Source organism: Roseburia sp. AF12-17LB (assembly GCF_003479605.1).
Lineage (GTDB): Bacteria > Bacillota > Clostridia > Lachnospirales > Lachnospiraceae > Roseburia_C > Roseburia_C amylophila.
The window spans coordinates 57,672-173,014 of the sequence record NZ_QUHR01000002.1 but is presented as its reverse complement, the minus strand read 5'-3'; the positions used below and the strand labels follow the sequence as shown (position 1 = coordinate 173,014).

Here is a 115,343-nt window from a genome sequence, read left to right as displayed (position 1 = left end):
AAGTAAAGAAGTAGCAGAAGAAATGGTTCGTGGCGTAACAAAAGTTGCCGGTACGAATGTCGGAATCTCAGTAACCGGTATTGCAGGTCCAGGTGGTGGAAGTGAAAAGTTCCCGGTAGGACTGGTATACATTGGTTATAAAATAAATGATTTTGTGAAAGTTATACGTTATGTATTTTCCGGAGACCGTAGTGAAGTGCGTATGCATGCGGTGGAGACGGCATTGCAGGAACTGAATGATTTACTGATAAAAGAGGGATTTTAATGAGAATAATAGCCGGAAAAGGAAGAAGCCTTCCATTGAAAACAATTGAAGGAATAGACACAAGACCGACAACAGACCGTATTAAAGAAACACTTTTTAATATGCTGCAATACGAGATTGCGGACTGCCGGTTCTTAGATTTGTTTGCAGGAAGCGGACAGATTGGATTGGAAGCTGTCAGTCGTGGAGCGAAAGAAGCTGTTTTTGTGGAAAGTGGGAAAAAAGCAGCAGCATGTATACAGGATAATATTAACTTTACCCAATTTAATGACCAGTGTCGTTTACTGCAGATGGATGTTATGGCAGCTATCCGGAGTCTGGAAGAAAAAGGGACATTCCAGATTATTTTCATGGATCCGCCTTACAATCAGGAACTGGAAAAGGATGTGCTGATGCTGCTTTCGAAATCGACCCTGGTAGATGAAGATACGGTAATTATTGTAGAAGCGTCCCTAAAGACTGGTTTTGAGTATCTTGAGGAGCTTGGTTTTACACTTGATAAATGCAAAAAATATAAGACAAATTTACATGCCTTTATATCCAGAAAGGAATAACCTATGATGAAAAAAGCAATCTATCCGGGCAGCTTTGACCCGGTCACAAATGGTCATGTTGACATGATTGAACGTGCTTCGAAAATAGTGGACGAGCTGGTTGTGGGAGTTTTAAATAACAGTGCAAAAAACTCGTTGTTTTCTTTAGATGAACGTGTTAGTATGTTAAAAGAGATAACAAAAGATATGCCGAATGTAACAGTTGCTTCTTTTGATGGTCTTTTAGTTGACTTTATGGAAAAAATTGATGCAACCATTATCGTCAGAGGATTGCGTGCGGTAACGGACTTTGAATATGAACTTCAGATTGCACAGTCGAACCATCGTGTAAATCCAAAGATAGATACGGTATTTCTTACAACGAATGTAAAATATTCCTATCTCAGCTCTACAATTGTAAAGGAATATGCTTCTTATGGTGGCGATATTTCACATTTTGTCCCACCACAGTTTATAGAGCGGATTTATGATAAATATAATATCAAAAAATAAGGAGTGTGGACGATGAGTAGCAGAATGGAACAAATCATAGAAGAAATCGAAGAATATATTGATAATTGCAAATATCAGCCATTATCCAGTACAAAAATTGTTGTTAATAAGGATGAGTTAGAAGAACTCCTGACGGAATTAAAAATGAAAACGCCGGAAGAAATCAAGCGTTATCAGAAGATTATCAGCAACAAAGAAGCTATTCTGGCAGATGCCCAGGCAAAAGCAGATGCCATCATTGCTCAGGCACAGGTACAGACCAGCGAGCTTGTCAGTGAACACCAGATTATGCAACAGGCTTATGCCCAGGCAAATGAGGTTGTTATGATTGCTACCAAGCAGGCACAGGAGATTCTTGATAAAGCAACCAATGATGCCAATAATATCCGTATGGGTGCAATTCAGTATACGGACAGCAGTCTTAAGAATATTGAAGAAATTTTAAGTCATGCCATTGAAGGTTCACAGGCAAGATATGATAATCTGATTCATACCCTTCAGGGTTGTCTGGATGTTGTGACGGCAAACCGGAATGAACTGCTTCCAGAGGAAGAAGATGCTTCTTCCGGACAGGCAAAACAGGAAACAACAGCAGAGCCTGCCACACAGGAAGCACCGGCAAATGAGATTCCGGAAGAGTAATATATATTTATCCTGCCGGATATATCATGTACCCCAGAAGGAAAGCACAGAATGCAAGACTGATTCGGACCAGCAGATAATATTTCATGGAGAGCTTCTGGCATGCAACCATGGAATAGGTCTGGGCGAAGCCGCATAATCCGCCAAAAGCGGTAAGACTTAAAATCAACGCATAATCAAGCTGCGGCGAGAAAGCTTCTTCAGAAATTTGCCGGATTCCATTTGTAACTTCTAATGGAATACAAAGTGGTAATTGTAAGAGCTTTTGTGGCACATAAAAGGTAATCTGTTCTAACAGAATAGAAAAGAGCATGATATATCCACCGAGTTTACAAAGAATTTCAAAACCGTTCATGATACCGGCATCTATGATTGAAAAGTTTAATTTTAATCGTGGTGCCGTTTCTTTTTGCGTTAGATTATTACGCTGAAAAGTATAGAGAATGCGGCAGAGAATCAGGGGCGGCAGATAGAGGATCCCAAGTGTCGGTAATAAAAGACCGTCCTGCCGGAGTGTATCGTGAACAATATAGCTTGCAATGAACATGGGACTGATATTATTGCAGATGGCAAAGAGAATGACAGCCTCTTCCCTCGACAACTGATTTTCTTCTAACATCTGTGCACAGATACGGCTTCCCATAGGAAAACCAAATAGAAACCCTGACAGAAGTGGAAAACAGGCATTTCTGCTGCAGGGAATCAGGAGATGGATGAATGGATAGAGGATTCCTGAAATATGATAAAAAACTCCGGATGAAATCAGAATATTGGATAGAATGGCAAAAGGAAGCAATGCAGGCAGAATATTCTGGTACCAGAGCATTAGGCCATTTGCTGCGGCAGATACCGTAAGCATGGGATGCAAAAATAATAATATTAAGCACAAAAAAAGAATCAGAAGAGAAATAGTTTTTTTCATAGTTCAATATATTGTATAAAATAACTTTTATGCGAATTATTATGAAGAAGAAAATTTGTGTCATTATTCTCTTTTTTTTGCTGGTTGTCATAGACTGCAGCCTGTTACAGCAGATTCAAAAGCGGGCAGCCTTTTATATAGCATTTGAACAACAGGAGTTCTTTCAGAAACTTCGGAATCAGGAAGTCTCTCCGGAAACGGTGTTAAAATTCAGGAAATATGAGTCTGAAGAAGGTGAGGCTCAGGAAGATATGACATTTACCCGCTATCTTCTGGCATATTATGCTTCAGATTTAACAGAAAAAAACGAGCTGAAAGATGTATACAAAAGATTGCTGCATTTTCATAAAGAAGAAATTGAAAAGCAGGAAGCCTATTTAGACAGTATCTGGTCTGACATTGTCTATTTCCCGGTTCCGGATACCATCTTGGACGAAGAGAAAAAAGTAACTTTTGGAGACACCTGGATGCAGAGCCGTACTTATGGTGGAGACAGAGGACATGAAGGCTGTGATATTATGGCAGATATCAATGAGCGGGGAAATTACCCGGTAATCAGTGTCTGCGATGGAACCATAGAGCAGATGGGCTGGCTGGAACTTGGGGGTTACCGTATCGGAATCCGGAGTCCTCATGGAGCATATTTCTACTATGCACATCTGTCGGATTATGCAGAGGGACTTTCCATCGGAGACGAGGTTCATGCCGGAGAGCTGATTGCATTTATGGGAGATACCGGATATTCTAAGACAGAAGGAACCGCAGGTAATTTTGATGTGCATCTTCATTTTGGAATTTATTTAAATGATGAAAATAAACGGGAGTTTAGTGTAAATTCCTATTCCATCCTGCAATATCTCTATCAGGAGAAGAAAATATTACATTATCAATATTAAGATTTAAATTAGGATTTAAATTAGGATTTGAATTATAAGAAACACGCTTTGCGAGCTTCTCGAGTTATCGCGGTGTCTGCCAAATCAGAGTAGTAAAGGAACGTATCAGAATGAAAGATTTGAGATTAGATAAATTTTTAACAGAAATGGGCAAGGGAAGCAGGAGTCAGGTGAAAACATATATTTCCAAGGGACGTGTTACCGTAAATGGAGAAATCATCAAACGTCCGGAATACAAGATTTCACCGGAAAAGGATATTGTTAACCTCGAAGGCGAAAAGGTTAATTATTCCCAATGGGAATATTATATGCTAAATAAGCCTGCCGGCTGTGTCAGTGCCACGGAAGATAAGCATTTTCCAACTGTAGTTTCCTTCATAGAAGATGCTGTAAGAAAAGATTTGTTTCCGGTAGGCAGACTGGATAAGGATACGGAAGGGCTGCTCCTTATCACCAATGACGGTGCGTTGGCTCATGAGCTTTTATCTCCGAAGAAACATGTGGCAAAAACTTATTATGCCAGAATAGAAGGAAAAGTGACTGCTGAAGATGTTGCGGCTTTTCGGAAGGGTCTTGATATCGGAGAGAAAAACCTCACAAAGCCTGCTGAACTTGTGATTTTAAAAAGTGATTCAGAATCAGAAATTGAAGTTACTATTACCGAAGGAAAATATCATCAGATTAAGCGGATGTTTGAAAAAACAGGAAAAAAGGTCATTTATTTAAAACGGCTTTCCATGGGAAGCTTAAAGCTGGATGAAACTCTGGCAACAGGAGCGTATCGCCCATTGACGGAGTCAGAATTACAGGCATTAAAGGAAGGATAAGAAGATGCAGAACGGTTTTTTACCAATTTCAAGAAAAGATATGGAAGAAGCAGGGATAAAGCAGCTGGATTTCGTCTATATATGCGGAGATGCATATGTAGACCATCCTTCCTTTGGACATGCTATTATCAGTAGAATATTGCAGGCACATGGTTATACCGTGGGTATCATTGCACAGCCGGATTATCGTGACAAGGAAAGCGTAACCATATTGGGCGAGCCACGGCTTGGCTTTTTAGTTTCCGGTGGGAATATGGATTCCATGGTAAACCATTATTCTGTATCGAAAAAGAGACGTGCCCATGATGCATTTTCACCGGGTGGCGTTATGGGAAAACGCCCGGATTATGCAGTGGTAAGTTACTGCAATCTGATCCGTCAGACCTATAAACATAATCCAATCATTATCGGCGGTATTGAAGCAAGTCTTAGAAGACTTGGGCATTATGATTACTGGTCTAATAAGGTAAAACGTTCCATTCTTCTGGACTCCGGTGCTGATTTGATTTCTTATGGAATGGGCGAGCACAGCATTGTTGAAATTGCAGATGCGTTAGCTTCCGGTCTTGCGGTAAAGGATATTACTTATATCGATGGAACTGTTTTTAAGACCCGAAATAAAGAAGATATTTATGATGCCTTGGAATTGCCGTCTTTTAATAAAATCAAAGAGGACAAGACAGCGTATGCCAAGAGCTTTTACCTGCAGTATCAGAATACAGACCCTTTTACGGCAAGAAGAATTTATGAAACCTATGATGAGAAAATGTTTGTCGTACAGAATCCACCGGCAAAGCCATTGACCCAGATGGAAATGGATGATATCTACGCACTGCCATATATGAGAACCTATCATCCAATCTATGAAAAGGATGGTGGTGTACCGGCTATTGAAGAAGTAAAATTTTCACTGGTCAGTAACCGTGGCTGCTTTGGTGGCTGCAGCTTTTGTGCTTTAACTTTTCATCAGGGCAGAATTATTCAGACCAGAAGTCATGAATCCATTCTTGCAGAAGCAAAGAAGATGACACAGGATAAGGATTTTAAAGGATATATCCATGATGTAGGTGGTCCGACTGCTAATTTCAGGGCACCGGCATGTACGAAGCAGCTCACAAAGGGTGTTTGCAAGAACCGGCAATGTCTGTTCCCGACACCATGTAAAAATCTTGTTGCTGACCATAGCGATTATATCAGTCTTCTTCGTAAATTACGGAATATCAAAGGCGTGAAAAAAGTATTTGTCCGCTCCGGTATCCGTTTTGACTATCTTTTATGTGATACGAAAAATAATTTTCTGGAAGAACTTTGTAAATATCATGTCAGCGGACAGCTAAAGGTGGCACCGGAGCATATTTCAGACCCGGTATTACAGAAAATGGGAAAACCTCCGGTTTCCGTTTATAATGAATTTGTCCGCAAGTATCATGATATGAATGAACGGTTAGGATTAAAACAGTATCTGGTACCATATCTGATGTCCTCCCATCCTGGTTCGACCCTGCAGGAGGCAGTAGATTTGGCTGAGTATTTAAGAGATTTAGGTTATATGCCTCAGCAGGTACAGGATTTCTATCCGACCCCATCCACCATATCGACCTGTATGTACTATACCGGTTTAGATCCGCGGACCATGGAGCCGGTATATGTAGCAACCAATCCGCATGAGAAAGCCATGCAGCGTGCACTGATACAGTATCGTAATCCGGAAAATTATGATTTGGTGCATGAAGCGTTAGTTAAGACGAACCGGACGGATTTAATCGGCTTTGATGCCCATTGCCTCATCCGTCCAAGAAAGCTTGCCAAAGAAGAAGCATTTTCGGGTAAGAAAAAGACGAAGCAGACACCGAATCAAAATCAGACAAAGTATAAAACTGGAAATTCCAGAAATACAGAAAAATATTCGGGAAAGACTTCCAGTCAGAATACGAAGAAGAAGCATACGATTCGAACCGTTCATAAAAAGAAATAGTAAGGATATGTTATGAAAACATTTATCATTAAAGAAAATGAAGCAGGACAACGATTTGATAAATATTTAAAAAAGCTTTTAAAAGAAGCACCGTCAAGCTTTGTCTATAAAATGCTACGGAAAAAGAATATTGTATTAAATGGAAAAAAGGCAGATGGATCCGAAAAACTGAATGCCAGAGATGAGGTAAAGCTGTTTTTAGCAGATGAAACTTATGATAAGTTTGCAGGAGCAGAGGTAAAAGAAAGTTTTCCAACCACAGCACTGGATATCGTTTATGAAGATGAAGATATTTTAATCATCAATAAACCTGCAGGAATGCTGTCACAGAAGGCACAGCCATCCGATATTTCTGCCAACGAATATATTATCGGATATCTTCTTCAAAGCAGAGCCCTTAAGGAAACGGATTTGCGGACCTTTCGACCGTCCGTCTGCAACCGTCTTGACCGCAATACTTCAGGACTTCTGACAGCCGGAAAGACGTTAAAGGGATTGCAGGATTTATCCGAGGCTTTGAAAAAAAGAACCGTAAAGAAATATTATCTCTGCCTGGTAGCCGGATGCATTACTGCACCGCAGCATTTAAAGGGGTATCTTATGAAGGATGAAAGGCAGAATCGTGTATTTATTTCAAAGGAAAAAACAGAGGATGCACTCTGTATCGAAACCGAGTATGAGCCACTGGAAGTATATCAGGATGTCACACTGCTGCAGGTGCATCTGATTACCGGACGCAGCCATCAGATCCGTGCCCATTTAGCATCCATTGGTCATCCGATTATCGGAGACAGTAAATATGGTAATGAAAAAATCAATCATTTTTACCGGGAACGCACCGGCGTAAAACATCAGCTTTTACATGCTTACCGGATGATATTTGCAGATGGCAGATGTGTAGAAGCAGCTCCACCGGATGATTTTAATAAGGCTATTTGTTATGCAAATCAGAATGCCATAGAGCAGTAATTATTTTAACAAAAGACTACGGATGTTACAGGAAGGATGAATAAGTAAGATGAAAGTATATCTGATGCGGCATGGAGAAACCGATTACAATAAAAAAGGACTGATACAGGGAACACTTGACATTCCATTAAATGAATTCGGACTGGAATTAGCCGAAAAGACCAAAGAGGGATTCAAAAAAGAAGGATTGACTTTTGACTACTGTTATTGCAGTCCGTTAATTCGTGCCAGACAGACGGCAGAGATTATTCTGCGTGGAACAGATACGCTGGTTTCTTATGATGAACGTATCCGTGAAATGAATTTCGGAGAAGGAGAAGGGCAGAAGCTTGCTGATCTCAGCTGGAATCCGGCTCTTAAAAATATTGATGCTTTGTTTCATGCACCGGAACAGTATCGTGCCACGGAAAAGGGCGAAAGCTACGAAGCGTTACTTGCCCGGGTGGAAGACTTTTTAAAGCATGAAATTCTTCCATTGGAAGGAAAAATGAAGCGTGTGCTCATCTGTTGTCATGGTGGAATCATCCGGGCATTTCTTGCATACATAAAAGGACTTGAAATCAAGGATTTCTGGAACAGCCACCAGCCAAACTGCAGTGTAAATATATTAGAAGTCCGGGATCAGAAAATAAGGATTCTCGAAGAACATAAAATCTATTACACACTGCCGGAAGAAAAGAAAGGAAGTATACTCTGATGGCAACTTGGAATTCCAGAGGATTAAGAGGTTCTACGTTAGAGGAATTTATTAACCGGACCAATGAAAAATATGCAGAGCATAATTTAGCAATGATACAGAAAATTCCAACACCGATTACACCAATTAATATTGATAAAGAAACAAGACATATTACCCTTGCCTATTTTGAACAGAAAAGTACCGTAGATTATATCGGGGCAGTACAGGGCATTCCGGTCTGCTTTGATGCCAAGGAATGTCACACTGATACGTTTCCTCTTGCCAATGTGCATGCTCACCAGATTCAGTTTATGCAGGATTTTGAAAATCAGCAGGGTATTTCTTTTATTCTGATATTTTATACCCAACGGGATGAATTTTACTATATGCCATTCCGACAGCTTTATGAATTCTGGGAGAGAGCCCAGAATGGCGGACGGAAGAGCTTCCGGCTAGAAGAATTAAATCCGGAATTTTTCCTGCCAAAGAAGTCGGGAATCCTGGTTCCCTATCTGGAAGGCTTGAAAAAAGATTTGGAGCTAAGGGATTGACAATTATTTCCAGGTAATATATACTAGGAAAAGCAATTCACCGTGGTAGCATGGTAGCACGCTAAAGTGCTTTGAGAAAAACTGGAGGTTTATATGAAAAATCAATTGTTGCATACACCAGAGGGTGTCCGGGATATTTATAATGAAGAGTGTGAAAAAAAATTAGAGCTGCAGGATCGGCTGCATAAGGCTTTAAAACGGCACGGATACCACAGTATTCAGACACCGACCTTTGAATTTTTCGATATATTTGGAAAAGAAGTTGGAACCATTCCATCCAGCGAATTATATAAATTTTTTGACCGGGAAGGAAATACCCTTGTATTAAGACCGGATATTACACCATCTATTGCACGGTCTGCCGCAAAATATTTTATGGATGAGGATATGCCAATCCGCCTTTCTTATATGGGAAATACCTTTATCAATAACCATAGTTATCAGGGAAGATTAAAGGAATCCACCCAGCTGGGAGCAGAGTTAATCGGAGATGATACCGTAGATGCCGATGCAGAGATGATTGCCATGGCAATTGACGCATTAAAGAGCAGTGGTTTAAAGGATTTCCAGATTAGTGTGGGACATGTGGAATTCTTCCGTGGCTTAATGGAAGCGGCAGGGCTTTCCGAAGAACAGGAAGAAGTTATCCGGGAACTGATTGCTAATAAGAATTTCTTTGGCGTGGAAGAAGAGATTTCCGACTGTTCCATGAATCAGAATTTAAAAGAATTATTCGGCATGCTTGGAACCATTTATGATAATGCAGCTTCCTTTGAAGAAGCAAAGACCTATGCGGCTGATTATCCAAAGGTTTATAAAGCAATACGCAGATTGGAAGACTTAGATGCGGTGCTTAAAGTATATGACGTAGACAAATATGTGACCTATGAATTTGGTATGTTAAGCAGCTATCATTATTATACCGGAGTAATTTTTGCCGGTTATACTTATGGAAGCGGTGAACCGATTGTAAAGGGGGGCCGTTATGACAAGCTTCTTACTTATTTTGGAAAAGATGCAGCTTCCATTGGATTTGCGATAGTAGTAGACCAGTTAATGGCAGCAATTTCAAGACAGAAAATTGAGATTACCGTAAAACATGACAATCAGCTGATTGTATACAAACCGGAATATCGCAGGGAAGCAGTAAAGAAAGCCATTGCACTGAGGGCAAAGGACTGCAATGTGGAACTGATTGCCTGGGCAATGGATAAATCAAAAGCAGATTATGAAGCATATGCATTGCGAAATCAGATTGCAGAACTGACATTTATGGATGGAGAATAGAAATGGAAGATATGAGATATTTAACCTTTGCATTAGGTAAGGGAAGACTGGCAAATAAAACCTTAGAGACTTTTGAAAAAATCGGCATTACCTGTGAAGAAATGAAAGACAAGAATACCAGAAAACTTATTTTTGTCAATGAAGAATTAAAGCTTCGTTTCTTCCTTGCCAAGGGACCGGATGTACCAACTTATGTAGAATATGGTGCGGCAGATATCGGTATTGTGGGAAAAGATACAATTTTAGAGGAAGCAAGAAATATTTATGAAGTATTGGATTTGGGCTTTGGAAAATGCAGAATGTGTATCTGCGGTCCAAAAGAATCCAAAGAATTATTACAGCATCACGAACTGATCCGTGTGGCAACCAAATATCCGCGCATTGCGAAAGACTATTTTTATAATAAGAAACATCAGACTGTAGAAATTATCAAATTAAACGGTTCCATCGAACTTGCCCCGATTGTTGGACTTGCTGAGGTAATATGTGATATTGTAGAGACAGGCTCAACCTTACGTGAAAACGGACTTGAAGTATTAGAAGAAGTTTGTCCGCTTTCTGCCCGGATGGTCGTAAATCAGGTTAGTATGAAAATGGAACATGAGCGGATTACGAAATTAATTACAGATTTAAAATCGGTATTAAAGGAGGCATAAACATGCGTATTTTAGAGTTGACAGAAGAGACAAAGGGTAATATATTAGAGAATCTTTTAAAGAGAAGCCCCAACAGCTACGGCAAATTTGAAGCCAGCGTACAGGAAATCATCGAAACGGTACGTGCCAATAGAGATGCTGCATTATTTGACTATACAGCGAGATTTGATGGTGCAACGATTAATAAAGATAATATTTTAGTAACAGAAGATGAGATTAAGGAGGCTTATGATGCAGTAGATCCGAAGCTCCTTGAAGTCATCCGGAAATCTCTTGTAAATATCCGCACCTATCATGAAAAACAGCGTCAGAACAGCTGGTTTGACAGCCAGGATAAAGGTATTATCTTAGGTCAGAAGGTAACCGCATTAGCCCGTGTTGGTGTTTATGTACCGGGTGGAAAAGCCGTTTATCCTTCTTCCGTACTGATGAATATTGTTCCGGCCAAGGTTGCCGGAGTTGATGAAATTATTATGACAACACCGCCTGGAAAAGATGGTAAGGTAAATCCTTCTACCCTAGTTGCAGCAAGAGAAGCCGGTGCAGACCGCATCTATAAAGTAGGAGGCGCACAGGCAATTGCAGCTCTCGCCTTTGGTACCGAAAGCATTCCAAAAGTAGATAAAATTGTTGGCCCTGGAAATATTTATGTAGCTTTAGCGAAAAAAGCCGTATTCGGTTATGTCAGCATAGACTCCATCGCCGGACCAAGTGAGATTTTAGTATTAGCAGATGAAACAGCCAATCCAAGATATGTTGCAGCCGACCTTTTATCCCAGGCAGAGCATGATGAAATGGCTTCCGCAATTTTGATTACCACAAGCCGTGAACTGGCAGAGCGTGTTTCTGAGGAAGCAGCAAAATTTACTGCACAGCTTTCCAGAAAAGAAATCATCCAGAAATCCTTAGATAACTATGGCTATATTTTAATTGCAGATAATATGGAGGAAGCCATTGCTGCAGTAAATGAAATTGCATCCGAACATATGGAAATTGTAACAAAGAATCCGTTTGAAGTTATGACCAAGGTAAGAAATGCCGGAGCAATTTTCATCGGTGAATACAGCAGTGAACCGCTTGGAGATTATTTTGCAGGACCAAACCACGTTCTTCCAACCAATGGAACCGCAAAATTCTTCTCTGCATTATCTGTAGATGATTTCATTAAGAAATCCAGCATTATTTCCTATTCCAGGGAAGCATTAGAGGAAGTATATAAAGATATTGCCCAGTTTGCAGAGTGCGAACAGTTGACGGCACATGCAAATTCCGTTAAAGTAAGATTTGAAGACGAAAACTAAACGGAGGTTTGTTTCATGGAACAAAGACGTATTGCAGAATATACAAGAAAAACAAAAGAAACAGATATTTACCTTTCCTTTGATTTGGACGGCAGAGGGGATGCAAAGGCAGATACCGGAATTGGATTTTTCGACCATATGTTAGATGGCTTTGCAAGACATGGATTATTTGATTTAAATGTCAAAGTAACCGGAGATCTGGTGGTGGACTGTCATCATACCATTGAAGATACCGGAATCGTCCTTGGCAATGCCATTAAAAAAGCAGTCGGTGACAAAAAGGGTATCAAACGTTTTGGAAGCTGTATGCTGCCAATGGATGAGACACTGGTGCTTTGTGCGGTAGATTTATCCGGAAGACCGTATCTATCCTTTGATGCAGAATTTACCACAGACCGCGTAGGCTATATGGATACCGAAATGGTAAAAGAATTCTTTTATGCCATTTCCTATAGCGCCGGAATGAATTTACATCTTAAGGTCATTACAGGCGGAAATAACCATCATATGATTGAAGCCATGTTTAAGGCATTTGCAAAGGCATTGGATGAGGCAACCATCATTGACCCGCGTATTACCGACATATTATCAACGAAAGGCAGTTTATAGGTGAGCATATGAAACACAAGAATATAGTAGCAACCATTTATCTGAAAAACGGAGAGGCAGTAAAGAGCCCGAGTGACCTTAGTTCTGCAGGAGATTTAAAAGAACTTACCAAGCTTTATAATGACAGTGGAATTGATAAGATTTTAATCTATGACTTATCAACCGGCGATGAAGAGCATGAGAAAAATATTCATACGGTAAAAGATATTTTCCGTACTGTAGAGATTCCGATTTATGCAGGTGGAAATATCAACCGTCTGGAAGACATTAAGAAATTTATCTATGCCGGATGTAAACAGGTAGTTTTAAACGGTGCAAAATCCGTCAGCATGTCTTTGGCTGAGGAAGGTGCAAAACGATTCGGAAAAGACCGTATGATTGTTTCTGTAAAGAATATTGATTTCTTATTCAAGCACAAAGATGAACTGGATGAATATTTCCATGAAATGATTGTTCTTGATCCATCCATGATGGACGGAGTAGAAAATATTACAAATCTGCCATATGTCGTTCAGTATGATAATTATGACAAGGATGCACTGGTGGATGTATTAAACCGTGAAAATGTCAGAGGAATCTGTGGCGCTTTTATTAATGATACCAGGACAGATATCATGAAATTAAAGACAGAATTTGCAGCCAGCGGAATCCGTATGGACAATTTTGCTCCGGCATTAAAATGGAGTGATTTCAAATTGAATTCGGATGGAATGGTACCTGTTGTAGTACAGGATTACCGTACCGATGAAGTACTTATGGTAGCTTATATGAATGAAGAAGCGTTCAATACCACCATTTCCAGCGGAAAGATGACTTATTACAGCCGCAGCCGTAAGGCGTTGTGGATGAAGGGTGAGACCAGTGGTCATATCCAGTATGTGAAATCTTTAACGGCAGACTGTGACTTTGATACCATTCTTGCAAAGGTATCCCAGATTGGCGTGGCATGTCATACCGGAGCACCAAGCTGCTTTTTTAATGAAATTGTCAAGAAAGAATATGCTGAGAAAAATCCACTGCAGGTATTTGAGGATGTCTACTCCATTATTGCGGATCGTAAGATTCATCCAAAGGAAGGCTCTTATACCAACTACCTTTTCGATAAGGGAATTGATAAGATTTTAAAGAAGGTCGGCGAAGAAGCAACCGAGATTGTCATTGCCGCAAAGAATCCGGAACCGGAAGAGATTATTTATGAAATTTCAGATTTCCTTTATCATGCAATGGTATTGATGGTAGAAAAAGGCGTAACATGGGAGGATGTTACCCAGGAACTTGCCCAGAGATAATATACATAGTTCCTGCACTTTCTGCATAGATTACAGCAGAATAACAATCAGGCAATGATATGCAGAAAGGTGCGATTTATTTGGAACAGGATTATATTGCAAACAGACGGGAATATATTCTTCGTGCCAGAAATTCTTTTTCGGAATCACGGAAAGACACGGACGAGGAGTTAATAAACACAGGAAAAGCAGCCATTTGGAAAGTAAAATGGCTGCTTTGTATTTGCCTTTTTGTGGTGTTTGTTTTATGTGATAAAGGAAAGCTTCCTTTTCCGGGAACTGCCGGTGAAAAAGATACCAAATGGATGTACCGGCAATTAGAAGAAAACTATGATTATACAAAACTGCAAAAGTATGTTATGATGATTTCGGATTTTGCAAAAAATAAATAAGCGTTATTTTTTTACAAATCGGATTATGATATTTAAGAATGATTGAGGTACCAGATGAACACTTTAGCATTAAGTGATGAAATACTTTTAACAATTGATAAACCGGCCCGTTATATCGGAAACGAGCTGAATATGGTAAAGAAGAATCCGAAGGACGTTGACATCCGTTTTGCAATGTGCTTTCCGGATGTCTATGAAATCGGAATGTCTCACCTTGGCATTCAGATTTTATATGATATGTTTAATAAACGGGATGATGTATACTGCGAACGGGTTTATTCTCCGTGGCCGGATTTACACAAGATTATGAAAGAAAAAAATATTCCTTTATTTGCACTGGAAAGTCAGGAGCCGGTTAAGAATTTTGATTTCCTTGGTATTACCATCCAGTATGAGATGTGCTATACCAACATTTTACAGATTCTTGATTTATCCCAGATTGCCATGCTGTCTTCTGAGCGAAAAGAAGATGACCCGATTGTAATCGGTGGCGGTCCTTGCAGCTATAATCCGGAGCCGATTGCAGATTTCTTTGATTTGTTCTATATCGGAGAAGGCGAAATTTCTTATACGGAATTATTTACGCTGTATAAGCAGTGTAGGAAAGAAAAGGTCAGCAGAAAGGAATTCTTACGCCGCGCAGCGTCTATTCCTGGAATCTATGTGCCTTCCATGTATGAGGTGGCTTATAAAGAAGATGGAACGATTGCATCCTTTACACCAAAATATGAGGAGGTGCCGGCAACGGTAAAGAAACAGATTCAGATGGATATGTCCCATTCTGTTTACCCGGAGAAACCGGTTGTTCCTTTTATTAAAGCAACCCAGGATCGTGTGGTATTAGAGATTCAGCGTGGCTGTATCCGCGGCTGCCGTTTCTGTCAGGCAGGAATGATTTACCGTCCGGTCCGTGAAAAAGATGTAGAAGTCTTAAAACATTATGCTTATGAAATGTTAAAGAATACCGGACATGAAGAGATTTCTTTAAGTTCTTTAAGTTCCAGTGATTATTCGCAACTGGAAGAACTGGTTAATTTCCTGATTGATAACTTTAAGGATAAAGGCGTAAATATTTCTCTGCCATCTCTTCGTATCGATGCATTTTCCTTAGACGTTATGGGAAAAGTGCAGGATATCAGAAAGAGCAGCCTTACCTTTGCTCCGGAAGCCGGTTCTCAGCGTCTTCGTAATGTTATTAATAAAGGACTGACGGAAGAGGTGATTTTAAATGGTGCCGGAATGGCGTTTGAAGGCGGCTGGAATAAAGTAAAGCTTTATTTCATGCTAGGACTTCCGACCGAGACGGAAGATGATATGCGTGCCATAGCAGAACTTGCCAATAAAATTGCAGTCCGTTATTATGAGATTCCAAAGGAAGAGCGGAATGGAAAATGTCAGATTACTATCAGTACCTCTTTCTTTGTACCAAAGCCATTTACTCCATTCCAGTGGGCGAGAATGTATGATAAGGACAGCTATCTTGGCAGAGCCAAGGTGGTAAATGATGCTGTAAAAGAACAGTTAAACCGCAAGAGCATCAAGTATAACTGGCATGAAGCAGATGTTACGGTATTAGAGGGTATTCTTGCAAGAGGAGACCGCCGGATTGCCCCTGCCTTGCTTAAGGTTTATGAAAAAGGTGGTATCTTTGATGCCTGGACGGAATTTTTTGATAATAACCGCTGGGTAGAGGCTTTTGCGGAATGTGGCATCGATACCGATTTCTATACCATGCGGGAACGTCCTCTGGATGAAATTTTCCCATGGGATTTTATTGATGATGGCGTTTCGAAAAAGTTCTTAATCCGCGAATGGGAACGTGCCAGAAAAGAAGAAGTAACTCCAAACTGCCGGATGCAGTGTCAGGGTTGTGGAGCTGCTCAGTTTAAGGGAGGTGTCTGCTTTGAAAATAAGAATTAAATTTCGAAAATATGGTGTAATGAAATTTATCGGACACCTTGATATGATGCGTTATTTCCAGAAAGCAATGCGTCGTGCTGAGATTGATATTGCATATTCCGAGGGATTTTCCCCGCATCAGATTATGTCTTTTGCGGCACCGCTGGGAGTTGGAATCACCAGTGATGGAGAATATCTTGATATTGAAGTACATTCTACCAGAAGTTCAATTGAATCCGTTAAGGCTTTAAATGATACCATGGTGGAAGGTGTTGAAATCGTATCTTACCGGATGCTGCCAGAGCATGCAAAAACAGCGATGTCCATTGTTGCAGCAGCAGACTATAACGTATTTTATAAGGATAAAGGAAATTGTCCATTCACTTTGGATGAATTGAAAGGTAAAGTAAAAGCATTTTATGAAGATGCTCCGGAGATTCTGGTTACGAAAAAGACGAAAAAAAGCGAAAAAGTCATGGACTTAAAGCAGCTGGTATATGATTTTCAGGTTGAGGAAGCAGATGGCTGTCCATTCTTTTATCTTAAAGTATCTACAGGAAGCGTAGATAATGTAAAACCAGAGCTTTTGTTAGAAGCCTTTTACCGGTATCTGGAACTTCCTTATAACGAAATGCAGTTTCAGATTCATCGTGTGGACGTATATGCCCGAAAAGAAGACGGCACTCTGATTGCATTGGATGAAATGGGAGATGACATTCTTGAATAAATTTATCATTACAAGGCAGCATTATGTAGGCGACTCCTATTTTACGGCACTGTTAGATGAAAAGGACAAGTTTAGGGAAATTGCATTTCATCCGTTATCCGAAGAAAATCAAGTTGTACCGGGAATAATTTGTATTGCCAGGGTAAAAAAGATTGCCGCGAACTTAGATGCCGCTTTTGTGGACATTGCAAAGGGAGTAACCTGTTATCTGGAAACAGCACATATAAAAGATGCCTGGTTTTCGAAGCAGTGTAGAAGCGGAAAGCTGACCGAAGGGGATGAACTTGTGGTGCAGATTACCAAAGAGGCGATCAAGACCAAGTATCCCATTGCAGATACCAAGATTTCCCTTACCGGAAAATATTTTGTCCTGACAAATGAAAAACGTCCCCTTGCCATTTCTTCTAAATTAAGTGCGGATGAAAAAGAAAGGTTAAGCAGTCAGGTACAGCTTTTCGAACAGATGCGGCTTTTTGAAAAAGAAGCAGTTACCGATACAAAGCAGAATGCCGGACAGGAAGAAAAAAGAAAGCCGCATAGTCTTATCGTAAGAACCAATGCGGCAGGAGCTTCTCCTGAAGAATTGGAAACAGAATACCGGAAACTTTTATCTGACTATCAGAAGTTAGCTGCAACTTTTCATTTCCGTACCTGTTACAGCATTCTGATGCTGCCAAAGAAATTTTATGAAAATGCCATCAATCACCTTTACCAGGAAGAGCTTGGTGAAATTATTACGGATGATAAGAATATCTATGAAGAGCTTCAACAGCTTTATGCCGGAAATCCTGATATTTTATCTAAGATACGGTTCTATGAAAATGATGCCATTTCATTAGGAACCCTTTATTCCTTTGAGACGCAGATACAGCGTGCAATATCGGAACGGGTCTGGATGAAGTCTGGTGCTTATCTTATCATTCAGCCAACGGAAGCTCTGACAGTTATCGATGTAAACAGTGGAAAGAATACTTCCGGAAAAAATGCAGAAGAATATTATTATAAGATTAATTTAGAAGCTGCTGCAGAGATTTCAAGACAGCTCCGGCTTCGTAATATTTCAGGAATTGTCATTGTGGATTTCATCAATATGGCAAAAGAAGAGCAAAGAAAAGAGCTGATGCACCAGTTCCGATTATCCTTAAAAGAAGACCCGGTTCCGGTACGGCTTGTGGATATTACAAAGCTTGGCTTAGTGGAGCTGACCCGGAAGAAGGAGCGTAAGACCCTTTTGGAGCAGGTGGCTCAGCTAAGATGATAGCAGCAGCAAAAGCCACATCAAGGTATCTATCAAGATGTGCAAAGAAATATCTGAATACAATACCCGGAAAGTACCTGAAAAATAATTAAAATTATAGCGTGAAATAGTTGACGAATCGTAATTCGTGTGCTATGATACAACAGTATGCCGCACAGTGAGGTATAAGTCTATCGTAAGGATAGCACCACAACTGGCGAGTAATGATAATAGGAGGTGCCATATGTACGCAATTATAGCAACAGGTGGTAAACAGTACAAAGTATCTGAAGGCGATATCATTACCATTGAAAAGCTTGGTGTTGAGGCTGGTGAGAAAGTAACTTTCGATCAGGTTTTAGCAGTATCTGACAACGGATTAAAAGTTGGTGCAGACGCAGCTAACGCAACTGTAGAAGCTTCTGTAGTAAAAGAAGGCAGAGCTAAGAAAGTTATCGTTTACAAGTATAAGAGAAAAACCGGCTATCACAAGAAGAACGGTCATAGACAGGCGTTCACACAGGTGAAAATCGAAAAAATTAATGCGTAATCGATAGGAAATTGTTATGACAAAGATAACGATTTTTCGAAACCAGAAACAAGAGTATCTTGCTTTTTCCTGTGTCGGACATGCTGAATATGCAGATGCCGGAGAGGATATTGTATGTGCAGGAATTTCGGTTCTTGTGATTAATACAATCAATGCCCTTGGAATGTTCACAAAAGAACAGTTCAAGACCAATCAGGACGAAGAGACCGGATTGATTTCCGTATCTTTTGAGCAGCCGGCAGGACATGATGCAAAGTTACTTTTGGACACAATGGTTTTAGGCTTACAGGGAATACAAAACAATTATGGAAATGATTACATCATTTTAAACTTCAAGGAGGTGTAGAACATGTTGAATATGAACCTTCAGTTTTTTGCTCATAAAAAGGGAGTTGGTTCTACTAAGAACGGTAGAGATTCTGAATCCAAGAGATTAGGTGCAAAAAGAGCAGACGGACAGTTCGTTAAGGCTGGTAACATTTTATACAGACAGCGTGGAACAAAGATTCATCCAGGCGTTAACGTTGGTATCGGCGGAGATGATACTTTATTCGCATTAACAGACGGTGTTCTTAGATTTGAAAGAAAAGGCAGAGATAAGAAACAGGCTTCTGTTTATCCAGTAGCAACAAACGAATAAGATGCATGATAGACCCGACACGAAAGCGCCGGGTCTATTTTCACTTATAGGAAACTATATTTTAACTTGAAGTAATTTAGAAACAATTAAAGTATCATTTGATTACAGTAACTGATATTTAATCACAATCAATAATGAGGTAGAAAATTATGTTTGCCGATAGTGCAAAAATTATTATAAAATCAGGAAAAGGCGGCAACGGTCATGTGAGCTTCCGCCGTGAAAAATATGTTCCGGATGGCGGTCCGGACGGTGGCGATGGTGGAAAAGGTGGCGATATCATCTTTGAAGTAGATGACAGCATGAATACATTAAATGATTTCCGTCATAAACACAAATGGGCTGCAGAAAACGGAGAAGAAGGAAAAAAACGAAACTGCCACGGAAAAAAGGGTGAAGACCTTGTCATCCATGTTCCTGCCGGAACCATTATCCGTGATGCAGCTACCGATAAGGTAATTGCAGATATGTCCGGTGAGAATAAAAGACAGATTATTTTAACCGGTGGAAAGGGTGGACTTGGCAATCAGCATTTTGCGACCTCTTCCATGCAGGCACCGAAATATGCACAGCCGGGGCAGGAAGCATTGGAACTTGAAGTTCGACTGGAACTTAAAGTAATTGCTGACGTTGGTTTAGTCGGCTTCCCAAATGTGGGAAAATCAACTTTATTATCCAGTTCCACCAATGCAACACCAAAGATTGCAAATTATCATTTTACAACTTTAAATCCGATTCTTGGTGTCGTTGATTTAGGCGAAGGTGCCGGATTTGTCATGGCTGATATTCCGGGGCTGATTGAAGGGGCATCCGAAGGAATTGGCCTTGGACATGAATTCTTGAAGCATATAGAGCGAACCAAGGTTATCATTCATGTCGTGGATGCTGCCGGAACAGAAGGCAGAGATCCGATTGCAGATATTCATGCCATCAATCAGGAGCTGGAATCCTTTAACCCTGAATTGTTAAAGAAACCTCAGGTTATTGCAGCCAATAAAATTGATGCTATTTATGAAGGCAATAATGAAATAATTGAGAAATTAAAAGAAACCTTTGAACCATCCGGCATTAAAGTGTTTCCAATTTCTGCGGTCAGCCGTCAGGGTGTACGTGAGTTAATGTTTTATGTGAAGAGTCTTTTAGATGAAATGGACGATACACCGGTTATCTATGAACAGGAATTCTTCCCGGATTCGAGAGCATTAGAGGGTGAACCTTATACCATTGAGATTGATCAGGAAGATGGTGCTTATGTTGTAGAAGGTCCTAAGATTGATAAAATGCTGGGTTACACCAATATTGATTCTGAGAAAGGATTCCTTTTCTTCCAGAAATTCTTAAAAGAACAGGGTATCTTAAAGGAATTAGAGGCAAAGGGTATTCAGGAAGGTGATACAGTCCGTATGTATGGACTTGAATTCGATTATTATAAGGAGTAAATCATTATGGAATTAACGAGTAAGCAGCGTTCCCATTTAAGAGGAATGGCAAGTACGATAAATCCAATTTTCCAGATTGGAAAGGCATCTCTTACACCGGAAATTATTTCTGCAATAGATGATGCTATTGAAAAACGGGAATTAATCAAGATTTCTGTATTAAAAAACTGTGCAGATGATCCTCGCGAATTAGGCGAAATAATTGCAGAGCGTACGCATGCACAGGTGGTTGCGGTAACTGGTAAAAAAATCGTTCTTTACCGTAAATCAAAGAAACATCCAAAGATTGAATTGTTATAAACGAAAGCTTTTATACCTTGGAAGGGTGGTAGAAGATTGAAAAAAGTGCGTATTGGAATTATTGGCGGAACCTTTGATCCGATTCATATCGGGCATCTGATTATTGCACAGAATGCGGTAACACAATATCATTTAGACCAGATTCTTTTTATTCCAACGGGACATTCGCCTCATAAGGATGATAAAGAGATTGAACAGTCTGCCCACCGGCTGGAAATGATTCGCCTGTCGATTAAAAATAATCCGGATTTTTATTTTTCGGCCATGGAGATTAATGCAGCCCGTACCAGTTATACGTATCTGACGCTGCAGGAGCTTCATCGGACCTATCCGGACTGGGAACTCTATTTCATTATGGGAGCAGATTCCCTTGATTATCTGGATAAATGGATGGAACCGGCAGAAATTTGCCGTCTTGCAACGCTCTTAGTTGCCATCAGAGACGATTTGGATATGAACCGGATAAAGAATAAGGCTGCGGAGTTAAAGCGGCTCTATGAGGCGGATATAAGGCCGATTATCACACCAAATGTTTCCGTTTCTTCTCATAATATCCGGGAACGTGTGGCAAAAGGGGAACCGATACGTTACCTTGTCACACCGGAAGTGGAAGAATATATTGCCCACCAGTGTTTATATCAGGAGGATGAAGGCCAGACACCAATGAACGAAAGATTTAATAAGATAAAAAAAGCATTAAAAAAAGAACTGGATAAAGACCGTTATGAGCATACTTTAGGGGTTATGTATACCTCGGCCTGTCTTGCCATGGCAAATGATTATGATATGGAAAAGGCTCAGCTTGCAGGTCTGCTCCACGATTGTGCCAAGTGTATTCCAAATGAAAAAAAGTTAAAAATATGTGCAAAGAATAACATTCCGATTACACAGGTGGAAAAAGATAATCCATTTTTACTTCATGCTAAAGTCGGCGCATTTCTTGCCAGAGTATTATATGAGGTAGAGGACGAAGAGATTCTTCATGCAATTTCTGTTCATACCACCGGGGCACCGGCAATGAATACTCTGGATAAAATCGTATTTATCGCAGATTATATTGAACCAAAACGGGATAAAGCAGCAAACCTAAAGGAAATCAGAAAAACAGCCTTTGAAGATTTAGATGAAGCACTGAAAATGATTTTAAGTGATACCATTCATTATCTCAATGGCAGTAAAAATGATAAAAATATCGATCCAATGACAATTGAAACATATCATTACTATACAGGAGGTTCTCATGAATAAACAATCGAAAGAAATGGCGAAGCTTGCATATCAGGCATTATCGGAAAAGAAGGCAGAAGATATTCGTATTATTGATATCAGTGAAATATCTGTTATCGCAGATTATTTTATTATTGCCAGTGGAAGTAATGCCAACCAGTTACAGGCTATGCAGGACAACGTAGATGAACAGTTATATAAAGCCGGTTATCATGCAAAACAGATTGAAGGAAATCAGCGTTCCAGCTGGATTCTGATGGACTACAGTGATATTATCGTTCATATCTTCTCAAAAGAAGATCGTCTCTTCTACGATTTAGAGCGCATCTGGAGAGATGGAAAAGATATTGACCCGGAAGAACTTTAAGAAATATATAGTTAAGAAGTATATTATGAAAAGGTATATATAAAAAGTTATATAATAAGATGTGCATATCAGGAAGGCACTATCGTACAAACACAGTCTGTATGGTAGCGCCTTCTTTCTAAAATATACTTACTTAATAAGCCTGAAATTATTACTAAGCCAGGAAACGGAATACGCCGAATACCTTTCCGAGAATAGAACATTCTTTCACAATAATTGGATCCATGGAATCATTTTCTGGCTGCAGACGATAATAACCATCCTCCTTATAAAAGGTCTTAACCGTTGCAGAATCATCCACAAGAGCAACCACAATATCACCATTAGATGCAGTAGACTGACGCTTTACAAGAACATTATCCCCGTCAAAAATACCTGCATTAATCATACTTTCTCCCTTAACACGAAGCATAAAGCTTTCTGCATTTGGCATAAACTCTGCTGGAATAGGAAAATAGCTGGTAATATTTTCTACTGCAAGAATCGGCTGCCCTGCAGCAACACTTCCTACCATAGGAACATTAACAACCTCACGTCTGGTTAAATTAAAGCTGTCATCAATGATCTCAATTGCTCTTGGCTTCGTAGGGTCACGTCTGATATATCCATTCTTCTCAAGAGTTTCCAGATGAGAATGAACCGAAGAAGTTGATTTCAGATTAACTGCTTCACAAATTTCACGAACAGCAGGTGGGTATCCTTTATTTAAAATTTCCTGTTTAATATATTCAAGAATTTCCTTTTGTTTTGAACTGATTTTTCCGTATGCCATCTCATTACCTCCTTTTTATATTCTAAGTCTAACATATGTTCGCTGAAAAAGCAAACACATATTCCGAAAATTTGTTCGCTTTTCTTCTTGACAAACGAATGTTCCCTATATATAATGCATATATAAACAAATGTTCGCAACAGACGTTCGAAAGGAGACATAACAATGAATCGTGATAATAGAGTATATGGATACAACGAATATAAAGAATACTACGGAAGGGGAAATAGAATGGACAACAGGCGCAGATATATGGATGGAACTCAGTATACATCGAATCGTACGATGGCAATTCGTGCAAACGGAAGAAGAAACAGAGCATATGTGTGCCAGATTCAAAGATATCTTATTATTTCTTTTCTGGCAGTGTTTTTAACCATCCTTGGTGTTATTTTAGGAAGCAACCTGCTTGCTTCTTCACAGAGCAAAGCTTCCAATGAGGTAAATACCTATAAATATTATACCAGTATTGAAGTACAGAAAGGGGATACTCTCTGGACGATTGCAGAGCAATATGCAGATGATGATGCCGATTATGCATCCTATATCGAAGAAGTAAAAGAGATGAACCAGTTAACCAGTGATACCATCCATGCGGGAGAGTACCTTACTGTTTCTTATTCTTCCAGTGAATTTAAATAGGATTTCAGATATGACAGAACACAGACCGCTTTTAGATAAATTAGATACCTTTCTGGATAAATAAGATATACAAGAAGAGATTTTGTTTTAATGTTATTTTAAATATTATTTTTAATTTTATATTGACTTTTCATAGTAACCATATTAATATAGTAGGAAATTAGAAAAAGTATTATTTTCAACTACATATATCAAATTACATTATTTTAGACAAATGGAGGTTTACTATGAAAGAAATATTATGCTTTGGTGATTCAAATACTTACGGTTTAATTCCTGGCACAAAAGAGAGATATGGACGTGATACCAGATGGACAGGTCTTTTAGAACAACATTTATATGAAAAAGGTTATCGTATTATAGAAGAAGGTTTATGCGGTAGAACCACCGTCTTTGAAGATGAGCTAAGAGAGGGACGGAAGGGGGCTGCCTTACTTCCGACACTGTTAGAAAGCCACGCTCCAATTGACCGGGTTGTTCTTATGTTAGGAACGAATGACTGCAAAAGCTTATATAATGCATCAGCAGAAGTAATCGGACTTGGAATAGAACAATTATTAAAACAGATTCGGAAAATTGATTCAGATACCCGTGTTTTGTTAATTTCTCCAATCCAATTGGGAGAAGGAGTTTGGGAGCCGGAGTTTGATCCTGAATTTAATCAAAAATCTGTTGAAGTATCTAAAAAATTAAAATCCGTTTATCAAAGAATTGCCCTAAAATACAACTGTGATTTTCTTGCTGCATCTGATATTGCAGCACCAAGCAGTGCTGATAGAGAACATTTAAATGAAGAGGGACATCAGAAGCTGGCAGAAGCAGTCCTTAAAGTGATTGCAGCATAATATGCTAAGAAATTTAAAATAAAATTTATCAGAAAAGAAAGAATAGTTGTCGAATTTTCGGAATGTGGTATAATAGCTATGTATTATTTTACGCATAGTACAAGATTAAAATATCAAGGAGTTAGAAAATGTTACGTTTTATATATGTTATTATAATGAATCTTTTTCGAGCCCCATATATTATACCGAAAATGAGAAAGTGGGCAGATCATCCGGAAAAATATTCGGAAGAGGAACGATATAAACTGGTTCGTCATGTCATTTATTTAATGAAGCGTTCCGGTAAAATCAAGACTGTAGCCTATGGCGAAGAAAATCTTCCAAAAGAAGGTGGATATGTTATGTATCCGAATCATCAGGGTAAATATGATGCTCTTGGTATCATAAGCACTCATAAGGAACCATGTTCCCTTGTTATGGACGAAGCAAAATCCCATACCATTCTGGTAAGTGAATTTGTTGACTTACTTCAGGGTAAGCGTTTAATAAAAGATAATGTCCGTCAGGCTTTGAAAATTATTACCGAAGTTTCAGAAGATGTAAAGAACGGAAAGAAATACATTCTTTTTCCGGAAGGTGGTTACGAATTCAATAACCGTAATCGTGTCTGTGATTTCAAAGCGGGTAGTTTTAAATCTGCAATAAAAGCACATGTACCAATTGTACCAATTGCGCTGATTGATTCCTACAAAGTCTTTAACAGTTTTTATCTGTGGCCAATTACTACACAGGTTCATTATTTGGAGCCGATTTATTACGAAGAGTATAAAGATATGAAATCCAAAGAAATTGCCGAATTAGTAAAACAGCGGATTCAGGATAAGATATCAAGTATTTTATAAGATTCCTTTTATTATCTTATATTAAAACAGTTTCCCTTCTGGTGATTATAAATATATTTTTACTTTTATAATACTGGAAGGGAAACTGTTTTTCTTATAAAATATTAATTATAATATAATGATAAGAATGCTTATTTTTATTCATCCCGCAAATGAATATATTTTGGAGCAGTTCTTCGACGTTCATCCTCTAAGGCCGCATAATGCTTTTTCGTGGTATTTACATCTTTATGGCCTAAGACATCAGCCACCAGGTAAATATCGCCTGTTTCGCGATATAGTGACGTTCCATAGGTACTTCTTAATTTATGCGGTGTAATATTCTTCATGGTAGTAATTAATTTTGAGTATTTTTTTACCAGATTTTCTACTGCCCGGACACCGATTCGTTTCTTCTGCAGGGAAAGGAAGAGGGCATGGGTGCTTCCTTCCACAGCTTCAATGGTATTTCTTTCTTCCAGATAATTCAAAAGAGCAGTGCGAACCTCATCACCGAAGTATACAACGACTTCTGCACCACCTTTTCGATGTACTTTGATTCCGTTGTTACGAAAGTCTACATCTGTGATATCAAGTCCCACACATTCAGAAACACGGATTCCTGTTCCTAAAAGCAATGTCATAATTGCAAGGTCACGACATTTGGTTTGTTCATGGAACTTTTGTTGATGTTCGGTTAATTTTTCTCCTGATTCAACCTCATCTAACAGCATAGCAACTTCATCTACATCAAGTCTCGTTATGGTTTTTTCGTGTTTTTTTGGCATCCGGACAAGCTGTGCAGGATTTTTTGTTATCATTTCTTTACAGAAATAGTAATTATAAAAGCTTCGTAAGCTTGCCAGTTTACGTGAAATGCCTCTTTCATCATTGGTATGCGCAACACCATCTTTTTCATAAACCCTTAAATAATCAAGATATTCCTCAATATCCATAGGCGAAATCTGGTCTAACAAATCGATGGTGAATTCATTTACCGGCTTTTTCGCACAAATGGGATTATTCTGATGTATAAAATCAAAAAATATACCTAAATCATATGCATAAGCCAATAGGGTCCGGGACGAAACAGACGCTTTCATTCCGATAAAAAACTCTCGGCAGAAGGGGGGCAGCTCCTTCTGAAGTTCACGTAACTTTAATTCATTTTTTGTATTTACTGATTCATAATATGCCTTTTCATTCATTGGATAATTGCCTCCAGTCTGGAATATTCCCATTTAAAATTGCTGTAAATAAACGGTTCTTTACACCAGGATGATCTTTATTAAGCTGTTGTAATAAATCCTTGGCATACTGACGCTTTGTTTTTCCATCAAATGTACATGGATTTTTAACAACAGGAAGATTGTAATGATTTTTAAAACCAATAACATCGACTTCCGGAACATACATCAGTGGCCGGATAACATCGAGATTGCTACGGTCGAGATGTGTAACAGGAGGAAATGTATAAAATCTTCCCTCGAACATAAGAGAAAGTAACATAGTTTCTATGATATCATCTTTATGATGAGCATAAGCAACCTTATTGCACCCAAGTTCTATGATAGCCTGATTTAATGCTCCTTTTCGAAGCTTGGCGCAAAGGGAGCAGGGGCTATTCTTTTTGTTCTGCTCTTTTATAATTGCCCCAATCTGTGTTGGAATAATATGATATGGCACATCCAGCTTCTGACACAATGCTTTGATTTCTGTTAAATCAAAATCCGGATATCCCAAATCAACTGTTATGGCAGTAAGTGAGTAGTACACCGGATAAAATCTGCGTAGACCAGCCAGGGCATATAGCAGCGTAAGACTGTCTTTTCCTCCGGAAATACCAACCGCAATAGAATCATTTTCTTTAATCATCTGAAAATCATCAATTGCCTTTCTGGTATAACTATATAATTTTTGAAGTTTCATGAATAGCCTCCAAGTTTTGTGTTTTACGAATACATTATACATGAAAACTACTGGAAAATCTATGTCTTTACATATATAATAGGATAAGAATATGTAATGAAAGGAATTTTAGAAGAATGAAATTCGTAATACAGCGTGTTACACATGCCAAAGTTGAAGTTGAACAGAAAATTATTGGTTCCATTCAGAATGGCTACCTGGTATTAATCGGAATTGCTGAGGATGATAATGAAGAAATTGCAGATAAATTAGTTAAAAAGCTATTGGGATTAAGGATTTTTGCAGATGAGAATGGCAAGACAAATTTAAGTCTAAAGGATGTAAATGGATCCCTCTTGTTAGTTTCACAATTTACATTATATGCAGATTGCCGTAAGGGAAATCGACCGTCCTTTGTAAATGCAGGTAATCCAGAAAAAGCTAACGAATTATATGAATATATCATTGGAAAATGTCGTGACGAAGTTCCGGACGTACAAACTGGTTCCTTTGGAGCAGATATGAAGATAACTTTGCTGAATGACGGTCCATTTACAATTATATTAGATTCAAAAGACTTGATGTAAAATCTGCTTTGTGCGTTAATATGGTATATATAGGGTGTGAGTTATCTATTCGCAAAACACAGCTTTTACGAATAATTGCTGCCATTTTAAGCCGGTCAGCGCCGACGCACGCATAAATGCCTTTGACCTATGCAGGCATTCCCTTATGGTTGTTTCAGAGCTTTTTATCCCCCTTTGGCAGTTCTGCTTTATAGCAAATGAGGGAAAAATATGAATGAAAAATAAAAAGTGCATGAACTCTAAAGTTTCTTTTGAAATACTTTAAAAGTTCATGCGCTTTTTGGTTTTTATTTCATAAGATATAATGCACGATACTGTAAAATCATTTCTACACATTTATCAATGCCAAGAGCGCTGCTGTCTAAGGTCAGATGATAGCTTCTTGAGTCGCCCCATTTCTTGCTGGTATAGTAATTGTAGTAGCTGGCACGCTGTTTGTCCTTTTTCTGAATTGCATCCTTTGCTTTGGATTCATTTACCTGCAATTCCGCAGCTACACGTTTTGTCCGGAATTCCTTGTCAGCATGAATAAATACATTGATGCAGTTTGGATTTTCTGCCAGTGCATAGTCGGCGCAGCGACCAACAATGACACAGGATTCTTTTTCAGCAATTTTCTTAATGGTTTCAAACTGTGCTAAAAATACTTTGTGATTTAACGGCATATCTAAAAACGGTGCGGATGAATAGCCATTTATGGAATATGTATCCATAACTAAAGAATATAAGAAACTGTTCGTTGGCTTTTCGTCCTGATTTTCAAAAATTTCACGGCAGAAACCGCTTTCTTTTGCAGCTTCCTGTAAAAGCTCTTTATCATAAAACTTTATGCCGAGACGATCTGCAACTTTCTTGCCAATTTCTCTTCCGCCACTTCCAAATTCACGTCCGATGGTTATAACAACATTATTTCCCATAGTAATCACCTCTTTATGCAAAATATATAACTTGATAAATGAATTATAACATATTTAGTGCACTATTCCTAGTTTTTTCTGAAAATAAATAGAATTTTTTAAAATTGAAAACAGCCAAACACTAAATATTACCGAAAATAATACCGGAGAAAGCATAAAAAATTGAAGAAGAATCCTGAATTAATTCTTCCTCAATTTATTTAAAAGATCTTCAAAATATTCCGGAATCGGTGCTTTAAACTCAACATATTCTCCGGTTGCCGGATGCACAAATCCAATGATATAAGCATGAAGGGTCTGTCCTTGCAGATGATATGGATTCTTCAGACTGCCATATACGGTATCGCCCAGTAAGGGATGACCAATACTTGCCATGTGAACACGAATCTGATGGGTACGTCCCGTTTCCAGTTTGAATTCCATATAAGTTGCATCTTTTAGACGCTCTATAACACGGTAATGGGTAATTGCGGTTTTCCCATTTCGTTCATTAATTGCCATTTTCTTACGGTCTTTTGGATGACGTCCGATTGCGCCTTCAATGGTGCCGGAATCTTCTTTTACAATGCCTTTTACAATGCCACGATACAGCCGGTTAACGGAATGCACTTTAATCTGTTCTGCAATCAGACGATGGCTCTGGTCATTTTTGCATATAATCAGTGAACCGGTGGTATCCTTATCAATTCGATGAACGATGCCTGGCCGGATTTCACCATTGATTCCGGAAAGATTTTCCCTGCAATGGTACATGATTGCATTTACAAGCGTTCCGCTGTAATGTCCGGGACATGGATGTACAACCATATCTTTGGGTTTATTAACGATAATTACATCATCATCTTCATACAAGATGTCTAATGGAATAGCTTCTGGTAAAATGGTTGTCTTTACCGCATCTGGTATGGTCACAGAAACCATATCTTCTATATGCATCCGATAATTTGCTTTTGATTGTGGCACATCATTGACCAATACCAGCCCGTCTTTTATCAGCTTCTGAAAGAAACTTCTGGACTGTTCCGGGTAGATAGCAGCCAGAAACTTATCCAGACGTTCCTCTTCATATTCATCTGTAACTTCAAAAGTTTCCTTATGCATAAAAGAAATTTCCCCCTACTCTTCCGCTTTTTTGTTCTTCATAAATGGGAAAATCTGACCTAATTCCTCTTCCTTATAATAAAACAGCATCAGCAGAATAAAGAGAATACATGCTACTACCACATAAATATCTGCAACATTAAAAATTGGGAAATTAATTAGCTTAAAATAAAAGAAATCAATGACATACTGGTGTACAACACGGTCAATCATATTTCCAATAGCACCGGCAACAATCAGTACAGCAACAATGCGGATTGGTGTAAATCTTTTCGTCAGTGGAATATTATGATAAAGAATTATCACTATTACAAGGAAAATCAATGTCCCAATCACAAAAAAAGTTTTCTTTCCCTGCATAATACCAAAGGCTGCCCCCTGATTTTCAAGATACTGCAATTCAAAAACGTTCTTAATAATTGGAATTGCAGCCTGTCCTTTGAGATGAAGCACGGCTAAATATTTTGCTATCTGGTCGAGAAAAAGCAATACTGCTGTACTCAATATAGTAATTATATACATGATTTTCTTATTCATAAATCTATCGCCTTTCGTCTTTTTTATGAAACATACTGCCGGAAGTGGATTTTCATCATTAATCAAACATACTGCCGGAAACGGATTTTCATCTTACTTTTCTTTGTGGTGCCAATTTCCCCATCAAAAATGAATTTTCCGGTGCCCCGGATGGAAATCACATCTTTTTGTTTACATAAGTATGTGTTATGTAAACACTCTGCACCATTGATAAAAATTTTACCGGATTGTATCAGCACAACCGACTGGCTTCTTGATTTTCCACTCATGGCAGCTATCACACTATCTAAGCGATTCGATGCCACAATTTTTTCGAATTCTTTTAATTCTGGCTCCACTGCCATAGCTGATGGTTCTTCTAAAACACAATGTACTATAGTATGACATACCTGTTGAAGTTCCTCGGCTATGTAATCGGCAATTTCCCTTTTTACAAAAAGGTAAGCATTATTATCCTTTATCAGAATGTCTCCCAGCTTCTCTCTTGCAATGCCAAGATTCATCAATGCTCCCAATACATCACGGTGGGAAATTGTATCTGCAAATTTCGGATAAGCCGGTGCGATTTCAATACATTTAATTGGATAACTCCATTCATAATAAAGAGCATCAGGAAGAAAAGCTGCTATCTGACGCTCTGCATAAAAACAGCCGCCCGATAATTCATAGGTAATTCCCAATGATCCGGCGCAGCTATTTAAGATATTCTGTTCATTCAGGGTAAGAAAATCGCTGAAACAGACAATCCCCTTGCGTTGTGCCTGCTGGAACAAGTCCAGGAAGCGTTTTTTTATTAATTGTTCATCCTGCATCATAGCTATATCACATCATATATTTTGATTGTAATACTATTAACGAAAATCTGTCTGAATGGATGAACCGGAGAAGCTGTCTAAAATCTCCTGGAAGTCACCTGAAATATCAACAGATTCCGGTGTAATAATAAAGATATAATTGGATATCTTCTGCAAATTCCCATTGATTGCATAACAGGAACCAGAGGTAAAGTCAATAATTCTCTGGGCAATCTCAACATCCAGACCCTCTACATTCAATACAACGGTACGGTTCATAAGAAGAGTCTCCGTAATCTCTCTTGCATCCTCAAAAGAGGTTGGCTTAATCACACAGACTGCCATATTACCATTCTGCTTCCGGCTGCTGCGCATTGGAGTAATCTTGCTGACTGCCTTTGGTTTCTCCTTTACAACAGGCTCATCGAAATCGTCATCCTCTTCCTCATGCTTATGGAAAAGCTTTTTCTTTGGCTTTTCTTCTTCCTCATCATCATAATAATCGTCATCATAGAAATCATCATCGTCATCATCTGAGTTCAAACGCATAACATCCATAAATTTATCAAAAAGACCCATTGTTCATTCTCCTAACTACTTATTTATTATAATTTCTTTCGCCAAAAATTCCGGTACCGACACGAACCATTGTAGCACCTTCCTCAATGGCAACCATATAATCTCCTGTCATACCCATGGACAGGACATTCATAGATACATTATCAATGTTTTTTGCGGCTATGTCAACAGATAATTGGCGGATATTCCGAAAATATTGACGGTTATCTTCTGGATTTTCTACAAACGGAGCAATAGTCATAAGTCCTTTTATCCGTACATTTTCAAGCTGTGCAATCTGTTCTACCAGTGCAATGGCATCCTCTGCATGAATACCAAATTTGCTACTTTCTTCAGCAATATTGACTTCCACGAGAATTGGAACTGTGATATTTTTCTTCTTTGCCTGAATATTAATTTCTTCAGCGAGACGATAAGAATCTACAGAATGAATCAGGCAGACCTTATCAACGATATATTTCACTTTATTTCTCTGTAAATGACCAATCATATGCCATTTGATATCCTGTGGAAGCTCATCATATTTTTCTACCAGCTCCTGCACTTTATTTTCCCCAAAGTCACGGATGTTTTCATCGTAAATTTCCTGCAGCATTGGTACCGGCTTGGTCTTGCTGACAGCAATCAATGTTACATCTTCCGGATTCCTTCCGGACTTTTCACATGCCTTTAAAATATTTTCCTGCACTTCTTTTAAGTTTTCTTTCAGCATTTTATACACCTCTTAATCTCATGATATCATTTTATGATAATGTTACTTTTTTAACAATATTAATTAATCAGATCATCCTCGGAAACAGCATCGCCCTCTAATGCAATGTGATCATAAATGGAGATTCCAAAATCTGTTCCAGCCTTTACAATGGTATATTCTTCATTCTGATACAAAATATCAATCTGCTTGAATACCGCATATCCCTTGTTGACATTGTATACACCCTGAAGTGTGGACTGCGCCTGCACCTCAAAAGTATCGTTGGAATCCGGCTTTTGAATGATACTGCCGGCAGTAATTTCTTCTTCGTCAATATAATAATCCGTTTCGGATTCCTGGAAAATAGCTGTTGCAACGAAATTAACAGCATTGGTCTTATTGTCCCTTACATATAAGCCTAAGGAGTTAGAATCGCCTCCACGGGTAAAATATTCCTTCGGAACAGTATAGAACGCCTTTTCCGTGATAGAAGAATTTGGGATCTTAAGTCCACTCCGCTCTGTCAGCAGTAATTCCACATCGGTAAAACGGTCTCCTGCAAAGCGAACCATGTTATTGTGCAGAGATAATATCACATAATAATCATTCCCCTGGGCTTTTAATTCATAATTCACCCAGCAGCTCGTATTGTCTTTTTTAAATTTGATTTCAATAACATTGCTGTCTGTTAACCGGTCATAGGTTGCTTTCTTGACCGGAAGAATGATATTCCAGTTTTCACTGGTAATCTGCTTATAAATCGGGTCACCTGCAGCAATCGTACTGTTATTTTTAATGGTTGTCTTCTTATAATCCAGCGGCTGAATATCATCTGCCGTAAAATTATCTGTCGTGATATTTTCATAGCCATCGGTATAATAAGCAATCAGCCCCGGAGTCTGGGCATAACTGATATGGAAAGTATCACTTGCCGTTGCCCCGGATGCTGTCAAATCGGATAATGCGCTCATATTTACCGATTCCATGACCTGGGAGCTTACATTTTCTTTAAAATCATATACATGATAAAAAGACAATGAATCATAGGACTGGGTAAACTGTGATACATTGGACTTCAGATTTTTAAAATAATCACTGTCAAGCCCCGTGGTATCTGAAGCAGCTGCAGCAGCCAACTGATTACTGACAGAGCCTGTCTCATCCACAGAACAGATAATATTGTTCCAGCCAGCCTGGGCATTGTCTGCAATGTAATAATTAAAGGTACCACTATAGTCGGAAGTATAAACACTTTCTGACCTTACAATCAATCCGGTATAAGTATTATTCTCGGCAATTGTACCCTGGGTCACTTCATATATTCCAATGTGTTTTTCAGTGAAATAAGAAAATACATAAAAAAGAATATATACAAGAATAATAACAAAAATGACAATCTCTATATTTAAATGAAATGGTTTTCGATACTTTACAATCTTTTTTGTTTCAGCCACAATCGTTCCGCCTTTATAAAGAATAAATAGAAATTGATGTATAATGTCATCCACTTTGCACCATACTACATAGTAAAGGAGGACTTTGGATATGAGTTCAAAAGGATTAGATTATACATTACTAACACTTGTAATCATTGGAGCCATCAACTGGGGACTCATCGGATTCTTCCGATTTGACCTGGTGGCATTTCTGTTTGGTAATATGAGCTGGCTTTCCCGCATTATCTATGCACTTGTCGGAATCAGCGGTCTTTATCTACTTTCTGCCTACGGACGAATCCGCTCTATCGAACAGGCTTAGTAAAAAAGGTGTCTTAAGCATTTTAAGGACTTAAGACACCGCTTTTACTGCCAATTCAGGCATTTTTAAAGTGCTACAACTACTTTTGCTTTTGCACATTCTGGAAGTTTTGAAGCATCCATAGAAATACTTAAAATAAATTTAACTTTATACTTCTCACTGATGACATCAAGTTTTTCAATAGCATGGGTAAATTCTTCGTCCTTCATACCGGAAATCGTAAGAAAACTATCCAGATACATCTCATGTAAATCATGATCAGATGAAACGATACCACATATAAAACCTAAAAACTCATCACAATTGGATATTGGAAAATCTGCAACATTGACAAGTCTGACTTTATTGTCCAGCTCATACATATGTTTCTGGCTCTTATCCAGATATACAATGCTGCCACCGACTGTTTTTACAGCTTCGTTTACCTTATCCAGTAATACTTTTGTCTTTCCTTTACCCTTTTCTCCTGCAATTATTTCAATCATCGCATTTCCTCCCAGACATTATTTTCTTCAATGAAGAACTATATAAGTTCATTATATAATATGTTGCTGCTTTATACAATGCCTAGTTACCACATCCGGCAAGTATTTCATTCATCATAAGATACAGATTGGATTTACAGTCTGCCTTTAATACAATGGATATCACCGGTTGTCCACCGGCATTATCCGTAAGTAACACAAGACAGAATCCTGCGTCCCCGGTGGTTCCTGTCTTACCGCCCACCAGTGTAAATCCATCCGGTAATTTGGATTCACCGGTTTTATACTGATTGGTACTGCTCCAGTCCTGGGTCTTAGCACTGCCATCTGCCGCTGTATAATTGGTGGTATAGGAACTGGTAGAAATCAGCTGGTAAAAGGTCTCGTCCTGTAATGCCTTTTGGAAAATCAGATACAAATCATAAACGGTTGTATAATGATTCTCATCCGGCAGTCCATTTGGATTCATAAAATGAGAACCGGTTGCACCAAGTTGCTGTGCTTCCTGATTCATCAAATCCACAAAAGCTTCTACGGAACCGGAAATATGTTCTGCAATTGCAATGGCTGCATCATTTCCGCTTCGCAGCATCAGACCATAAAGTAAATCCTGTAAAGTCATCTGGTCTCCCGCCTGCAATCCACATTTAGAAGAATCAGATGCCAGATTTACGGCATTGTCACTGATTGTTACCACATCACTGAGATTTCCATATTTGATAGCAAGATAAGCGGTCAGTATCTTTGTTGTACTAGCCGGATACATCCGCTCATATATATTCTGGGCATATGTAATTGTATTAGTTGCCGTGTTAAATACTCCGGCGGCCTCTGCCACACTGTTATGTTCTACGGATTCCTGCCCGATATTTTCAGTTCCGCCAACACATAAATTGGCACCAAAATAAGAGCTGACCGTATCCTCTGCACAGGATAGCACATTTACGCTGCTGCTTTCTCCATATACCGGATAGCCATTCTCTACAACGCTTTTGGCTTTCCCACAACCCGTTACAGATACGAACACACATACAACAAGCAGACCTGCCAGTACACGTTTATTTATACATTTCACGCCACTCAAGGTCTCCTCTGTCTAATGATTTAATCAAAAGCTCTGCAGTAGCAAGATTTGTTGCCAGCGGAATATTGTGTATATCGCATAAACGAACAACACTGTTTACATCCGGCTCATGTGACTTCTGTGATAATGGATCACGCAGGAAAATCACAAGGTCAATCTCGTTATGCTCAATCTGTGCACCAAGCTGCTGTGCACCGCCTAAATGACCTGCGAGATATTTGTGGACATTCAGATTTGCTACTTCCTCAATTAGTCTTCCGGTAGTTCCCGTTGCAAAAAGTTCATTTTTACAAAGAATTCCCCGGTATGCAATACAAAAATTCTGCATAAGCTTTTTCTTCGCGTCGTGTGCAATCAAACCGATATTCATTCGTTTAGTCCCCCTGTCCATATTTTCTAGGCTGAAGCCCTACATTCATTACCAGTCCAATTCCCGCAAACAACGTGACTAACGACGTTAATCCGTAGCTTACAAAAGGAAGTGGAAGTCCGGTATTTGGCATCAAGCCTGTGACAACGCATATATTTACAAAACTCTGGAAACCAATCAATGCAGCAATTCCGCTGGCAATTAACCGGCCTGCCATGTCTTTTGCACGTCTTGCAACCAACAGACATTCTATGGTAATCAGAAACAGTAATACGATAATAATAACACTGCCGATAAAGCCCATCTCTTCACCTACTATAGAAAAAATAAAGTCTGTCTGCGGTTCGGATATAAAATTACCGTTTTTAACGGAAACAATATTCGTATTATTCAGTCCCTTGCCCCAAAGCTGTCCGGAGCCCACTGCCATAATCGAGTTCTGCTGCTGATATGCAATGTTAGGATATTTATCGGGTTCCAGCCAGCCTAAAATACGAAGTGCCTGATTTCCTGTCAAAAGTTTCTGCCCCGGCTGTAATACCAGCGTTAAGACCACAACCAGTGACGGAACTGCCACTGCCAGCACACCCATTACTATTTTATAACTTAATCCGGCAATAAACAAGAGGGATGCAAAAATTAATGCTGTAACAATTGTGGTAGAAAGATCCGGCTCCTTAAAAATCAGAAGAAGCGGTACGGCTGCCAATACCAGCGAGCAAAACAGCGTCCGGATATTATTCAGTTTATCTTTATTTTTGCTTAGATAATAGGCAAAAAACAAAACTAACAGGATTTTGCCTAATTCGGAAGGCTGAAAGCGGATTCCAAGCTTCAGCCAGCGGCGCGCGCCTTTTGTCTCTTCTCCAATGACAAAGATAGCTGCCAATAAAGCCACATTAACAAAATAGAATATCCAACTGAATTTCAATATAAAATTGTAATCAATCAGCGATATACCAACCATTACAATCAGACCTAAGATTAATCCTGCAATCTGCTTATTCTGTACGGAAGGCTTTGCACTGCCAACTACCATAATTCCAATGATGGTCAGTGCCACCACATAAAATATCAGTCGGAAACGGTAGTCTCTTAAGCGGTATTGTTTTAACATAAATCACTACTTCCAATCTGAAGTCTGTTATTTTCCGGAATGCTTCAAATCCTTAATCGGAATATTTGCAAACAATGCCGGAACAGCTCCGTTGTTACCATCTGATTCGGTCTGGGTAATCTGAATATCAAGCCCTTCCGCATCAATTTCCATATACTTTGATATTACCTGGATAATATCGTTTTTGATATTTTCCATTACATCCGGTGAGCAGTCAGCACGGTCTGAAATCAACAATAATTTCAGACGGTCTTTCGCTACATTACCGGAATTCTTTTTCTTGAAAAAATCCATGAATCCCATAATTATTATCCCCCTAGTTTTTCTTAAATAAACTTACGAATTTAGACCATACGCCATTTTTAGACTCTAAGTCAAGAAGCGGTACTTCTTCTCCCATGATACGTTTACAGATATTTAAATATGCCTGTCCTGCAAGGCTGTCAGAGCCTACTAACGGCTCACCCTGGTTGGTTGAGATTACAATCTGTTCGTCATCCGGAACTGCACCGATTAAATCGATAGCAAGAATCTCATGAACATCTTCAATGGACATCATATCGCCACGTTTTACCATATCCATACGCAGTCGATTTACGATTAACTCGATTTTCTTAATCTCATTTGCCTCTAAAAGACCAATGATACGGTCTGCATCACGGATTGCAGATACCTCCGGTGTGGTAACAACCAGTGCACGGTCTGCTCCTGCAATTGCATTTTTAAATCCCTGCTCGATTCCAGCCGGGCAGTCTAATAATATGTAATCAAATTCTTCTCTTAATTCTTCTACTAATTTCTGCATCTGCTCCGGTGTAACAGAGGTTTTATCTCTGGTCTGGGCAGACGGTAATAAGAAAAGGTTCGGATATTTCTTATCTTTGATTAATGCCTGTTTGATTCTGCAGTTGCCTTCTACAACATCTACCAGATTGTATACAATACGGTTCTCAAGACCCATAACTACATCAAGGTTACGTAATCCGATATCGGTATCAATCAATACTACTTTTTTATTTAACTGTGCAAGACCGGTTCCTACATTTGCAGTAGTTGTTGTCTTACCAACACCGCCTTTTCCTGATGTAATAACAATTACTTCGCTCATGATTTATTCTTCCTCCTAAATCTTATATATTCATTAATAATCCACTTGTAATCGGTTCGATTAGTATGGAATCATCCATAACAACAGCTACCTGCGGTTCTAAAGTCTTCCGCCGGTTCTTAATGGCACTCAGTGGTCCGCGGTCAGAGCTTCTTCCAATTACATTACCTATTTTAATCTGTACCGGGTCCATATCAAGGGCAGCTACAAAGGTATGCTCATCTCCTGCCGCTCCAGCATAGGCATTGCCACGAAGCGAGCCTAATACTACAATATTTCCTTTTGCAATAATTTTTGCACCTGGGTTCACATCGCCAAGTACAACAATGCTTGTCTTGCATTCGATGACCTGTCCACTTCGCAGTGTTCCCTTATAGAATTCACCGGTTCTTCCAGACTGGCTTTCATCAAATTCCTGAATCTTTCGGGCACAGATTTCATCCCGCAGGGAATTATTATCTAAAATACATACCACATCAATGCTGGTATTTCGACTGATCAAATCAACGATTGCAAGTTCTTCTTCCTGACTTAATTCCCTGCCCTCAAAAGACAAGGCAATTCTGGCATTTTTAAAGAATTTGTCGGATTCTTTAAATTTATGAAGTATCTCGTCTAATAGCTCCTGAAATGGAATTCTATCATCTAAAATCAGATTGATTCCATGGGGATTACTCTTTAAAACAACTGGTTGCGACATATACTTCTTCCCTCCTGACATTTAATCATTAAAGGCATTGGCAGCAGCTCCAACATCTTCTGCCTGACCATCTAACAAGGTAGATGTATCCTCCAAATGGAAATAATATTTATATACTGATGCAGCAAGTTCTGCAGTATTGGCTGATGTATATCCGTATGCAATACGGGTTGCAATGGAAATCTCAGGATCATTATATGGTGCATATCCTACATATAACGCATGGTTTGGTCTGGTTGGTACCTGCTGTGCGGTACCCGTTTTACCGGCAGAATCCACAGTAAGTCCATCAAACTGCTCATGGGTTTCTACCACCATCTTCATACCGGAATGAATGGCATCCCAGGTACTCTCTGAAATGTTGTCTATTGTGTTTTTAACGGTCGGTTCATAGGTTTCTAATACGTTACCATCGGAATCTGTAACCTGTTTTAACAGGGTATAATTATATACGGTTCCACTGTTTGCAACTGCGGTTACATAACGGGATAACTGTACCGTAGTAAAACTGTTGTTACTCTGTCCGATTGCAGAAGTAATCGGGAACTCTGTGGTCTGCTTCGGTTTACTTTCTGCAATTTCAATTCCGGTTTTAGAATCAAGACCATACATGGATGAGTATTTATTAATCATTTCCACACCATGGTCTTCATTATAAGTTCCATTTACCATACTTAAATCGTAACCAACTTTATAAAAGAAATAGTTACAGGAATCTCTTAATGCCTCTGAAACATTGATGGAACCGTGACTGCTTGGATAAATCCAACATTTTGGTCCATTTGCCACTTCTTCAAACTGTCCTTTATCCAAAATAGTTGTACCAGGTGAAATAATACCCTCAGTAAGTCCTGCTGTTGCAGTAACCATCTTAAAGGTAGAACCAGGTGCCGTCGTCTGCTGTGTTGCATTATTATAGAACGGATTTGATAAATCCTGATACAGCAAATTATAATAATTACTGTCTACTGTATTTGCCAGACGGTTGGTATCATAGCCCGGATAAGTAACACAGGCTAACAGTTCGCCGGTCTTTACATCTGTAATGACACAGGAGCCGGAACAAGGATCCAGTGCAAGCTGTGCCGGTGTGATTTCAAGATTCTTCACCTTTTCTTTTATAAAATTAAAGGCACTGATGCTGCCGGACTGTAACCCACTTACTGCCGTGTCATCATAGTTTAACACTTTTTGGTCAAAAAGTGCAAGACAAAGCTGCGTTCCATTAATCAGGTCATTGTGAATCATGTACTTATACATAATCTTTGAAAATCCCTTATCTGATGCCAGTTCTTCTACAATATAGCTGACCAGTGCATCATAGATTTCGGAAGAATCAGAATACTTCTCGTCTACGGAAAACTTCGTGATATCAATCCATTTCTGGCTGATAGCATAATTTAAATATTCATTTACACTGATTTTATTACCTGCATAATTTTTATAAGTTTCATCCGATTTGTCAATGGAATCTGTAAGCAAAATTTTATTATTGACCAGCATTTTCGGAATATAGGTCATATAATCCTGCATTTCCTCCGGCAACTCATCCACTGGAGTTGCTGCTGAACTGCTAAGGCTGCTTTCCACCTGGGATAATACCGTTTGCTGTTTACTTCCAAAGGCACTGAAAATCTGTTTTTCCACATCGGAAGCATCTTCAGCACTAAAGTGGTTTAAATCCAATACATTATTATTAATCAATGCAAAATACACATCATCAATTGGAATCAGAATATCGGACGCTGTTCCGGCTGCGGTATTATATTCTTTGATATTCACAATTTTAGAATATAAAATTCCGGCAATTTCCTGTTCCAAAAGATTATAAACCGCTTCCTGCAAATCTTTATCAATAGAAAGGTAAACATCATTTCCAGCCTGTGGCTCAATCCGCTCGGTTGTCTCCATTACTTTTCCAAGGCTGTCTACATAAACGGTTTCACTGCCCTTTTTACCCTGCAGTGTTTCGTCCATAACCTGCTCAATTCCGGATTTTCCAATGACATCATTTAAAGAATACTCATCATTATCAGCAGATAATTCATCATATTCTTCCTGGGAAATCTTTCCGGTATATCCGATAATATGGGAAAAATACTCGCTGTCTACATATTTTCGGATGGTATCTTCCGAGATATCCACACCCTGCAATGCATTCATATTTTCTGTAATATATGCTACGGTTTCATCACTAACATTTTGGGCAATGGTTGTGGAAATATATTTCTGATAGCTGTTTTCTGCAATGGCACAACGCAATACCACAATCCGGTATAAGTCTTCTCTGGCATAATCATCTTCCGATAAATCATAGCCATTTTTGTCACTGGATCTGCAAAGATAATCCATTACCTGCTTTGGGGTTGCTTCTGCTTCGTTATATTTCAGCTTCTTATTATAGACTAAATCATCTGCAGAAGAATGTCCATAAGTGTCAGCAAGGAAACGCTTTAATGTGGTTCCCTCTACCGTATAATAATAGTTCCCGTCATCATCCAGTCCGATTTCAAAATCATTTTCAATGACATCGCCGTTTTTATCCAGCTCTTTGATAATATTGTAAAGTTCTGTATTAAGAGCCTCATTCTTTTCTGAAGTCTTGTCATAAGAACCGTTATCCTCAATGGTTACGCTGTTTGCCAGTTCGTTGTAGGCTAAAAGATTACCATTACGGTCATAAATATTGCCACGGGAACCATTTAAGATACGTGGTTTCTGGATTTTTAAACTGTAATTATCCTGATACTCTTCACCTTTGATAATCTGAAGGTAAAATAGTCTGCCTATCAGAGTCGATGACAAAAGAATCATGACAACGCAGAGTACAAATATTCTTGATTTTGCAACTTTATGAAGTATTTCTTTCAGTGTATCAAACAAATTTCGCTGCACTCCTTTTTTCAATACGCTCTAACCGCTGGTTAATTTTCAAAATAATGAAATATAAAACTACAGAAATCAAAAGCGTGTATACAAGTTCCGGTATGATAATGTGTAACATATAATATCCAATTGCAAACTGCTTGCGGAATAAAAACCGGAAAAAGTAGATAAACAGATTATAAGATAAATCACTTCCGGCAATCAAAAGCATTGGAAGCTTAATATCGTCCGGGTAAAACATCTTCTTAAAGCATCCGTTTAAGAAGCCTGCATACATATATAAAAGGGCATAAAATCCAATCATCTCCCCAAAAAAGATATCTATCAGCAGTCCACTGAAGAAACCGATAAATATCCCTTCTTTTCTTCCGCGCATAAATCCAAAAGATGCACAGACCACAATCAAAAGATTCGGGGAAATAGACGCAAAGGATAACGCCTTAAATAATGTGCTTTGCAATAAAAAGCATACAATAATAATTAATGTAACGGTGATTTTTCTTCTCATCAATCAGACCCCGTTTCCTTTTTGTCAAGTATAACCAAAACCTGCTGAAGATGTTCAAAGTCAACTGCCGGAGTAATGGTTCCTGATTTGGTCAGGTGGTTGGAATCTTCCGAAATACTGCTGACATATCCAACCAGAATGCCCTGCAGATATTTGTCACTGACATTGGAGGTTACAATCTGATCTCCTATCTGAACCTTGTTCTCACTGTCGTTTAATCCGGAGAACTCGATTACCTGGTCTTCATTCATACTCTGAAGATTACCATTTATGATACAGTTATCTGACGTATTTAATATCATGCCGTATACCTTGGCAGAATCATCAATCACAGAACGCACCTTTGCATAATGTGGTCCCACATCAATAACAATTCCTACCAGTCCGTTTCCGGCAATGACATTCATATCTACTTCAATTCCATCTTTGGAGCCTTTGTCAATGGTGAAGATGGAAAACCAGTTGCCCGGATCCTTTCCGATAACATTTGCTCCGGTTTTCTTGTAATCCGAATACTGCTGGTCTAAAGCTAACAGTTCCCTTAAATTATCCAGTTCATACTGTTCTAATTTAAGGGTGTTTAATTCGTTGGTCAGTTCTTCTACCTGTCCCTTCAACTGTTCGTTTTCTTCCATGACGTCATTCAGATTTTTTAAATTATCTGCCTTGTCAGAAAGCCATGTACCAGCATAATTGATTCCCTTCTGCATTGGTTCAAAAATTGCACCGGCAATCGAATTCAACGGTCCGCCACCAAGATTCAATGAAAAACTGACATACATTGCCAGAATACATAATGCGGTCATGGACAATAATATATACTTTGTTGGAATTTGATGTTTTGGTCTACGTCTCATTTTATGCCTCTATTTATATATTTTGGACTTCATACTGAATCCTAAATGTTTATATTTTTCATCTGAAACAATCTTATTCAATCCGCGAACTGCACATTCTTCCGGATTCTCGCATGAATTTACCTTTATATTGGTAATCTCAGTAAATAATTTATCCAGATTATGTATTTTAGAACCGCCACCGGTAATATAAATACCGGAATGAATAATATCTTTTGCAAGTTCAGGCGGAGTCTTCTCCAAAATCATTTTAATAGAGTTACAGATAGAATTAAGATTATCCTTAATTGCAGCATAAATGACTTCTGCAGTAATCTCCATCTCAATCGGCAGACCACTGACTACGTCACGGCCAACTATAACCATACTCTTTTCCATGCCAGGTGTACCGGAACCAAGTTCTTCTTTTAAAGTCTTAGCAGTTTTGCGCCCGATCACAAGATTAAAGTTCTTTTTGATATAACTGCTGATGGAGTCATCAATGCGGTTCCCACCAAAATGCAGTAAGTCACTTAATACAAGTCCACCCAGGGAAATTACTGAAATTTCTGTGGTATCTGCTCCGATATCTACAATCATGGCTCCGGTCGGCTCATTGACATCAAGTCCCAAACCAACAGCATCAGCCAATGGCTTCTCACATAAAAGGACAGACTTCGGTTTCATTTTGCTCTTATAAAAGATATCAAAGAAAGCTTTTTTCTCAACTTCCGTAATATCTGTTGGTACCGCAACGATAAATTCTGCACCACGGGTCTTGCCCTTTGCGTGTTTTTCTAAAAATTCCTGTATCATGGTCTGCATATTATTAAAATCTGCAATAACACCACAGATAATCGGAAAAGAAACCTGAATCTGCTCCGGTGCCTTCTCATACATTGCATACGCTGCATCGCCATAAGCATACATCTGATTCTTATTTATGATGGCAATCGTATTTTTTTCATTTAGTATTTTCCCAGTTGCCTTGCAATATACCTTCATATTAGAGGTTCCAAGATCAATTCCATAAATGTTATTCGACATTTCTTTCTCCCTCCGGAAATCATAGCATTTCCTGTTCTTTAAAACTAAAATATTTTTTATCACCAATAATAATATGATCAGCAAGCTCAATTCCAAGAAGCCTGCCGCCTTCTACTATCTTTCTGGTAACTTCAATGTCCTGCCTGCTTGGTAGCGGATTTCCGCTGGGATGATTATGCACTAAAATCACATGTACTGCATGATATTCAAATGCTTTCAAGAAAATCTCCCTCGGGGAAATCAGTGAGGCATTTACTGTGCCAATTGAAAGAATGGAATCTGCAATCAGATGACACTTCGTATCAAACATGCAAAGCATCAGATGTTCTTTTTCTTCATGCCGAAGCTGCTCCATATAATAGTCTGCTACGGAAAAAGCATTCTGCATTACAACTGCCTGCTGGCGTCCGGTCTGTGCAATCCGTTTTGAAAGCTCTGCAATACACTTTAACTGGATTGCTTTTACTTTCCCGATACCCGGAACCTCCTGTAATTCCTTAAGACTCATCTGATAAAGCCCTAAAAGATTTCCGGTGCGTTTGCTCAATACTTGCTTTGCTACTTCTGTTGAAGAACTTCCATTTGTGCCACAGCGGATAATTACCGCTAAAAGCTCTGCATCCGATAGGGATGCCGCTCCGGATTTCAAGCACTTTTCATAGGGCTGTTCGGAGACTGGCAGATTTTTTGCCGTCATATTATAACCTCTTTCTACTCTCACCGGTAACCCATTTCTTCCAAAAAGGCATATACTTTATATTAACACATCATATCTTCATTAACAAGTTTCTGTTCATAAAGTTTTTGTAAAGACATCAGGATTCCAAGTTTTGCATGATACCAGGTCAGTCCACCCTGAAAATATACGGCATACGGCTCTCTTAACGGACCATCGGCACTTAATTCAATGGAGGAACCCTGTACAAATGCCCCGGCAGCCATAATGACATCACTGTCATAGCCCGGCATTGCCCATGGCTCCGGTGTTACATAGCTGTCCACCGGCGCTGCAGCCTGAATTCCTTTGCAGAATGCAATCAGACCTTCCGGGCTGTTTAAGGTAACTGCCTGAATAATATCGTGACGGCTCTCTGTACCATTCGGTACAACGGCAAAGCCCAGTCTTTCGTAGATATTTGCAGCAAAAATTGCACCCTTTAATGCACCTGCTGTAACTACCGGTGCCTGAAACAGTCCCTGATAAAAAGAAGAAATTACATTTAAGGAAGCACCCACTTCTTTGCCGAGTCCCGGAGAAGTCAGGCGGTATGCTGCATTTTCCACACATTCTTTTTTGCCGACAATATAGCCGCCGATTGGTGCCAGTCCGCCCCCCGGATTCTTAATCAAGGAACCTACAATCATGTCTGCTCCTACATCCAGCGGCTCTCTTTCTTCTACAAATTCACCATAGCAGTTATCTACCATACAGATAACGTCCGGTTTTATGGATTTGATAAAGGAAATCAGTTCTCCAATCCGCTCTACAGATAAGGTAGGTCTTGTCTGGTATCCCTTGGAACGCTGAATGGTCACAAGATGTGTTTTTTCATTGATTGCTTTTTTGATATTCTCATAATCAAAGCTGCCATCGGAAAGTAAATCTACCTGGCGGTAAGTAATGCCATATTCTGCCAGTGAGCCTTTGGATGGTCGGATACCGATAACTTCCTCTAAGGTATCGTACGGTTTTCCTACCGGTGATAATAATTCGTCCCCCGGTCTTAAATTTGACATCAATGCCAGTGCCAGTGCATGGGTTCCACAGGTAATCTGCGGACGAACCAGAGCATCTTCTCCATGGAAACAGCTTGCGTATACTTTTTCCAGTGTATCTCTTCCCAGATCGTTATATCCATATCCATTGGACATGGCAAAGCATTCTGCGGAAACTCTGTTTTTCTGCATGGCATCAATTACTTTCATCTGATTATATTCTGCTGTTGCATCAATTGCTGCAAAACGTTCTTTTAATTCATCCTCTATCTTTTTTCCAAAACGATATACTTCTTTGCTGATACCCATTTCTTCATATTTCTTTTCAATCATTTCTTCTCTCATCATTTTCCTCGTCTTTCCGGCTGCAATTTCTTTCTAAATTACAGCAAGTCTATCATATAATGTTCTCTTTCTTTTTGTATGAATAAAAACTTAAGAAATAATAGCTTTTTCCTTAAGTATCTTTATCATGTATGCAAGAATTGCCTCATTTTTATAATCGAACTCATTTTTGTTAAGCCAGATGACATCCCGTTCCCGTTTAAACCATGTAATCTGCCGTTTGGCGAAATGTCTTGTTTCCCGCTTGATAATATAAACTGCTTCTTCCAAAGAATAACCGCCATCAAGATAGGATAACATTTCTTTATAGCCAATTCCCTGCATTGCCACCATATCTTTGGTGCAGCCCATTTCCTTTAAGCGGCGGACTTCTGCTTCCAGTCCATCTTCTATCATTTTATCTACTCTGGCATCGATTCTTTTGTATAAGTGGCTGCGCTCATCATTTAATACAAAATAGGCAAAATTATAAGGTGAAGTCCGCATCTGCTCTTTTGCATTATGCTCAGAAATCTTTCTACCGGTCTCCTGATAGAATTCCAACGCACGGATGACGCGTTTTCTGTTATTCGGATGGATGGCTTCGGCAGATTCCGGGTCCACTTCCCTTAACCGGTCATGAAGATACTGGTTGCCATGTTCTTCTGCCAGCGCTTCCAACTCTTTCCGGTATGCACTGTCACTTTCCTGTTCCGTAAAATCAATATCATTTAACAGAGCCTGAATATAAAATCCGGTGCCGCCGGCAATAATCGGAATCTTTCCGTGGGCATAAATTTCGTTTAAATATTTTTTCGCATATTCCTGAAATTTTACCACATGGAATTCCTCGAAAGGCTCCAATTCATCCATCAGATAATGACGTACACCATCCATTTCTTCCGGTGTGATTTTTGCAGAGCCCACATCCATATATTTATACACCTGCATGGAATCGGCGGAGATAATCTCTCCGCCAATGGCCTTTGCAAGCTGAATGGATAATTCTGTTTTTCCTACTGCAGTAGGACCTGTCAATACTACAATTGGTTTTTTCATCATATCATCCTACACAATCCGCTTGAACTTTTTCTCAATTTCATATTTTGACATGGCAATAATCGTTGGTCTTCCATGTGGACAGTTATATGGATTATCAAGCTTCATCAAATCCTTCATAAGCTGTTCCATTTCCGGCAGGCTCAGTCTCTGACTTCCTTTCACTGCAGCTTTGCAGGACATGGATGCAATCTTATCTAAAATAACATCCGCAGTTGCCCGCTCGGATATGCCATCAGTAAGCTCATCTAACATTTCAATCAATACATCCCTGGTATTCAGCCGGTAAAGATTACCCGGCACTCCACAGATACTGTATTCTGCACCACCAAAGTGCTCAATTTCGAAACCAAGCTTCGTAAATTGTTCTTTGAATCGCTCCAGTACTTCTGCCTCACGCATGGATAATGTTATGACAATCGGCGGGCTGATAGCCTGAGAAGTAAACTCTTTCTTCTCAAACTGCTTTTTTAATTTTTCATACATGACTTTTTCATGGGCAGCATGCTGGTCTACAATAAACAGTCTGTCATTATATTCTACCAGCCAGTAGGTATCAAAAAGCTGTCCGATAATCTTCTGCTTTGCCATCTCCTCTTCTTTTAAGAAAGAACCCTGTTCATAGCTTCCTTCCGGCTTTGCTCCATAGGTTTCTTCCTCACGGATGACATAGGCTTCCTTTGCCAGTTCTTTTTCCGTTTCTTTTTTCGATTGTTCCGGAAGCGGCTCTTTCTGAATCCGTTCTTCCGTCATATCTTCCGGTGGCATTGATTTTATCGTATCAAGAAGCTTTTCCTGTGCCGCAGAGCTGACTGACCCGGTTCCCATTGGTCTGCTGACAGGATATTTTATTTCGTAAGGACTGTCTTTTCGTACTGCCTTCCGGATTTCTTCCAAACGTTTCTGCTCAAATGGCTCTGGCATTACCTTCTCTATCTTAGGAACTTCCATCTCGTTTTTTTTTGGTGTATCCACCGGAACTTCCGGTATAATATCACGGTGCACTAGCGCTGCCGATAAAATACTCTGCACTTCCCGGTACAGCTCCTGCTGGTTGGAAAAGCGAAGTTCCATCTTAGTGGGATGCACATTTACATCCAAAAGACTGCTGTCAATCTCAAAATAAAGTACCGTAAAGGGATACTGATGCTGCATCAGAAACGGTTTAAAGGCATCCTCTATAGCTTTGGATAAAATCTGGCTCCGGATAAATCTGCCATTGACAAAATATAATTCGTAGCCCCGGTTTCCTCTGGAAATCATCGGCTTTCCAATAAATCCACTGACTTTAAAAAGCTCGCTTTCATGTGCAATCGGAAGCAGCGCTTTTGTAATATCCCTTCCGTATAAATGGTAGATAATATCCTTGATATTTCCATTTCCGGATGACTGCAGTTTTACCTGATTATTCATAATAAATTTGAAAGCTACGTCTGGATGGGATAAAATCATCCGCTGCATCAGTTCATGAATATAGGTGCCTTCTGTCTGGGCGGATTTTAAGAATTTCTTTCTTGCCGGTGTATTATAAAAAAGATTCCGTACAATAAAAGTGGTTCCATCCGGCGCACCGATTTCTTCTAAAGAGACTTCCTTTGAGCCTTCAATGAGATAACGGGATCCGGTAAAATCACCGTTCGTCTTTGTAATGAGTTCCACCTGACTTACTGCTGCGATACTTGATAATGCTTCACCTCGGAACCCTAAGGATGTAACGGTAAACAAATCTTCTACGGATTTAATCTTACTGGTGGAATGACGCAAAAATGCCAAAGGAATCTGTTCCCTTTCGATTCCGCAACCATTGTCCGAAATACGGATAAAGGATATTCCACCTTCTTTGATTTCAACCGTTACTGCACTGGAACCTGCATCTATCGCATTTTCCACTAACTCCTTTACCACCGAGCTTGGTCGTTCGATGACTTCTCCTGCCGCAATTTTATCAATTGTTTCCTGACTTAACAGTGCAATCTGTGGCATAACGCCATCCACCTCCTTTACCATCTGTTTTTCACTTTATTCTGTAATTCGTATAACTTATTCATTGCTTCGATTGGTGTCATCTGACCCAAATCCAGTTCTTTTAATTCGTTTAATATCGTATCGTTGTCCATGGTATCAAGCAGTGAAATCTGTTCTAAATCCACCTCGTCCAACTTCGGTTTGCTGCGTTTGCTGCTTCCCTCCGCACTGATATTCTGAACAATTTCCGTAATATCATTATTACTTAATTCTTCTACAATTTCTTTGGCACGCTCAATGACATTATCCGGCACTCCCGCAAGCTTTGCTACCTGGATACCGTAACTCTTATCAGCTCCGCCTTTTACAATCTTGCGCAGGAAAACGATATCATCACCCTTTTCTTTTACTGCAATGCAGTAGTTATTTACGCTGTTTAATTTGCCTTCCAGCTCCGTCAGTTCATGATAATGGGTTGCAAATAATGTCTTTGCGCCAAGAAGCCTTGGATTACTGATATGCTCTACCACTGCCCAGGCAATACTCAATCCATCAAAGGTACTGGTTCCACGTCCGATTTCATCTAAAATCAAAAGACTGTTGGAAGTGGCATTCCGTAATATGTTTGCCACTTCTGACATTTCAACCATAAAGGTACTCTGTCCGCTGGCGAGGTCATCAGAAGCCCCTACTCTGGTAAAAATACGGTCTACAATTCCAATTTTGGCTGATTTTGCCGGAACAAAGCTTCCGATTTGAGCCATCAGTACAATCAACGCACTCTGTCGCATATAGGTGGACTTTCCTGCCATATTCGGACCGGTAATAATGGACACACGGTTGCTGCCATTATCAAGATAAGTATCATTTGCCACAAACATTTCATTCTGAATCATCCGTTCTACTACCGGATGTCTGCCATCTTTGATGTCGATAAGACCTTTTTCGTTTAATTTCGGACGGCAGTAATTATTCTGTTCCGCTACCGTTGCAAGAGATGCAAATACATCAATCTGCGCCACTGCTTTGGCGGTCTTCTGGATACGGACCACTTCATCCGCCACCTTCTGGCGGACTTCCCGGAACAGTTCATATTCTAAGACAATCAGCTTGTCTTCCGCACCTAGGATAACATCCTCTAATTCTTTTAATTCCGGTGTAATAAAACGCTCAGCATTTGCCAGAGTCTGCTTTCTGGTGAAATAGTCCGGCACCATGTCTTTAAAGGAATTGGTTACTTCAAGATAATAGCCAAATACTTTGTTATATTTGATTTTCAGATTCTTGATTCCGGTTTTCTCCCGCTCTTTTGCCTCCAAATCAGCAAGCCAGCTCTTTCCATCTGTCTTGGCTTTCCGCAGGCGGTCCACCTCTTCGTTATAGCCCTCTTTTAAGATGCCGCCGTCATGAAGGGTAAGTGGCGGTTCTTCCGCAATGGAGCGTTCGATTAATTCGTATAATTCATCCAACGTATCCAGCTGCTCATATAAACGTTTTAAAAGTGGTGACTGAAAATCACTCATCAGTGTCTTAATCGGTGGCAGCATATGTATGGAATTGCGAAATGCAATCAAGTCCCTTGGATTTGCGGTCTGATAAGTAACACGGGTAATCAACCGTTCCAGATCATAGACCGGATTTAAATATTCCCGGATTTCTTCTCTTGTGATGGCATTGGTATTAAATTCGTCAATGGCATCATAACGTTCTTCTATTTCCGTACGCTCAATTAATGGCTGTTCCACAAAGCTTCTTAAGGTTCTTGCTCCCATGGCTGTCCTGGTCTTATCCAATACCCAAAGGAGAGAACCACGCTTTTGCTTTTCCCGGAGGGTTTCAACCAGCTCTAAGTTTCGTCTGGTAGAACTGTCAATAATCATGAATTTTCCGGTGGTATACGGATGAATTGCCACCAGATTGGAAAGGGTTGTTTTCTGTGTCTCGTAAAGGTATTTTAATAATGCACCGGCTGCAACGACGCCGCTGTCATAATCTGCAAGACCAAGTCCTTCTAAATCCCTGACTTTAAAATGATCCTTTAAAGTCATCTGTGCTGTCTCATCAGAAAAATACCATGCATCCAGAGAATAAATTACGATTCCCATACGGTTTTTCATATCATCGATATCAATTCCGCTGATATAAAATGCTTCATTACAGATGATTTCTGTCGGCTGGTATTTATTGACTTCGTCCAATAATTTCCGTTCCGAATCCACTTCTGTCACATAGTAATCTCCGGTGGTAATATCTGCAGAAGAAATACCATAATGGTCACCGATATATGCGATACACATGATATAATTATTTTTCGTTTCATCCAGTGCCTGTGCATTTAAGGTAGTTCCCGGCGTTACAACTCTTGTTACTTCACGCTTTACCATTCCCTTGGCAAGCTTCGGGTCTTCCACCTGCTCACAGATAGCAACCTTATAACCTTTTTTCACCAGTCTGGTCAGATAAGTTTCTGCTGCATGATATGGGATTCCGCACATGGGTGCCCGTTCCTCTGCACCACAGCTCTTTCCGGTTAAGGTAAGCTCTAATTCTTTTGATACAACCTTTGCATCATCAAAAAACATTTCATAAAAGTCACCCAGACGGTAAAACAAAATACAGTCCTTGTATTCTTCATGTGTTTTTAAATAATGCTGCATCATTGGTGTATATTCCGTCAATGTTCTGTATCTCCTTTTCTGTTTCAAAACACCTGTTGTTTTAATCTATTTTAAGTCTTGCATATTTTCCTGCAATTGCTTCCGCTACTTTCAATCCGTCCATGGCTGCTGACATAATACCGCCGGCATAACCGGCACCTTCTCCGCAAGGGTAAATGCCTGCAATATTACTTTCAAAGGATTCATCCCTTGTAATCCGCACCGGAGAGGAAGTTCGACTCTCCACACCGGATAAAATGGCATCCTCCCTGTTATAGTCCGGAATGTATTTCGGAAAGAGCTCCATTCCTGCTTGAAAAGATGCTGCTAATTCTTTTGGAAAAATTTCCCTGAGATTTGCAAATGTATGTGCACCCTTTGTGGTACTTTCAAAAGCCCCATATCCTGTGGATATGCGATTCTCTTTAAAATCTCCGTAAAGCTGCTGCGGAATTGCTCCGTTTCCAATGCAATAGGCATTTTTTTCCAATTTCCGCTGAAACTCAATTCCAGCTAACGGTCCATCCCCTTCAAAATCATCCGGTCGAACCGATATGATAATGGCACTGTTGGCATTCTGCCCGGCTCTTGCATGATAGCTCATGCCATTGACTGCCAGCATACCTTCCTCCGAAGAAGCATTTACGACATAACCACCCGGACACATACAGAAAGAATATACCCCGCGGTGATTCTCAAGATTTGCGGTCAGCTTATAGGATGCAGCAGGCAGCAGGGCATTTTTATGTCCGTTATACTGGCATGCATCAATCATCGCCTGCGGATGCTCTACACGAAATCCCACCGCAAATGCTTTGGCTTCCATCATAAGTCCCGCTTCCTGTAACATTGGGAAAGTATCTCTGGCGGAATGTCCGATTGCCAGCACCAGAACGTCTGTTGCTACTTCCTTTTCTCCGTTAATCCGGATGGCTTCTACTTTATCTTTCTTCCCATTCAGCGTAATGTCTGTAAGCTGGCTGAAAAAGCAGTAAGTTCCACCCATTCTTTCAATTTCCAGCCGGATGTTTTTTACGACTGTTTTTAAAATATCAGTTCCGATATGAGGCTTATTTATATATAAAATTTCTTCCGGAGCGCCCATTTTCACAAAGATTTCTAACACTTCCCGGTTTCTTCCTGCCACATCTTTTACCAGCGTATTTAATTTCCCATCGGAAAAAGTACCTGCTCCGCCTTCGCCAAACTGTACATTCGTCTTTGGATTTAAGATGCCGTCCTTCCAGAACCGTTCTACTTCAGCAGTCCTCTCTTCCACACTGCTTCCACGCTCCAAAATAATTGGACAATAGCCATGCTTTGCCAGTTCATAGGCACAGAACATTCCTGCCGGACCGCTTCCTACAATAACCGGTCTGTGGGACAGCTGTTTCTCTCCGGCATCCGGGAAATGATAATGTATATCCTTTGCTTTACTGATATTGGAATTTTTATTCTTATGTAAAATCATAGCTTCCTGCTTCAATTCCACATCCACTGTGTATACAAAGGAAAGTTCATTTTTTCTTCTTGCATCAATGGATTGCTTTCGAATCTGATAACGGATCAGATCCTTTTCATTTTTTAGATGAAGTGTTTTGATAATCTGTCTTCTTAACATCTCTTCCGAATGTTCAATCGGAAGCTTTAACTGATTTACTCGTATCATGATAACTCCCTTGCCACATGTATCCCGGCTACTGCGCCGCTGCTCCATGCCCATTGCAAATTATAACCACCGCAGATTCCGTCAATATCCACCATTTCTCCGGCAAAATAAAGTCCCGGACAAAGCTTTGACTCCATGGTTTCTGCATCTATTTCATCAGTGTCTACGCCACCGGCAGTCACCTGTGCCGTATCAAAGGTATTCCAGTCAGTAATATCCACCCGGAGTCCCTGCACTGTATCTATAAATCTCTCTAATTCTTCTGTCTGCAGCCGGTTCGCATATTTTGCAGCTTTTATATGTGACTCTTCTAATAATACCGGAATTAATTTTTCCGGAAAAAAGCCGATTAAGGCTTCCCCGATGTGTTTTTCATCTGCTTTCTTAAATCTTTCCTTGAAATAGGTTAAGCACTGTTCTTTCTCCCAGAATGGCACAAAATTAAGTGTCGCATAGACTTTTTTCTGTTCTGATAACGCTCTTGTGGCAACTCTTGAAAGCTGAAATACCGGAATGCCGGATATTCCATAATTCGTGAGCTGTAATTCCCCCCGTTCGCTGCATGCATGCGTGCTTTCTATGTATAAATCGACCTTTACATCTGCACGAATTCCTGCAATATCAGCAAAAAATGACTGTTTTCCCTTCAATCCGATAAGCCCAGGTACTAAATCTATGATATGATGTCCCAGACTTTCAAGATATAGGAAACCGCTTCCGTCACTGCCACTTTTCTTTAAGGTCTTACCACCGGTTGCCATTATGCATTTTGTTGCATAAAAATCACCGCCCTTGGTATGAAAAGTGAAGCCCTTTGCGGTCTTTTCTATGCCTTTTATGCCACAGCCACAGACCACTCCAACATTCTGTTTCTTTAATTCCATCAGCAACACATCCCTGATTGCAGTTGCCTGCTCGCTCTGAGGATAATATCCGCCGTTACGCTCCTTTGGATATATGCCAAGTTCTTTAAAGAACTGCAGTGTCTCTTCCAGTCCAAACTGCTCAAATACAGGTGCAACAAAAGCAGGGTTCTGTCCGTAATATTTGTCCACACCCTGCACTTTATTTGTATAATTACATTTACCGTTTCCGGTTGCTAAAATCTTCTTACCAGGTACTTCGTTGTGCTCTAAAATAAGAACTTTTGCACCGTTTCGTGCCGCCATAATGGCTGCCACCAATCCGGCAGCACCTCCACCGACTACAACGACACCTATGCGTTCTGTATGCTTACTCATGCCAGTTATTTACTCTTCTCTCTATTTCTTTTGGACTGCTATGCAATCAGACCTATTCAGCCTTTTAGATTGTATCATAACAGTCTGAAACAATCAACTTTTTAACTGGAATAGCTTTCTAAGAAACGGTATAAATCTTCCAGTGTATCAAAGGTTTTCCCATTGCTGATTTCTTTTTTCAATTCTTCTGGCAGTCCCTGATACGCAATTCCAGTATACATGTATAAGGCATCCTCTTCGCCGAAATAGACATTCAAGTACCCGTCCTCTTCCCGGATAACAAATGCTTTTTTATTCTGAATGTTTGCACTTTCCACGCTATCCTCGAATTGCTCCGTCTCAGCTTCCTGAATCTTTATTATTTTTTCCTGTTCTTTTTCATTCAGTTTCAGATAATACTGTCTTCCACCAATCCATGCAGAGATAGATAATACCAGTGCTCCAAGGAAAAAAGTGCGCATACGTTTTGTGTTTTTCATATTCATCACCACAAACAGTATGCGCAGGTTTTTTCTTTTTATACAATTTTTTCAAGAATTCTATGTTTTGCCCTTTTATTGCATTTTATAATAAATGTAATTTCTTGGCAATACGGACGAAAAGGTATCCCTTCGGGAATTTCTTTAATTCTTCCTCACTTAAGCCTTTTAATAATAAAAGCATTGCACCATATACAACAGCTCCCATTACAATCGCAAGTATAGCTGCAATGGCATTTACCTTAATAACAGCAAAAATACCTTTGTAAACGCCAAAGACTACGACACCCATAATGGCAGAAGCTGCCACCGGGATTAAGAAAGTTTTCACAACTTCCTGGCGATAACCACTGTATTTCCGTAAAGACATTGCGTTAAAGAGGCACATAAAGAATGCAAATAAAGCATTCGAATATACCACTGCATAAATACCAAGATGTAAACCAAACATCATCACTAATAGTGCAATCAGATGCAGTCCCAATGCGATAGCCGCATTTTTAACAGGCTCTCTCATCCGGTTAATTCCCTGTAACAATCCATTAGATAATGTGGAAAGAGAATAGAACAAAATTGCAATAGCTCCCGTTGTAAGCATGGTTGCTGCAGTAGTTCCGGTGCTGCCATAAAGATGCAGCAGCTTTAATATCGGTCCTGACAGCACTGCAATTCCAATGGTACAAGGGAATGCAATTACCATAATAAAGCGGATTGCAATATTAATCTGGCTTCGTACGGACTCTCTGTCTTTTCTTGCATACGCACCGGTAAGATTTGGTACACAAGAAGCCGCCATCGCAGCAGCAATGGAAATCGGAATATTGATAATGGTCTTATATTTTCCGGAAAAGATTCCCCACCAGACATCAATATCATCCGGCTTATAGCCCTGTAGTTCCGCTACGTTCTTATAGATACCCTGATCTAAAATTGCACTGATATTATAAATTGTGGTACTTAAAAGTACCGGAACAATGGTCATAATCAGTACACGAAAGACATTCTGATAGGATTCTGTTTTGCTGCTGGTATCCCGGCGCATCTGTCGTTTAAAAATACGTTTGTATGCCAGAAACAACATTCCAAGGAATAAAAGTGCAAACACCGCTCCCATATTGGTACCCAGTGTTCCGCCTGCAGCACCGTAAGCAGAACCATACTTTTCCTTATTTCCAAGCACTGCTCCGATTCTTGCCCCATATCCATAGAGGATATAGGCAGCTGCAATACTGACAATCGCATTGACAATCTGTTCGATAATCTGTGAAATGGCACTCGGCATCATGGTACCAAGTCCCTGGAAAAATCCACGTAAGACTCCTAATACAGCAACTACCAGTATCGTCGGTGCCAGAACCTTCAATGCAAAAATACTAAGGGGCGTATTCAGCATGTTTGTGAAGAATGACGCACCAAAGAAAAGAATCAAACTTGCAGTAAGTCCGGTACCGGTTGCTAAAAGCAGGGCACCTTTTACAATTCGATATGCATTTTTTCTTTGCCCCTTCGAGACACGGGCAGATACCAGCTTGGATACCGCCAATGGCAGGCTGTATGCAGAAATAATCAGCAGGATATTATAAATTTCAAAGGCTGCACTGTAATAACTGTTACCGGTATCTCCAATGATATTGGTCATCGGGATACGATAGAGCAGACCGATTATCCTGCTGACTATAGAGGCAATTGCAAGAATGGAACCCTGTACTAAAAAGTTGGAGTCACTCTTTTTTCCTGAACTCATAAATTTACCTCAAGTAATTTTCGAAATAATTATTTTGCGGAAGGTGGTGTAAACTCATCTTCTGTTGCATAGATATTTAATTTCTTCTCCATATCATTTAACAATACACATACCATGGTCTTACCCTGATTTAATGTGATTTCATTTCCGGAAGCGTCATAGTATCTGGTTGGCTCGTTTTCGCTTGCTTTCTTCCATGTCACATCTATTACTTTACCGTTAGTAATATATTTTCCGGTTCCTTCACCGGTGCTCTCAACATCCAGATAACCGTGTGCATCATCTAACTTGGTATAATCGCAGTACTGAAGCAGAATGTTCTTAAAAGCAAGCTGTGTGCCTGTATTTTCATCCATATGCTCTTTTTTATACTGGAAACGATAGTATAAACCATCTTCACTGTTATATACAAACCAAGGATTGTTTACATAATATCCCGGCTGAACCACTGCTGCATCTGCTCCGTCTGTAAGTTCAATTTCTTTTTCATCATCTTCATTAAACTGATAATGTCCTTCATAATCGGAAGGCAGCTCGGTATCATAACCTTTTAATTCAATTCCGGCATCAATACCATCTGTGCTTACAAATGCATTGTGTGGAGCCTTTCTTGACTTGTCACGATAGAAAGTAGCAGAATCAATGGCACCCTCTAAACCGTTTAAGTCCTCAACTTTGCCACTCTCTAACAGCTCAGTTGCGTAAATTGCCTGTCCGTAATGAATATAAATTGCATCAAATTCCATTGCATAATATGCATAGTAGTGACGGCAGCTTCTTACCGAACCAATCTTGTCTAATCCGGAATAATCCTGGAAAATTGGCATCAGACGGGTAATTCCGCCTTCAGCAGGAGCTTCGTAAAGTACGTCTGCCTGTGACAGTCCATACTGTGGCAATGCATCATTGGTATTTCCAATCATGATTGCAACCGGTTTCTTCTTTGCTAAATCTTTATCAATCCATTCACCGGTCAGGTAACTTCTTGCCATACCATCTTTGCCGGTTTTGGTTTCGGTTTCAGGTTCTGCTTCAGAAACGGTTTCTGTCGGTTCCGGAGCTTCCTCTTTTTTCTTACATCCAGCTAAAAGACTGGTTGCCATCAGTGTCATGCATAAAACAATACTTAATCTCTTTTTCATGATGTTCCTCCATTTTTATCTTAAAATATTTAAGCATTCTAAAATCTCGCGCTGCTTTCCTTCCATCAATGCAGCTTCCTGCTCTTCCATGTGGTCGTAACCAAACAGATGCAGCATACTATGTACAATCAGAAATGCAAATTCTCTTTGCATACTGTGGCCATATTCCTCTGCCTGTTCCCTGACCTTGTCCACAGAAATAATAATATCCCCCAGCAGAATTTCCCCTGTATCCGGATTAAAGCAATCCTCCGTCTGATTCTCTATCTGGGAAAAATCTCCCGGTACATCATATTCTAACATTGGAAAGGATAAAACGTCCGTCGGGCGGTCTATCTCCCGGAACTCTTTATTAACCTTCCAGATACCTTCGTTATCTGTCAGTGTAAGACTGATTTCTGCTTCAAAAGGAAAATGCTCATGTTCCATTGTAAACGATATTACATCTTTTGCAAGTGTTTCATAATCAAAATCGAAGGTAACCTCCGCTTCTTTTTCTATCGCAAGGCTCAAAACAAATCCGCTCCTTTCGTTAAAAACTCTCTGATTTTAATAAACTGGTTCATGCCAAGATTCGCTTCATCATATAATCCGGCAGCCGATTTTTCGTTTAATGTCTGATAAATAATAATATCATGATTCCAGCTGTTCTTCACGGTTTCCTTGTCCAAAAGTTCAAATTTGGTAACAATACTGTCCACAATATGTACGATTGCGGACTCTATAGAACTAATAGCATTTAATTCACCATTGTATTCGCTTAGAATCTTAACCACGTTTTTCGGGAAACAGTTAATCTCAGCAAGACGAACTCCATTTTCTACAAACGGTTCTCCCTCCAGCTTGCCAATCCGGTAGTAAAATCCTGCCGCAGCTACCGTTTTATCATCTGCCCCAAGCTCCTTTGCACATTCTTCTGCCACACTCGAAACTTTACGGGCATGTGCATAATCAATTTCCGAATAGTTTTTAATCTCCTGTACCAGTGGAAAATTTTCTGCAATAATTTCAGCTAAAGTACGTTCTTTTTCATGCTTCGTATAATAATACAGCCTGTCCGCAAAAAAGTACGAAAAAACTGCAGTCAGTATCATGCTGCATCCTGCGGATAAGTACTGATGATAATTGATTTCAAAGCTGCTGATGTAATAGAAGATACTCGGAACAGCAAACGACAATGCAACAGTCATGATGCATCCATAAATTTTATATTTTTTCTGGCTGATTACCATAAGCAGAATTCCGGAAAGTACCGTCAGCATAGTATATGCCGCATATTCATAAAAACTGCCGCTGGAACACATGCAAAGCAGTGTATTAAAATAAATTCCACCTAAAATACCAATCAGCTCATTTCCGCCACAGGAAAGAATCATGACCGGAATCATGACCGGTGCCATATATGCCGGCATAAAAAAGAAACCCACATAACAGGCTGCTGCTGCAAGAAAGCAAAGAAACAGCTGATGAAAATCACTTTTTTCATTCCGGTTCAGATGCCCTCTGATACGTTCCATTTCAATCACTGCAATCAGCAATGGCAGATATAAAGCATTTATAAAAACAAGTACCAGTACACGGTCTATGGTAAACTTGCAGATTATTGCCAGAAAAACAGAATAAATCGCAACGGAAATAAGGATTCCCAGCATACGAATCATTCTTTTGGGTGAAAATCTATCTTCCTTCATTTTTCGTTACTCTTTTCGTTCTTTTATTTGCTTTTGATTCATAATCGTCATAGGCTTTTACAATCTTCTGTACCAAAGGATGTCTTACTACGTCAGCGCTGGTCAATTTGCAGACGGATATCTCATCTACATTTCGAAGTACACGTAATGCCACATCCAGTCCCGACTTCGTTCCCGGAGCCAGATCCTTCTGGGTAGCATCTCCGGTCACCACAACCTTGGAGCCAAATCCAATACGTGTTAAAAACATCTTCATCTGTGCCGGTGTAGTATTCTGTGCCTCATCCAAGATAATAAATGCATTATCTAAGGTACGGCCTCTCATATAAGCCAATGGTGCGACCTCAATAAGCCCCTTTTCCATATTCCGCTGAAAGCTTTCTGCTCCCATAATCTGATACAGTGCATCATACAGCGGGCGAAGATACGGATCTACCTTGCTCTGTAAATCTCCCGGAAGAAATCCTAATTTCTCACCGGCTTCAATTGCAGGACGGGTTAAAATAATACGATTTACTTCTTCATTCTTAAATGCGGTAATTGCCATGGCCATGGCAAGATAAGTCTTTCCGGTTCCGGCAGGCCCGATTCCAAATACAATCATCTGCTTACGGATGGCATCCACATAAGCCTTCTGCCCTAAAGTCTTTGGTTTCACCGGTTTGCCGTTTATCGTATGGCAGATGCAGTCCTTATCGATTTCTACCAACGAGCCTTCTTTATGTTCTCCCAAAAGAGAAAGTGTATATGCAACCTTCTGCTCATCAATCATGTTTCCTCTCTCTGCCAGTTGTAAAAGTTCTGCAAACACCTTGCATGCACCCTCTACATTTGCGGTATCTCCAATGACTTTGATTCCTTCATTGCGGGGCACTACCGTAACATTTAAGGTCCGTTCAATCAATTTTATATTATGGTCAAATTGTCCGAAAATATTGGAAACATGCTCTGCCGGTATATCAATTCTTGTTTCATTCAAGCTCATTTAATACTAGCCCTTCCTCTGTGTCTTCTGTATCAGGTGCTGTAAGCTGTTCCGTTTCGTGCCTTAAAGCAGCTTTTGTGCGCACTTTGATGATTCCTTCCATGATACAGTTTTTATCGTCCATATCTATAATAACATTTTTTTCTAAAATTTGAATATTTTTTTCTGCTAAATGTGACAAATAAATATTAAAATTTTCTGTAGCAACCGCTTCTGCCTGCTCTTTCGTATAAATTGCCTGTTCTGTCCGATACTCTTTTAAAGTACTAGAATAGATTCCGAGTGGCAGATAAAAGTCCCCATGAAGGCAAAGCTGCTTATAATCCGTGGTTTTGTCTGCACATTCAAATTCACCGCTTAATGCCGGAAGTGTTATTACTTTTCCAAAGAAATCAATAGCATACCGTTTCTTTTTTGCACCGGTCATTCTTTTTTCTTCATGGACAAGGGAAAATTTATCATGGTAGGAATATTCCGTCAGCAGATATATATCCGCATCCGCATTGCAATATTCATAGGCATACCGTTCCCCGCTGTCATTAGTCAAATCAATCCTGCCACTTACTAATATATCTCCTGCCTTTACTGCATCGCCGTTCTTTACTAGTGGGGTTCCATTTCTTGTAATAATTGATTCCACTGTCGCATCCTCTTCTGCTATCAGGTCTGAAGCTTCATACGGCAATTCTTCCATTGCTTCCTGCTGTACCAGATTTTCCTTGATTAATACCGTCATTTTCGTTCCGTAAATCTGTACCGATGCCCAGATGATTTCCGGAAACTGTGCCCGCAGATCCCGTTCTAACTGTTCGCAGTCAATTGTACGAATCCGGTCTCCGTAACCACAATCCTCCTCATCAAGAAATGTTAAAACGGTTTCTGTCGTAACAGATGAATTACCATCTACCTCCACATTCCAGAGAAATCGTGATAAAAACCACACCAGACCAGCTGCGAGAATTACTCCCATCAGGAAGCATTTTCGTTTCCGGTAACGGTTCATCCAGAACGGAAATCCTATTTTGCGCAGAATCCGAATCCTGCATCCGGTCTTGCTTATGAACGGACGGATACTCCAAAATGCACGAATGCTGATAAAAAAGTGATAAACATCTTCCTCTTTTCGAAGATTCCAGATTAAAATATTGTGATTGCCACACAGATTTAAAAATCGTTCCGGGGCATAACCACTTAAGACTACCTCAAGGTAACCGCCTATATATTTAAACAGGGAAAGTGTTGTCATAGAAAACCTCTATTCATACTCAATACTTTGGATGATTCCTGTTATTTTCATCTCTTCATTCGTATAATAGGAAATGTTGAGATTCTTCCCACGAACAAGAATCCGGCAGCTTTTCGCCTGAATCCTGATATATTCTTTCTCGTATTCTAAGATTCCCTTATAATTTTCCAACAGCAGTTCCCTGTTACCCATAACGGTTACAATTGCTGCCCGGTAGACTAAGTCTTTCGGCAGTTCTAAGGATTCCACCATATGATTTTTAAAATCTTTTTTTAACTCTTTCTTATTGTTTTTCCTCATATATAACTATATGAGTTTTTTTCTTTTCTATGCGGTAATATATTTTAAAACTGTTTCCGGTGCATCCAGTGGCTCTTTACTGAAAAGAAATGCATTTTGAACCAGTTCCTTTGCATCGTTGCATTTTGCTGCATCATTACCATATAATTCGGCCAGACATTCTCCTTTTTTTACGCTGTCTCCTATTTTTTTCTTAAGGCGGATACCGACAGTTAAATCAATCTGACTCTCCTTTGTCTCTCTGCCGCCGCCAAGGCTCATGCAGGCAGTTCCAATTGCCATAGCATTTAAAGCTTCTACATATCCATCTTCCGGTGCGATGATGGTTTCTGTAATTGCTGCTTTTGCCAATAACTGCGGATGATAAACCTGTTCCTTTCTGCCACCCTGTGCTTCTACAAAGTCTGCAAATTTATCCAGTGCTTTTCCGCTTGCAATGACTTTCTCCATCATTGTTCTTGCTTCGTTTTCATCTTCTGCTACACCGGCAGCCTTTAACATAAGATACCCTAATGCATAGACAACATCCATCAGATCCTTTGGCCCTTTTCCATTCAATGCTTCAATGGCTTCCTGCACTTCCACAATATTGCCTACTGTATTGCCAAGGGGCTGTGACATATCTGTAATAACCGCATAAGTTTTCTTTCCAGCACCATTTCCGATGGCCACCATAATCCGGGCAAGTTCCTCTGCCTTTTCCACAGTCTGCATGAATGCACCGTTTCCGGTCTTTACGTCAAGGACAATAGCATCCGATCCGCTGGCTAATTTCTTACTCATAATGCTGCTGGCAATTAAGGATTTCTCCGCTACCGTAGCAGTGACATCCCGGAGTGCATACAGCTTCTTATCTGCTGGTGCAAGATTAGCAGTCTGTCCCGCAATTGCAACGCCAACCTCTGATACCTGCTTTAAAAAGGCTCCTTCTGATATGGATGTGCTGAATCCTTCAAAGCATTCTAACTTATCAATGGTTCCGCCGGTATGACCCAATCCTCTTCCGGACATTTTTGCTACCGGAACACCAAGTGCAGCAATAATTGGTGTCAGAATCAGAGAGGTCTTATCTCCTACACCACCGGTGCTGTGTTTATCCACCTTTACGCCTTTAATACCGGATAAATCAAGCACATCTCCGCTATCCCGCATAGCAAGTGTTAATGCCAGTGTCTCATCGTGATTCATTCCCTGAAAACAGATTGCCATCAGCATGGCTGACATCTGATAATCCGGAATTTCACCGGTTGTAAATGCATTTATCATCCACTGGATTTCTTCTTTGCTTAAAGCAGCTCCTTCCTTTTTCTTTAAAATGAGGTCGTACATCCTCATAAAATCTCCTCCTTTTATCCGTTTCTTCTATTTATGATACGGTTGCTTATTTGTGATACGGTTCATGATTGATAATCCGATAGCTCCGGTATAACTGCTCCAATAAAATAACACGCATCAGCTGGTGCGGAAATGTCATCTTCGAAAAGCTTATTTTTTCATCTGCACGTTTTAATACTTCATCCGCAATTCCAAGGGAGCCTCCGATCACAAGAACGATATGGCTGTTGCCCTTTACCATCAAGTCACTGACTTTTTCCGATAAAGCAACAGAATCCAGCATTTTTCCGTTGATTGCAAGGGCAATGACGTAGCAGTTCTTTCCCTCTAAATATTTTAAAAGACGTTCCCCCTCTTTATGACGAATCTGCTGTTCCTCTGCCTCGGATGCTCCATCCGGTGTTTTCTCATCTGCCACTTCCACAATTTCAAGCTTACAGTATCTGCCCAGTCTTTTTTCGTACTCGGCAATGGCATCCCTGAAATATTTTTCTTTGATTTTTCCTACGCATAATATTGTTATCTTCATACTTGCAGTATACCTTATTTCAGAAATACAGACAAGGTTATTGTATCGTCGGATAAAATCACTTATAATAGTATTATTATAACGAAAGGTCAGGTACATAACATGGTATACAAGGAGAAAGATGCCCAGCTGGAAGATAATCGTTCTACCGCTTATACATTCCTTGGAGTTGGAATTGCCGGTCTGATTTTTGTCATTCTTTTTGCTCTGGACATCATCAAATTACCAATGGCTGATTATATGCGTGTTATTATGATTGTTGTAATGTCTGTTCTGTTTGTTATTTTTCTTGGAATCGGAATTACACATTTCCGTAAAATCAACCAGATGTCTGCGGATGCAGATATGGAAAGCAGACGCACCAGCGAAATTATGGAATGGTTCTCTTCAAACTATACTGCGGAAGAAATCGACCATGTCAGTGGTGCTGACAGCGAGCCTTCCATGGAGCAGCGTTACTTTATCCGTTCCGACAAAATTGCCGCACTTCTTCATGCTAAATTTGCCGGTCTGCCGGAGGATTATGAAGAACATATCTTAGAAAAGATTTATGCCGCTTACTATTCAGACACCAATGAATAAACAGCAGATTTCTGCTTAAATATAATACAATCAAAGGAGTAACAAAATGAAATTATTAGAAGACAAAATTCTTGCAGAAGGAATCGCAGAAAGTGAAAACATTTTAAAGGTTGACAGCTTTATTAATCATCAGGTGGATCCTGAATTAATGAAGAAAATGGGCAAAGATATTGCAGAACATTATAAAGGAAAAGGTATCACACGTATTGCTACCATCGAAAGCTCCGGTATTGCTCCGGCTCTTATGGCTGCAGAAGCATTAGGCGTTCCACTTGTTATTTTAAAGAAACAGCCTTCTAAAATTTTAAATCATGATTTATATCAGACTGTTGTAACTTCTTATACCAAAGGAACCAGCTATGAATTAACCATTTCCGCAAAATACATCAGCGAAAATGACCACATTCTTATCGTGGATGATTTCCTTGCCAACGGCGAAGCTGCTACCGGTGCTATCCGCCTAATCCGTAAAGCACATGCCACCATCGCAGGTGTCAGTGTCTTAATCGAAAAAGCATTCCAGCCTGGTCGTGAAAAATTGGAGGAACAGGGCATCGATGTTTATTCTTTAGCAAGAGTATCCAGACTTGACAAGGGTGTCATTGAATTTGTAAAAGAAGACTAATTTTTAAAATCCCCGGAACGAAGGCAGATAAGAAACATTCTTATCTGCCTTTGTTCATCTGCCATAGCTTATTCCGGCAGATAAATGTAATTATATCTTATCACTGGGCTTGCCAGTCCATGGTCATCTACCACAAGAATAGACAACACATTATTGCCCTGTGGCATTTCAAGTGGTTCACTGTATACATCAGAATCCTGTGTTGGTGTTGAGCCATCCCAGGTATAGTAAGCAGTGGAACCAGCGGGAACCTGTATACTGATGCTCTGCGCATCATAATATGTTCCGGCCGCAGGTGTTACATTAGCAGAATCCGGAGCTTCAAAAGTAATTTCATAATCTGCTTCTGCAATCTCACTATAAAAGCCTCTTGCGTCCTTTGCTACTGCTTTGATGGTATATTCTTTCTCATCCTCTAAAGAAATCGGTTCTGTATATTCCATTCCCTTTTCAATCGGAGAATCACCATTTAACGTATAATAAATGGTACAGTCTGAGTCTGCCATCAGTTCAATTTCAATCGTATCATTGTATTCCCCGGCTTCTTCCGAAAACTCCGGAGCCTTTACTTCATAATTATCAAACAGCGCTTTTATTTTATCAGAGTCTGATTGTTCATATAAATCCTGTAGTTTATCATATTCCTTTTGCTTATCATATAAGGCAATCAGCATCTGATACGCTTCTTCATTGTTCTTATCAAGGGTAAGTATCTGTAACAAATACGCTTCTTCTGATGTTTCATCTTTTCGGAGACGGTACAAATCAGCCATCCGGAGTAATACATCCACATTATCCGGCTGCAATTTCTCAGCCTGTTCAAAATAGGTCAATGCCTTGGTATAATTCTTCTCTTCCGTGTAACTGATTCCCTTCTGATACTGATAATCAAAAGATTTCTTATGGCTGTTCTGCACCAGAAGAACAATGATAACACCAATGATTGCAATAGCAATCAGAACTGATACTGTAATCAGAAGTCTTTTCTGTTTCTTTTTCTGTTCTGCCTCTTTCTTTTTCTTCTGGCTGTTTTTCAATGATTTTTTCTTCTTTCCGTTGGAAGAGGTATTCTTATTCGGTTTATCGTCTTCTTCTAATAATTCTTTTAAAATATCCTCTTCCACATTATAATCCGGAACAATCTGTGCTTCTTTTCCACATACAGAACAGTATACACAGCCTAATTTTATTTCTGCTCCACAATTTGCACACTTCATAGCCTTCTCCTATTCATGTCTCATAGTTTCCACACAATTGTTCATTAACATTGCAATGGTCATTGGTCCGACTCCACCCGGAACCGGTGTAATCGCACTACAAAGCTGCTCTACTTCATCAAATTTTACATCACCGGAAAGTTTATTGTTCTCATCGCGATGAATTCCTACATCAATGACAACTGCACCATCTTTTACATAGGATGCATCAATAAATTCTTTTTTCCCAATTGCAACAATCAGAATATCTGCCTCTTTACAGATTTCCTTTAAATTACGGGTTTTTGAATGCGTTACTGTAACAGTTGCATTCTCACGCAGCATTAAGATTGCCATCGGTTTTCCAACAATATTGCTTCTTCCAACGATAACACAGTGTTTTCCCTCAATATCAATGTCAGAACGCTTTAGAAGCTGGATGATTCCGGCTGGTGTGCAGGAAATATATCCTTTCTGTCCAATCATCAATGCGCCGACATTTTCCGGATGGAAACCATCTACATCCTTCTTCGGAGAAATGGCACGGATTACCGCATCCTCATCAATGCCCTCTGGCAATGGAAGCTGTACCAAAATGCCTTTTACATGTTCTTCTTTATTCAATTTATCGATTAAAGCCAGTAATTCATCCTGGGAAGTCTCTTCCGGAAGCTCATAAGAAAGAGAATCTATCCCAATATATTCACAGGCACGTTTTTTGTTTCTGACATATACACTGGATGCAGGGTCATTTCCCACCTGGATTACAGCAAGTGCTCCTGTGATTCCCTGTTCCTTTAACTGTGCTACTTCTTCTTTTAATTCATCTTTTATTTCAGCAGAAATTCTTTTTCCATCAATTAATAATGCCATGATACCTCCTAAAATAATCCTGTAATTACGCCATCATTGGTTACATCAATATTATTTGCAGCCGGTACTTTCGGAAGTCCAGGCATGGTCATAATAGAGCCGGTAATAGCTACTACAAAGCCTGCTCCGGCAGATACATATACTTCACGGACATTTACGGTAAAGCCAGTCGGTCTGCCAAGCTTTGATGCATCATCAGAAAGAGAATACTGGGTCTTTGCCATACATACAGGGAAATTGCCCATCCCCATTTCTTCAATATGTTTTAATTCTTTTAATGCAGCCTTGCTGTAAGTTACATCATCTGCTCCATAAATCTCAGTTGCAATCGTCTTAATCTTATCCATAAGAGACATCTCATCGTCATACAGAGGTTTGAAATGTGCTTCTTTATGATCTAAAGTATCCAGTACTTTCTTTGCAAGTTCGATTCCGCCTTCGCCACCTTTTTCCCATACTTCAGATAATGCGAATTCACAGTTTCTTTCCTTGCAGAAGTTCTCTACAAATGCAATTTCTTCTTTGGTATCGGTTACAAAGGAGTTTAAGGTAACTACTACCGGTACACCAAATTTTTGAAGGTTCTCGATATGTTTCTCTAAGTTTACAATTCCCTTCTTTAAGCTTTCCAAATCTTCCTTTGCAAGGTCTGCCTTTGGAACCCCACCGTTATATTTTAATGCACGAATGGTTGCTACCAGTACAACTGCGTCCGGTTTAAGTCCAGCCTTACGGCACTTGATATCAAAGAATTTCTCAGCACCAAGGTCAGCACCAAAACCGGCCTCTGTAATTGCAATATCACCTAATTTTAAAGCTGTCTTTGTAGCGCGGACACTGTTGCATCCATGAGCAATATTTGCAAATGGTCCACCATGAACAATGGCCGGATTGTGCTCTAATGTCTGAATCAGATTTGGTTTGATGGCATCTTTTAGGAGTGCTGCCATAGAACCGGTTGCATGTAAATCATCTGCCGTAATCGGATTTCCGTCAAAGGAATAGGCAACTATGATTCTGCCCAGACGGCGTTTCAAATCTTCCATATTGTCCGCCAGACATAAAACAGCCATAATTTCAGATGCCACTGTAATGATGAAATGGTCTTCACGTACCATACCATCCATCTTGCTTCCAAGACCGATTACAATATTTCTAAGTGCACGGTCATTCATATCCATACAACGTTTCCATACTACCTGACGTGGGTCAATTCCAAGCTGGTTGCCCTGCTGGATATGATTATCTAATAATGCTGCCAACAGGTTATTTGCGGATGTGATTGCATGGAAATCTCCGGTAAAATGCAGATTTAAATCTTCCATCGGAACTACCTGCGCATATCCACCACCTGCAGCTCCACCTTTGATTCCAAAGCACGGTCCTAAAGACGGCTCACGAAGTGCAAGTACCGCTTTTTTACCAAGTAAAGCCATCGCCTCACCAAGTCCGATACTTGTTGTGGTCTTTCCTTCGCCGGCAGGTGTCGGGTTAATAGCTGTTACAAGAACCAGTTTGCCATCTTCCCTGTCTTTTACAGACTCCCATAATTCATCGGAAATCTTTGCTTTGTATTTTCCGTAAAATTCCAGCTCATCCTCGTTTATTCCGAGCTTCTCAGCCACTTCCTTAATATGTACCAGTTCTGCTTCCTGTGCAATTTCAATATCTGACTTCATCTTCATTTCCTCCTCATGGATTGTATTCTATAAATCTTTCTTAATTACCCTCTTCAATAAATGCTTCCAGCTGTTCCGGAGACATTAACACCTGTCGCGGCTTGGTCCCTTCATCCGGTCCTACTACACCCGCTTCTTCCAGCTGATCCATAATTCTTGCCGCCCGGTTAAAACCAACTTTAAAATAACGCTGAATCATTCCGATGGAACCTTTATCTTTATCAATCAAAAGCTTTGCAGCATCCAAGAAATAAGCATCTCTGTCATTTCCATCACCAGATGCCGCATCAGCACCAGTGCTTGCGGATACAGAAATATTGTTCATCCGCTCTTCAATATCACTACTGTAGCCTTCTCCCTCATTGTGTTCCTTTAAGAATTCAACCACATCTGATACCTCTTTATCGGATACAAACGCACCCTGTACACGAAGCGGTTTCTGTAAGCCCTGCGGATAATAAAGCATATCGCCTTTTCCTAAAAGCTTTTCCGCACCGTTCATATCAAGAATGGTTCTTGAATCCACACCGGACGTTACAGAAAATGCGATTCGGGATGGCATATTTGCTTTAATCAGTCCGGTAATGACATTTACGGAAGGACGCTGTGTTGCAATGACAAGATGGATTCCTGCGGCTCTTGCAAGCTGCGCCAACCGGCAGATAGCATCTTCCACATCCCCCGGTGCAACCATCATCAAATCCGCCAGCTCGTCCACAATAATTACAATCTGCGGCATCTTCTTTGGCTTATCCGGGTCATCAATATCTTTGATTCCTTCTATTTTCTGGTTATAGCCCTTCAGATCACGGACACCGTATTCTGCAAATTTCTGATAACGGTCTGTCATTTCAGCTACCGCCCAGTGCAATGCACCTGCCGCCTTCTTCGGATCTGTAACAACCGGAATAAACAGATGTGGGATTCCATTGTATACACTTAACTCAACCACCTTCGGGTCAATCATGATAAGCTTTACATCCTCCGGATCTGCTCGGTACAAAATACTCATAATAATTGTATTGATACAGACCGATTTACCGGAACCGGTAGCTCCTGCAATCAATAGATGCGGCATCTTTGCAATGTCCGCAATCATGACTTTTCCGGCAATATCTTTTCCGGCTGCAAAAGCAATCGGTGATTTATTGGCATGAAATTCCTCTGACTCTACCAAATCACGGAACATAACCGGAATACTTTCTTTATTCGGCACCTCGATACCAATGGCTGCTTTACCCGGAATCGGTGCTTCAATCCGGATATCCGCCGCCGCAAGATTCATCTTGATATCATCGGACAAATTTACGATTTTGCTGACCTTTACACCCATTTCCGGCTGGAATTCATATCTCGTTACTGCTGGTCCGCAGTTGATAGCCGTAATTGTAATATTAATTCCAAAATTCTTTAGAGTCTCTTTTAATTTTGCTGCTGTCTGATTCAGATAATCCCTGGTATCACCAGAAGCACCTGTATTTCCTTTTTTCAGCAAATCTACCGGCGGGAATACATATCTGCCACCGGAACTTTCCTGTTTTACGATGGATTCTTCTACTGCCGCCACTTCATCTTCGATTTCCATCTTGTCCTGCTTTTTATTTTTCCTTGGCTTTTCTTCTTCCATTACAGGATGCGCCGGTTCTTTTGGCAGATTGCTTTCTGCCTTTTCTGCAACAGGTTCCGGCTCAAATGCAGGCTCAATTACCGGTTTTACCTCTGTTCTATGTATGGTTGCCACCGGCTCATTCAGTGTGTGAATTACCGGCTCCCGCCATACCGGCGGTTCCACTCCCTGACTGCCGTTGGCTGCCGTAAGTACAACTTTATTTTCTTCCTGTACCACAGGCATATCTTCGATATCACTTAAGGTAATTTCATTAATATCATCTGATTTAACTTTCTTTTTATCTGGGGATGGTAATTTGGTATCCAATGCCACACCACTTACCTTCTTCTCCATCCGCCGTCTTGCCTGCTCTTTTTCTCTTTCTTTCTCCCGCTCCTCCCGGCGTTCCTTTGCTGCATCCATTCGGCGGATTGCATCATCCTTGGCAGAATCGTAAATGACTTTTCCGCCTTTTTGCATGCCCTTCATAATAGAACGTTCCGTAATCAGCACAAGGGAAATTATCAAAACGATAATATCAATGACATAAGTACCCGGCACACCAAAATTCGGACACAGAAGCTGTTCTAATAATCCACCGATTATACCGCCACCAGCCTTATTTTCAAAGCCATAGCGGAAAGCGGATATTGCTCCTGCTTCCTTGCTGCTGTCTGTTACCATCTGCACAAACAGGCATAAAAAGGATACAAATAATATCGCCGCTACAATTTTGACTGCTGCTACTTTATTTTCCCGGTTAGACACTGCGAACACCACGGCTAAAAAGAAACAGATTGGGAATACATATGCCATTAATCCAAATATTCCAAAGAAAAAGGAACTGACTCCGCTTCCGATTTTTCCACCGATTCCAAAATTAGCAAGCAGCAAAACAATACAGACTGCCAGTGCAATCCAAAGAATCACTTCATTCCGGAAGGATTCCTGCTGTTCCCGCTGTTTTCTTGCCTTTGATGCTGTTGTTCCCGTTGTTTTTTTCTTCTGAGTTGTCTTTTTTCTAGTTCCAGTTGCCATTTCAATCTCCCGTTTACATATAGAAATATCCTCCAATTGATACCAGTCCCATTATGAGACAGTAGATGGAAAATATCGTGAATTTCTTTTTGCGCACTACTACCAGCATGGTCTTAATGCAGATATAACCGACTATCGCTGCCACCAGCGTTCCAACTATGTAATTCAAAATATCTGCAGACTGTAATGCTGCAAATTCAACATCCTTAATCTCTACTACCAATGCTCCAAGTATTGCCGGAATAGACATGATAAAAGAATATTTTACCGCAAATTTGCGGGTCATTCCGGTAGAAAGACATGCTGTGATTGTGGTTCCTGACCGCGATAAGCCCGGCATGGTTGCGATTCCCTGACTGATACCGATTAAAAATGCATTGGTATAAGTTACCTGCTTTGGTGTCTTGCCGCCATCCGGAATCCGGTCTGCAATAAATAAAAGTACTGCCGTAATAATAAGGCAGATTCCAGGAACCAGTAAAATCTGCTCTGCCGCAGACACCAGATCTTTCGCTGCAATTCCAATAATTCCGGTTGGAATCGTGGAAACAATGACAAGCATCACAAATTTCCGGTAACTATTATGCACGATTTTACGGTATGGTAAATCTTCTTTTGTTATCACACGTTTAAAAAAGGTTGCCACATTTACAAAAGAATCACCAATAATGGCAAAGCCTTCTTTAATCATGCGGAATATATCCTTATAATATACAATAAATACGGCAATCAGTGTTCCGATGTGAAGCAGAATATCAAAAAACATTCCGCCGGTTTCTATTTGAAAAAACTGTTTAAATATTGCCAGATGACCGGAACTGCTTACCGGCAGAAATTCGGTTAATCCCTGTATCAGACCTAATAAAACAGACTGTAATAATGACATAGCTGCCTCCTTGGTATCTCTTATCGCTCACTACAGTTACTTGTATAAAATTATCAACACCGTGCATTAGTATACCATATTTTGATGCGTTTGTCATTACAGGCATTCGTTTTTCTGTTCTCTTATAATCTCATGCAATTTATGAAGTGCCCGGTCGATTCCGCCCACTTCATCAATCAACCCTTCTTTTACTGCATCCGCTCCTACGAGAATGGTTCCAAGATCCTTTGTCAGCATGGTGGTATTCATCATGAGCTGCTCTAATCTTTTTTCGTCTGCTCTGCTGTGGAATGCTATAAAATGAATAATCCTATCCTGCATCTGCTGGAAATAATCATAAGTCGGCGGTGCTCCGATTACCGTACCGCTCATACGCACCGGATGGATGACCATGGTTCCCGATGGCACAATAAAAGAATAGTCCGTTGAAACCGCCAGCGGCACACCAATGGAATGACTTCCGCCTAAGACAAGGGACACCGTCGGTTTACTTAAGGAAGATAGCATTTCTGCAATGGCAAGTCCGGATTCCACATCACCGCCTACTGTATTCAAAAGCACAAGAACACCATCCACCTGGTCAGAATCTTCTATTTCTGCAAGCTTCGGCAGTACATGCTCATATTTCGTTGTCTTGGTATTGGAAGAAAGACATTCATGACCTTCAATCTCACCAATCACCGATAATAAATGAATCTTCTGATGCCATCGGCTGTCAGATAAGGAAATCTGCCCGGATTCCCTGATCAGTTCCTGATCGTCTAACTGTTCCTTTTTCGATTCATCTTTTTTCCGTTCTTTGTTTTCTGTTTTTTCTAGTTTTGATTCTGTATTTTGTAATTCTGCATTTTTGTTTTCTGCATTTTTCAATTCCACATTTGGGACTTTTTTCTTTGGCAGCACTTTGTTTTCTTTCTGCTCCATATCGGATGCTCCCTTCTTTCTGTCTGGATTATTTCTCGCTACTCGCGAAAAAAATAAGACAGGCAGTTTTACACTGTCTGTCTTATTATCTACATGATATTCTTTTTTTATACCGGCCAGCCCTTTAAATAATTGTAAAGGTTCTCATAACGGCACTTAGAACTCTTCCAGGAGAAGTCTTTTGCCATGCCACGGTCAATAATCTGGTTCCACTGTTTCTTCTTGTCAAAGAAAATGTGTTTGGAATAATTAATGACAGAAAGCATTTCCTCCCCATTGTAATTACTGAATGAGAATCCATCTCCGGTATTCTCATATTCATTATATGGAACAACAGTATCTTTTAATCCACCAGTCTCGCGGACGATTGGCACTGTTCCGTAGCGGAACGAAATAAGCTGTGTCAGTCCACATGGCTCAAACCGGGATGGCATTAAGAAGGCATCGGCAGATGCATATAACTTATGCGCCAGGTCATCGGAGTAACAGATATTTGCAGACACACGATCCGGATATTTCCATGCATAATAACGGAACATATTCTCATACTGACCTTCACCAGTTCCGATTACTACAAGCTGTGTAAAGTCATCTACGATACGGTCGATAACGAAGTTAATCAAATCTAAGCCCTTCTGGTCTGTCAGACGGGAAATCAGACCAATCATATATTTCTTCTTATCTACGTTCAGTCCTAAGTCTTCCTGCAATTTCAGCTTGTTATTGACTTTCTTCTTGCGGAATGACTCAGCATCATAGTTACAGTAAATCTTATTATCTGTTGCCGGGTTGTAAACCTGATAATCGATACCGTTTACAATTCCCTGCATATCATAATGACGGGCGGAAAGCAGACCATTTAAACCTTCCCCATAATATTCTGTCTGAATCTCATTGGCATAAGAATCACTGACTGTGGTAATGTAGTCTGCATAAACCAGACCACCCTTTAACATATTAGCATCTTTCTTATATTCCAGCTTATCCGGTGTGAAGAGTGATGCCGGAAGTCCGGTTAACCCCCGCATGGTCTTAATATCCCATACACCCTGGAATTTTAAGTTATGAATAGTCATAACAGATTTCATACCCCAGAAGAACATATCTCCCTGAAACTCGTTTTTCAGATATACCGGAATGAGACCTGTTTCCCAGTCATGACAATGGATAATATCCGGCTGGAAGCCGATAACAGGAAGCATAGATAATACTGCCTTATCAAAGAAACAGAATTTTTCGATATCCTGTCTGATATTTCCATAAGGTGAAAAACAATCAAAATACTCTTTATTATCGATAAAGTAATATGTAATTCCATCTAATTCATATTTTAATACGCCCACATATTTGCTTGGGATATAAGAACCTGTTCCCATGTAAAAATGTGTTACATATTCAAACTGGCTCCGGAAATGTTCCGGTATACAACTATAGTTTGGAATTACCACACGAATATCCCAATACTGAGGGTCAAATTCCTTTGGCAGTGCACCACACACGTCCGCAAGCCCTCCGGTTTTAATAAATGGTACACATTCTGATGCTGCAAATAGAATTTTCTTCATTTTGCTACCCCTTTCTGCTTAAACATTCTCCAATGCCTGTTCCAGGTCTGCTATGATGTCTTTTACATTTTCCGTTCCAACGGAAAGCCGGATTAAATCCGGTGCTACACCTGCTTCAATTAACTGCTCATCTGTCATCTGACGATGTGTATGGCTGGCAGGATGCAGGACACAGGTTCTGGAATCTGCTACATGTGTTACAATTGCAGCTAATTTCAGATGATCCATAAAGGATACGGATACTTCCCTACCACCCTTTAAGCCAAATGCAATAACACCACAGGTGCCATTTGGCATATATTTTTCTGCCAGTGCATGATATTTGTTATCCCTTAAGCCCGGATAATCTACCCATGCCACTTTATCATTTGCATTTAAATATTCTGCTACCTTCTGGGCATTTTCACAATGTCTTGGCACTCTTAAATGTAAAGTTTCCAGCCCGACATTCAGTAAGAAAGAATTCATTGGGGATGGAATGGAACCAAGGTCACGCATAAGCTGTGCTGTTGCTTTTTCGATATAAGCCAGCTTACCAAATTTCTGAGTGTATACAATTCCATGATAAGATTCATCCGGCTGTGTCAGTCCCGGATATTTATCCTTATATTTCTCCCAATCAAAATTACCACTGTCAACGATACATCCACCCACTGCCATGGCATGTCCGTCCATATACTTGGTAGTAGAATGAGTTACGATATCTGCTCCCCATTCAAAAGGTCTGCAGTTAATCGGTGTTGCAAATGTATTATCTACGATAAGTGGTACCCCATGTGCATGGGCAACATGTGCAAACTTCTCAATATCAAGTACTACAAGGGATGGATTAGATAAGGTCTCCGCAATCACCGCCTTGGTATTTGGTAAAAATGCCGCTGAAAGCTCTTCTTCCGATGCATCCGGATCCACAAAGGTACAGGAAATCCCCTGTTTCTTAAGTGTGGTTCCCAGCAGATTAAAGGTTCCACCATATAAGGAGCTGGATGCCACAATATGGTCTCCTGCTTCACAGATATTAAATACTGCAAAATAGTTGGCTGCCTGTCCGGATGAGGTCAGCATTGCTGCTATACCGCCCTCTAAATCTGCAATCTTTGCAGCTACTGCATCATTGGTCGGATTCTGAAGTCTCGTATAAAAATATCCGGCTTCCTCTAAATCAAATAACCGTCCCATCTGGTCACTGGTATCATACTTAAATGTAGTGCTCTGGTAAATCGGTAATACTCTCGGTTCCCCCTTGGTTGGTTTCCAGCCAGACTGAATACATTTTGTCTCAATCTGATAATTCTCTTCCATCTTTCCTTCTCCTTTATACCATATGTAATATATTATTAGAAAATACCTGCATCTATCTATCATTGTCTCTGATAAATGCAGGTATCAGTTTTATTCCTCCCAGTTGTGATATACTTCCTGTACATCATCATCTTCATCCAGAAGATCTAGGATTCTCTGGATATTGGTAATATCTTTCTCGTCTGTTAAAGAAACATAAGTCTGAGGAATCATGGTAACCTCAGCACTTGCCATTGGAATATTTTCTGCTTCCAAAGCTTCACGTACTGCACTGAAATCATCCGGTGCTGTAATTACTTCAAAGCTGTCTTCCTCTTCTGAGAAATCCTCTGCTCCGGCATCCAATGCCATCATCATCAAATCGTCTGCATCCATATCGCAGTCTTCCTTGGCAATGATAATCTGACCCTTCTGGTCAAAAAGGTAAGATACACAGCCCTGTGTTCCGATATTTCCCTGACCCTTTGTAAATGCATTCCTTACATTTGCAGCGGTACGGTTCTTGTTATCGGTTAATGCGTCTACAATAATTGCAGTTCCGCTTGGACCGTATCCTTCATAAGTAACCTGTACATAATTTACGGAATCACCGTCTCCGGCTGCTTTTTTAATACCACGCTCGATGGTATCGTTTGGCATATTATTCGCCTTTGCTTTTGCAATTACGTCTCTTAATTTACTGTTGTTAGCAGGGTCTGCTCCACCCTCTTTTACCGCAATTGCAATTTCACGTCCTATAATTGTAAATATTTTTCCTTTTGCCGCATCATTTTTCTCTTTCTTATGTTTGATATTGGCAAACTTGGAATGTCCTGACATAATAAATCCTCTTTTCTATCCGTATTTCGTGTATTATTCTACCATTTTTTCATCCTGCTGACAAGTCGCAGTGTCAGACTCGGCAGATTCTGACCTTTCCGGAACAACATGTACATATTTTATCATCTTATCTTCCACGGAAAGTACTTCGAAAATATAGCCTTTGTATTTTACTTCAAAGACTTCGTGCTCCGATGGAATTTTATCAATAAGCGAAATCAGAAGGCCATTTAAGGTGTCATAATCCTCATCTTCAAAATCAAGATTCAGTGCTTCCCCTACTTCCTCTAACGGTGTCATTCCATTCATTACAAATGTTCCGTCCGGTTTCTTCTCTATATAGGTATCTTCCTCGTCATGTTCATCTAAAATATTTCCGACGATTTCCTCTAAGATATCCTCCATGGTGACCAGTCCGGCTGTCTGACCATATTCATCCACAACAATTACCATATGCTCTTTTGCCGACTGCATCTCCTGAAACAATGCATTGATGTTGCGTGTCTCCGGTATGAAATCCACCGGACGGATTAACCCGTCAATTTCCTTAATCGGCTTCTTTAAAAGCTCCGGTTGTCTGCTGTAGGATAAGGTCTCTTTGATATGTAATACTCCGATAATATTGTCTATGGTATCAGAGTATACCGGCATTCTCGAATAATGGCTGTCTATCACCAGAGTGATTACATCTTCAAAAATGTCATTTCCATCCAGTGCAGAAATATTTTTACGGTGTGTCATAATATCACCGGCTTCTTTATCACCAAATTCAAAGATATTATGTATCATCTCCGCTTCATTTTCCCGAAGGACTCCCTGCTCATGGCCTTCATTTACCATGGAAATAATTTCTTCCTCTGTTACATCCTCGGAATCTTTGAATGGAAGTTTATGAAAAATTTTTTTAAAAAATCCTGTATTCGGACTCCCTCCGTCATCCATTTTTGAATACTCTCCTTTTTATACATATTTCTGAAAAATATAACATTTTAGGCAAAAATAGTCAAGTTATGTATATAATTCCAGACTAATCTTCAGTGCTTTGTCGATTTTCGACAGAATTTTTCCATCCAGATGACACACCTTATCTTTTAATCGTGTCTTGTCAATGGTACGAAGCTGTTCCAATAAAATAACCGAATCTTTTACAATGTCATATTCATGACAGGACAGTTCCACATGGGTCGGCAGCTTCGCTTTATTCATCTGTGATGTGATTGCGGCACAGATAACCGTAGGACTGTGCCGGTTTCCTACATCATTCTGTATAATCAGAACCGGTCTGATTCCGCCCTGTTCCGAGCCTACTACCGGTCTTAAATCCGCATAATAGATATCTCCTCGTCTGATAATCATAATATACACTCCATAGAATAGGTTTTACTGAAAGTATTACCAATTTTATCGAGTGTATACTGTTCTAATCCTGAAAATAATCTTTCTGTTCTACTTCTTTGTTGTTTTCGAAATAGATTCTTGGAATACGTTTGCCAAGACAGCAGACAAATTCATAATTGAATCTGCCGGATAAATCCCCGATTTCTTCCGCTGTAATGATTTCATCGCCGTCTCTGCCAAGAAGTGTTACCTCTGTTCCAACGACAACATCCGGCACATCAGTAACATCCACCATAAACTGATCCATGCAGACTCTGCCAAGAATCGGTACTCTTTTTCCCTGAATCAGTACAGAACCTTTGTTAGATAAAGTTCTCGGATAACCGTCTCCATAACCGACCGGAATCGTTGCCACCTTCGTCTCTCTGGTTGTGGTATAGGTTCCACCATAGCTGATTTCCCTTCCAGCCGGCAGTGTCTTTACGTAAGAAACATGACTCTTTAATTCCATTAACGGGTGCATTGGCAGTCTGTCTTTTTGCACTTCATCCGATGGCCAGAGTCCGTATAATGTAATTCCCGCTCTTACAATGTCCATATTTGCTTCCGGCAAATCAATAATTCCTGCACTGTTTGAACAGTGTGCATGATGGAAAATAACGCCTTCTTCTTTGCACATTGCAATCATTTTCTGAAACAGTTCAAGCTGCTTATGGGCACCCGTTTTGTCTTTTTCATCTGCCCTTGCAAAGTGGGTAAAAATCCCCTCCATTATTATATGTGGCAGCTTACTGATTTGCGCTACCTCTCTTGCATTTTCTTTTTCCACCTGATAACCAATCCGGCTCATTCCAGTATCCACTGCAATATGAATTGCCACATCCTGATTTTTCTTTGTTGCAGCTTCAGATAGTGCAACTGCCATATCATACGTAAATACGGCAGGCTCTAATTTCTGTTCTACAATAATATCATATTCATCCGGGAATGCAAAACCAAGAATCAGAATCGGTTTCTTAATTCCATGATTTCTTAAAATTACGCCTTCTTCCACTGTGGCCACACAGAAGCCATGGAGATACGGAAGCGGCTCTAATACACGGGCAAGTTCCGTTGCACCATGTCCGTATCCATCTGTTTTAATTACCGCAAACATGCTGGTATCTTTCTTTAAAAGCCGGTGCATTGCCTCCATATTCTCAATGGCCGCATCCAGATTCACGCTGGCATATACCCTGCTATATCTTTTCATTTCATTCACCTCAAATTATTATTATGACAACACATCGGATAATCCGTTTATAATTTCGCCTGCAGTCAGTCCATGCTTTGAAACTGTTTTGCTCCGTTCATCTGCTGCCGCCGCATGTACATATACCCCAAGCGGTGCCGCCTGCTCTGCAGATAGGCCCTGCGCCATCAGACTTCCAATAATTCCGCTCAGTACATCACCACTTCCCGCAGTAGCCATTCCGCTGTTACCGTTCCGGTTAATAAATGTTTTCCCATAAGGAATTGCCGTTACCGTTCTGCTGTCTTTCAAAACACAGATTACATTATATTCCCTTGCGAAATCTTCCGCAACCTGCTCAATATTTTCTTTGATATAGGAAACGGCAAGCTGTTTTAACCGGGACATTTCACCCAGATGTGGCGTTAATACCAGTTCTGTATGCGGGCGAAGAAGCTGTTCGGTCTGCTCTGCTATGATATTTAATGCATCGGCATCTACTACCATTGGTACTGCCGCATTCTTAAGTACCGTCTTTACAATACTGTGTGCCACATCACTTTTGCCAATTCCAGGTCCTAAAATAATAACATCTGCCCAGGACAGACATTCTATCAGTTGCTGTGTATCAGCCTTTTTTGCAGAATAGGTAGTAAGAATTGCCTCCGGCACTGCTGTCTGTAAGATAATACGGTTTTCTTCCGGTGTATATATTCTCACCAGACCACAGCCACTGCGATAAGCTGCCTTTGCTGCAAGAACCGCCGCACCTGCCATATTCACGCTTCCGGCAACCAGAAGGACTTTTCCAAAGGTTCCCTTGTTCGAATCAGCAGCACGATTATTTAAAAAATTTAAATCTTCCTTTGTGATTGCATAAGCTGCAGGTCTTTTATCTAACCAGCTTTCTTCTCCAATTCCGATATCCTTAACCGTAATATTTCCGCAGTATTCTGCACCAGGAAATAACACCATTCCGGTCTTGCAGTAAGCAAAGGTTACGGTATCATCTGCTTTGAATGCACCACCTAATACAGCTCCATTATCTGCCGAGACACCGGATGGTATATCCACCGCCAGCCGGTGGGCACTGCTCTGGTTTAGCCGTTCCATCAAGTGCACCAGTTCATCATCTAATTTTCGTGATAATCCTATACCAAATAACGCATCAATAATCAGGCTGTAGGAATTTGCATCCTCCATTTCATCAATAAATGGTACACCATATGATGTCAAGATTTCATACTGTTCTTTTGCCTGCTTTGAAAAATGTGTTTTATTTCCATAGAGATATACTTCAACCGGAATGTGGGATAAGTATAACAACCTTGCAATTGCCATACCATCGCCGCCGTTATTTCCGGTTCCACACACTACCAGCACGCGGTTACATGAAATTTCTTTTTCCTGTATTACTTCTATCGCAGAAAGCGCTGCCCGCTCCATCAGAACCATGGATGGCACTTTAAAATGTTCGATTGTATTGGTATCACATGTTTTCATTTCCCGGGAATTTACAAGATATTCCATAAATTAATTCCTTTCGTCCGCATTTTCCACCGCTTTTTTTCCCTGCAGACGGTCTTCATCTTCCTGCCGCAGATCAAATATATTTAAAATATCCACACCAAAAATATCATGCATATAAGAATAAATCTGCCGGTTGTTGATTTCACGGTTCTGTTTTTTGATGATATTTTTCTTAAGTTCTACCCTTACCTTATCAATCCAGGCCGTAATTTCATCTGCTTCTTTGCTGTTCTGTCTTAGTCTCTCATAGCAGTAACGCATGCTTTCTAACATAAGTTCCTGATTTGCACTGTTTATATTTCGTGGAAGTTCAATTAATTCATCCTCAATTTCTTCCATTTTGACATTGACTTCATCAATCAGTCTCTTGTCTTCATCTAATTTTCTGGAAGAAATATCCCCCTCATTTTCCTCATGAGTTCCTTCCATGTTGACAACAATGCTTTTCATCAACTGATTCTTTGTCTTTTTCAGCTCTTTCAAATCATTATTAAGCTTTCCCTGCTGTTCTAACAACTGATTTACCTTTTCTTCCAGCCGCTTGATTTCACTGGTTTTTCCACTTAACGCAAAAAGTCTGTGCCATTTCTGATCCAATACAAGTATTGGTACTTTTCTGCTTTCTAATGCTTCCAGAAATTCCTTGTCATCTTTCATGCAAAAACACCTCTATTCCAGCGTTTACTTTTCCCTTTTGTTCTTTGTCATATTATAGGATAACTGCATCAGGCTGTCTGATAAATGTACATTTTCCACTACAACATTTTCATCCAACACTTCCAGATCCACATGGGCAAAATTCCAGATTGCATGTACACCAAGGCTTACCAGCTGGTTTGCCACAGCATCAGCCTTTTCTTTCGGCATAGTCAGTGTAGCAATATCTACCTTATGTGTCTTTACAAATTCTTCCAGTTTATCAATCATTTCGATTTTATTGCCACGAATGGATTTTCCGCATAACTCCGGATTCACGTCAAACAATCCTACTATGACGAAGCCGAGTTTTTCAAACTTCACATAATTGGCAAGTGCCTGTCCTAAGTTACCAGCTCCAATAATAATAATATTATGCTGTTCATTTAATCCCATAATCTTTCCGATTTCTTCATACAGAAATTGTACATTGTAACCATATCCCTGCTGTCCAAAACCACCAAAATTATTTAAATCCTGTCTGATCTGCGATGCGGTCACTTTCATTCTTGCACTCAGTTCATTCGATGAAATACGTTCTACCCCTTCATCTAAAAGTTCCCCCAGATATCGGTAATATCTTGGCATTCTACGAATTACTGCCTGTGATATTTCTTTGCTCATTCTGCCAGTTCCTCCTGCTCTCAATACCCTACAATAATTATAGTTTCTTGCCGAAAGGATGTCAATGTGTTACAACTTTAACAATCTTTCTGTAAACTTAATTCTTCCCATTTTGCATAGAGTTCTTCCAGCGCTGCCTCTTCCTGCATCTGCTCCTCATGGATTTTGTTTAATTCATAAGAATTTGATGCTACCTCCGGCTTTGACAGTTCATCATTTAATGCTTCTATCTTTGCCTCTCTCTTAGCAATTTCATCTTCTGTACGCTTTAATTCGTTTTCCAGCTTACGTTTTGCTGCCTGCTGTTTCTTCATTTCTTCCCAGCTTAACTTCTGTTTTCCTCCGCTGGATATCTGCTCTGTTCCATTATTTTCTCCAGTTCCATCGGAAACAATGACATTTCCTTTTGCTGCTGAATTGTCTGCACGATCCTGTGTAGCTGTGCCAAACGCCGCTAACTCCTGAACTTCCTTTTTCTCCAGATAATAATCGTAATTTCCAATATAATTTAGAATTGTTTCATTCTTTAAATCAAGAATTCTACTGGCAGTTTTATTAATAAAATAACGGTCATGGGATACATAAAGCACCGTTCCGGTATAGGAATTGATGGCTGACTCTAAAATTTCCTTTGACATAATATCAAGGTGGTTGGTCGGCTCGTCCAATATCAGGAAGTTTGCATTGGATAACATCAGTTTTGCCAGTGAAACACGCCCTCTTTCTCCACCACTGATATCACGAATCCGCTTAAACACATCATCATCCGTAAATAAAAATGCCGCTAACACATTTCGAATCTTCGTTGCCTTCAGATTCGGATAAGCATCTGCAATTTCATCAAATAACGTCTTATCCGGGTCTAAATTCTGATGCTCCTGATCGTAATATCCGATTTCCACATTGCTTCCAAGCTTTATCTCCCCGGCATCTGCGTCTACAATTCCATTGATTATCTTTAAAATGGTGGTTTTCCCGGTACCGTTATTTCCGATTAAAGCAACTTTTTCCCCTCGCTTAATCTGAAAATCAATGTTTGAAAACAGTTTATGCTCGTAAGATTTTGAAAGTCCTTTCACCGAAAGTACATCATTTCCACTGGTAATTTCCGGCTCCAATGTAATATGCATATCTGTTTTTTCATCGATTGGCTTCTCAATACGTTCTATTTTATCCAATGCCTTCTCACGGCTTTCTGCACGCTTAATGGACTTTTCCCGGTTAAAGGATTTTAACTTGGATATTACTTCTTCCTGGTGCTTGATTTCCCGCTGCTGGTTATAATACTGTCGCAAAAGACTTTCCCGCTGTATTTCCTTCTGCCTCGCATATGCGGTATAATTTCCCGGAAATACCGTTGCCGTATGGCGGGATATTTCCACTACATTCGTAACAATCCGGTCTAAGAAATAACGGTCATGGGCTACGATAATTACGGCTCCTTTATAATTCAAAAGATAGTTTTCAAGCCATGCAATCGATGCCATATCAAGGTGGTTGGTCGGCTCGTCGAGCATGATAATGTCAGGCTTGGTTACCAGAAGTCTGCCTAATGCCACTCTGGTCTTCTGTCCTCCGGATAACTCTGACATTTTCTTTCCGAAATCATTTTCCGAAAAACCAAGTCCCTTTAACACACCGTTTATCTCACTGCGAAAAGTCAGTCCGCCCTCTAATTCGAAGGCATGGCTGAAACGGTTGTACTGCTCCATATATTTTTCTAATTCGTCTGCGCTTACATGCTGCATGTCTTCTTCCATTTTACGAAGCTTTTCTTCTTTTTCAATTAATGCATCGCAGGCATGAAGCACTTCATTATAAATGGTCTCGTTGCTGTCTTTATCCTGATACTGGGCAAGATAACCGATGGTTTTTCCTTTTGCAACGGTTACCTCGCCACTGTCCGGTGCCAGCTCTCCCACTATAATTTTCAATAACGTAGATTTGCCGGCACCATTGATGCCGACAATTGCTGTTTTCTCATTATCTTCTACATGAAAAGAAACATTCTGTATTATGGTGTCTGTCCCAAAGGATTTACTGATATTCTGACAGGCTAAAATCATGGAAGTCTCCTCACTTTTTCTCTTCACCCCATAAGTAAAGCATTCTTTACAAGGGCTTTTTATAGCTGAAAATTCCGGGACGGCACACTATTCTGCCCTCCCGGAGTATAAAATTTATAACATTTTCTCTAATGTGGCACGGATTGCTTTGATAAAGTCTTCACTGTTTAATACAGTCGGATTTTCAATTGTAGTAATCAGTGCAAGGTCTTTGGTCATCTTTCCGGATTCAATCGTGTCTACACAGGCTTTTTCCAGTTTGTCGGCAAATGTGCTTAATTCCTGGTTGCCATCTAATTCACCTCTCTTACGGAGTGCTCCGGTCCATGCAAAAATAGTTGCTACGGAGTTAGTGGATGTTTCTTCTCCCTTGAGGTGTTTATAATAGTGACGCTGAACTGTTCCGTGTGCAGCTTCATATTCATAATATCCTGCCGGTGATACCAGTACGGAAGTCATCATGGCAAGGGAACCAAATGCAGATGATACCATATCACTCATAACATCTCCATCATAGTTCTTACATGCCCAGATAAAGCCGCCCTCTGCTTTCATCACACGGGCTACCGCATCATCGATTAAGGTATAGAAGTAGGTAATTCCTGCTTCTTCGAATTTTTCTTTATATTCCGCATCAAAGATTTCCTGGAAAATATCTTTGAAAGTATGGTCATATTTTTTGGAAATGGTATCCTTGGTTGCAAACCATAAATCCTGTCTGGTAGAAAGTGCATAGCTAAAGCAGCTTCTTGCAAAGCTTTCGATAGAATCATTTAAGTTATGCTGTCCCTGGACAACACCTGCTCCGGTAAAGTTATGAATCAGCTCTCTTGTTTCCGTTCCGTCCTCTGCTGTATAAACCAGTTCACATTTTCCCGGTCCCGGAATCTTCATTTCAGAAGCCTTGTATACATCACCGTAAGCATGTCTTGCAATGGTAATCGGTTTCTTCCAGTTCTTAACACATGGCTCAATTCCCTTTACAACGATTGGTGCACGGAATACCGTTCCATCTAACATTGCACGGATAGTTCCATTCGGACTCTTCCACATTTCCTTTAAGTTGTACTCCGTCATACGTGCTGCATTTGGTGTAATGGTAGCACATTTTACTGCAACACCGTATTTCTTTGTTGCATTTGCAGAATCTACAGTTACCTGGTCATCCGTTTCATTACGATGTTCAAGACCCAGGTCATAATATTCTGTGTTCAAATCAATAAATGGTAATAACAGTTCATCCTTAATCATTTTCCAAAGGATTCTTGTCATTTCGTCTCCGTCCATTTCAACCAAAGGGGTAGTCATTTTAATTTTGTCCATCTTTCTATCCTCCATTTACTATTTCAGCAGATTGTCCCAGCCATAATTATCCATATTTTCAATAGTATTTAACATATGGCTTGTCGCAAGCAGTTCTGCTTCTTTTGCATTGTGCTGCTTCAATGCTTCTACAATCTTTTTATGTTCATCATTTGATTTTACCACACGATCCGGCATTGACAAAGTGATTTTTCGAACTCTTTCCACATAATGATGAAATGCAGACAATTCATGCTTTAACATTTTGCTTCCGGAAGCTTCATAAAGCACCTCATGAAACTTATTATCCAGCTCCAATATCTGTGCATAATTTTCCTTCTTAGCATGAAATTCCACCAGAAAAATGTTTTCTTCCAGTTCCGCTATCTGCTCCTTGGTAATTCTGTCTGCCGCCCACTTTGTGCAAAGTCCCTCCAGCCGTGCACGGATTTCATAGATATCTTTTACGTCTTCTTTCGTAATTCCCTCTACGAATGCTCCGCGGTTTGGAATGATTCTGACGAGTCCTTCCAGTTCAAGCTGCCTTAAGGCTTCTCTTACCGGCGTACGGCTGACACCCAGTTCATCACCCAGGGTTTTTTCTTTTAATTCTTCATCGCACTTGTATTTTCCGGATAAGATATTTTCACGAATCGTATGAAATACTCTTCCGCTTAAAGAATATCCTTCTTCGCCCACGATAAAGCCTCCTTAATTTATAATACAATTCCGAGTTTTTTACAACAGTCAGTTATCTGTACTACAAGTTCGTTATCTGTAATTACAGTTACACGTCCCTCATCATACTGCTCGTCTACCCACTGTTTGATGGTCTTTACCAGTTCTGAATTCTTATCTACTTTACGGTCATCACTGAGACGGTAATAGGTATTAATCCAGTGTGCAATTCCAGCAAGTCCTGATGTATTGGAAACAGATACCAGTGCCGGACGATTTAAGAATTTTTCGGTATCAAAAATGTTATAAATTTCTTCATTTTTCAAAAGTCCGTCTGCATGGATACCTGCTCTTGTAACGTTAAAATTACTTCCGACAAATGGTGTACGGCTTGGAACCTTATAATTCAATTCCTTCTCATAATATTCTGCCAGTTCTGTGATAACTCTGGTATCCATTCCATCCAGGGTACCCTTTAACTGCGCATATTCAAATACCATTGCTTCCAGAGGTGTGTTACCGGTTCTCTCACCAATACCAAATAAGGAACAGTTTACGCCGGATGCACCGTAAAGCCATGCTGTGGTCGAGTTATTGACTGCTTTATAGAAATCGTTGTGTCCATGCCATTCAATCAATTCAGAAGGAACTCCTGCATGTGTGGTAAGTCCGTAAATGATACCCGGTACACTTCGCGGAATTACTGCTCCCGGGAAGTTTACACCATATCCCATGGTATCGCAGGCACGAATCTTAATCGGAATATTGTATTCTTTCATTAACTTCATCAGCTCTAAGCAGAACGGAATTACAAATCCGTAAATATCAGAACGTGTAATATCCTCCAAATGACATCTTGGGCTGATTCCGGTCTCTAAGCATTCACGGATTACACTTAAGTAAAGGTTCATGACTTCGCTTCTGGTCATTTTCATTTTATAGAAAATATGATAATCGGAGCAGCTTACCAAAATACCGGTTTCACGCAGTCCCAAATCTTTTACCAGCTGGAAATCCTGTTTGCTGGCACGGATCCAGCTGGTGACTTCCGGGAATTTATAACCACGCTCTAAGCATTTATATACGGCATCACGATCCTTCTTGCTATATAAGAAGAACTCGCTCTGACGAATTTTACCCTTTGGTCCGCCTAATTTATGTAAGTAATCATAGATGGTTACAATCTGTTCTGTGGTATATGGTGCTCTTGACTGCTGACCATCACGGAATGTTGTATCAGTAATCCAGATATCCTCCGGCATATTATGCGGAACGATTCTGTCATTAAATGCAATTTTCGGAATTTCCTCATATGGAAAAAGATTGCGGAATACATTTGGTTCCTCAACATCTACAAGCTGATAAAAATGCTCTTCCAACTGTAATAGATTAGTTTTTTCATTCATAACGACTTCTCTCATGGAACACACTCCTTTTGATTCACAAATATTCTTGAATAATTGTATACAATTATACTTGTATGTGTCAAGAGCTTTTTCAAGATTATTCCAAAAAAGTGAATATTTATTAGTATTATCCTTTTTTATCGGTAGATACTAGTATTGTAACCATTCGGTTATATACAAATGCTAAGGAGGAAATTTACTATGTCTAATCGTTCGAAAAAATCTTCTGTTCCAGAAGCACAAAGTGCATTAAACCGTTTCAAATTCGAAGTTGCAAGTGAGTTAGGTGTACCACTGTCTGAGGGATATAATGGGGATTTAACTTCCCATCAGAATGGTTCCGTAGGCGGTTATATGGTAAAGAAAATGATTGAGGCGCAGGAAAAGCAGATGGCTGAACGTTAACACATCTTTTTCATTGCCCGCTTAGATGTCAGAAGAGGCTGTCCACCGGAATCGGTGAACAGCCTCTTTCTCAGGTTCCCCCTTTTCTTTCTATATCATTTTTCTATCATGACACATGCAGTAACACTTATTACAATACGAATTTTCCGACAACCTCTTTTAATTCTCCGGCAATCTTTTCCTGCTGGGAAGACATTTCAGACACCTCTCCAACAACTGCAGATACTGAATTTACAGACTGCATAATCTGTCCACTATTATCCACTGTATTCTGGGAAGATTCCGCCACACTGGACACTGCCTGGCTGACCTCGTGAATGATTGTCTCAATATTTGTTGCCATCCGGGCAATATCATTGGAAAATTTTTCAATTGCCTGGGCATCATCTCCATACTGCTGTGCTACATTGACGAAAGTATCGTAGTCCGGTGCGACCGTATCTGTCACGAAGTTTAACATAGACTGTGACTGTTCCACAATTCCGCTAAAGGCATGTTCTACTTCGCCAATTGTTTCTTTAATCTTATTAACTGCAGCTGTAGTCTCACCTGCCAGATTGCCAATTTCTCCGGCAACAACTGCAAATCCCTTTCCCTGTTCTCCTGCCCGGGCGGCCTCAATGGAAGCATTTAAGGACAGTAAGTTAATCTGATCTGCGATTTCGGAAATCACTTCTGCCAATGCGCCAATGGATTTTACAACATCTGCATTCTTAATACTCTCCTCCAGACCAGCTCTGTTCTGCGCTGCAAGCTTATTGGCAAGTTCATAAGCACTGCGGCTGGTATCTTCAATTCCATTTGCACGCTTCTTAATTTCTCCTGCCAGTTCCAGACTCTTTTCTGTCTCAGAAGCCAGCATATTAACAGAGGAATTCACTTCCTCTACTGCAGCATTTACTTCTTCCGTCGCTGCGCTGGAGGAAGTCATATCGGAATTAACCTGATTCATCAGTGACTCTATCATCTCATAATCCTTCTTTAATTCCTCTACCGAACGCTTCAGTTCAATGCTGGAATCACTCAGAAGTTTTGCATGACCACTGATTTTTGAAATCATGTCCTTATTATTTCCATACATTTCATTTAAAGACTGTCCCATTGCTCCCAGTTCATCACTGCGTCTGCTCTCAAGCGACTGTACTTTAAAGTTACCCTCTGCCAGCTGTACAGCAAAGTTCTTAACTCTATTAATCTGTCTGGAAACTGATTTTACCTGTGATAAAATCACAAGTATCATAATAATAAGAATCACTGCCGCAATGATTGCCAACTTAATCCCAAGGCTGATAACCGGTGCATTCAGTTCTGAATTTTCAATCGCAATTCCAAGTTTCCAGTCCAGATCCGGAATTGTCTCATAATATACTGTATATCCGGTAATCCCTTCTGTAAAGCAGGCTTTTCCACTATCAGAATCTAACATTTTTGTTCCTACTTTAGCAAGAGAACTATTTTTAGAATCCGTTATTTTCTCATTCATGATTTTACCGGAATCCTGTGTATAAAGATAGGTTCCATCCGATGAAATCAGAAATGCTTTTCCTGTTTTTCCTACTGACATCTGGCTGACCAGATTCTGAATCTCATCCAGCGTAATATCAACAGTTACGCATCCCATATAAGTTCCATCTGCATTATACATCGGTGCAGAACAGTTTACCATATCACAGTCTAAAACCTCATCATGATATGCCTTTGTAAACTTCGGTTCTGTTTCGCCATTCGAAACAATCTTGTAGAAATCCCTGCTTACATAATCATAAGAGGACTGGCTCCTGTCATAAGTCAGAATCGGCGTATCTCCATCCTTGTATACATAAGGTCCTACAAAACGTTGTTTGGAGTCATACTTATTCGGTGCAAAATAAATTCCGGCACCATAAATAAAATCCTCCTCATAAATCATGGTATTTAAGAAATTAACATATGCCAGCAGTTCCTCATTTTCATAAGTAATCCCAACAATTCCAGCCATATGTTTTGCAAGGCTTGCCGCAGACTGCATCTGTGACTCTACCTCTGTCTTCTCGTTTTCCAGACTCAGCGTCATTTCCTTCCCAATCTCATCGTCAATAATCTGCTTACTGGAAAATACACTGACTGCCCCTAATACAGCCATACCAAGAATCAGTACCGGGAGCATTGCACTTAACATTTTCGTGCTAATTTTCTTCCCTTTTTTCTTCTTAGCCATAAAAATATATCCCCCCGCCTTCACTAAATTGTAATTTTGTACTTATTGTATCAACATTTAGGCACTTTAGCAATAAAAACGAGGGATTTTGCGTTAATTTTCGTAAACTTTTCACAAATTATTCCTTAATTTTTCGAAACTTTCTAAATATTTGTGCTGTATTCTGTCATTTTGTACGCATTTTTCAGTGTTGTTTCAAGTCTCATGTCTTTTTCGCAATCGTTTAAGTTACACTTTTCGACATATTCTTTTGCTTCTTCGGATGCAATAGAAAGCATATCGGCATCCGAAAAGACATCTGCAATTTTAAATTCCATTAAACCACTCTGACGTACCCCGAAGAAATCTCCTGGTCCACGCATTTTCAAATCTTCACTGGCAATATAGAATCCATCATTAGAGCCCGCCAGAATATTCAATCTCTCTTTGGCATTCTTTCCATTGGAAGAATTCATAAGAATACAATAGGATTGTGCATTTCCTCTTCCGACACGTCCCCGCAGCTGATGGAGCTGTGCCAGCCCGAAACGCTGTGCATCCTCAATCATCATAACAGTGGCATTCGGCACATTCACACCTACTTCCACTACCGTTGTAGAAACCAGAACCTGGATTTCACCAGTGACAAAGGCTTCCATTACTTTATTCTTTTCTGCCGGGCGCATTTTTCCATGAAGTAATCCTACGCTGATTCTGTCTCCATAATATTGTTCTAATTTCTTTACATATGAAGTAACATCCTGCAATTCCAATTCCTCATTGGCTTCTACCAGAGGACAGATGATATATGCCTGATGTCCTTTTTGAACTTCATCTAAAATAAAATTCCAGGATTTCTCCCGCATTTTCGGTCCAACGACACAATTTTTGACCGGAAGACGTTCTGCCGGAAGCTCATCTACTACCGAGATGTCCAGATCTCCGTAAAGAATTATTGCAAGGGTCCGCGGAATCGGAGTCGCACTCATAACCAGTACATGTGGCAGCCGGCTGCTCTTATCTGCCAGCGTCTCCCTCTGTCTTACCCCAAAACGATGCTGTTCATCCGTTACTACCAGCGCCAGCTTCTGATAAAGTGCCTTTTCCTGTATCAATGCATGGGTTCCAATTATCATGGCATTCTGTTCTGTTTCCATTCTCGCATATGCTTCACGTTTTTCCTTTGCGGTCAACGAACCGGTAAGAAGAATAACAGGAAAGTCCAGTTCAAACATAGCAATCCATTCCTGAAAGGTCTCATAATGCTGTCTTGCCAGAACCTCGGTTGGTGCCATAATAGCAGTCTGATAACCTTCATGGGCAAATTTTGCCATAATAAGAAATGCAAGAATAGTCTTACCGGAGCCTACATCCCCCTGTATCAGCCGCTGCATGGCATAAGGACTGTATATATCTTTTTCCAGATCTGCCAGTGTTTTCTTCTGGGCATTTGTCAGTGGAAACGGAAGCTGTTCTGCCACCACCTCAATAAATTCATCCCTTACTACCGGAAATCCATTCGGCGTCTGCTCGTGATGTTCCTTAAACCGCTGTATCTGCAGCAGAAATAAGAAAAATTCGTCAAAAGCAAGACGTTTTCTTGCTCCGGTCAGTTCTTCTAAATCTGTTGGAAAATGCACTTTTTCCAATGCCTCTCTCAATCCCATAAACTGATGGCGGGCTAAGATTTCTTCCGGAATATATTCACCATCTTCTTTTACACTGTCAAGGGCTGTACGTACAAGCTTACCAAACTGCTTGCTGGATATGCCCTTAGTCAGCGGATATACCGGCTGAAGTGATATCTGCATTTTCCTGTATTCATCCGGCTTCCACACTGCCGGCTGTTCCATGACATATTTCTTATTTTTTAAGGTCAGCTTTCCATATAATATTACTTCCGGTTCCCGGTTCAGCTGATTACAGATATAGGGCATCCGAAACCAGACCGCCTCTACTTTCCCTGTTCCATCGCTAAACTGTGCAGTAGATATCTGCATGGCTCTGGTACTTCTTGTTACCGGAGAAGAACACAGCCGTACATGAAAAGCATAGACTTTCTCCGGCTCTGCCACACTGATATGCTCCGGCTCCGGCATCTGCTTATAATCCCTTGGAAAAGCAAGGAGTATATCCCCAACGGTATATACTCCAAGTTTTTGCAATATTTTTTCAGTTTTTGGTCCAACTCCATTCAATTCCTGAATGGGTGCATTTCTGTCCATAAACACTCCTGTTACTCTACTGATATTACATAATAGTAAATTGGCTGTCCGCCAAAGTGAATCTCCACTTCTACCTCCGGATACTTCTCTTCTAAAGCAGCACCTAATGCATTGGCATCTTCTTCTGTTACTTCTTCACCATAATAGATACAGATAATCGCAGATTCTTCATCTACCATCTCAGCAACCATATCTTCTGTAGTGCTCTTGATATCCTTACCAACAGCAAGGATGCTCTTGTCGCCAATTCCCATATAATCGCCCTGTTTAATCTCTTTGTCATCGATTACAGTATCACGAACTGCATAAGTTACCTGACCGGTCTTTACATTTTCTAATTCCTCGGTCATACGTTCTGCATTTTCCTCTGCCGACTGATCCGGAATAAAGTTAATCAGTGCTGTAATTCCCTGTGGAATTGTCTTGGTTGGAATAACAATAATCTTCTTATCTTCTACTAAAGATGCTGCCTGATTTGCAGCCAGTACAATATTCTTATTATTCGGAAGAATAAAGATGTTATCTGCATTCACATGGTCGATGGCATTTAACATATCCTCGGTACTTGGGTTCATGGTCTGACCACCTTCGATGATATAATCCACTCCAAGTCCGTTGAAGATTTCATTGACACCGGCACCAATGGATACGGAAATGAAGCCCATTTCTTTTCTTGGTTCCTCTGCCTTTTCTTCTTTTTTGGTTTCTTCCTCTTTCTGCTCTTTTGCGAGTTTCTCAGCATCCTTGATTAATTTTTCCTGATGCTCTTCACGCATATTATCAATCTTGATTTTGCTTAATGAACCATGTTTCAATGCTTCCTGGATGGCAAGACCAGGGTCATTGGTATGTACATGGGTTTTCACAATCTCATCATCTGCCACAACAACGATAGAATCACCAATGGACTCTAAGAAGTTTTTATATTCATGCTCCTGCTTCTCTGTTAATGGCTGATTTAATACAATGATAAATTCGGTACAATAACCAAACTTAATATCAGCTTCTGTCTCAGCAGTAATCTTCATAACACCTGGAGATGCTGCAGAACCTTCAATGCTGTAATCAATTTCTTTGCCAATCAGGGAATCATAACCGCCCTTTAATACCTGAACCAGTCCCTGTCCGCCGGAATCTACTACGCCAGCCTGTTTTAATACAGGAAGCATATCCGGTGTCTTGCTTAACACATGGTCTGCTTCTTTAATAACTTCATCTACAAAGAATACAATATCATCGGTATCATCACAAAGTTCTAATGCTTTGTTGGCTGCCCCCTTAGCAACAGTAAGAATCGTTCCTTCCTTTGGTTTCATAACTGCCTTATATGCAGTCTCAACAGCCTTCTGCATAGCTTCTGTCAGAATCACTACATCAAGCTCATCATATTCTGCAATCACCTTGGTAAATCCACGGAATAACTGGGAAAGGATAACTCCTGAGTTTCCTCTTGCTCCTCTTAATGAACCCGATGAAATTGCCTTTGCAAGTTCCTTCATGGTCGGATTTTCAAGCTCGCTTACTGCCTTTGCTGCTGACATAATTGTCATAGACATATTGGTTCCTGTATCTCCATCCGGTACAGGGAAAACATTCAGTTCGTTAATCCACTCTTTCTTTGCTTCGAGATTCTTTGCTCCGGCCAAAAACATTTTAGCAAATACCGCAGCGTTTATTGTACTTACTTCCACTTCAACAGTTCCTCCTTAATCAATCACTCTGACGCCTTCAACTAAAATGTTGACTTTCTTAATCTGCATTCCGGTAAACTCTTCCACTTTATATTTTACCGTATGAATCAGATTGTCTGCTACTGTCTCAATACTTACGCCATAGGCAACAATTACATGGAAATCAATTGTAATTTTATTATTTTCATCCACATCCACATTTATACCATGTGTCAGATAATCTCTCTTTAATAATTTAACCAGGCCATCTTTCATATTAACTGCAGCCATTCCCACAATGCCAAAGCACTCAACTGCAACAGAACCGGCATAGGTTGCAATTACTTCATTATCAATTACGACTTTACCTAATTCGTTTTCCATTTTACCTGTCATTCTATAACCTCCAATTAAAATTAATCTTCTCGCATTTCCGCCAGTATATACATAACATGAACTATATTATAACCTCTTTTTCCGAAAAAAGAAACAGTATTTTTCTTTATTTTCAAAAAATGCAATTTTTTTCTTGCATTCTGTCTGTATTTCTGTTAAGATAGCTTTGTTGTGAGCTTGTGTCATAACAGGCTTAGTGAAGAATTTAAAGGAGGTGCTATCATGGCAAAATGTGCAGTTTGTGGAAAAGGCGCTCATTTCGGTAACAATGTGAGCCATTCTCATAGAAGATCTAATAGAATGTGGAAATCAAACATCAAATCTGTAAAATGTAAAGTAAACGGAACTCCAAAAAGAATGTACGTATGTACTTCCTGTTTAAGATCCGGATCCGTTGAAAGAGCTTAATTAGCATTTTCTATCTGGACTGTCCTTTTGGACAGTCCTTTTTTTACTTTACAGGAAATTGCTTTCCTGTAAAGTAAAAACGCTCCGCGAGGATGCACACTGCGGCGTATAAGGTAGTTGTCGCAAGCGACCGCCGCAGGCGCAAGAATGTGCCAAGGCACATTCTTTGTTCCTTTACAAGAAATTGCTTTCCTATTACTTACAGCAGAAAAGATTATACCCTATCAACAGCAATATCAATATAATAATAATCCCAATCACGTCACTTGGAATAATAAACATAAAAAACATGCCAAATCCCACCATGAAAAAGGAATACCCCATCAAGCGTTTCATGTTTTTTCTCCAATCAAAAAGACATATACCATTATAGTATATGCCCTTCTTTTTCACTTAGCACGCTGTACGTTCTTCTGTTACTATTCTATACTGTTCTCTTATTCTTCATCCTTATTTACTGCATCAGATAAAATTTCATTCATCTCAGACTCTGCTGCTTTCTTGGATTCTTCATCTAACTTTGCAGTTGCTGCCTCATCCTTCTTTCCCCTGGATGCAAACTTATTTACGAAATCTGGTACCATATCAAGAATTTTGGTCACACCATCCTGATTCTTAATATTTACAAGCTTGGTGGTGCCATTCTGAATGACAAGAACCGCACTCGGTGTAATCTTTCCACCCATTCCTCCTGCTCCGTTGTTCTTCTTCTCCTGTGAAAATGCACCTGCGCCTACGCCAAAGGATACATCCACTAATGGAAGAATGATGGTATCTCCGATATGAATGGCATCTCCTACAACCGTCTTGGTTGTAATGAAGCTGTCCATTCCTTTGAATAAAGATTCTACCGTATTGCGAAATGTGTTATTACTGTCTGACATAATAATTCCTCCTGATTCTACTTCGTATTGATTCTGTTAAAATTGCTTTATAAAGTGTTTCACATCCGGATTTCTCCAGATTTGAATTGCAGCCTTTAATAAATGAATCACCTGTATCCGTCCCCTTATATCCCAGCTGCCTTCGATATAAAAACGTTCTGCCTCAAAATCCGGCATAATAGATACCTTATCATAATATAAAAATGGTAATACGCTGAGCACTGCTAAAACCTGTCCTGTGGCTGCCGGATCTTCCATACCATAAGCAACATCTGCCTTCATATGCTTTGGTCCGTATTTTTTTAACAGCCCTATTACATCACCCAGGACAAACCGGACGGCACTTCTATTCTGCTCATCCTGTATCCACTGATTCACTTTTTTTATTTTACTGCCGATATTTTTTAATTTCTGCGGAATTGCTTTTATCTTTTCTACTATCGAGCGTATTGTCTTGCTGATTTTACCAAATACGGAAACAAACTTTTTCTTATATGTCTTCTTATGGTGTTTCTGTTCATACTGTTTTTCCGTCTGTTCTTCTTGCACTTCAGCCGGTGGATTCTGTTCTTCTAACCCCGTTACATCTATCTTTTTTTCAATCGCCGGTGCTGTTTGTTCTTCCGGCTTCTGACGTTTCTGCACTAAGTCTTTTTCCGGTTCCTTATGGGATTTTTCCCCGGATTTCTTTTTCTGCTTTTTCTTTACTTTCTTTTTTTCTAATTTCTTTTTGGATTTTTCATCCGATGGATACTTCCATGCTTTTATGCCAAAAATCTTTAAAACTGCAAGCCGCTTTCCCTGCTCCATTAGAAAGGAAAAACGCAAAGCCATAAGACACCATGCTCCATGCACTTTTAACGTAGTCTGTCCCTGCCTTGTCTCTCCACGAATCCGGTAAGATACCGGAGCAAACAGCAAAAGCATGATAAGTAAAACCAGTAAACCTAATATGCATAATAATATTATGCCCAGGATTTTCAAAATAGATAACAGCACTGTCATCCTCATGTCTCCATTTCAGTATTTTTACGAGTCTGCTGTTTCAGTACAAATTTACGCACTTCAAATGTTCCTGTTTTATGATAAATATCATTCACAATTGCTGCTGACATCTCTAATGCTGCGTCATATCCTCTTTCCAGACCGATAATAAAAAGTTCTTTCTTCGGATATGCCTTTTGTAATAAATCTGTTGCCGGTATAATATCCAGAAGATTCTCTTCATTTGACGGAAGGGTCAGAAGATAAAGCGACGGCTGTGGCACATTCCGCTCCACTCTGCTTTTTACCTTTGCTTCCTGATTTTTCAGCCTTTCTCCCAGATATAAATTAGAATACCAATGCATGCTACACCTCATATCTGATTTAAAAAAGCAGTCAGATGGCTGCTCTAATAATATTTGTGGGTTCCCCACAGATTACACTTTTTCAAATCCAGATATTCATTATAAGCCTTTTCCAAAATCTGCTTCTCATTGGCAAATTTTAAAAGATGATAGGCTTCATGATATTTATAATATCCGGAATCTACAAAGAACTCTTCACGTTGTGGCTTACTGTAATAACTGTCTGCCATCATCAGATACCAATGTACCTGTTTCTCCACCGTATCTTCTGGCACAGTAAAGCTATACTGGCTCTTCCCGACATATTTGATTATGGATGCATCTACGCCCGTTTCCTCCAATACCTCTCTTGCTGCGGTATCTTTGAATTCTTCCCCGGGTTCCACTGTTCCCTTTGGAAGCACCCAGCCTTCGTACTTATTCTTATAATTCTTATAAAGGACAAGCACCTTACCCCGAAATATTACCACACCACCACAACTTGTTGCTTCAATCATTGCAATACCTCCTGATGTGGTCACTACCTTTTGTTTAACAAACAGTATACCCCTTTTTTCATAAGGATGCAACAATCCATTTCAGAAGTCCAGGATGATTCCCCGACGCAACATGTCATCCTATCTGTTTTCATTTATCTGTAATATGCATCAAAAACCTGTTTTGCTGCCGGAACTGCAACAGTACTGCCTGCACCTGCACCTTCTGCAATTACAACAACTGCAATATCTTCCTTATCCTCCCGGTGTGCATATCCAACAAACCAGGAATGGCTTTCTCCCTTATTGTTATTAAACTCTGCGGAGCCAGTCTTGCCGTATGCAGTATAACTCTGCCCATTTAACTTGGATGCAGTACCATCTGCAACTACTCCTGCCATAAATTCCTGCATGGTCTTTGCTTCTTTTTCCGAAAGAAGCTGCTTGCTTGCAGCCGGCTCATATTTCTTTACTTCTATACCATTTTCATTTTCCGTATGGTCTACCACATAAGGTTTCATCAGAATACCATCGTTGGCAATTGCACTGGTAATCAATAACATATGGAGTGGTGTTACCAGCGTCTCTCCCTGTCCGATTGCCGTCTGCATTTTCATACTTTCCGGGGATTCATCTGTTAATTTAAACTGACTTTTACTTGTTTCAAAGTTTCCCGGCAGTGTCTTATCAAACATCAAATCTGAACAAAGGTCCGAAAGAGAATCTGTGTCCAAAGATAATCCGATATTGGCATAAGATGAATTACAGGAATTTGCAAAGGACTGCTTCAAATCCTGCGTTCCATGCACGGCATTATTATAACAGTGTATTGTAAAATCATTCTCTGTAATACTTCCGTTACAGCTATAACTGTAATTCTCATAATCCGGATTTTCCCGGATATATTCTAAAGTTGTAATTATTTTAAAAGTAGAACCAGGCGGATATAATCCCTGGGTCGCCCGGTTTAAAAGAACCGAGTTATTATTATCTTCTGAAATAATGGAATCCCAGTCTGCCGCAATAGTATTCGGGTCAAAATCCGGTTTGGACACCATGGCAAGCACTTTTCCGGTGGAAGGCTCCATCACAACAACTGCACCATCATAATTACCCAATGCCTGATATGCAGCTTCCTGCAAAGTGGAATCCAACGTGGTAACCACATTGTCTCCCATGCTTTTTTCATCTTTAATCTCGTTAAACATACGCTCTAATACAAAAGAATGGGAACGTAAAAGATTAAAGTTCATATTGGATTCAATACCTGACTTTCCATTGGTGGAAAAACCGACCACATGCGCATACATATTACCATAAGGATATTTCCGGGTTTCATTACCGGCAGCATCCACTACGGTCTCGGCCAAAACTTTGCCATCTGCTGACATAATCTTTCCTCTGACCACACGGTCTGCAAAAGTATCCTGTCTGCTATTATATGGACTATTGATAAAATCTTCGCTTTTTACCGTCTGAAAATATACCATATATCCCATCAGGCAGATAAAGATAGCAAGGAAAAGATAAGTAATCACTGCAAATTCTTTATTCTTACTAACTGAGGTCCCTGACTTCTGTTTCGAATCCCGATTTTGCTTTCTTTTTTGCTGATTTATATTCTCCTTTTTCATTATGTGACACTCCTTCGTCTTCCCGCAAAATATATAATCCCTGAATAATGCCAAATATAATCAATGTACTTAACATGGAGCTTCCTCCATAGCTGACTAACGGAAGGGTTACTCCGGTGGATGGAATAAATTTTGTAACTCCGCCAATGGTTAAGAATACCTGAAATCCGTAAATCGTTCCAAGTCCAAGTGCCACCAGCTTATAAAAGGAATCCTTTAACTGCATGGCAATATTTAAAAACATCAGGAAACAGCTTACACAGACCAAAATAAGACACAGGGCAAACATTCCACCCAGTTCTTCTGAAATTGCTGCGAAAATAAAATCCTGTTCTACTACCGGTATTTTATTTGGCATGCCCTGATATAACCCCAGACCGAAGAAGCTTCCGGTCCCGATTGCAAAAAGTGACTGGCAGATCTGATAGCCCTCTTTGTCAATTACTTTTAGAGGTGTTTTCCATGCCACCACACGGACTCTGACATGGTTAAATAATTTATAGGCAATTACTGCCGCTACACTTCCCGCCAGCAGTCCACCGGCAAAATAGAGTGGTTTTCTCGTTGCCACATAAAGCATTGCCATATAAGCCACAAAGAAAATCAATGCGCCACCTAAATCCCTGGATAATACCAGAATCAATACATGCAGTGCTGCAATCAAAGTGGTAATTATCACCTGACGGAATTCCGTTGATTTATGATACATGGCAGCCACAAAAAACACAAAAAGAATCTTAATAAATTCGGACGGCTGTACCGTAATTCCTGCTATGGTAAAGGAAATCTTTGCTCCATAGCTGGTGCTTCCTGCTATACATACAATACCAAGTTCCACAATACCGATTGCCGCATAAATCCAGGTAAGATTCCGGAAAAATCCCATCCTCCGTATCATCACCGGAATCACAAGGGAAATCACACAGGATACCGCTGCAATCGCAAACTGCTTGATAGCATGTCCAAAATTCAGGCGGGTCAGAATAATAAACCCGATAATCATAAGCATACACATATTATTAACCAAAAGTCTTGAAGCCGTCGGATAACATAATTTGTACACATTCCGCACCACAACAAGAAGAATTATCTGCGCCAGATAAAAAATAAAGGTATATGCATCCTCTGTCACCGCAAATATGACTAAATATGCCGTAAAATGAATCACATACAAAATCCTTGCCTGCCGTTTAAATTTCTTTTCCTGTTTTCGTTCTGATATATTCCGGAATACCGCAAAACATTCATATGTATACACGGAAAACAGAATAATCAGTGCATATTTTGATAACTCCACAATTAAATGAACCATAAATACCTCTGCTTTATTCTACGCCTCGTTTAAAATGACCATTGGTGCATTCCATTGGCAGCTGCCCCAAAATGCCACCATTTTTATAAATATCGCCATAAATTGTTAAAATCTGTTCTGTCTCTTCTTCCGTCTCTATCGTAAAGGAAAGTCTCACGGCAGCCGGTGCAATCTTTTTCACGGTTACGTCTTCCTTAAAGAGACAGACCGGAAGCGAATTATAAATTACGTTATAACATTCCGAGCAGAAATTTTTCACCGGAAAATGTACCGAATAACGGTCTTTTAAGGTCAGCACGTCAGGCTGATGCATACAGCCCAACGTGTTCTTATGAATACACTGTGCCGTTATCATAAGTGGAAGTCTGCCATAGATAATCATTTCAGACCGGCTGTTTTCTCTTCTTAAAATCTCCTTCCGGTTCAATTCCACCGGAATTGTATCCTGCATCATTCCAAGATGATAAAAATATTCTGCTGCTTCATTGGAATAGGTATATAAATTACTGTCGGATACCATCTGCCAGTTTTCATTGCCCCATTCCTTTATAAACGCAATCTCATCAAGACTCCGCACCATAATACCATTTAATGGAAGCTTTTTTAGCTCCGGCATGATTTTTTCATAAAAAAGACTGGTCTGCTGCCGGAAAATAAACGGGAATACATAAAATGCTTTCTTACCGGATGCCTGTACCCTGTCTATATCCTCACTTAACTTGCGGATCAGATTTTCTCTTGTATACAACATACAATCAAGATAAACCGTATCCACGAAATCGGCTTTTAATACTGCCGGAAGCTGTTCTGCGTCTTCAATCAGTACCCGGACTTCTGTGGATGAACCGGCGGATTGTTGTCCAGAAGTCTGTGATAATGACTGTCCGGAAATCTGCTTTTCTTTTATGACATTTCCTGTTGTCTGCCTATCTGTTTCAGCGGAAGAAGTTTCCACCAATTCTGGAAGCGTTCTTTCATAAGGTTTCAACAACGCTTCTTCTAATGCTTCCAACGCACCTCTTCGCAGCTGGTTCAACTGGTTTACCGGCATAAAAATATCATCATCCATTGTAACTTCAAGATTTTCAAAAACAAATGGTGTATTTCCAGTCTTTGTAATCTTTTCTGTTACAACTTCTTCCGTCAACGGACGATTCTGCGCTACAAGAACCATATCTCCCTGATAAGAAACTTTTATTTTTCCATATTGCACTTCTATCTTAGCAGGGCATTCTTTATTTAATATTAACTTTCCTTTAATCTTTTCTTTTAATTCGGTGTCTACATATTCTCTACGGATGTTATCCTGAAGAACACCTTCGCTCTTATTATGGGAAGCACTCTCTCCGCTTAGCATATCACTGTCATTATGATGATAGTAATATCCGTTGGTAAAGCCACCTCGGTTTCCAAGTTCTAAAAGTGCCCTGATATCCTTCTTCTCCACCGGAATACGGCTTCCATCCAGATAGGAATCCATATATTTTCGGTAAATACTTACTACACCGGCAGCATACTCCGGTGTCTTCATCCGTCCTTCTATCTTAAAGGAATATACCCCATGGTCTGCCAGTTCATACAAAAATGGCAGTGTACACATATCCTTAAGACTCAGAATCGGAGTTGCATGATGTCCGGTAAGACTCTTTTCTCCCTGCAATACTTCATAGGAAAGGCGGCATGGCTGTGCACATCTGCCACGGTTTCCGCTTCTTCCGCCGATGATACTACTGAAAAGGCACTGTCCGGAATAACAGTAACACAATGCGCCATGAATAAAGCTTTCCAGTTCCACGCCTACTTCATCATGGATTCTTTGAATTTCTTCTAAGGACATTTCTCTCGCTGTCACCACACGCTCTACACCCTGTTCCTTTAAAAGCCTGGCTCCCTCTACATTGGTAATGGTCATCTGGGTACTGGTATGTATCGGAAGATTTGGAAAATGAGTTTTGATAAACTCCATAACGCCCATATCCTGCACGATGACAGCATCTAATCCCGCTTCATAATAAGGGTGCAGATAATCATAGAGCTGTCCTAATTCATATTCTTTTAACAGAGTATTCACCGCAAGAATAATTTTGCGTCCATGAATATGTCCGAAACGGATTGCTTCTAATAATTCTTCTTCGTTAAAATTATTGGCATATGCTCTTGCACCGAACATACTTCCGCCAAGATATACGGCATCTGCTCCGGCATGAATGACTGCCTTTAATGTTTTCAAGGAACCTGCCGGTGCTAAAAGTTCTAACTCTTTCATCTTTCCTCATCTCCTATGGCAACAAAAGGGACAGATAAATGTCTGCCCCCTTTCATAGTTTTTATTCTCTATTACGCTTTCTTTCCGGAAGGCTTTTCCTCTTTCTTTTCTTCCGTATGGTCTGTTTTCTTTTCCTCTGGTTTTTCAGTTTTTTCCGATTTTTCAAGTTTATCTACTTTACCAAGTAAAGCATCTTCTAAGGTTGCTTCTAATCTGGTCTTATTTAAAAGCAGCTCTTTATTTTCTTTTTCCAGTTCCTTTAAAGATTTGGCATCACTTTCCATGCGGATCTGGTTGGAAATCAGTTCATGCTTTAAATCATAGATTTCACGGTCTTTTACCTCTAAATCCTGCTCTAATTTTTCAACCTGATTTTTCGCTTTGAAGTAATCATCTGCAATGTTCAATGCCAGCAATGTGGAACGCATATCACTTGGAATTCTCTTATATTCATCCAGCATTTTAAATTCTGCAATCTTATCATTGATATAAGTTGCTACCTTCTGTAAATACTCCTGACTCTCATATCCACTTAAAATATATACTTTTCCATCAATAATCACTTCTGTATTATTTTTTGCTGCCATTTTCATTTCCTCTCTGCGTATCTGCCTAAAAATATTCTCTGACTACTACATATAGCATATTATAGCTATAAATCTGTCGAAAAACAACTATTTTCTTAGCCCTCTATTCCAAAGTGATGATATGCAAATTCTGTTGCGACCCTTCCCTTTGGTGTCCGGTTGATAAATCCATTCTTTACAAGATATGGTTCATAAACATCCTCTATGGTTCCGGCATCTTCCCCAATCGCTGCCGCAAGGGTATCCAGCCCTACCGGGCCACCCTGGAATTTTTCAATAATCGTAAGCAAAATGTTCCTGTCATTCTGGTCTAATCCCATCTTGTCTACTTCCAGTAAATCCAGTGCAAAGGATGCTACTTCTTTGGTAATTTCACCATTGTACTGCACCTGTGCAAAATCACGCACCCTCTTTAAAAGGCGGTTGGCAAGACGCGGCGTTCCTCTGGAACGGCGTGCCAATTCGATTGCACCTTCCTCATCAATCTTTACCTCTAACTTTTTTGCAGAATGGACAATAATTGTCTTAAGTTCCTCCACATTATAAAATTCCAGATGATGTACCACTCCAAAACGGTCTCTTAAGGGTGCCGATAAAAGTCCGGCTCTGGTAGTGGCACCAACCAGCGTAAAATGCGGTAAATCAAGGCGGATTGAACGGGCAGTTGCGCCTTTTCCCACCATAATGTCAATGACATAATCCTCCATGGCAGGATATAATACTTCCTCTACCTGCCGGTTCAAACGATGAATCTCATCTACAAATAAAATGTCACCTTCTGCAAGATTACTCAAAATAGCTGCCATTTCTCCCGGCTTTCCAATTGCCGGACCGGAAGTGACTTTCATATGTACGCCCATTTCATTGGCAATAATGCCGGCAAGAGTAGTCTTACCAAGTCCCGGAGGACCATAAAACAATACATGGTCTAAGGACTCTCCACGCTGTTTTGCAGCCTCTATATACACTTTAAGATTTGCTTTTGCTTTCTCCTGACCAATATATTCATCCAAGGTCATCGGACGCAGTGTTTTTTCGATTTTGATATCTTCATCCTGCATCTGCGTTGAAATTACACGTTTTTCCATTTTCTGCTCCTCTTATAAGAATGCCATCTGCTTCAAAGCCAGTTTTAAAATATCTTCTACCGAACTGTCTTCCGTAATTTCAATATCACGAAGAACCTTCAAAGCCTCTGTGGAAGAATAACCCAGTGAAACCAGTGCCTCTACCGCTTCATTGCGGATTCCTTTTAAGCCGTTACCAGAAGCAGCTTCCTGTGTATGGCTTAATTTCTGTTCAAAGGCATCCTCTAAACTAAGCTTGTCTTTTAATTCTATAATCAACCGCTGTGCCGTCTTATTTCCAACACCCGGAGCTTTTGCAATTGCTTTTGCATCATCAGATAATACTGCAAAACGCAAATCATCCGTTGACATGACAGAAAGAATTGCCAGTGCACCCTTTGGTCCGATTCCGGATACACCAATCAGCAATTTAAATACATTTAAATCATCTCTACTAAGAAAACCATATAAAATAAATGCATCCTCTCTGACACAAAGATAAGTATAGATTTTTACTTCTTCGCCAACTCCCGGTAGCAGAGATAATACCTGTCCCGGAATATAAATATTATAGCCGATTCCGCCATTTTCAACGACAATATGATTCTCTGCCACTATTTCGGATAATTCGCCTTTGATATATGAATACATAATCTTCCTCCTACTTCCTTTGCCACAATTCCAATCAGGGCACCCGTCACAAAGCCTGCAATCAATAAAACCGGCATATAGTAAATGACATAGTATGAGCTTACCAGAAATCCTGCTACGATAAGCTGTCCCATATTATGTATGATTCCGCCACAGATACTGACCGTAACTACATGAAAACGGTTTATCCGAATCAGAATAAACATAAGTACAAAGCTTAATAATCCGCCGGCAAGTCCATAACAGATGCTGACCAAATTTCCAAATAAAATTCCGGTAAGCACAATACGAAGCACCGATACACAAAGAGCCTCTCTCCAGCCAATCAGATACAGCATCAGCACCGTAACAAGGTTGGCAAGTCCAAGCTTTACTCCCGGTATTCCAATGGCAAAGGGCAATATTGCTTCCACATAACTTAATATCATGGCCAGTGCCAAAAACACGCCAAGATATGCTACACTTTTCTTCATGCTTTCACCTACCCTGCCACATCATCCAATGTATTTTTCTGCTCACTTTCTACGGTTACTACAACCCGGTTTGGCAGACAGATAATGGATTCTTTATCTTTGGAAATTGCGTTCTGATGCATACACAACTGATCCGGGCAGTCCGCCTCAAGCATATAGGCAGTCCCATTTTCAATCGTTACGATATTGGTAACTTTTCCATCTATTTTAATTGGAATCTCTTTATTTTCTGTCAGGGAATATCTGCCATATTCGCTGCCATTTACCGTAATGATAATACTGTCACCGCTTTGTAATGCAGAGGTCATTCCTACATAGAAAACTAAAATAACTACTGCAAGCATTCCCAGCAACAGGATATCATTTTTTCCAAAACGACGGTTCATTTACTCTGCAACCTCTCCCATATAATAAAAGCCTTTGCATTCTTTTAAATGTACCGGTACGATGGTTCCAATCATGGATGCATCACCCGGCAGATGTACCACTGAGTTATTGGATAATCTTCCGGTCACAAGACCTTCCTGCTGTTCATCTAATTCTTCAACTAATACATCCTGCACGCTTCCGGTTAATGCTCCGGCTTTCTTTGCGGAAATCTCCTGTACCAGTTTTAACAGCCGGTCAAAACGGTCTTTTATCACATCTTCCGGAATCTGATTTTCCATTTTGGCAGCAGGCGTTCCGGTACGTTTGGAATAAATAAACGTAAACGCGCTGTCATACTCTACCTGTCTTACCACATCCATGGTCTCTAAGAAATCTTCTTCGGTTTCTCCTGGGAATCCTACAATAATGTCGGTTGTAATTGCCAGATCCGGCATTGCTTTTTTGATTTTTTCAACCAGTGCAAGATAATGCTCCTTGTCATAGTGACGGTTCATTTCTTTTAACACTCTGCTACTGCCGGACTGAAGCGGCAAATGAAGATGTCTGCAGATTTTTTTAGAATTCTTCATTACTTCAATCAGTTCATCGGATAAATCCTTTGGATGGGATGTCATGAACCGGATTCTTTCCAGACCTTCAATCTTTTCTACTTCCTGTAAGAGCTGTGCAAAGGTCACTGGTGTATCTAAGTTCTTTCCATAGGAATTGACATTCTGTCCTAAGAGCATAACTTCTACTACACCATCTGCTACCAATTTTTCAATTTCTCTTATGATATCCTGTGGTTTTCTGCTGCGTTCTCTTCCTCTTACATATGGCACAATACAGTAACTGCAGAAATTATTGCAGCCAAACATAATATTAACACCGGACTTAAAGCTGTATTTCCGCTCTACCGGAAGTTCTTCTACAATTTCTTTCGTATCATCCCAGATGTCAATCACCATTTTCTGCTCTTCAAAGCAGCGTACCAGAAGTTCTGCAAATTTAAAGATATTATGGGTTCCGAAAACCAGGTCTACAAAACGATAGCTCTGTTTTAATTTTTCCACAACCTCCGGTTCCTGCATCATACAGCCGCATAATGCAATCATCATATCTTTATTCTTTTTCTTAAAGCCGCTTAAATATCCCAGACGTCCGTAAACCTTATTGTTGGCATTTTCACGTACGGTACAGGTATTATAAATGACAAAATCTGCTTCCTCGGAATCGGTCTCTTCAAAACCTACGGTCTCTAAAATTCCGCATAACTTTTCGGAATCTCTGGCATTCATCTGGCACCCAAAAGTTGTCACATGAAAGGTAAGCGGTCTGCCTTTCTTCCTGGAAATCTGCGTCACATACTGCTTTGCAAGGTCCATAAAATAAAATTGTCTCTGTGGTTCCATTACCGGAACTTCACCGGTGTGATTTATCTTTTCTATTTCTCTCATTTCTTTTCCTGTTTTCTTAATATTTTTCTTATTATTCTCTGATCTGGCCATCCCCATAAATGATATATTTGGTGGTCGTCAGTGCTTCTAAGCCCATCGGTCCTCTGGCATGCAGCTTCTGGGTACTGATTCCGATCTCTGCCCCAAAGCCAAACTCAAATCCGTCGGTAAAACGTGTGGATGCATTTACATAAACAGCCGCAGCATCAATCTCATTTAAGAACTTCTGTGCATGCTCATAATTATTGGTAATGATTGCTTCCGAATGTCCGGTATTATATTTATTGATATGTGTAATGGCTTCATCAATATCTGAAACTGTCTTTGCAGAAATAATATAATCCAAATATTCGGTGCCCCAGTCTTTTTCTGTTGCAGCCACTGCATCTTTTGTAGCTTTCTGAACCCGCTCATCCCCACGGATTTCTACATGGCTTTCGGATAATTTTGCAGAAAGGCGTGGCATCAGTTCATCTACGATGCTCTCATGCAGCACTAAAGATTCACAGGCATTACATACACCGATGCGCTGTGTTTTGGCATTATTAATGATATTCACCGCCATATCAAGGTCTGCGGTTTCATCCACATAAATGTGGCAGTTACCGGTACCGGTCTCAATCACCGGAATTGTAGCATTGGCTACCACAGCACGAATCAGTCCGGAGCCACCTCTTGGAATCAGTACATCCACATACTCATTCATTTTCATAAATGCAGTAGCAGTTTCCCGGCTGGTATCTTCGATTAAAGAAAGCACTCCTTCCGGCAGCTGGTTATTACTTAAAGTTTCATTGATGCTCTTTACGATTGCCATATTGGAATGAATGGCATCACTTCCACCTTTTAAAATCACGGTATTTCCAGTTTTAAAGCACAAAGCAAAGGCATCTGCTGTTACATTTGGACGTGATTCATAAATAATTCCAATGACACCTAATGGTACACGCTTCTTTCCAATCATAAGTCCATTCGGGCGCTGTTTCATGGAAAGGACCTCTCCTACCGGATCTTCTAATTCTGCTACCTGGCGGATTCCTTCTGCCATCTGTGCAATACGCTCTTTATTTAACATCAGACGGTCTAAAAGTCCCTGATGCATTCCGGCTTCTCTTCCTGCATCCATATCCTTCTGGTTTGCTGCTAAAATAGCATCGGTATCTTCTACTAAATGTTCTGCAACTTCAAGCAAAATCTTTTCTTTTTCTTTCATGCCCATATTCCGCATGATGACTTCTGCTGCTTTTGCTCTCTTACCTAATTCCTGTAATTCCATAATTCCCTCCTGCTACTTATTTTCGTCTCTGTTATCCGTTACTTTATAAATCTTCTCCGGTGTTACAAGATAATCCATCAGAATATCATAAGCCTCCATAGGTACCTGTTCTGCAAGCTGACAGGATAATGCAATTCCAACCCGGATTACTTTCTTATATTTCTGAAAAAAACGATCATAAAAGCCCTTACCATATCCGCTTCTTCCACCGTTAATATCAAAGACCAGTCCCGGTGTGAATACAATTGTTTTCTCCTGCTCAAGTTCTGCTAAATCCATCGCCGGTATCTCATCCTTTGGCTCCATCACATGAAAATACCCTTCCTGAAAATCATCTGTACTATTGACTTCACAAAAGTCCATTTCTTCTCCACGTACCCGGGGAAAAGCTGCTCTTTTTTGAATACTTTCTTTAAAAAAAGGCAATAAAGAAGCTTCTTTCCCAAGGGGATAATAAAAGAAACAATTTTTTGCTTTCTGAAAGATTTCCCAGGTACTGATATTCTGACAAATCCTTTGGGATTCTTCTCTTACAATATTATCCGGCATTGCATTTCGCAGTGTCTTATACTTAGTTCTGATGCTTGCCTTTGTTTCCATATTTTTCTCCCAGATTGGTTACCGTTCCATCTGCATTTACCATATCAATATTATCTAACTGTCCCTTCAGATTCCGCTTTACACTTGCTATGTATTCCTTGCGAAGTGCTGCCTGTTCTTCCTTTTCTTCCGGTGTCAGTCCTTCTTTCTGAGATTTATGATATAATTCATTGATTCTTGCTATTGTATTTTCAATCATCTTTTTACTCCATGCTTTCTTCTACATAATCTGCAATATAGAAATCATCATTTTTATTGGCTTTGAAAAAGGTTCCCACCTGTTTTCCTTCGAAAATCTGATGCAGAACTCCCACATCCTTTGCATTGGCAATAATCATATCTGCTCCGGATAAGGTTGCAATCCTTGCTGCCGTTAATTTGGTGGTCATTCCACCGGTACCAACATCACTACCTACTGTATCTCCTGCCATGTTTTCAATCCGATTATCAATTTTTTCTACTACCGGTATCAATTCTGCTTTTGGATTCTTTCTCGGATCATCCGTATACAACCCGTCAATATCAGATAAAAGAATCAACAAATCTGCTCCTACCAATGAGGCTACAATAGCCGACAGGGAATCGTTATCACCAAACTGCATCTCATAAGTAGATACGGTATCATTTTCATTTACAATTGGTATAATTCCCATTTCAAACAATTCTTCAAAAGTATTCTGGGCATTTTTTCTCGACACGTTATCAACCATAGTTTTTTTTGTCATAAGAACCTGTCCCACATTCTGGTGGTACTCTGAAAAAAGCTTTTGATAAGTCATCATAAGTCTCGCCTGTCCCACTGCCGCACATGCCTGTTTTACAGCTATTTTCTCCGGTCTTTCTTTGAATCCCATGGACTGTCTTCCTACTGCAATAGCCCCGGAGCTGACCAGACATACATCCATGCCCTGATTCTTAATATCACATAATTCTCTTACCAAACGTTCCAGTTTTAAAAGATTTAATTTTCCGGTCTCTTCATGTAAAAGAGATGAAGAACCGATTTTTACAATTACACGCTTCTTATTCTTTAATGTTTCACGCAACTGTGTATCCATTTTTCCGCCTCTTAATCATCTACGGCATATTCACTATCTGAATGCCGGTTATAATTTTTTATTCATATGCATACATTTTATACTTTATCATACCTTTCGAAAAAAATCATCTGTAAATTTTATCTTCCTTGTGCTATGCTTGTGCTATATGATTTTAAAAGAACCGGAGTATACATGATGAAAACAAAAAAGACGATATTTTCTTATAAATTAACCTGCAGTTTACTTGCTTTCTTTCTCTTCTTCTGCTCCTTCTCCTTCATGGGATGCGGACGCAGCAAAGAACCCGTTTCCAAATCTGATTTTTATTTTAATACAGTCATTACTATTACACTATATGGAGAAGAAAATGCTTCTTATATTGATGACTGCTTCAAGCTTGCTTCCCATTATGAGAACCTTTTCAGCAATACCATCGCAGACAGCGATATCAGTAAAATAAACAATGCTGGTGGCACACCGGTTACTGTGGATGATGATACGATTGAATTATTACAAAAAGGTATTTATTATGGTGATTTAAGCCTGGGACAGTTCGATATCACCATTGGTAAATTGTCTTCCCTCTGGGACTTTCCAAATAACAGCGGTACGGTTCCATCTGAATCTGATATTGAAGCCACACTTTCCACCATCGACTATCATGCGATTGTTATTGATGGAAACGAAGTTAGTCTTTCCAATCCGGATGCCATGATTGACTTGGGAGGCATCGCCAAAGGTTATATTGCTGATAAAATGAAAGATTATTTAAATGAAAAAGACATTACCTCCGGCATGATTAACCTTGGAGGCAATGTCCTTACGCTGGATGATAAACCAGATGGAAGCAACTATAATATCGGTATCCAGAAACCATTTTCCGATGACGGCACTGCCATTGCCAGTGTTGAAGTCTCTGATGAAACGGTAGTAAGTTCCGGTGTTTATGAACGTTATTTCTATGTGGGTGATAACTTCTATCACCACATTTTAAATCCGAAAACCGGTTATCCTTATGACAATAACCTGCTGGGTGTCACCATTATCTGTCCGAAATCCGTAGATGGTGACGGACTTTCCACCACCTGTTTTGCTTTAGGATTAGAGGACGGCATGAAGCTGATAGAATCCTTGGATGACACGGAAGCCATTTTTATCACCGACGATTACGAACTTCATACCACTTCCGGCATCGGCAGCAATATTCCATTTCATGAAATGTAAACATAATCCTATTGCTGCTCCATAACCATATTGTTGACCCAGATTTTCTTCTTTACCATAACATATCCGATGATGCATTTTATAATCTCTATCAACTGACAGGATAAATAAATAGATACAATCGGAACTCCTGTAAATCTGGTTAACACAAATGCCAGTGGAATATCTACCACCCAGATATAGACACTGTCAAAAAGAAAGGTAATGACTGTCCTGCCACCGGAACGCAGTGTGAAATAGGTTGCATGCATAAATCCATATAACGGCATGCAGGCTGATGCAATCCGGATAAATTGTTTTGCCAGTCCACGCACTTCTTCTGTCGTATTGTATATTCTTGGAAAGAACGGAGCAATCGCAAACATGCAGGCTCCTATAACAAAACAACAAAATACAGAAAATACAATCATCTTGCGGTCCGTATCCACCGCCTCTTCCAATTTACCAGCACCAAGCTGCTGTCCTACAATGATGGATATCGCACTTCCCAACGCAATAAATACAACATTAAAAAGATTGGCTACTGTATTTGATATGTTAAATCCAGCTACAACAGCAAGACCTCTTGTGGAATAACACTGCATCAGGACTGCCATTCCTCCAGCCCATAAAGTCTCATTTAAAAGCAATGGCGTTCCTTTTATGATAATCTGTCGTACCAGTGTTCCCGGTATTTTAAAATCACGGTAAGCTCCTACAATAAAATGATTCTTATCTGCTCTCGCATGGGTCCACAAGACAACAATAATGCATTCCACAACTCTTGCCAATACGGTTGCTGCCGCTGCACCTCTTACTCCTAATGCAGGCAGTCCAAATGCACCAAATATTAATACATAGTCAAACATCAGATTTACTGCTACAGAAGCAATTCCGGCTTTCATCGGAAGAACCGTTTCTCCTGTTTCACGTAATGTCTGGGCATATGCCTGAATCAATGCAAAAGGAACCATGGATGGCATTACCGTCTGTAAATACTGTTTTGCATACAATAATGTAGCTTCAATATCTCCCGTGCTTCCTCCTTCATGCAAAAACAGCCGAATTAACGGTTCATTTGCAAAGCCCAATATCAGCATCCATATGACTGCTAAGAAACCACAGGCTACAATTTTAAAACGGAAGGCATCCCGCACTCCTTTATGGTCCCCTTTTCCATAAAACTGTGCCCCAAAAATGCCTGCACCGGATACTGCTCCAAAAATACAGATATTGTAAACCAGCATCAACTGATTGATGATTGCGACACCGGACATCTGCTCCGTTCCAACCAGTCCTACCATGATATTGTCCAAAAGACTCACAAAGTTAGTGATGGCATTCTGTATCATAATTGGAATAGCTACCAGCAGAACCATTTTATAAAAATCTTTATTTCCAATATACTTTTCTCTAAATTTTCTCATATCCAATCCTCATATAACATCAACTACGCAAAACGGGACTGCCAAATCAATGACAATCCCGTTCTTTCTATCACAGAAACGATTATAAAATAATCTTCTTCGGACATTTCTCGGCACAAATGCCACATCCGGTACATTTCTCCTGGTCGATATAAGCCACATTATCTACGACATGAACAGCATCATTTGGACAGTTCTTCTCACAGAGATGACAGCCAATACAACCTACGGAGCAGGCTTTCATAACGTCTTTGCCTTTATCCTTGGAACTGCACTGTACCAGATGCTTTGCTTCATATGGAACCAGCTCTATCAAATGCTTTGGACAGGCTGCAATACATTTTCCACATGCTTTACAAACTTCCTTATCCACCTTTGCAATACCGTCTACAACATGGATCGCATCAAACGGACATGCCTTTACACAGTTTCCAAAGCCAAGGCAGCCATAGCTACAGCTCTTTGCTCCGCCGCCCGGAATAAATGCCATAGCAGCACAATCTTCTACTCCGGTATATTCATAATCATGACCGGCTTTTTCACAGGTTCCTGCACATTTTACAAAGGCAACCTGCTTTGCGCCTTCTTCTGCAGCAACACCCATGATTTCCCCGACTTTTGCTGCAACCGGCGCACCACCAACAGGACATCCATTGACCGGGGCATCACCTTTTACAATAGCAGCTGCAAGACCGGAACATCCGGCATAACCACAACCACCACAGTTATTTCCAGGAAGAACACCAACAATTGCTTCTTCCCTTTCATCTACTTCTACTTTGAACTTTTCTCCGGAAACGCCGAGGAAAAATCCAATAAAAAGTCCTACGCCGCCTACAATAACGGCTGCAATAATAATTGCCTGTACACTCATCTTTTCTTTCCTCCTAAATCATTCCTGAGAAGCCCATAAATGCAATGGACATCAGACATGCTGTAATTAATACAATTGCTGTTCCTTTAAATGGCTTAGGGATATCATTATATTCAATTTTTTCACGAATTCCTGCCATAATTGTAATAGCAATAAAGAATCCAAATGCGGTTGCAAAACCGTTTACAACGCCCTCTAAGATACCATACTCTTTGGTTACGTTGGTAAGTGCTACACCTAATACTGCACAGTTGGTTGTAATCAAAGGAAGATACACTC

Annotated in this window: 119 protein-coding genes and 1 pseudogene (2 of these 120 cut by a window edge); 38 read left to right on the top strand and 82 right to left on the bottom strand. The window is 40.0% G+C overall.

Features of this window, described 5'->3' with window-relative positions; all coding sequences use genetic code 11:
• The 4 genes in view from DWV68_RS03440 to DWV68_RS03425 are tightly spaced (at most 12 nt apart) and all read left to right on the top strand, a layout consistent with a single transcriptional unit that may run on beyond the window.
• A protein-coding gene (locus tag DWV68_RS03440; protein ID WP_118665053.1) for a CinA family protein crosses the window boundary here: on the top strand, positions 1 to 265 show its 3' portion. Its footprint begins 230 nt before the window's first position; the window shows 265 of its 495 coding nt (coding positions 231–495); its start codon lies off the left edge, out of view; it ends in the stop codon at positions 263 to 265.
• Complete coding sequence (gene rsmD / locus DWV68_RS03435; protein WP_118665051.1) at positions 265 to 819, top strand: 16S rRNA (guanine(966)-N(2))-methyltransferase RsmD; 555 nt, start codon at positions 265 to 267, stop codon at positions 817 to 819. The genes DWV68_RS03440 and rsmD overlap by 1 nt, the downstream gene beginning before the upstream one ends.
• A gap of 6 nt (positions 820 to 825) precedes the next feature.
• A complete protein-coding gene (gene coaD / locus DWV68_RS03430; protein WP_022243856.1) occupies positions 826 to 1,311 on the top strand; it encodes a pantetheine-phosphate adenylyltransferase in 486 nt (161 codons plus the stop codon).
• Positions 1,312 to 1,323: 12 nt separating this feature from the next.
• Positions 1,324 to 1,953, top strand: a complete 630-nt coding sequence (locus DWV68_RS03425) for an ATPase (protein WP_118544390.1) — start codon at positions 1,324 to 1,326, stop codon at positions 1,951 to 1,953.
• Between the two features lie 7 nt (positions 1,954 to 1,960).
• Here DWV68_RS03425 and DWV68_RS03420 read toward each other — a convergent pair whose 3' ends face one another.
• On the bottom strand, positions 1,961 to 2,716 hold the full coding sequence (locus DWV68_RS03420) for a hypothetical protein (protein ID WP_330419926.1): 756 nt from the start codon (positions 2,714 to 2,716) through the stop codon (positions 1,961 to 1,963).
• On the opposite strand from DWV68_RS03420, the gene DWV68_RS14355 reads away from it, so the two are divergent.
• The 24 genes and pseudogenes from DWV68_RS14355 to rsfS all read left to right on the top strand — a co-directional run bounded on the left by DWV68_RS14355 (position 2,671) and on the right by rsfS (position 22,692).
• Positions 2,671 to 2,808 carry a hypothetical protein gene (locus DWV68_RS14355; RefSeq protein WP_156454668.1) on the top strand — a complete coding sequence of 46 codons (138 nt, stop codon included), beginning with the start codon at positions 2,671 to 2,673 and terminating at the stop codon, positions 2,806 to 2,808. The two genes, DWV68_RS03420 and DWV68_RS14355, sit on opposite strands and share 46 nt — an antisense overlap.
• Before the next feature lie 108 nt (positions 2,809 to 2,916).
• On the top strand, positions 2,917 to 3,771 hold the full coding sequence (locus DWV68_RS03415) for a M23 family metallopeptidase (RefSeq protein WP_243089433.1): 855 nt from the start codon (positions 2,917 to 2,919) through the stop codon (positions 3,769 to 3,771).
• A gap of 110 nt (positions 3,772 to 3,881) precedes the next feature.
• A complete protein-coding gene (locus tag DWV68_RS03410; protein ID WP_117946969.1) occupies positions 3,882 to 4,598 on the top strand; it encodes a pseudouridine synthase in 717 nt (238 codons plus the stop codon).
• Positions 4,599 to 4,602: 4 nt separating this feature from the next.
• Entirely contained in the window at positions 4,603 to 6,573 is a 1,971-nt protein-coding gene (locus tag DWV68_RS03405; RefSeq protein WP_118665047.1) for a YgiQ family radical SAM protein, read from the top strand.
• A 12-nt stretch (positions 6,574 to 6,585) separates the two neighbouring features.
• Positions 6,586 to 7,542: an RluA family pseudouridine synthase gene (locus DWV68_RS03400; RefSeq protein WP_118665045.1), complete on the top strand. Its 957-nt coding sequence runs from the start codon at positions 6,586 to 6,588 to the stop codon at positions 7,540 to 7,542.
• 49 nt (positions 7,543 to 7,591) lie between these two features.
• Positions 7,592 to 8,239, top strand: coding sequence for a histidine phosphatase family protein (locus DWV68_RS03395; RefSeq protein ID WP_118665043.1), 648 nt, complete (start codon positions 7,592 to 7,594; stop codon positions 8,237 to 8,239).
• A complete protein-coding gene (locus DWV68_RS03390) occupies positions 8,239 to 8,772 on the top strand; it encodes a Holliday junction resolvase RecU (RefSeq protein WP_117841074.1) in 534 nt (177 codons plus the stop codon). Before DWV68_RS03395 ends, DWV68_RS03390 begins: the two co-directional genes overlap by 1 nt.
• A gap of 93 nt (positions 8,773 to 8,865) precedes the next feature.
• The gene (hisZ, locus tag DWV68_RS03385; protein WP_118665040.1) at positions 8,866 to 10,059 is read left to right on the top strand and encodes an ATP phosphoribosyltransferase regulatory subunit; all 1,194 of its coding nucleotides are present in this window, start codon (positions 8,866 to 8,868) and stop codon (positions 10,057 to 10,059) included.
• Positions 10,060 to 10,061: 2 nt separating this feature from the next.
• Complete coding sequence (gene hisG, locus DWV68_RS03380) at positions 10,062 to 10,715, top strand: ATP phosphoribosyltransferase (protein WP_022243846.1); 654 nt, start codon at positions 10,062 to 10,064, stop codon at positions 10,713 to 10,715.
• 2 nt (positions 10,716 to 10,717) lie between these two features.
• Entirely contained in the window at positions 10,718 to 12,016 is a 1,299-nt protein-coding gene (gene hisD / locus DWV68_RS03375; RefSeq protein ID WP_118665038.1) for a histidinol dehydrogenase, read from the top strand.
• A 15-nt stretch (positions 12,017 to 12,031) separates the two neighbouring features.
• On the top strand, positions 12,032 to 12,625 hold the full coding sequence (gene hisB, locus DWV68_RS03370; protein WP_117946965.1) for an imidazoleglycerol-phosphate dehydratase HisB: 594 nt from the start codon (positions 12,032 to 12,034) through the stop codon (positions 12,623 to 12,625).
• Positions 12,626 to 12,633: 8 nt separating this feature from the next.
• A complete protein-coding gene (hisIE, locus tag DWV68_RS03365) occupies positions 12,634 to 13,914 on the top strand; it encodes a bifunctional phosphoribosyl-AMP cyclohydrolase/phosphoribosyl-ATP diphosphatase HisIE (RefSeq protein WP_117841069.1) in 1,281 nt (426 codons plus the stop codon).
• Between the two features lie 59 nt (positions 13,915 to 13,973).
• On the top strand, positions 13,974 to 14,306 hold the full coding sequence (locus DWV68_RS03360; RefSeq protein WP_022243842.1) for a hypothetical protein: 333 nt from the start codon (positions 13,974 to 13,976) through the stop codon (positions 14,304 to 14,306).
• A 54-nt stretch (positions 14,307 to 14,360) separates the two neighbouring features.
• Positions 14,361 to 16,226 carry a TIGR03960 family B12-binding radical SAM protein gene (locus DWV68_RS03355; protein ID WP_118057473.1) on the top strand — a complete coding sequence of 622 codons (1,866 nt, stop codon included), beginning with the start codon at positions 14,361 to 14,363 and terminating at the stop codon, positions 16,224 to 16,226.
• Positions 16,210 to 16,932 carry a TIGR03936 family radical SAM-associated protein gene (locus DWV68_RS03350; RefSeq protein ID WP_117698623.1) on the top strand — a complete coding sequence of 241 codons (723 nt, stop codon included), beginning with the start codon at positions 16,210 to 16,212 and terminating at the stop codon, positions 16,930 to 16,932. Before DWV68_RS03355 ends, DWV68_RS03350 begins: the two co-directional genes overlap by 17 nt.
• Positions 16,925 to 18,190: a ribonuclease E/G gene (locus DWV68_RS03345; RefSeq protein ID WP_158561848.1), complete on the top strand. Its 1,266-nt coding sequence runs from the start codon at positions 16,925 to 16,927 to the stop codon at positions 18,188 to 18,190. Before DWV68_RS03350 ends, DWV68_RS03345 begins: the two co-directional genes overlap by 8 nt.
• 223 nt (positions 18,191 to 18,413) lie before the next feature.
• Positions 18,414 to 18,719: a 50S ribosomal protein L21 gene (rplU, locus tag DWV68_RS03340; RefSeq protein WP_022243838.1), complete on the top strand. Its 306-nt coding sequence runs from the start codon at positions 18,414 to 18,416 to the stop codon at positions 18,717 to 18,719.
• A 16-nt stretch (positions 18,720 to 18,735) separates the two neighbouring features.
• Positions 18,736 to 19,065, top strand: coding sequence for a ribosomal-processing cysteine protease Prp (locus tag DWV68_RS03335; RefSeq protein WP_022243837.1), 330 nt, complete (start codon positions 18,736 to 18,738; stop codon positions 19,063 to 19,065).
• Positions 19,066 to 19,068: 3 nt separating this feature from the next.
• On the top strand, positions 19,069 to 19,359 hold the full coding sequence (rpmA, locus tag DWV68_RS03330) for a 50S ribosomal protein L27 (protein ID WP_022243836.1): 291 nt from the start codon (positions 19,069 to 19,071) through the stop codon (positions 19,357 to 19,359).
• A gap of 149 nt (positions 19,360 to 19,508) precedes the next feature.
• Entirely contained in the window at positions 19,509 to 20,798 is a 1,290-nt protein-coding gene (gene obgE / locus DWV68_RS03325; protein WP_118057471.1) for a GTPase ObgE, read from the top strand.
• Between the two features lie 6 nt (positions 20,799 to 20,804).
• On the top strand, positions 20,805 to 21,098 hold the full coding sequence (yhbY, locus tag DWV68_RS03320) for a ribosome assembly RNA-binding protein YhbY (protein ID WP_117946962.1): 294 nt from the start codon (positions 20,805 to 20,807) through the stop codon (positions 21,096 to 21,098).
• A gap of 45 nt (positions 21,099 to 21,143) precedes the next feature.
• Positions 21,144 to 21,731: pseudogene (gene nadD / locus DWV68_RS15040) on the top strand (nicotinate-nucleotide adenylyltransferase); the annotation flags it as partial.
• Between the two features lie 30 nt (positions 21,732 to 21,761).
• Positions 21,762 to 22,346, top strand: coding sequence for a bis(5'-nucleosyl)-tetraphosphatase (symmetrical) YqeK (gene yqeK / locus DWV68_RS15035; protein WP_242988782.1), 585 nt, complete (start codon positions 21,762 to 21,764; stop codon positions 22,344 to 22,346).
• Positions 22,339 to 22,692 (top strand): ribosome silencing factor, encoded by a 354-nt coding sequence (rsfS, locus tag DWV68_RS03310; protein WP_118057469.1) that lies wholly within the window; start codon positions 22,339 to 22,341, stop codon positions 22,690 to 22,692. Before yqeK ends, rsfS begins: the two co-directional genes overlap by 8 nt.
• 154 nt (positions 22,693 to 22,846) lie before the next feature.
• On the opposite strand, the gene lexA is transcribed toward rsfS, so the two are convergent.
• Positions 22,847 to 23,464, bottom strand: a complete 618-nt coding sequence (gene lexA / locus DWV68_RS03305) for a transcriptional repressor LexA (RefSeq protein ID WP_022243831.1) — start codon at positions 23,462 to 23,464, stop codon at positions 22,847 to 22,849.
• Positions 23,465 to 23,629: 165 nt separating this feature from the next.
• Between lexA and yneA the strand changes: the two genes are divergently transcribed.
• From yneA to DWV68_RS03290, 3 genes are all read left to right on the top strand, one after another.
• Positions 23,630 to 24,106 (top strand): cell division suppressor protein YneA, encoded by a 477-nt coding sequence (gene yneA / locus DWV68_RS03300; protein WP_118057468.1) that lies wholly within the window; start codon positions 23,630 to 23,632, stop codon positions 24,104 to 24,106.
• A gap of 227 nt (positions 24,107 to 24,333) precedes the next feature.
• The gene (locus DWV68_RS03295) at positions 24,334 to 24,951 is read left to right on the top strand and encodes an SGNH/GDSL hydrolase family protein (RefSeq protein WP_118057467.1); all 618 of its coding nucleotides are present in this window, start codon (positions 24,334 to 24,336) and stop codon (positions 24,949 to 24,951) included.
• 128 nt (positions 24,952 to 25,079) lie between these two features.
• Positions 25,080 to 25,793: a lysophospholipid acyltransferase family protein gene (locus tag DWV68_RS03290; protein ID WP_118057466.1), complete on the top strand. Its 714-nt coding sequence runs from the start codon at positions 25,080 to 25,082 to the stop codon at positions 25,791 to 25,793.
• Positions 25,794 to 25,930: 137 nt separating this feature from the next.
• On the opposite strand, the gene DWV68_RS03285 is transcribed toward DWV68_RS03290, so the two are convergent.
• Both DWV68_RS03285 and DWV68_RS03280 read right to left on the bottom strand, forming a co-directional pair.
• Positions 25,931 to 26,980 (bottom strand): tyrosine-type recombinase/integrase, encoded by a 1,050-nt coding sequence (locus DWV68_RS03285; protein ID WP_118665036.1) that lies wholly within the window; start codon positions 26,978 to 26,980, stop codon positions 25,931 to 25,933.
• Positions 26,973 to 27,701 (bottom strand): tRNA lysidine(34) synthetase, encoded by a 729-nt coding sequence (locus DWV68_RS03280; protein WP_118057464.1) that lies wholly within the window; start codon positions 27,699 to 27,701, stop codon positions 26,973 to 26,975. The genes DWV68_RS03285 and DWV68_RS03280 overlap by 8 nt, the downstream gene beginning before the upstream one ends.
• Positions 27,702 to 27,817: 116 nt before the next feature.
• Here DWV68_RS03280 and dtd point away from each other — a divergent pair, with 116 nt between their 5' ends.
• Entirely contained in the window at positions 27,818 to 28,267 is a 450-nt protein-coding gene (gene dtd / locus DWV68_RS03275; protein WP_117699216.1) for a D-aminoacyl-tRNA deacylase, read from the top strand.
• Between the two features lie 287 nt (positions 28,268 to 28,554).
• On the opposite strand, the gene DWV68_RS03270 is transcribed toward dtd, so the two are convergent.
• From DWV68_RS03270 to DWV68_RS03240, 7 genes are all read right to left on the bottom strand, one after another.
• The gene (locus tag DWV68_RS03270; protein WP_022243824.1) at positions 28,555 to 29,184 is read right to left on the bottom strand and encodes a cytidylate kinase-like family protein; all 630 of its coding nucleotides are present in this window, start codon (positions 29,182 to 29,184) and stop codon (positions 28,555 to 28,557) included.
• A 180-nt stretch (positions 29,185 to 29,364) separates the two neighbouring features.
• A complete protein-coding gene (locus DWV68_RS03265) occupies positions 29,365 to 30,285 on the bottom strand; it encodes an RluA family pseudouridine synthase (RefSeq protein ID WP_118057459.1) in 921 nt (306 codons plus the stop codon).
• A gap of 15 nt (positions 30,286 to 30,300) precedes the next feature.
• Positions 30,301 to 30,822 carry a signal peptidase II gene (lspA, locus tag DWV68_RS03260; RefSeq protein WP_118057458.1) on the bottom strand — a complete coding sequence of 174 codons (522 nt, stop codon included), beginning with the start codon at positions 30,820 to 30,822 and terminating at the stop codon, positions 30,301 to 30,303.
• A gap of 62 nt (positions 30,823 to 30,884) precedes the next feature.
• Positions 30,885 to 31,637 carry a YlmH family RNA-binding protein gene (locus DWV68_RS03255; protein WP_118057457.1) on the bottom strand — a complete coding sequence of 251 codons (753 nt, stop codon included), beginning with the start codon at positions 31,635 to 31,637 and terminating at the stop codon, positions 30,885 to 30,887.
• Positions 31,638 to 31,673: 36 nt separating this feature from the next.
• A complete protein-coding gene (locus DWV68_RS03250; protein WP_117699220.1) occupies positions 31,674 to 32,195 on the bottom strand; it encodes a cell division protein SepF in 522 nt (173 codons plus the stop codon).
• Between the two features lie 19 nt (positions 32,196 to 32,214).
• On the bottom strand, positions 32,215 to 32,907 hold the full coding sequence (locus tag DWV68_RS03245) for a YggS family pyridoxal phosphate-dependent enzyme (RefSeq protein WP_117841055.1): 693 nt from the start codon (positions 32,905 to 32,907) through the stop codon (positions 32,215 to 32,217).
• Positions 32,908 to 32,966: 59 nt separating this feature from the next.
• Complete coding sequence (locus DWV68_RS03240) at positions 32,967 to 34,343, bottom strand: HlyD family efflux transporter periplasmic adaptor subunit (protein WP_118057456.1); 1,377 nt, start codon at positions 34,341 to 34,343, stop codon at positions 32,967 to 32,969.
• Between the two features lie 91 nt (positions 34,344 to 34,434).
• Between DWV68_RS03240 and DWV68_RS03235 the strand changes: the two genes are divergently transcribed.
• Positions 34,435 to 34,647: a DUF378 domain-containing protein gene (locus DWV68_RS03235; protein WP_022243817.1), complete on the top strand. Its 213-nt coding sequence runs from the start codon at positions 34,435 to 34,437 to the stop codon at positions 34,645 to 34,647.
• Positions 34,648 to 34,712: 65 nt separating this feature from the next.
• On the opposite strand, the gene DWV68_RS03230 is transcribed toward DWV68_RS03235, so the two are convergent.
• The 28 genes from DWV68_RS03230 to rlmH all read right to left on the bottom strand — a co-directional run bounded on the left by DWV68_RS03230 (position 34,713) and on the right by rlmH (position 64,870).
• On the bottom strand, positions 34,713 to 35,132 hold the full coding sequence (locus DWV68_RS03230; protein WP_117698372.1) for a twitching motility protein PilT: 420 nt from the start codon (positions 35,130 to 35,132) through the stop codon (positions 34,713 to 34,715).
• Positions 35,133 to 35,214: 82 nt separating this feature from the next.
• Positions 35,215 to 36,207, bottom strand: a complete 993-nt coding sequence (locus DWV68_RS03225) for a D-alanyl-D-alanine carboxypeptidase family protein (protein ID WP_118057455.1) — start codon at positions 36,205 to 36,207, stop codon at positions 35,215 to 35,217.
• The gene (locus DWV68_RS03220) at positions 36,191 to 36,586 is read right to left on the bottom strand and encodes a methylglyoxal synthase (RefSeq protein WP_022243814.1); all 396 of its coding nucleotides are present in this window, start codon (positions 36,584 to 36,586) and stop codon (positions 36,191 to 36,193) included. The genes DWV68_RS03225 and DWV68_RS03220 overlap by 17 nt, the downstream gene beginning before the upstream one ends.
• Before the next feature lie 4 nt (positions 36,587 to 36,590).
• Positions 36,591 to 37,703: an FtsW/RodA/SpoVE family cell cycle protein gene (locus DWV68_RS03215; RefSeq protein WP_118057454.1), complete on the bottom strand. Its 1,113-nt coding sequence runs from the start codon at positions 37,701 to 37,703 to the stop codon at positions 36,591 to 36,593.
• 27 nt (positions 37,704 to 37,730) lie between these two features.
• Positions 37,731 to 38,006: a cell division topological specificity factor MinE gene (gene minE / locus DWV68_RS03210; RefSeq protein ID WP_117698374.1), complete on the bottom strand. Its 276-nt coding sequence runs from the start codon at positions 38,004 to 38,006 to the stop codon at positions 37,731 to 37,733.
• Positions 38,007 to 38,019: 13 nt separating this feature from the next.
• Entirely contained in the window at positions 38,020 to 38,811 is a 792-nt protein-coding gene (minD, locus tag DWV68_RS03205) for a septum site-determining protein MinD (protein ID WP_022243811.1), read from the bottom strand.
• Between the two features lie 22 nt (positions 38,812 to 38,833).
• On the bottom strand, positions 38,834 to 39,511 hold the full coding sequence (minC, locus tag DWV68_RS03200) for a septum site-determining protein MinC (RefSeq protein WP_022243810.1): 678 nt from the start codon (positions 39,509 to 39,511) through the stop codon (positions 38,834 to 38,836).
• A gap of 21 nt (positions 39,512 to 39,532) precedes the next feature.
• Positions 39,533 to 42,394 (bottom strand): penicillin-binding transpeptidase domain-containing protein, encoded by a 2,862-nt coding sequence (locus DWV68_RS03195; RefSeq protein ID WP_118057453.1) that lies wholly within the window; start codon positions 42,392 to 42,394, stop codon positions 39,533 to 39,535.
• Complete coding sequence (gene mreD, locus DWV68_RS03190) at positions 42,387 to 42,905, bottom strand: rod shape-determining protein MreD (RefSeq protein ID WP_022243808.1); 519 nt, start codon at positions 42,903 to 42,905, stop codon at positions 42,387 to 42,389. Before mreD ends, DWV68_RS03195 begins: the two co-directional genes overlap by 8 nt.
• Positions 42,905 to 43,762: a rod shape-determining protein MreC gene (gene mreC / locus DWV68_RS03185; RefSeq protein ID WP_118057452.1), complete on the bottom strand. Its 858-nt coding sequence runs from the start codon at positions 43,760 to 43,762 to the stop codon at positions 42,905 to 42,907. Before mreC ends, mreD begins: the two co-directional genes overlap by 1 nt.
• A 9-nt stretch (positions 43,763 to 43,771) precedes the next feature.
• Positions 43,772 to 44,788 (bottom strand): rod shape-determining protein, encoded by a 1,017-nt coding sequence (locus tag DWV68_RS03180; protein ID WP_022243806.1) that lies wholly within the window; start codon positions 44,786 to 44,788, stop codon positions 43,772 to 43,774.
• A gap of 19 nt (positions 44,789 to 44,807) precedes the next feature.
• Positions 44,808 to 45,485 carry a RadC family protein gene (gene radC / locus DWV68_RS03175; RefSeq protein ID WP_118057451.1) on the bottom strand — a complete coding sequence of 226 codons (678 nt, stop codon included), beginning with the start codon at positions 45,483 to 45,485 and terminating at the stop codon, positions 44,808 to 44,810.
• A gap of 62 nt (positions 45,486 to 45,547) precedes the next feature.
• Positions 45,548 to 46,849, bottom strand: a complete 1,302-nt coding sequence (locus tag DWV68_RS03170) for a methionine gamma-lyase family protein (protein ID WP_117841050.1) — start codon at positions 46,847 to 46,849, stop codon at positions 45,548 to 45,550.
• 90 nt (positions 46,850 to 46,939) lie between these two features.
• Positions 46,940 to 47,890, bottom strand: coding sequence for a tRNA (adenosine(37)-N6)-dimethylallyltransferase MiaA (gene miaA, locus DWV68_RS03165; protein WP_118665034.1), 951 nt, complete (start codon positions 47,888 to 47,890; stop codon positions 46,940 to 46,942).
• Positions 47,891 to 47,896: 6 nt separating this feature from the next.
• Positions 47,897 to 49,870, bottom strand: a complete 1,974-nt coding sequence (gene mutL, locus DWV68_RS03160) for a DNA mismatch repair endonuclease MutL (RefSeq protein WP_117698418.1) — start codon at positions 49,868 to 49,870, stop codon at positions 47,897 to 47,899.
• Positions 49,871 to 49,887: 17 nt separating this feature from the next.
• Complete coding sequence (mutS, locus tag DWV68_RS03155; protein ID WP_117841248.1) at positions 49,888 to 52,512, bottom strand: DNA mismatch repair protein MutS; 2,625 nt, start codon at positions 52,510 to 52,512, stop codon at positions 49,888 to 49,890.
• A gap of 58 nt (positions 52,513 to 52,570) precedes the next feature.
• Positions 52,571 to 54,178 carry an NAD(P)/FAD-dependent oxidoreductase gene (locus DWV68_RS03150; protein WP_118057450.1) on the bottom strand — a complete coding sequence of 536 codons (1,608 nt, stop codon included), beginning with the start codon at positions 54,176 to 54,178 and terminating at the stop codon, positions 52,571 to 52,573.
• Positions 54,175 to 55,419: an NAD(P)/FAD-dependent oxidoreductase gene (locus DWV68_RS03145; RefSeq protein ID WP_118057449.1), complete on the bottom strand. Its 1,245-nt coding sequence runs from the start codon at positions 55,417 to 55,419 to the stop codon at positions 54,175 to 54,177. The genes DWV68_RS03150 and DWV68_RS03145 overlap by 4 nt, the downstream gene beginning before the upstream one ends.
• A gap of 101 nt (positions 55,420 to 55,520) precedes the next feature.
• On the bottom strand, positions 55,521 to 55,898 hold the full coding sequence (locus tag DWV68_RS03140) for a hypothetical protein (RefSeq protein WP_117698382.1): 378 nt from the start codon (positions 55,896 to 55,898) through the stop codon (positions 55,521 to 55,523).
• 85 nt (positions 55,899 to 55,983) lie between these two features.
• Positions 55,984 to 57,642, bottom strand: coding sequence for a putative polysaccharide biosynthesis protein (locus DWV68_RS03135; protein ID WP_118057448.1), 1,659 nt, complete (start codon positions 57,640 to 57,642; stop codon positions 55,984 to 55,986).
• Positions 57,643 to 57,671: 29 nt separating this feature from the next.
• Complete coding sequence (locus DWV68_RS03130) at positions 57,672 to 58,784, bottom strand: DUF3048 domain-containing protein (RefSeq protein ID WP_118665032.1); 1,113 nt, start codon at positions 58,782 to 58,784, stop codon at positions 57,672 to 57,674.
• A 15-nt stretch (positions 58,785 to 58,799) separates the two neighbouring features.
• The gene (gene ybeY, locus DWV68_RS03125; protein ID WP_117946943.1) at positions 58,800 to 59,297 is read right to left on the bottom strand and encodes an rRNA maturation RNase YbeY; all 498 of its coding nucleotides are present in this window, start codon (positions 59,295 to 59,297) and stop codon (positions 58,800 to 58,802) included.
• Positions 59,294 to 60,475: a hypothetical protein gene (locus tag DWV68_RS03120; protein ID WP_022243794.1), complete on the bottom strand. Its 1,182-nt coding sequence runs from the start codon at positions 60,473 to 60,475 to the stop codon at positions 59,294 to 59,296. Before DWV68_RS03120 ends, ybeY begins: the two co-directional genes overlap by 4 nt.
• Positions 60,462 to 61,460: a PhoH family protein gene (locus DWV68_RS03115; protein ID WP_022243793.1), complete on the bottom strand. Its 999-nt coding sequence runs from the start codon at positions 61,458 to 61,460 to the stop codon at positions 60,462 to 60,464. Before DWV68_RS03115 ends, DWV68_RS03120 begins: the two co-directional genes overlap by 14 nt.
• The gene (locus DWV68_RS03110) at positions 61,447 to 62,706 is read right to left on the bottom strand and encodes a sporulation protein YqfD (RefSeq protein ID WP_118057446.1); all 1,260 of its coding nucleotides are present in this window, start codon (positions 62,704 to 62,706) and stop codon (positions 61,447 to 61,449) included. The genes DWV68_RS03115 and DWV68_RS03110 overlap by 14 nt, the downstream gene beginning before the upstream one ends.
• Positions 62,707 to 62,715: 9 nt before the next feature.
• A complete protein-coding gene (locus DWV68_RS03105) occupies positions 62,716 to 63,006 on the bottom strand; it encodes a YabP/YqfC family sporulation protein (RefSeq protein WP_227700104.1) in 291 nt (96 codons plus the stop codon).
• A 27-nt stretch (positions 63,007 to 63,033) separates the two neighbouring features.
• Complete coding sequence (locus tag DWV68_RS03100; protein ID WP_197420805.1) at positions 63,034 to 64,341, bottom strand: pyrimidine-nucleoside phosphorylase; 1,308 nt, start codon at positions 64,339 to 64,341, stop codon at positions 63,034 to 63,036.
• A 46-nt stretch (positions 64,342 to 64,387) separates the two neighbouring features.
• On the bottom strand, positions 64,388 to 64,870 hold the full coding sequence (gene rlmH, locus DWV68_RS03095; protein WP_117841040.1) for a 23S rRNA (pseudouridine(1915)-N(3))-methyltransferase RlmH: 483 nt from the start codon (positions 64,868 to 64,870) through the stop codon (positions 64,388 to 64,390).
• A 102-nt stretch (positions 64,871 to 64,972) separates the two neighbouring features.
• Here rlmH and DWV68_RS03090 point away from each other — a divergent pair, with 102 nt between their 5' ends.
• Positions 64,973 to 65,452, top strand: a complete 480-nt coding sequence (locus DWV68_RS03090; RefSeq protein WP_118057445.1) for a hypothetical protein — start codon at positions 64,973 to 64,975, stop codon at positions 65,450 to 65,452.
• Positions 65,453 to 65,498: 46 nt separating this feature from the next.
• On the top strand, positions 65,499 to 66,077 hold the full coding sequence (locus DWV68_RS03085) for a xanthine phosphoribosyltransferase (protein ID WP_117698389.1): 579 nt from the start codon (positions 65,499 to 65,501) through the stop codon (positions 66,075 to 66,077).
• A 68-nt stretch (positions 66,078 to 66,145) separates the two neighbouring features.
• On the opposite strand, the gene DWV68_RS03080 is transcribed toward DWV68_RS03085, so the two are convergent.
• From DWV68_RS03080 to DWV68_RS02990, 19 genes are all read right to left on the bottom strand, one after another.
• The gene (locus tag DWV68_RS03080; protein ID WP_118665030.1) at positions 66,146 to 67,294 is read right to left on the bottom strand and encodes a chitobiase/beta-hexosaminidase C-terminal domain-containing protein; all 1,149 of its coding nucleotides are present in this window, start codon (positions 67,292 to 67,294) and stop codon (positions 66,146 to 66,148) included.
• A gap of 9 nt (positions 67,295 to 67,303) precedes the next feature.
• Entirely contained in the window at positions 67,304 to 68,146 is an 843-nt protein-coding gene (gene folD / locus DWV68_RS03075; RefSeq protein WP_118665028.1) for a bifunctional methylenetetrahydrofolate dehydrogenase/methenyltetrahydrofolate cyclohydrolase FolD, read from the bottom strand.
• A gap of 8 nt (positions 68,147 to 68,154) precedes the next feature.
• Positions 68,155 to 69,825 (bottom strand): formate--tetrahydrofolate ligase, encoded by a 1,671-nt coding sequence (locus DWV68_RS03070; protein ID WP_117841037.1) that lies wholly within the window; start codon positions 69,823 to 69,825, stop codon positions 68,155 to 68,157.
• A 40-nt stretch (positions 69,826 to 69,865) separates the two neighbouring features.
• Positions 69,866 to 72,472 carry an FtsK/SpoIIIE family DNA translocase gene (locus DWV68_RS03065; RefSeq protein WP_118665026.1) on the bottom strand — a complete coding sequence of 869 codons (2,607 nt, stop codon included), beginning with the start codon at positions 72,470 to 72,472 and terminating at the stop codon, positions 69,866 to 69,868.
• A gap of 13 nt (positions 72,473 to 72,485) precedes the next feature.
• Positions 72,486 to 73,358, bottom strand: coding sequence for an undecaprenyl-diphosphate phosphatase (locus tag DWV68_RS03060; protein ID WP_197420804.1), 873 nt, complete (start codon positions 73,356 to 73,358; stop codon positions 72,486 to 72,488).
• A 96-nt stretch (positions 73,359 to 73,454) separates the two neighbouring features.
• Positions 73,455 to 74,282 carry a ClpP family protease gene (locus DWV68_RS03055; protein ID WP_118172598.1) on the bottom strand — a complete coding sequence of 276 codons (828 nt, stop codon included), beginning with the start codon at positions 74,280 to 74,282 and terminating at the stop codon, positions 73,455 to 73,457.
• Positions 74,283 to 74,389: 107 nt separating this feature from the next.
• The gene (glgA, locus tag DWV68_RS03050) at positions 74,390 to 75,847 is read right to left on the bottom strand and encodes a glycogen synthase GlgA (protein ID WP_118665024.1); all 1,458 of its coding nucleotides are present in this window, start codon (positions 75,845 to 75,847) and stop codon (positions 74,390 to 74,392) included.
• Between the two features lie 18 nt (positions 75,848 to 75,865).
• Positions 75,866 to 77,149, bottom strand: coding sequence for an O-acetylhomoserine aminocarboxypropyltransferase/cysteine synthase family protein (locus DWV68_RS03045; protein ID WP_022243779.1), 1,284 nt, complete (start codon positions 77,147 to 77,149; stop codon positions 75,866 to 75,868).
• 90 nt (positions 77,150 to 77,239) lie between these two features.
• Complete coding sequence (locus tag DWV68_RS03040; protein WP_022243778.1) at positions 77,240 to 77,968, bottom strand: YebC/PmpR family DNA-binding transcriptional regulator; 729 nt, start codon at positions 77,966 to 77,968, stop codon at positions 77,240 to 77,242.
• Positions 77,969 to 78,001: 33 nt separating this feature from the next.
• Positions 78,002 to 78,910, bottom strand: coding sequence for a hemolysin family protein (locus tag DWV68_RS03035; RefSeq protein ID WP_022243777.1), 909 nt, complete (start codon positions 78,908 to 78,910; stop codon positions 78,002 to 78,004).
• A gap of 66 nt (positions 78,911 to 78,976) precedes the next feature.
• Positions 78,977 to 79,324 carry a type II toxin-antitoxin system PemK/MazF family toxin gene (locus DWV68_RS03030; protein ID WP_022243776.1) on the bottom strand — a complete coding sequence of 116 codons (348 nt, stop codon included), beginning with the start codon at positions 79,322 to 79,324 and terminating at the stop codon, positions 78,977 to 78,979.
• Positions 79,325 to 79,388: 64 nt separating this feature from the next.
• Positions 79,389 to 80,558, bottom strand: coding sequence for an alanine racemase (alr, locus tag DWV68_RS03025; protein ID WP_118057439.1), 1,170 nt, complete (start codon positions 80,556 to 80,558; stop codon positions 79,389 to 79,391).
• Positions 80,559 to 80,579: 21 nt separating this feature from the next.
• On the bottom strand, positions 80,580 to 82,067 hold the full coding sequence (locus DWV68_RS03020) for an NAD(P)H-hydrate dehydratase (protein WP_118057438.1): 1,488 nt from the start codon (positions 82,065 to 82,067) through the stop codon (positions 80,580 to 80,582).
• 3 nt (positions 82,068 to 82,070) lie between these two features.
• Positions 82,071 to 82,724 (bottom strand): hypothetical protein, encoded by a 654-nt coding sequence (locus DWV68_RS03015; protein ID WP_118176808.1) that lies wholly within the window; start codon positions 82,722 to 82,724, stop codon positions 82,071 to 82,073.
• 24 nt (positions 82,725 to 82,748) lie between these two features.
• Positions 82,749 to 83,387, bottom strand: coding sequence for a redox-sensing transcriptional repressor Rex (locus DWV68_RS03010; RefSeq protein ID WP_118176806.1), 639 nt, complete (start codon positions 83,385 to 83,387; stop codon positions 82,749 to 82,751).
• A 77-nt stretch (positions 83,388 to 83,464) separates the two neighbouring features.
• Entirely contained in the window at positions 83,465 to 85,453 is a 1,989-nt protein-coding gene (gene abc-f / locus DWV68_RS03005) for a ribosomal protection-like ABC-F family protein (protein ID WP_118665022.1), read from the bottom strand.
• 114 nt (positions 85,454 to 85,567) lie between these two features.
• Positions 85,568 to 86,776, bottom strand: a complete 1,209-nt coding sequence (locus DWV68_RS03000; RefSeq protein ID WP_117841030.1) for an NADP-dependent isocitrate dehydrogenase — start codon at positions 86,774 to 86,776, stop codon at positions 85,568 to 85,570.
• An 18-nt stretch (positions 86,777 to 86,794) separates the two neighbouring features.
• On the bottom strand, positions 86,795 to 87,454 hold the full coding sequence (locus tag DWV68_RS02995) for a GntR family transcriptional regulator (protein WP_117698399.1): 660 nt from the start codon (positions 87,452 to 87,454) through the stop codon (positions 86,795 to 86,797).
• Positions 87,455 to 87,471: 17 nt separating this feature from the next.
• Positions 87,472 to 88,854 carry an isopropylmalate/homocitrate/citramalate synthase gene (locus DWV68_RS02990; protein WP_022243768.1) on the bottom strand — a complete coding sequence of 461 codons (1,383 nt, stop codon included), beginning with the start codon at positions 88,852 to 88,854 and terminating at the stop codon, positions 87,472 to 87,474.
• A 186-nt stretch (positions 88,855 to 89,040) separates the two neighbouring features.
• On the opposite strand from DWV68_RS02990, the gene DWV68_RS02985 reads away from it, so the two are divergent.
• Positions 89,041 to 89,244, top strand: a complete 204-nt coding sequence (locus tag DWV68_RS02985) for an alpha/beta-type small acid-soluble spore protein (RefSeq protein ID WP_118665021.1) — start codon at positions 89,041 to 89,043, stop codon at positions 89,242 to 89,244.
• A gap of 130 nt (positions 89,245 to 89,374) precedes the next feature.
• On the opposite strand, the gene DWV68_RS02980 is transcribed toward DWV68_RS02985, so the two are convergent.
• The 4 genes from DWV68_RS02980 to DWV68_RS02965 all read right to left on the bottom strand — a co-directional run bounded on the left by DWV68_RS02980 (position 89,375) and on the right by DWV68_RS02965 (position 95,711).
• On the bottom strand, positions 89,375 to 91,441 hold the full coding sequence (locus DWV68_RS02980) for a methyl-accepting chemotaxis protein (protein ID WP_118665019.1): 2,067 nt from the start codon (positions 91,439 to 91,441) through the stop codon (positions 89,375 to 89,377).
• Positions 91,442 to 91,584: 143 nt separating this feature from the next.
• Positions 91,585 to 93,645 carry an ATP-dependent DNA helicase RecG gene (recG, locus tag DWV68_RS02975; protein WP_118665017.1) on the bottom strand — a complete coding sequence of 687 codons (2,061 nt, stop codon included), beginning with the start codon at positions 93,643 to 93,645 and terminating at the stop codon, positions 91,585 to 91,587.
• Between the two features lie 11 nt (positions 93,646 to 93,656).
• Complete coding sequence (locus tag DWV68_RS02970; protein ID WP_118665015.1) at positions 93,657 to 95,336, bottom strand: DAK2 domain-containing protein; 1,680 nt, start codon at positions 95,334 to 95,336, stop codon at positions 93,657 to 93,659.
• Between the two features lie 15 nt (positions 95,337 to 95,351).
• Positions 95,352 to 95,711: an Asp23/Gls24 family envelope stress response protein gene (locus tag DWV68_RS02965; protein WP_022243764.1), complete on the bottom strand. Its 360-nt coding sequence runs from the start codon at positions 95,709 to 95,711 to the stop codon at positions 95,352 to 95,354.
• Between the two features lie 222 nt (positions 95,712 to 95,933).
• Between DWV68_RS02965 and rpmB the strand changes: the two genes are divergently transcribed.
• The gene (gene rpmB / locus DWV68_RS02960) at positions 95,934 to 96,119 is read left to right on the top strand and encodes a 50S ribosomal protein L28 (RefSeq protein ID WP_117698403.1); all 186 of its coding nucleotides are present in this window, start codon (positions 95,934 to 95,936) and stop codon (positions 96,117 to 96,119) included.
• Positions 96,120 to 96,556: 437 nt separating this feature from the next.
• Here the strand turns inward: rpmB and DWV68_RS02955 are convergent, their stop codons facing one another.
• The 17 genes from DWV68_RS02955 to proB form a co-directional block, all read right to left on the bottom strand.
• Positions 96,557 to 97,003: a GerW family sporulation protein gene (locus DWV68_RS02955; protein ID WP_022243763.1), complete on the bottom strand. Its 447-nt coding sequence runs from the start codon at positions 97,001 to 97,003 to the stop codon at positions 96,557 to 96,559.
• A gap of 36 nt (positions 97,004 to 97,039) precedes the next feature.
• On the bottom strand, positions 97,040 to 98,008 hold the full coding sequence (locus tag DWV68_RS02950) for a DUF2953 domain-containing protein (protein WP_118057433.1): 969 nt from the start codon (positions 98,006 to 98,008) through the stop codon (positions 97,040 to 97,042).
• 2 nt (positions 98,009 to 98,010) lie between these two features.
• The gene (locus tag DWV68_RS02945; protein WP_118057432.1) at positions 98,011 to 98,352 is read right to left on the bottom strand and encodes a hypothetical protein; all 342 of its coding nucleotides are present in this window, start codon (positions 98,350 to 98,352) and stop codon (positions 98,011 to 98,013) included.
• A 44-nt stretch (positions 98,353 to 98,396) separates the two neighbouring features.
• A complete protein-coding gene (locus DWV68_RS02940; RefSeq protein ID WP_022243760.1) occupies positions 98,397 to 98,849 on the bottom strand; it encodes an NUDIX hydrolase in 453 nt (150 codons plus the stop codon).
• Between the two features lie 134 nt (positions 98,850 to 98,983).
• Positions 98,984 to 100,462, bottom strand: a complete 1,479-nt coding sequence (locus DWV68_RS02935) for a peptidoglycan D,D-transpeptidase FtsI family protein (protein WP_118057431.1) — start codon at positions 100,460 to 100,462, stop codon at positions 98,984 to 98,986.
• Positions 100,386 to 101,774, bottom strand: coding sequence for an FtsW/RodA/SpoVE family cell cycle protein (locus DWV68_RS02930; protein ID WP_118057430.1), 1,389 nt, complete (start codon positions 101,772 to 101,774; stop codon positions 100,386 to 100,388). Before DWV68_RS02930 ends, DWV68_RS02935 begins: the two co-directional genes overlap by 77 nt.
• Before the next feature lie 13 nt (positions 101,775 to 101,787).
• Positions 101,788 to 104,040 (bottom strand): peptidase U32 family protein, encoded by a 2,253-nt coding sequence (locus DWV68_RS02925; protein WP_118057429.1) that lies wholly within the window; start codon positions 104,038 to 104,040, stop codon positions 101,788 to 101,790.
• A 71-nt stretch (positions 104,041 to 104,111) separates the two neighbouring features.
• Positions 104,112 to 104,627, bottom strand: coding sequence for a cell division protein ZapA (locus DWV68_RS02920; RefSeq protein WP_118665013.1), 516 nt, complete (start codon positions 104,625 to 104,627; stop codon positions 104,112 to 104,114).
• 95 nt (positions 104,628 to 104,722) lie between these two features.
• Positions 104,723 to 105,715: a Holliday junction branch migration DNA helicase RuvB gene (gene ruvB / locus DWV68_RS02915; RefSeq protein ID WP_022243755.1), complete on the bottom strand. Its 993-nt coding sequence runs from the start codon at positions 105,713 to 105,715 to the stop codon at positions 104,723 to 104,725.
• Between the two features lie 12 nt (positions 105,716 to 105,727).
• Entirely contained in the window at positions 105,728 to 106,345 is a 618-nt protein-coding gene (gene ruvA, locus DWV68_RS02910) for a Holliday junction branch migration protein RuvA (RefSeq protein ID WP_118057427.1), read from the bottom strand.
• On the bottom strand, positions 106,309 to 106,818 hold the full coding sequence (locus DWV68_RS02905) for a Gx transporter family protein (protein ID WP_118057426.1): 510 nt from the start codon (positions 106,816 to 106,818) through the stop codon (positions 106,309 to 106,311). The genes ruvA and DWV68_RS02905 overlap by 37 nt, the downstream gene beginning before the upstream one ends.
• An 8-nt stretch (positions 106,819 to 106,826) precedes the next feature.
• Positions 106,827 to 107,204, bottom strand: coding sequence for a NusG domain II-containing protein (locus tag DWV68_RS02900; protein WP_022243752.1), 378 nt, complete (start codon positions 107,202 to 107,204; stop codon positions 106,827 to 106,829).
• The gene (miaB, locus tag DWV68_RS02895) at positions 107,205 to 108,644 is read right to left on the bottom strand and encodes a tRNA (N6-isopentenyl adenosine(37)-C2)-methylthiotransferase MiaB (protein WP_118057496.1); all 1,440 of its coding nucleotides are present in this window, start codon (positions 108,642 to 108,644) and stop codon (positions 107,205 to 107,207) included.
• 31 nt (positions 108,645 to 108,675) lie between these two features.
• Entirely contained in the window at positions 108,676 to 109,920 is a 1,245-nt protein-coding gene (locus tag DWV68_RS02890) for a glutamate-5-semialdehyde dehydrogenase (RefSeq protein WP_118057425.1), read from the bottom strand.
• 12 nt (positions 109,921 to 109,932) lie between these two features.
• Positions 109,933 to 110,520: a 5-formyltetrahydrofolate cyclo-ligase gene (locus tag DWV68_RS02885; protein WP_118057424.1), complete on the bottom strand. Its 588-nt coding sequence runs from the start codon at positions 110,518 to 110,520 to the stop codon at positions 109,933 to 109,935.
• Positions 110,492 to 110,719 carry a DUF896 domain-containing protein gene (locus DWV68_RS02880; protein WP_117946917.1) on the bottom strand — a complete coding sequence of 76 codons (228 nt, stop codon included), beginning with the start codon at positions 110,717 to 110,719 and terminating at the stop codon, positions 110,492 to 110,494. Before DWV68_RS02880 ends, DWV68_RS02885 begins: the two co-directional genes overlap by 29 nt.
• Before the next feature lie 4 nt (positions 110,720 to 110,723).
• Positions 110,724 to 111,578 (bottom strand): glutamate 5-kinase, encoded by an 855-nt coding sequence (gene proB / locus DWV68_RS02875; RefSeq protein ID WP_117698413.1) that lies wholly within the window; start codon positions 111,576 to 111,578, stop codon positions 110,724 to 110,726.
• A 177-nt stretch (positions 111,579 to 111,755) separates the two neighbouring features.
• Here proB and DWV68_RS02870 point away from each other — a divergent pair, with 177 nt between their 5' ends.
• Positions 111,756 to 112,784, top strand: a complete 1,029-nt coding sequence (locus DWV68_RS02870; protein ID WP_242988781.1) for an FAD:protein FMN transferase — start codon at positions 111,756 to 111,758, stop codon at positions 112,782 to 112,784.
• 8 nt (positions 112,785 to 112,792) lie between these two features.
• Here DWV68_RS02870 and DWV68_RS02865 read toward each other — a convergent pair whose 3' ends face one another.
• From DWV68_RS02865 to rsxA, 3 genes are all read right to left on the bottom strand, one after another.
• Positions 112,793 to 114,190: an MATE family efflux transporter gene (locus DWV68_RS02865; RefSeq protein ID WP_117698414.1), complete on the bottom strand. Its 1,398-nt coding sequence runs from the start codon at positions 114,188 to 114,190 to the stop codon at positions 112,793 to 112,795.
• Positions 114,191 to 114,272: 82 nt separating this feature from the next.
• Positions 114,273 to 115,064 (bottom strand): RnfABCDGE type electron transport complex subunit B, encoded by a 792-nt coding sequence (locus DWV68_RS02860; protein WP_118057423.1) that lies wholly within the window; start codon positions 115,062 to 115,064, stop codon positions 114,273 to 114,275.
• A gap of 13 nt (positions 115,065 to 115,077) precedes the next feature.
• A protein-coding gene (rsxA, locus tag DWV68_RS02855; protein ID WP_022243743.1) for an electron transport complex subunit RsxA crosses the window boundary here: on the bottom strand, positions 115,078 to 115,343 show its final stretch. Its footprint extends 310 nt past the window's final position; the window shows 266 of its 576 coding nt (coding positions 311–576); its start codon lies off the right edge, out of view — the gene reads right to left on this strand; it ends in the stop codon at positions 115,078 to 115,080.

Excerpts from the sequence above, each read along its gene's own strand:
- rsmD (WP_118665051.1), top strand. The coding sequence starts at position 265 with ATGAGAATAATAGCCGGAAAAGGAAGAAGCCTTCCATTGAAAACAATT.
- coaD (WP_022243856.1), top strand. The coding sequence starts at position 826 with ATGAAAAAAGCAATCTATCCGGGCAGCTTTGACCCGGTCACAAATGGT.
- DWV68_RS03425 (WP_118544390.1), top strand. The coding sequence starts at position 1,324 with ATGAGTAGCAGAATGGAACAAATCATAGAAGAAATCGAAGAATATATT.
- DWV68_RS14355 (WP_156454668.1), top strand. The coding sequence starts at position 2,671 with ATGGATAGAGGATTCCTGAAATATGATAAAAAACTCCGGATGAAATCA.
- DWV68_RS03415 (WP_243089433.1), top strand. The coding sequence starts at position 2,917 with ATGAAGAAGAAAATTTGTGTCATTATTCTCTTTTTTTTGCTGGTTGTC.
- DWV68_RS03410 (WP_117946969.1), top strand. The coding sequence starts at position 3,882 with ATGAAAGATTTGAGATTAGATAAATTTTTAACAGAAATGGGCAAGGGA.
- DWV68_RS03405 (WP_118665047.1), top strand. The coding sequence starts at position 4,603 with ATGCAGAACGGTTTTTTACCAATTTCAAGAAAAGATATGGAAGAAGCA.
- DWV68_RS03400 (WP_118665045.1), top strand. The coding sequence starts at position 6,586 with ATGAAAACATTTATCATTAAAGAAAATGAAGCAGGACAACGATTTGAT.
- DWV68_RS03395 (WP_118665043.1), top strand. The coding sequence starts at position 7,592 with ATGAAAGTATATCTGATGCGGCATGGAGAAACCGATTACAATAAAAAA.
- DWV68_RS03390 (WP_117841074.1), top strand. The coding sequence starts at position 8,239 with ATGGCAACTTGGAATTCCAGAGGATTAAGAGGTTCTACGTTAGAGGAA.
- hisZ (WP_118665040.1), top strand. The coding sequence starts at position 8,866 with ATGAAAAATCAATTGTTGCATACACCAGAGGGTGTCCGGGATATTTAT.
- hisG (WP_022243846.1), top strand. The coding sequence starts at position 10,062 with ATGGAAGATATGAGATATTTAACCTTTGCATTAGGTAAGGGAAGACTG.
- hisD (WP_118665038.1), top strand. The coding sequence starts at position 10,718 with ATGCGTATTTTAGAGTTGACAGAAGAGACAAAGGGTAATATATTAGAG.
- hisB (WP_117946965.1), top strand. The coding sequence starts at position 12,032 with ATGGAACAAAGACGTATTGCAGAATATACAAGAAAAACAAAAGAAACA.
- hisIE (WP_117841069.1), top strand. The coding sequence starts at position 12,634 with ATGAAACACAAGAATATAGTAGCAACCATTTATCTGAAAAACGGAGAG.
- DWV68_RS03360 (WP_022243842.1), top strand. The coding sequence starts at position 13,974 with ATGCAGAAAGGTGCGATTTATTTGGAACAGGATTATATTGCAAACAGA.
- DWV68_RS03355 (WP_118057473.1), top strand. The coding sequence starts at position 14,361 with ATGAACACTTTAGCATTAAGTGATGAAATACTTTTAACAATTGATAAA.
- rplU (WP_022243838.1), top strand. The coding sequence starts at position 18,414 with ATGTACGCAATTATAGCAACAGGTGGTAAACAGTACAAAGTATCTGAA.
- DWV68_RS03335 (WP_022243837.1), top strand. The coding sequence starts at position 18,736 with ATGACAAAGATAACGATTTTTCGAAACCAGAAACAAGAGTATCTTGCT.
- rpmA (WP_022243836.1), top strand. The coding sequence starts at position 19,069 with ATGTTGAATATGAACCTTCAGTTTTTTGCTCATAAAAAGGGAGTTGGT.
- obgE (WP_118057471.1), top strand. The coding sequence starts at position 19,509 with ATGTTTGCCGATAGTGCAAAAATTATTATAAAATCAGGAAAAGGCGGC.
- yhbY (WP_117946962.1), top strand. The coding sequence starts at position 20,805 with ATGGAATTAACGAGTAAGCAGCGTTCCCATTTAAGAGGAATGGCAAGT.
- yqeK (WP_242988782.1), top strand. The coding sequence starts at position 21,762 with ATGAACGAAAGATTTAATAAGATAAAAAAAGCATTAAAAAAAGAACTG.
- rsfS (WP_118057469.1), top strand. The coding sequence starts at position 22,339 with ATGAATAAACAATCGAAAGAAATGGCGAAGCTTGCATATCAGGCATTA.
- lexA (WP_022243831.1), bottom strand. The coding sequence starts at position 23,464 with ATGGCATACGGAAAAATCAGTTCAAAACAAAAGGAAATTCTTGAATAT.
- yneA (WP_118057468.1), top strand. The coding sequence starts at position 23,630 with ATGAATCGTGATAATAGAGTATATGGATACAACGAATATAAAGAATAC.
- DWV68_RS03295 (WP_118057467.1), top strand. The coding sequence starts at position 24,334 with ATGAAAGAAATATTATGCTTTGGTGATTCAAATACTTACGGTTTAATT.
- DWV68_RS03290 (WP_118057466.1), top strand. The coding sequence starts at position 25,080 with ATGTTACGTTTTATATATGTTATTATAATGAATCTTTTTCGAGCCCCA.
- DWV68_RS03285 (WP_118665036.1), bottom strand. The coding sequence starts at position 26,980 with ATGAATGAAAAGGCATATTATGAATCAGTAAATACAAAAAATGAATTA.
- DWV68_RS03280 (WP_118057464.1), bottom strand. The coding sequence starts at position 27,701 with ATGAAACTTCAAAAATTATATAGTTATACCAGAAAGGCAATTGATGAT.
- dtd (WP_117699216.1), top strand. The coding sequence starts at position 27,818 with ATGAAATTCGTAATACAGCGTGTTACACATGCCAAAGTTGAAGTTGAA.
- DWV68_RS03270 (WP_022243824.1), bottom strand. The coding sequence starts at position 29,184 with ATGGGAAATAATGTTGTTATAACCATCGGACGTGAATTTGGAAGTGGC.
- DWV68_RS03265 (WP_118057459.1), bottom strand. The coding sequence starts at position 30,285 with ATGCATAAGGAAACTTTTGAAGTTACAGATGAATATGAAGAGGAACGT.
- lspA (WP_118057458.1), bottom strand. The coding sequence starts at position 30,822 with ATGAATAAGAAAATCATGTATATAATTACTATATTGAGTACAGCAGTA.
- DWV68_RS03255 (WP_118057457.1), bottom strand. The coding sequence starts at position 31,637 with ATGATGCAGGATGAACAATTAATAAAAAAACGCTTCCTGGACTTGTTC.
- DWV68_RS03250 (WP_117699220.1), bottom strand. The coding sequence starts at position 32,195 with ATGGGTCTTTTTGATAAATTTATGGATGTTATGCGTTTGAACTCAGAT.
- DWV68_RS03245 (WP_117841055.1), bottom strand. The coding sequence starts at position 32,907 with ATGCTGAAAGAAAACTTAAAAGAAGTGCAGGAAAATATTTTAAAGGCA.
- DWV68_RS03235 (WP_022243817.1), top strand. The coding sequence starts at position 34,435 with ATGAGTTCAAAAGGATTAGATTATACATTACTAACACTTGTAATCATT.
- DWV68_RS03230 (WP_117698372.1), bottom strand. The coding sequence starts at position 35,132 with ATGATTGAAATAATTGCAGGAGAAAAGGGTAAAGGAAAGACAAAAGTA.
- DWV68_RS03220 (WP_022243814.1), bottom strand. The coding sequence starts at position 36,586 with ATGAATATCGGTTTGATTGCACACGACGCGAAGAAAAAGCTTATGCAG.
- DWV68_RS03215 (WP_118057454.1), bottom strand. The coding sequence starts at position 37,703 with ATGTTAAAACAATACCGCTTAAGAGACTACCGTTTCCGACTGATATTT.
- minE (WP_117698374.1), bottom strand. The coding sequence starts at position 38,006 with ATGGGATTCATGGATTTTTTCAAGAAAAAGAATTCCGGTAATGTAGCG.
- minD (WP_022243811.1), bottom strand. The coding sequence starts at position 38,811 with ATGAGCGAAGTAATTGTTATTACATCAGGAAAAGGCGGTGTTGGTAAG.
- minC (WP_022243810.1), bottom strand. The coding sequence starts at position 39,511 with ATGTCGCAACCAGTTGTTTTAAAGAGTAATCCCCATGGAATCAATCTG.
- mreD (WP_022243808.1), bottom strand. The coding sequence starts at position 42,905 with ATGAGAAGAAAAATCACCGTTACATTAATTATTATTGTATGCTTTTTA.
- mreC (WP_118057452.1), bottom strand. The coding sequence starts at position 43,762 with ATGAGACGTAGACCAAAACATCAAATTCCAACAAAGTATATATTATTG.
- DWV68_RS03180 (WP_022243806.1), bottom strand. The coding sequence starts at position 44,788 with ATGTCGAATAACATTTATGGAATTGATCTTGGAACCTCTAATATGAAG.
- radC (WP_118057451.1), bottom strand. The coding sequence starts at position 45,485 with ATGACGGCAAAAAATCTGCCAGTCTCCGAACAGCCCTATGAAAAGTGC.
- DWV68_RS03170 (WP_117841050.1), bottom strand. The coding sequence starts at position 46,849 with ATGAGAGAAGAAATGATTGAAAAGAAATATGAAGAAATGGGTATCAGC.
- miaA (WP_118665034.1), bottom strand. The coding sequence starts at position 47,890 with ATGATGAAAAAACCAATTGTAGTATTGACAGGTCCTACTGCAGTAGGA.
- mutL (WP_117698418.1), bottom strand. The coding sequence starts at position 49,870 with ATGCCACAGATTGCACTGTTAAGTCAGGAAACAATTGATAAAATTGCG.
- mutS (WP_117841248.1), bottom strand. The coding sequence starts at position 52,512 with ATGATGCAGCATTATTTAAAAACACATGAAGAATACAAGGACTGTATT.
- DWV68_RS03150 (WP_118057450.1), bottom strand. The coding sequence starts at position 54,178 with ATGATACGAGTAAATCAGTTAAAGCTTCCGATTGAACATTCGGAAGAG.
- DWV68_RS03145 (WP_118057449.1), bottom strand. The coding sequence starts at position 55,419 with ATGAGTAAGCATACAGAACGCATAGGTGTCGTTGTAGTCGGTGGAGGT.
- DWV68_RS03140 (WP_117698382.1), bottom strand. The coding sequence starts at position 55,898 with ATGAAAAACACAAAACGTATGCGCACTTTTTTCCTTGGAGCACTGGTA.
- DWV68_RS03135 (WP_118057448.1), bottom strand. The coding sequence starts at position 57,642 with ATGAGTTCAGGAAAAAAGAGTGACTCCAACTTTTTAGTACAGGGTTCC.
- DWV68_RS03130 (WP_118665032.1), bottom strand. The coding sequence starts at position 58,784 with ATGAAAAAGAGATTAAGTATTGTTTTATGCATGACACTGATGGCAACC.
- DWV68_RS03120 (WP_022243794.1), bottom strand. The coding sequence starts at position 60,475 with ATGAAGGAAGATAGATTTTCACCCAAAAGAATGATTCGTATGCTGGGA.
- DWV68_RS03115 (WP_022243793.1), bottom strand. The coding sequence starts at position 61,460 with ATGAGCTTGAATGAAACAAGAATTGATATACCGGCAGAGCATGTTTCC.
- DWV68_RS03110 (WP_118057446.1), bottom strand. The coding sequence starts at position 62,706 with ATGACAACACTTTCCCTGTTTAAATATATAGGCGGTTACCTTGAGGTA.
- DWV68_RS03105 (WP_227700104.1), bottom strand. The coding sequence starts at position 63,006 with ATGAGGAAAAACAATAAGAAAGAGTTAAAAAAAGATTTTAAAAATCAT.
- DWV68_RS03100 (WP_197420805.1), bottom strand. The coding sequence starts at position 64,341 with ATGAGGATGTACGACCTCATTTTAAAGAAAAAGGAAGGAGCTGCTTTA.
- rlmH (WP_117841040.1), bottom strand. The coding sequence starts at position 64,870 with ATGAAGATAACAATATTATGCGTAGGAAAAATCAAAGAAAAATATTTC.
- DWV68_RS03090 (WP_118057445.1), top strand. The coding sequence starts at position 64,973 with ATGGTATACAAGGAGAAAGATGCCCAGCTGGAAGATAATCGTTCTACC.
- DWV68_RS03085 (WP_117698389.1), top strand. The coding sequence starts at position 65,499 with ATGAAATTATTAGAAGACAAAATTCTTGCAGAAGGAATCGCAGAAAGT.
- DWV68_RS03080 (WP_118665030.1), bottom strand. The coding sequence starts at position 67,294 with ATGAAGTGTGCAAATTGTGGAGCAGAAATAAAATTAGGCTGTGTATAC.
- folD (WP_118665028.1), bottom strand. The coding sequence starts at position 68,146 with ATGGCATTATTAATTGATGGAAAAAGAATTTCTGCTGAAATAAAAGAT.
- DWV68_RS03070 (WP_117841037.1), bottom strand. The coding sequence starts at position 69,825 with ATGAAGTCAGATATTGAAATTGCACAGGAAGCAGAACTGGTACATATT.
- DWV68_RS03065 (WP_118665026.1), bottom strand. The coding sequence starts at position 72,472 with ATGGCAACTGGAACTAGAAAAAAGACAACTCAGAAGAAAAAAACAACG.
- DWV68_RS03060 (WP_197420804.1), bottom strand. The coding sequence starts at position 73,358 with ATGTCATTATTACAGTCTGTTTTATTAGGTCTGATACAGGGATTAACC.
- DWV68_RS03055 (WP_118172598.1), bottom strand. The coding sequence starts at position 74,282 with ATGGAGCAGAAAGAAAACAAAGTGCTGCCAAAGAAAAAAGTCCCAAAT.
- glgA (WP_118665024.1), bottom strand. The coding sequence starts at position 75,847 with ATGAAGAAAATTCTATTTGCAGCATCAGAATGTGTACCATTTATTAAA.
- DWV68_RS03045 (WP_022243779.1), bottom strand. The coding sequence starts at position 77,149 with ATGGAAGAGAATTATCAGATTGAGACAAAATGTATTCAGTCTGGCTGG.
- DWV68_RS03040 (WP_022243778.1), bottom strand. The coding sequence starts at position 77,968 with ATGTCAGGACATTCCAAGTTTGCCAATATCAAACATAAGAAAGAGAAA.
- DWV68_RS03035 (WP_022243777.1), bottom strand. The coding sequence starts at position 78,910 with ATGGATGACGGAGGGAGTCCGAATACAGGATTTTTTAAAAAAATTTTT.
- DWV68_RS03030 (WP_022243776.1), bottom strand. The coding sequence starts at position 79,324 with ATGATTATCAGACGAGGAGATATCTATTATGCGGATTTAAGACCGGTA.
- alr (WP_118057439.1), bottom strand. The coding sequence starts at position 80,558 with ATGAAAAGATATAGCAGGGTATATGCCAGCGTGAATCTGGATGCGGCC.
- DWV68_RS03020 (WP_118057438.1), bottom strand. The coding sequence starts at position 82,067 with ATGGAATATCTTGTAAATTCCCGGGAAATGAAAACATGTGATACCAAT.
- DWV68_RS03015 (WP_118176808.1), bottom strand. The coding sequence starts at position 82,724 with ATGAAAGATGACAAGGAATTTCTGGAAGCATTAGAAAGCAGAAAAGTA.
- DWV68_RS03010 (WP_118176806.1), bottom strand. The coding sequence starts at position 83,387 with ATGAGCAAAGAAATATCACAGGCAGTAATTCGTAGAATGCCAAGATAT.
- abc-f (WP_118665022.1), bottom strand. The coding sequence starts at position 85,453 with ATGATTTTAGCCTGTCAGAATATCAGTAAATCCTTTGGGACAGACACC.
- DWV68_RS03000 (WP_117841030.1), bottom strand. The coding sequence starts at position 86,776 with ATGGACAAAATTAAAATGACTACCCCTTTGGTTGAAATGGACGGAGAC.
- DWV68_RS02990 (WP_022243768.1), bottom strand. The coding sequence starts at position 88,854 with ATGAGAGAAGTCGTTATGAATGAAAAAACTAATCTATTACAGTTGGAA.
- DWV68_RS02985 (WP_118665021.1), top strand. The coding sequence starts at position 89,041 with ATGTCTAATCGTTCGAAAAAATCTTCTGTTCCAGAAGCACAAAGTGCA.
- DWV68_RS02980 (WP_118665019.1), bottom strand. The coding sequence starts at position 91,441 with ATGGCTAAGAAGAAAAAAGGGAAGAAAATTAGCACGAAAATGTTAAGT.
- recG (WP_118665017.1), bottom strand. The coding sequence starts at position 93,645 with ATGGACAGAAATGCACCCATTCAGGAATTGAATGGAGTTGGACCAAAA.
- DWV68_RS02965 (WP_022243764.1), bottom strand. The coding sequence starts at position 95,711 with ATGACAGGTAAAATGGAAAACGAATTAGGTAAAGTCGTAATTGATAAT.
- rpmB (WP_117698403.1), top strand. The coding sequence starts at position 95,934 with ATGGCAAAATGTGCAGTTTGTGGAAAAGGCGCTCATTTCGGTAACAAT.
- DWV68_RS02955 (WP_022243763.1), bottom strand. The coding sequence starts at position 97,003 with ATGTCAGACAGTAATAACACATTTCGCAATACGGTAGAATCTTTATTC.
- DWV68_RS02950 (WP_118057433.1), bottom strand. The coding sequence starts at position 98,008 with ATGACAGTGCTGTTATCTATTTTGAAAATCCTGGGCATAATATTATTA.
- DWV68_RS02945 (WP_118057432.1), bottom strand. The coding sequence starts at position 98,352 with ATGCATTGGTATTCTAATTTATATCTGGGAGAAAGGCTGAAAAATCAG.
- DWV68_RS02940 (WP_022243760.1), bottom strand. The coding sequence starts at position 98,849 with ATGATTGAAGCAACAAGTTGTGGTGGTGTGGTAATATTTCGGGGTAAG.
- DWV68_RS02935 (WP_118057431.1), bottom strand. The coding sequence starts at position 100,462 with ATGAAAAAGGAGAATATAAATCAGCAAAAAAGAAAGCAAAATCGGGAT.
- DWV68_RS02930 (WP_118057430.1), bottom strand. The coding sequence starts at position 101,774 with ATGGTTCATTTAATTGTGGAGTTATCAAAATATGCACTGATTATTCTG.
- DWV68_RS02925 (WP_118057429.1), bottom strand. The coding sequence starts at position 104,040 with ATGAAAGAGTTAGAACTTTTAGCACCGGCAGGTTCCTTGAAAACATTA.
- DWV68_RS02920 (WP_118665013.1), bottom strand. The coding sequence starts at position 104,627 with ATGGCAGCAAAAAATAATACAGAAGTGATTATTGATGGAAAAGTATAT.
- ruvB (WP_022243755.1), bottom strand. The coding sequence starts at position 105,715 with ATGGAAAAACGTGTAATTTCAACGCAGATGCAGGATGAAGATATCAAA.
- ruvA (WP_118057427.1), bottom strand. The coding sequence starts at position 106,345 with ATGTATTCATATATCAAAGGCGAATTATCCGAAATAGTGGCAGAGAAT.
- DWV68_RS02905 (WP_118057426.1), bottom strand. The coding sequence starts at position 106,818 with ATGAAGAAAAGTGTAGCATATCTTGGCGTGTTTTTGGCACTGGCCATG.
- DWV68_RS02900 (WP_022243752.1), bottom strand. The coding sequence starts at position 107,204 with ATGAACCGTCGTTTTGGAAAAAATGATATCCTGTTGCTGGGAATGCTT.
- miaB (WP_118057496.1), bottom strand. The coding sequence starts at position 108,644 with ATGAGAGAAATAGAAAAGATAAATCACACCGGTGAAGTTCCGGTAATG.
- DWV68_RS02890 (WP_118057425.1), bottom strand. The coding sequence starts at position 109,920 with ATGGAATTACAGGAATTAGGTAAGAGAGCAAAAGCAGCAGAAGTCATC.
- DWV68_RS02885 (WP_118057424.1), bottom strand. The coding sequence starts at position 110,520 with ATGGAAACAAAGGCAAGCATCAGAACTAAGTATAAGACACTGCGAAAT.
- DWV68_RS02880 (WP_117946917.1), bottom strand. The coding sequence starts at position 110,719 with ATGATTGAAAATACAATAGCAAGAATCAATGAATTATATCATAAATCT.
- proB (WP_117698413.1), bottom strand. The coding sequence starts at position 111,578 with ATGGATACACAGTTGCGTGAAACATTAAAGAATAAGAAGCGTGTAATT.
- DWV68_RS02870 (WP_242988781.1), top strand. The coding sequence starts at position 111,756 with ATGAAAACAAAAAAGACGATATTTTCTTATAAATTAACCTGCAGTTTA.
- DWV68_RS02865 (WP_117698414.1), bottom strand. The coding sequence starts at position 114,190 with ATGAGAAAATTTAGAGAAAAGTATATTGGAAATAAAGATTTTTATAAA.
- DWV68_RS02860 (WP_118057423.1), bottom strand. The coding sequence starts at position 115,064 with ATGAGTGTACAGGCAATTATTATTGCAGCCGTTATTGTAGGCGGCGTA.